We start from the raw sequence: 112,942 nt of genomic DNA, 5'->3' as shown, positions 1-112,942 counted from the left end.
CGCGGGGGTGCGGAAGCCGCCCAGCCGCAGCGCGCCCGCGTGGACCGGCAGATCCGCGAACTGCGGAGCGAGGCCCACGGCGCCGCCGGGGAGACCGCGGTGTACAAGGCCGCCGACAAGCTCCTCATCGCCCTGCCGCAGACCCGCGGCCAGGCGTTGCGCGGCCCCGGCACGGCCGAGCAGACCTTCGAGGCGTACACCCGGGCCGTCCAGGCGCTCGGCGCCATCAGCGACGACATCGCCCGTGGCCTGCCGGCCCGCGCCGACGCCGCGGACGCCGACACCCGCGCGCTGCCCGCCCTCGGCCGCGCCGTCGACCAGGCCGCGGGCACCCGCGGGCTGCTGCTGTCCGCACTCAACGCCGGTGGCCCGCAGCCCGGCCTGACCGCCGCTGCGCAGCTCGCGCACCTGCGTGGACAGGGCGCGCTGGAGGACTTCGCCCAGTCGGCGAGCGAGGGCGCCCGGGACCGCTACGACCGCACCGTCAACGGCACGGACGTCGCCACCGCCGAGCGCTATCTGGCCCGGCTGACCGACCAGCCCCGGCTGAGCGGCACCGATCTGCGCCTCAACCGGGAGCGGGTGCGCGCCACCCTCACCTCCCGGGTGGGGCTGATGCGCGGCGTCGAGTCCGCCATGGCCACCGCCGAGATCCAGCGGCTCGGCGCGCTGCGCGACGACGATGTGACGGCGCTGGAGATCCGCATCGGCCTGGAGGGCCTCTGCCTGCTGCTCGCCGTCGGCGCGGGCATTTCCGGTGCCCGCTCCATGACCCGGCCGCTGGCCGTCCTGCGGCTCGGTGCCCAGCGCGTGGCCGCCGATCCCGGCGCCGAGGAGCCCATCACCTTCACCGGCCGCGACGACGAGTTCGCCGCCGCCGTCCGCTCCGTCAACGCGCTGCACGCCCAGGTCGGCGAGCTCGCCCAACGGACGGCCGAGCTGGAGGGCGAGCGCAAGCGGCTGGTCAGCGGCCGGCAGCGGATGGTCGCCGAGCGCGAGGTGCTCCAGGACCAGGCGATCGAGTTCAAGCAGGAGGTCGCCGAACTCACCGAGCGGCTGGCCGCACTGCGCGCCGGTGTGCACGGCCGGTTCGTCAACCTCTCGCTGCGCACCCTGGGCCTGGTGGAACGCCAGCTCGGCGTCATCGAGGGGCTGGAGGAGAGCGAGCAGGACCCGGAGCGGCTGGAGACCCTGTTCAAGCTGGACCACTTCGCCGCGCGGATGCGTCGTAACAGCGAGAACCTCCTGGTGCTCGCCGGCTCCGAACACGGCACCGGCCACGCCGGCCCGGTGCCCCTGCTGGACGTGCTGCGCGCCTCGGTCAGCGAGATCGAGCGGTACGAGCGGGTGCGCATCCAGTCGCTGCCGCCGCACTCGCAGGTCGCCGGGTTCGCCGCGGACGACATCAGCCACCTCGTCGCCGAACTCCTGGAGAACGCCACCGCGTTCTCGCCGCCGGACGCGCATGTCGAGCTGTCCGGCTGGCTGCTGGAGAGCGGCGAGATCATGCTCTCCGTCCAGGACGAGGGCATAGGGATGACCGGGGACCGGCTGGCCGAGCTCAACGACCGGCTCTCGGACGCCGAGGCCGCCTCGTCCTCCGAGACCATCGACGAGGCGCTGGGCCTCGGGCTGTACGTCGTGGTGCGGCTGGCCGCCCGGCACGGCGTCCGGGTCCAGCTGCGCGACAGCAAGCAGGGCGGCGTGACCGCCGTCGTGGTGCTGCCCGGCTCGATACTGCCCACCCGTCCGGACCCGTCCGGCATCCCGTCGGTGGCCGCGCACGACGCCCCGTACTCGCAGAGCCTGCCCGGCTCGGTCGCCGAGGCGAACTCCAACACCCTCCAGACGCGGGCCCCGCGCAGCATGCCGCCCGCGGCCGAGCCGGCTCCGGCGCCCGACAGGGAAGCCGCCGCGCCGACCGGGCAGGCGACCGGGCAGACCGCCGAGCAGGCCGACCGGGCCGACGAGTCGATCTCCGCGGCGGCCGGCCCCGTCGCCGATGCCCCCGCCGGGCCGGCCCCCCTCTCCGACCCGTTCGTCGCCGCCGCGGAGCGCGCGATCGACGCGGCCGGATTCGGCGGCCCGGCCGAATCGGCGCCCCCCGCACAGCCGTCCGGCCCCACCACGGGCACCGGGCCCGACCCGAGCCCGTACGGCCCGCAGTCCTCCGGCCCGTACGCCACCGGCGGCGGCGAGCACGCACGGCCCGACGACGCGGCAGGCCCGGCCACCGACGCGGTGGCGCCGCCGGCGCCCGACGCGGTTGCCCCGCCGGTGCCCGGCTCGGGACGGCCCGTCGCGCCCGCCTCAGCGGTCGCGCCCGCCGATCCGTACGCCTTCGGCCAGGACGAGCACACCCGGCCCGCCGCCGACGTCGCGCCCACGGACGCCGCAGGGGCAGCCGTGCCGGACCCGTCGCAGGAGCACACGCAGGACCACACACAGGACGACGCGGCGGACGACGCACCCCTCGGGGCGCGCCGGACGACCGTCACCGGGCTGCCCAAGCGCACGCCCAAGATCGTGTCGCAGCAGGCGCCCGCCGGGCCGCGCAAGAGCGGCGGGGTCAACGCCGAGGCGCTGCGGCGCCGGCTCGGCGGCTTCCAGCAGGGCGCACGCGAGGGGCGGCGTGAGGTCGAGGCCGAGATCTCGGACGCCACGCCGGAGCGGACCATCCCACAGACGGACACCGACGGAGCGGGGGCCCCGGGAGAGAGCGACATTGTCGAGGAGGCACGCGATTGAACGCGCAAGCGCCCAGCGCGCAGGGACGCGGATTGAGCAGTCAGGCGAGGAACCTGCACTGGCTGCTGACCAACCTGGTCGACGAGGTGCCGGGCATCCGCTCGGTGGCGGTGGTCTCCTCCGACGGGCTGATGCTGCTCTCCTCCGATCCGGTCCGGGCGGACGAGACGGCGCAGCCCGGTGAGAGCGACGGGCCCAAGGGGTCCAGTGCCGATCTCGCCACCATCGTCTCCGGGCTCGGCAGTCTGACGCTCGGTGCCGCCAAGCTGATGGACGGCGGCGGCGTCAAGCAGACGATGGTCACGATGGACGAGGGCAGCCTCTTCGTCATGTCGATCAGTGACGGCTCGCTGCTCGGTGTGCACGCCACCCCGGACTGCGACATGAGCGTCATCGCCTACCACATGGCGCTCTTCGTCGGCCGGGCCGGCCATGTCCTCACCCCCGAACTCCGCACCGAACTGCGCAAGTCGATGGAGAACGTCCAGTGAGCGAACGTAGTGAGCGAACCATCGAGAAGTGCGCGCCGAGCGAGTGCGAGGCCGGGCGAAGCGAGGTTTCTGCATGAGTACCAACCCCAAACTCCCCATACGCGGCGGGGACCGGAAACCCTCGCGCGTGCGGCCGTACTCGATCACCGGCGGCCGGACGCGCTTCGGGCACGTGCTGCTCGTCGAGACGTTCGTGGCCGCGCTGGAGGCCCCCGAGGAGCGTCGCGAGCTGACGTCGGGCGGCTGGGGCGACCGGGTGATGCCGGAGATGCGCGCGATCGTCGAGCTGTGCCGCCGCATGCGCTCCGTCGCGGAGATCTCCGCGCTGCTCAAGATGCCGCTGGGCGTGGTCCGCGTCCTCCTCAGCGACCTCGCCGACCAGGGAAAGATTCGCGTCTACGGCACCGGACACGGCACCGGCCGGCCGAACCGCGCGCTGCTCGAAAGGGTGCTGAGTGGACTTCACAGGCTCTGACACGATAGCTGCCGGGCCGACGGCGTCCGCCGGTCGCGCGGGCGAGGACGGCGCGGTGGCCGTGGCCACCGACGAGGGTCTGCAGAGCTGGCAGACGGACGCGTCGCGGGCGCCGGTCGCCACCAAGATCGTGGTGGCGGGCGGTTTCGGCGTCGGCAAGACCACGTTCGTCGGATCGGTCTCGGAGATCACCCCCCTTAAGACCGAGGCGGTGATGACGCAGGCCAGTGCAGATACGGACGATCTGACGGCCACCCCGGAGAAGACCACGACCACGGTCGCGATGGACTTCGGGCGGATCACCCTCGACCAGGACCTGGTGCTCTACCTGTTCGGCACGCCCGGCCAGCAGCGCTTCTGGTTCATGTGGGACGACCTGGTGCGCGGCGCGATCGGCGCGATCGTGATGGCCGACACCCGGCGGCTGGAGGACTGCTTCCCCGCTCTGGACTACTTCGAGAGCTGCGGGCTGCCGTACGTCGTCGCGGTCAACCACTTCGAGGGGACCGCCGCGTACGCCGTGGACGACGTCCGCGACGCGCTGACCGTGCCCCCGCACGTGCCCGTCGTGATCATGGACGCCCGTCAGCGGGTCACCGTGATCGAGTCGTTGCTGGCACTGGTCGCCCACGCCTTGCAGACCGCACCCGAATAGCGGACCAGGCCACCCGTCCGCACAGGCCACCGCCTGCACGGACCTGCCGGGCTCCGCCGCCCCGTGGGCCCACCCCGCCCCACCCCCCGAACAGCCGCAGTAACAGAGAAGAGCCGCCATGCGGAAGATACTCATCGTCGGAGCCGGCCAGTCCGGTCTCCAACTCGCCCTCGGCCTCCAGTCACAGGGCTACGAGGTCACCCTCATGTCCAACCGCACCGCCGACGAGATCCGCTCCGGCCGGGTCATGTCGACGCAGTGCATGTTCGACACCGCCCTCCAGCACGAGCGCGACCTCCAGATCAACTTCTGGGAGAGCCAGGCCCCGCGCATCGAGGGCCTGGGCGTCTCGGTCGCCGCGCCCGGCAGCCATGCCGAGCCCGGGGGCTCCCAGCGCGCCATCGACTGGGTCGGCAAGCTCGACGGCTACGCCCAGTCCGTCGACCAGCGCGTGAAGATGGCCGGCTGGATGGAGACCTTCGCGCAGCGCGGCGGTCAGCTCGTCATCCACGGCGCCGCGGTCTCCGACCTGGACTTCTTCGCGAGCCGCTACGACCTGACGCTGGTCTCGGCCGGCAAGGGCGAGCTGGTGTCCATGTTCGGCCGGGACGCCGCCCGCTCCCCCTACGACGCCCCGCAGCGCGCCCTCGCTGTCGCCTACGTCCACGGCATGGGCCCGCGCCCTGAGCACCCCGAGTTCGACGCGGTGCGCTGCAACCTCGTCCCCGGGGTCGGCGAACTCTTCGTCATGCCGACGCTGACCACCTCCGGCCGTGCCGACATCCTCTTCTGGGAGGGCATCCCCGGCGGCCCGCTGGACGCCTTCCAGGACATCAAGGACCCCGGCGAGCACCTCGCCAAGACGCTTGAGCTGATGGAACAGTTCGTGCCCTGGGAGTACGCCCGCTCCACCAAGGTCGAGCTGACCGACGCCAACGGCACGCTGGCCGGCCGCTACGCCCCGACCGTGCGCAACCCCATCGGCCGGCTGCCCTCCGGCGGCCTGGTCCTCGGCGTCGCCGACGTCGTCGTCGCCAACGACCCGATCACCGGCCAGGGCTCCAACTCGGCCTCCAAGTGCGCCGCGGCCTACCTCTCCGCCATCGTCGAGCGAGGCGACCAGCCGTTCGACGAGGCGTGGATGCAGGGCGCCTTCGACCGGTACTGGAACACCGCCCAGCACGTCACGAAGTGGACCAACGCGATGCTGGGGCCGCCGCCGGAGCACGTGCTCAACGTCATCGGCGCGGCCGGTCAGCTGCAGCCGGTCGCCGACCGGTTCGCGAACGGCTTCAACGACCCGTCCGACTTCGAGAACTTCTTCTACGACCCGGACAAGGCGAACGCCTACCTCGCGTCGCTCACCTCCTGAGCGACGGCCCGTCACGCGGCGGCCGGCCGGCGGAGCCCTCACGGGGAACCGCCGGCCGGCCGCGTTGCAGGCGTCGCGGGCCCGCACAGATCGGGGAGACCGGGCCTAGAGCGGCGCCCCGAAGCCGGGGTCGTCGGGGGCGTCCGGCGGGACCGGGTCCGCGTCGAACGGCGGTTGCGGCTCCACATCGAAGAACAGCGGACGGTCCGGGGCCTCCCCGGGGTCCTGGGGCACCCGCGGTGGGCTCTGCCACGTCGGCGCCGCGCCATCGTCCGGTCGTACGGCGCCCAGCGGCGGGTGAGCGGCGAGCGAGGAGATCCTGACGTCCGCGCCCGGCCGGGGCAGTTCGAGGACCTTGCCGTGGCCGAGGTATCTCGCCGCACGCGTTCCGTCGGGGGAGTACAGCACCAGATCCCCGGGGCGCAGCCGGTCCAGTGGCACCTGCGGCAGCCGGTCCCACCGCTCCGGTCCTGCGTGCGGCGCGGGCTGTCCGGCGTATTGCGGCGCCTCGGGGGGAGGCCCCGGTGTGTCGGACGGTTGCGGACTGCTGGGCGCGCCGTGCACGGGCGGCTCGACGGCACGTTCGAGGCCGTGGGGGAGCGCGGGGCCGCCGACGGGCGACGGGGAGTCCGAGGCACCGCCCTTGCCGTCCGCCATCAGCGCGTTCGGTGTGCTGCCCGGGTTCTCGTCCTCCAGGCGGCTCAGTGCGGTCAGTTGGTCCTCGGTGAGCGAGGCGAGCAGCTCCTCGACCTCCGTGAGCTTCTCGCGGACGGCGGCGCGCTGCTTCAGACGTCGAGCGGTCAGCTTCTGCTGCTTCCTGAGCGCGCTGCGGGCCTTCGCGGCCAGGGCGTCGGCCTTCTTCTCGCCGGCGGTCAGCCGGGCGATGGTCGCGGCCTGCCCGCCGGCCATCTCCTTGAGGAAGTGGCTGCGCTCCATGGCCTGCTCCGGGTCCTTGGAGAGCAGGATGCGCAGGTACGACGAGAGTCCCGTCTCGGGCGAACCCTGGTATTGCAGCCGGGCCAGCCGCCCGGTGTCGGCCCGGCCGTCGGTCAGCTGCGTACGGGCCTTCGCGAGCCGGGCGTTGAGGACGGTGGCCTTCTTCCGGGCCTTCCTGAGGTCCACCTGCGTCGCGTGGTACGCCTCGGTGGCCTTCTCGGCCCCACGGTAGAGGGACCGCAGCTTGCGCAGGAGGGCGCCGGTGCCGAGACCGGCGGACGAGGAGGCGGTGTCCGTGCCGTCGGCGCCGGCGGGCCCGTCGGCTTCCGGGCCACCGGAGTCGGCGCCTTCGGTGAGCCGGCCGAGCCCGCCCTCGCCGGTGTCCGGCGAGCCGCCGGACGCCCCGCCGTCCGAGGAAGCGCCGGGCGAGGAAGCGCCGGGTGGGGCTTCGCCACCGGGGTCGGCGAGGACCTGGGGCGAGGGCAGGGTCAGGGCGGCGGCGCCGACGAGTGCCAGCGTGCAGGCCGATCGCAGAAGCCGTCCGGACATCGCTCCACCTCTCCCACCCGCGGCGGCCGGGGCCCGCGTCCGCCCGGCCGCTCCACTGACCGTCCGTAGGCTTCGGATGGTGGCACGCACGCTGGTGGTTTCCGGTGAATAAGGCTGATTTACGGCATTTCTGTCACTCGATCAGCTACCGAAATAGGCGTCGAAGTTCTTCTGGAACTCCCAGCCGTTGTAGCGGTCCCAGTTGACCGACCAGGTCATCAGGCCGCCCAGATCGGGGTGGGTGCCGTGCGGCCGGTAGCTGCCGCAGTCGGTGTTCTTCGTCAGGCAGTTGAGCGTCCTGGTGACCTCGCCCGTCGGGACGTGGCCGTTGCCGGCCTGGGGAGAGGCCGGCAGGCCGATGGCGACCTGGGACGGCTTGAGCGGCGGGAAGACGTTGTCCTGGTTGCCGGCGACCGGGAAGCCGGTCAGCAGCATGTCCGTCATCGCGACGGGGAAGTCCGCGCCGCCCATGGTGTGGTACTGCCCGTCGAGGCCCATGATCGGGCCCGAGTTGTAGTTCTGGACGTGCAGCAGGGTGAGGTCGTCACGCAGCGCGTGGAGGACGGGGAGGTAGGCGCCGGCCCGCGGGTCCTGGCCGCCGAAGGGTCCCGAGCCGTAGAACTGGTAGCCGAGCTGGACGAAGAACGTCTCCGGCGCCATGGTCAGGGTGAACGTCTCGCCGTAGCGGGCCTTCAGGCTGCGCACCGCGGAGATGAGGTGGACGACGGCCGGGGTGGTGGGGTTCTTGAAGTCGGTGTCGCCGTCGTCCAGGGCGAGGGAGTGGCCCTCGAAGTCGATGTCCAGGCCGTCGAGTCCGTAGCGGTCGATGATCGCGCTCACCGAGGTCACGAAGGTTTCCCGGGCCGCGGCGGTGTTGAGCTGCACCTGGCCGTTCTGGCCGCCGATGGAGATCAGCACCTTCTTGCCGGCCGCCTGCTTGGCCTTGATCGCGGCCTTGAACTCCTCCTCGCTCTCGACTCCCGGGCACTCGCTCTGCGGGCAGAGCGAGAAGCGGATGTCACCCGAGGTGATCGAGGTCGGTTCGCCGAAGGCCAGGTCGATGACGTCCCAGCTGTCGGGGACGTCGGCGAGCCGGGTGTAGCCGGAGCCGTTGGCGAAGCTCGCGTGGAGGTAGCCGACGAGTGCGTGCGGCGGGAGGCCCGCGGTGCGGCTCTCCGGGGCCGTGGGGGCGGTGGCGGCGTGGGCGGTGTTCGCCTGGGCGGCGCCGCCGAGGAGGAGCGCGGCGGTGACGGCGGCGAGCGCGGCCGGTAACAGCCGGGAGCGCCGGTGGAGGCCGAGCGGGGTGCGGGCTGCGGGCGTGGGGCGGGGGGAACGCAGACGCATGGGGGCTCTCCTTCGGTCGACGGCGCCATGGCGGGGCGCGTGGGTCGAGAGGAGGGGGCCGCCCTGCGGGGTGGGGCCGGCCAGGGAGGCGCGGGGCGGCTCCCCTGGACAGGCAGCAAACAGGACTAGACCACCACTGTCAATGGTCCGTACCAGACTCGCGGGGTGGCGCGGCACGCCGCACCGGTGCCCCTCAACCAGGCTTCTTCCAGGGCCAGTTGGGGCCGTTCGACGGATCACCTTCCGGGTCGTACTCATACGTCCAGCCGTTCGGCAGCCCCAGCCGGCCCACCCGCCCGGGGGCCCGCCGGTAGACGTGCACGACCGGGGGTTCCCCTTCGTCCTGCGGCACCGGGACGCGGTAGATCTTCGGTGGCCGGCCGGTCGCGCCGAGGAGGACCGGCAGGACCCGGCCGTCGAGGGGGCCGCCGACGAAGGGGGTGTTCTCGCTTCTCACTCCCTCAGTGTCACACCATGGGTCGCCGCGGGGCCTCGGGTACCGGCGTATGCCTGATGCCGAGCATGCCGCCGCAGGTCACACCAGGTGCGCGGCGTCGCTCACGACGGGGAGGATGCGGCGGGCCAGATCGCCGACCGGGCCCTCCGCGGTCTCCAGGGCCAGCGCCGTCCGGGTCAGTCGCGCGGTCTGCTCGTCGCGGGCCGCGGTCGCGGTGAGCAGCGCGATGAAGTGGTCGACCAGCCAGTCGCGCAGTTCGTCGAGGGCGGGCTGCTTGTCCTCGTCGAGCCAGATCAGCGAGGCGGCCTCGACGGCGGTGATCCACATGCGGACCGTCATCCGCAGCCGCAGTCCCGGGTTCGGCTCTCCCAGATGCCGCAGGATCTGATCGGCCGCGGCGCGTCGCACCTCGTCCACGATCGCGGACGTACGGGAGGTCTCCACGACACTGCCGCCCTGGAGCAGGGCGCTGAACCCCGCGTCGTGCTCGTCGACGAACGCGAGATAGCGGTCCAGGGCGCGGGAGAGCCGCTGGGTGAGCGGGCCGGTCTCCGCCTCTGCGAAGCAGCGTTCGAGGATGTCGGCGGCGCTGCGCAGGGCCGCTTCGTACAACTGCTGCTTGCCGCCGGGGAAGTAGCGGTAGACGAGCGGGCGGGAGACCTCGGCGGCGGTCGCGACATCGTCCAGCGAGACGTCCTCGGGTGCCCGCTGGGCGAACAGGCCCAGTGCGGCGGTGAGCAGTTGGCTGCGGCGCTGCTCGACGCTCAGCCTGCGGTAGGCGGGTCGTGGTACTGCTGGGGCGGTGCCGCTGCCGTTCATGCACAGCAGCGTAACTGCCCCCGATTCGGCGTCGCACAGGTGCTCGCACGGCGCGGCGCGCACCCGTGCCCGGACCGCCCGCTCCGGGCCCACGGCCGACGGGGGTGCGGCCGGCCGGGGTGCCGGGGCGGGACCGGTCAGGCCAGCAGGCCCGAGCTCTTCCACAACCTGCGTCCCACGCCCCGTAGTACGCCGATCTCGTCGAGGAAGTCGGTCAGCCGCAGGGCGCCGGTCTGCATGACCTCCCGGCGGTGCCCGCTGGCCTTGACCTGGGCAAGCGCCTCACGCTTGTCCAGTCCGACGTTGGTGTAGACGTCCGGATTGACGAAGGCGAGGGAGAAGACCCGGGCGGCCTCGCCGGAGCTGACGCGGGTCAACTCCTGCTCCCAGCGCGGCGCGGTGACCATCTGGCGGCGCAGCTCCTCGCGGGCGTAGCGGACGTGCCGGGCCTCCTCGACGACGTGGATGCGGGTCACGCCGCGCACGATGGTCTGTACCCGCTCGTCCGGAAAGGTCAGCCGCTGCATCCAGTCGAGGATCTCCTCGCCGAGCAGGGTGCAGGCGAACGAACCGGGGGTGGTCGAGACGGTCTTGAGGATCCGGGCCAGATTGTGGTTGAGGCGGGAGACCGGGTACGCCGGTGCGCCGCCCTTGTGGATCATGCGGGCGAACATCTTGGAGTGCCGGCACTCATCGGCGATCTCGGTGAGTGCGTAGCGGACGTGGGCGCTGGTGACCGGCTTGTCGTAGATGTGGCGCACCAGGAGCTGCATCAGGATGATCTCGAACCAGATGCCCAGCGAGGCGAGTGAGGCGGCCTCGTGCCGGGAGAGGTCGCGCTGCTGCTCCGGCGACATCTTCTTCCACAGCGGGGTGTCGTAGAGCGAGACCAGCTCCGGCGGCCAGAACCACTTGCCGTCTTCGAGGGGCGCGTCCCAGTCGAGCTCGGTGTCGGGGTCGAAGGAGTGCTTGGCGGAGGAGTCGAGCAGTCGCTCGGCCACCTGCTCCCGGTCCTTGAGCAGCCCGAGGGCGTCCCGCAGGACTTCGGTATCCGTCTCGGTCATTGCGGTGGGCGCACTCGTCATGGCTGTGGCTACCTCGCTAGTGGGGTTACCCGCGGTCATGTTTTATGAGACTGCGTGTCAGTAAGGACGTCAATCCCCCGTGCACGACTTATTGACCCGTCGGTAAGAAGCGTGTGAGCCTGCCAACGACCCCCCTACGTCAAGGGGTTCGGTGAACCGAGGAGGCACCCGTGTCGACCCGAGACCTCTATGTCCAGGACCCCGGCGACCCCCTGTGGAAGGTGCCCGCCACCGGTGCGGCGCGCTTCAGCTGGGAGTACGACGACGGACGGGACCGGCTGCTCGCCCTCTACCAAAAGGGCAAGGACAAGCAGTGGGACGCGACGTCGCGCATCGACTGGGACCTGGAGGTGGACCCCAAGGATCCGCTCGGCACCCCGGACGAGTCCATGTCCCTGTACGGCACCAAGTACTGGGACAAGATGACGGAGAAGGACCGCGGCGATCTCCGTCAGCACTACACCTCCTGGCAGTTCAGCCAGTTCCTGCACGGTGAGCAGGGGGCGATGGTGTGCGCGGCGCGGATCGTGGAGTCCGTCCCCGACCTCGACGCGAAGTTCTACTCCGCCACCCAGACCATGGACGAGGCGCGGCACGCCGAGATCTACAGCCGCTTCCTCCAGGACAAGATCGGGATGCTCTACCCGGTCAATGACAACTTGCAGGCGCTGCTGGGCGACACCCTCGGCGACTCGCGCTGGGACATGCCCTACCTCGGTATGCAGGTGCTGATCGAGGGCCTGGCGCTGGCCGCCTTCGGGATGATCCGCGATACGACCACCAAGCCGCTGCCCAAGCAGATCCTCACCTACATCATGCAGGACGAGGCGCGGCACGTCGCCTTCGGCCGGATGGCGCTGCGCGACTACTACCGGCAGCTCACCGAAGCCGAACTGCGCGAGCGCGAGGATTTCGTCATCGAGGGCTGCTACTTGATGCGCGACCGGTTGCGTGGCCTGGAAGTGCTGGAGAACTTCGGCGTTCCCCGGCAGGAGGCGGCCGAGATCACCGAGCGCTCCGAATTCCTCCACCTCTTCCGCAAGCTGCTGTTCAGCCGCATCGTGCCGTGCGTGAAGGACATCGGCCTCTGGGGCGAGCGGCTGCAGCGCGCGTATGTGGACATGGGTGTCTTCGAGATGGGTGACGCCAACCTGGACCTGCTGATGGCCCAGGACGAGGAGCTGGCCGAGCGGCTGGACGCGGAGCGCTTCGCCGCCGAGGAGGAGGCGCGTACGGCGGAGGTGGCGGCGGCGATCGCGCAAGGGAGCGCGGAGAGCTGAGCGGGCGGGCGTGGGGCGGTGCGCCCGCGCGACCCGGCCGACATCGGACCGAGGTCGGCCGGCGGGCCGGACGCCCCGCGAGAACCCCGCAACGGCTCGGCGGCTGAAAGCGGTGCCCGGCCCTGGTGCTCAGCGCCTGCCCGACCGGGCCAGCCAGCGGCCCTCGTGCCGGGACACCTCGATCGGGCGGCCGAAGCACGCCGTCATCCGCTCGCCGGTCAGCACCTCGTCCACCGGGCCGCTCGTCTGCACCCGGCCGTCGCGCAGCAGCAGGGCGTGGTCGATGGCGGGGGAGAGTTCCTCCAGGTGATGGGTGACCGTCACGGTCGCCAACTCGGGCCGGACCAGGGCGAGTCGGTGCAGTACGTCGATCAGGTCCTCGCGGGACGGCAGGTCGAGCGCGTTGAACGGCTCGTCGAGCAGCAACAGGGAGGGGTCGGCCATCAGGGCGCGGGCGATCATGATCCTGGCCCGCTGACCGCCGGAGCAGACGCCGAACGGCCGGTCCGCCAGCTCCTTGCAGTCGAGCTCGGCCAGCAGCTCGTGCGCGCGCTCGCGGGTGGCGTCGTCGTACTTTCGCCACAGCGGCTGCACGGTGCCGGTGGCGCCGGTCAGTACGACGGTGTGCCCGGTCGCGTCCTGCGGGACCTTCTGCGCGCCGGTGACCAGCCCGATGGCGGCGCGCAGTTCGCGGACGTCCACCGAGCCGAGCCGGTGGCCGAGCACCTCGACGGTGCCGACGGTGGGGAACATCAGCGCACCGACCAGGCGCAGGACGGTGGTCTTGCCCGCGCCGTTCGCGCCGAGCAGCGCCCAGTGCTCACCGGACCGCACCGTCCAGTCGACGGCGTCGAGGATGACCTGACCGGAGGTGTGGCGGCGGACGCCGACACCGTCCAGAGCGACGATCACGCGGGCCGCTCCCGCGTCCGGGGACGGCGCCGGCCGCGCGAGCTGTGACGGCAACTGCTGCGGCGACGGCGACGACTGCGAGGGCTGCGGAACGGTCATCGGCGCAGACTAGCTGCCCCATGCACGTTCTTGGCTGGGTGTCCGATGTGCGGAACGGGGCAGGGGCCACAGCTGGCGGCCGGGCCGCCCCGGCTCCCAGCTGTGGCCTCAGGCCAGGCCCAACAGCGACCGCACCCGTGCGTACTTCGCCGTGAGCCGTTCCCGCGTGGCCGGCTCCAGCACGGCCAGCCGCACCGGATCGGCGTTGTGCGCGAGATCCGCCTCCTTGATCAGCAGGGCGCCGGGCGTGGCCAGGATGCGGGCGGTGTACGCCTCGACCGGCTCGTCGGGACGCTTGGTGACGGCCAGGATCATGTCCTTGGTGGCGGGGGAGAGCGCCGCGCCGTCGAGCCAGGCGCGGGACAGCGCGTCATCCTCCACGGCATCGTGCAACCAGGCCGCGGCGATCTGCTCGTCGCTGCCGCCCCGGACACGTACGCCCTCCGCGACCGCGGCCAGATGCTCGGCGTACGGGCGTCCCGCCTTGTCGGCCTGCCCCGAGTGCGCCTGCCGGGCCACGGCCTCCACCTCGGTGAGAGTCATCAGCGGGGACGCAGCCGGACGCGGGGACGGTTCGGTGTCAGCCATACCGCCATTGTGGCGGTGACGGCGACATCCGCGGGGCTCCACCGGCTCTCACCGGCCTTCACCCGATCTCGCCGGCCCGCGCGCCGTCAGTACAGCGCGGCCTTCATCACCGCGCGGGCGATGGGCGCCGCGCTGCCGCCGCCGCTGATGTCCGCGCGGTCCGCGGCCGCGTCCTCAACGACGACGGCCACCGCCACCGCGGGCTCGTTGGCGGCCTTCGCCCTGGCCCAGGAGATGAACCAGGCGTAGGGCGTGCCCGCGTTGCGCACCCCGTGCTGTGCGGTGCCGGTCTTGCCGCCGACGAGGGCGCCCTTGATGGCGGCCTGCCGGCCGCTGCCGTGCTCGACGACGTCGATCATCATGTCCTGGAGCTGCTGCGCGGCGACCGGGCCGACCGCCTGCCACGCGGAACGGTGCGGTCCGGCCGAGACGGTGTTCCCTCTCGCGTCGGTCAGCCTGTCGACGAGATACGGCGGCGTCAGCACCCCACTGTTGGCCACCGCCGCCGAGACCATCGCCATCTGCAGCGGAGTGGCGGTGGTGTCGTACTGCCCGATGGCGGAGAGCGCGACCTGCGCCGCGTCCATCCGGGGGTCGAACCGGCTCGGCGCGACCGGTGACGGGATGCGCAGGTGGGCGTCGTTGAAGCCGAACCTGCGGGCGGTCTCCGCCATGCCGCGCAGTCCGACCTCGGCGCCCAGCCGGGCGAAGACGGTGTTGCAGGAGACCCGGAAGGCGTCCTTGAGGCCGGCGTCCTCGCAGCCGGTCGCCGCGTTGCCGAGAAGGGTTCCGCTCCCGGGGAGCAGGTAGGGGTCAGGGGAGTCCGTGGGCGCCTCGATGTCGGTCACCTTGCCGCTCTCCAGCGCGGCAGCCGCGGTGACGACCTTGAAGACGGAGCCGGGCGGATACGTCTGCCCGATGGCCCGGTTGAGCATCGGCCGGTCGGCCGCCGCGTTCAGCCGCTGCCACGCCGCACTGACCGATGTCCCGTTCCCCGACAGCTCGGCGGGGTCGTACGACGGCGTGCTGGCCAGCGCCAGGATGCGGCCGGTGCGCGGCTCGACGGCGGCCACCGCGCCCTTCCTGCGCCCCAGCCCGTCGAACGCGGCGCGTTGCACGGCGGGGTCGATGGTGGTGACGATGCTGCCGCCCGGCCGGCGGCCGCGGGTCAGGTCGTCCCACCACGGGAAGGTGGCGAGCCGGTGGTCGGTGCCGGAGAGGATGCCGTCCTCGGCGCCTTCGAGCTGGGAGGCGCCGTAGATCTGCGAGGAGTAGCCGGTGACCGGTGCGTAGAGCGGCCCGTCGGCGTAGGTCCGCTCGTAGCGCAGCCGGCCGCGGCTGTCCCGGGAGCCGGTGACGGGCTCGCCCGCGACGAGGATCGCACCCCGCGGCTGCCCGTAACGCGCCATCGGCGCACGGCGGTTGGCGTCGTTGCCGGCGTACACGTCGGCCTCGAAGAGCTGCACCCGGGCGGCGTTGCCCAGCAGGGCGAGGAGCAGGAGGAAGGAGAAGGCGGCGGTGTGCCGGATGCCGCGGATCACCGGCCGGGCTCCGGGGCGGCCGGGGGCTGCGTGACGGCGGGGCCGAGGGCGCCACCACCGGGACCACCGGGACCACCGGGGCCGAGTGTGACACCGGGGCCGCCGGGCGTGCCGGGGCGGCCGGGGAGGGGCGGGGACGGCGGCGCGCACGAGGTGGGCGGGCCCGGATCTGCCGGCCCCTTGGCCCGCCCGTCGCCCGCCGCCCCGCTCTGCTCCGGCCGGGGTGCGCGAGCCCGGTCACTGAGCCGCAGGAGCAGCGCGATGATGATCCAGTTGGTGACGACGGAGGAGCCGCCCTGCGCGAGGAAGGGCATCGCCATGCCGGTCAGCGGGATCAGCCCCATCACCCCGCCCGCGATGACGAAGACCTGGATGGCGGGCAGCACGGCGAGCCCGACGGCCAGCAGACTGCCGAAGGCGTCGCCCAGGCCGAGTGCGGCGCGAAAGCCGCCCGCCACCAGCAGGGCGTAGAGCACGAAGAGCGCGGAGAGCCCCGCCAGCCCCAGCTCCTCGCCGCAGGTCGCCAGGATGAAGTCGGACTTCATGGCGAAGCCGATCAGGTAGGAGTGGCCCTGGCCGAGGCCGGTGCCGAGCATCCCGCCCGCGGCGAAGGCGAACAGCGACTGGGCGAGCTGACCGGGTCCTTCGCCCGCCTCGATACCGGCGAACGGGTGCAGCCAGTCCTCGACCCGGCTGTGGACGTGCGGCTCCAGGGTGCCGACGGCGGCTGCCCCGATGCCCGCGAGCAGCAGACCGACCGCGATCCAGCCCAGGCGCCCGGTGGCCACGTACAGCAGGACGACGAAGATCCCGAAGAAGAGGAGCGAGGTGCCCAGATCACGTTCCAGGATCAGCACTCCGACGCTGATCAGCCAGACGGCCACGATCGGGCCGAGCACCCGGCCGGTGGGGAGCCGCAGTCTGCCCAGGACGCGGCCGGTGTGCGCGAGCGCGTTGCGGTTCGCGGCGAGACAGGCCGCGAAGAAGACGGTGATCAGCACCTTGGCGAACTCGCCGGGCTGAATGGAGAAGCCGGCGACGCGGATCCAGATCCGGGCGCCGTTGACCGCGGGGAAGAGAATCGGAACGATCATGAGCAGCAGGGCCAGCGCGGCGCAGAGGTAGGCGTAGCGCTGGAGCATGCGGTGGTCGCGCAGCAGCACCACCACCGTGGTGAACAGCAGCACGCCGACCGTGGACCAGATGAGTTGGATGGGCGCGGCCTGGTCCTCCGGGGTCTCCAGGTCGAGCCGGAAGATCATTACCAGGCCGAGGCCGTTCAGCAGTACGGCGATGGGCAGCAGCAGCGGATCGGCGTACGGGGCGCGGAAGCGGACCGCGAGATGGGCCAGCAGCGCGAGGCCGCCGAGCCCGGCGCCGTAACCGGCCGCGCCGCTGGGGACCGTATGGGTCCTGGCGACTCCCACGGCGACATACCCGCAGACGCTGAGGAGCACGGCGCCCACGAGCAGGGCCAGTTCGATGCCTCGTCGCTTCGGTGACGGCGGCTGGGGTGGGGGAGTGTCCGCCGGGCGCGCGGTGGCCGCCGTTGCCGTTGCCGTCATGCCTGGCAACGTAGCAAGCAGCGGGCCATATTTCCGTTATGCCGGATACGGTATTCGGGGTGGGAGGCGTGGCGTCACCCGGGCCGCGCGGGCCCCGGGCACGCGTCCCCGGTCCGCGCCCCTTCGGTGCCCGCCGCCGCGCATGCGCATACCCGTACGCCCCGGACCACGCGAGGTGGCCGGGGCGTACGGGTGTGGGGTCACCCTCCGCCGCTCAGGTCAGCACCAGCGGGGAGCCTTTCCGATGTTCACGATGTAGCGCGCGGAGGACCAGGTGTACTTGCCGTCGCTGAGCTTGTACCAGCGCGGGTTGCCGTTGACGTTCTCGCCGTTCACCTTGCACACGATGTGCACGATCTTGCCGTACGGGTTGGAGCCGACCACCCGGTGGTGAGTGCTCGGACCCGAGCGGACCAGCAGGCCCGTCTTGGCGATGACGCGGCCCTTATAGGGGGCGTGACCGCCACCACTGTCGGCCGCGAGGGCCGGGCCGGCCGCGACGGCAGTGGTCAAGGCGCCCGTCAGGACGCAGAGAGTGAGCTTGCCGGACTTCGACTTCGGGAACATGTGCTTCCTCCTGCGAAGGGAGAATCCCTGTGGAATGAGGTGGGGGCGCCGGGCGTAGTAGAAGGAAGGGCGGTGAGGGAGCCGCGTCGCGTGTGCGCGACGCCGGCGCCCCAGCCCGGCTGCGAGTACGGCTATATGACGCTTTGTTGCGCTTTTACCTGGCTCGCAGACCTCACGCTAAGGAGGCTGCGTAGGGTCTGCAACTCGTCACTTTCCGCGATGAGGGTCGGGGTGGGGCGCCTCTCGGGGCGCATGGGTGTCGCCCGACGGTGGGCCGGCCCGTGCTCCGCCGGTCCCTGTGGCGCCGCAGGTGGGATGCGGTGGGTCAACGTCGTCCCCGCCGCGTCCGGTTGTCCCGTTCGAAATTGCGCCCGCCCAGGGCGGAACTGCTACGGGGTCCGCAGGCGAGATATATGCAAGAGATATTCGCCACCCACGCCCCTGGAGGGACGGCGGCGCCTGTGGACCGGGCGTCGCGGCCGTCGGTCACGGGGTGGAGGTGGCCGGTGCGGTGTAACTGCACGTCCGCGGTAGTGCGGTGGGGCGCAGGGGGTCAAAGGAGCGCGGGAGGGGATACGGGGGGAGTGCCGGGCGGTCCGCCGCCCGGAGGCCGAGTCGTAGGGAGCCGTAGGGGCAACTTCAGGGTCTTCCCAGGGGCGGTCCAGGGTTGTTCTGCGAACGAGGTCAATGGCAGTTTGTAAACTCGGTCCGAACAAAAAGAAGAAGGCCGAGCTCGTCACGCAGAAGCGGACGACCGAACACCGGTCGATGGCATGGACCTGAGCCATGACCGCCGCGAGCGAGGGGCTATGGCGTATGTCACATCCGTGCACGCCGAGTGGAGGCCCGGTGCCGCTCTCGGCCCTCTGGGGCCGCCGAGCGCGGGGGACCGTCCCCCTCGACGAAAGGCAGTATTAGCGTCATGACGACTCTCCGTTCCCGGATCATCGCCTGGGCCGGCCGTATGTATCTGGCGAGAACACAGAAGAAAGGCTTCGACCTGTCTCGAATGTCTTTCTTGCCCGAGTCTGTCCTGATGCCGCTGCGGCGCGAGGGACTCGACCCTGTGGACGACCTGGGGGCCCTTCGGGAGAAGGAGCCCATCAGCCGGCTTCCCGTACCCATAGCCGCCAACGTCTGGCTGGTCACCGGCTACGACGAGGTCAAGGCAGTACTCGGGAAGGCGAACGCCTTCAGCTCCGACTTCACCAATCTCGTCGGCAAGGCGGGGGCCGGGGCGGAGCAGAATCCCGGCGGCCTCGGATTCGCCGACCCGCCCGTGCATACCCGGCTGCGCCGCCTGCTCACCCCGGAATTCACCATGCGCCGGCTCGGCCGGCTGACGCCGCGTATTCACGAGATCGTCGAGGAACGTCTCGACGCGATGGAGCAGGCCGGAAAGAATGGCGAGCCGGTGGACATTGTCCACTCATTCGCCCTCCCTATTCCTTCTTTGGTTATTTGTGAACTGCTCGGCGTGCCGTATGAGGACCGAGCGGATTTCGAGCGGCTCAGTGCCGCACGTTTCGACCTTTTCAGCGGCGCCAATGCATCTTTCGGCGCCATATCGGAATCCCTTTCCTATTTCCGGGACATCGTCAAGAAGCAGCGGGAAAACCCTGGTGACGGCCTGCTCGGCATGATCGTCAAGGAGCACGGCGACTCGGTCAGCGACGAGGAGCTGGCCGGCCTGGCCGACGGCGTGCTGACCGGCGGTTTCGAGACCACGGCCAGCATGCTGGCCCTCGGCACCCTGGTGCTCCTTCAGGACCCGAAGCACTTCGCGGCCATGAACGACGGGGACGAGGTCGTCGACCGCTATGTCGAGGAGCTGTTGCGCTACCTCACCGTCGTGCAGGTCGCGTTCCCGCGCTTCGCGCGCGAGGACCTGGAGATCGGGGGCGTGCACATCGCCACCGGGGATGTGGTGCTGTGCTCGTTGAGCGGCGCGGACCGGGACGGCAAACTGGGGCCGGACATGGAGCAGTTCGACCCCGAACGCAATGTCCCCTCGCACCTTGCGTTCGGTTACGGAATACATCGCTGCGTCGGCGCGGAGTTGGCGCGTATGGAACTGCGGGCCGCGTATCCGGCACTTGTGCGAAGGTTCCCCAATATGCGGTTGGTCGCCGAACCGGAGGAGCTGGAATTCCGAAAGCTTTCGATCGTCTACGGAATCGATTCACTGCCGGTCCGTCTCGACGGCTGACCGCCCTGAGCCACCTCGACCCCGGACCGGGCACCTGGCCACATGGCCGCGTGTCCGGTCTTTTGCTGTTGGGCGAGGGGCGGGTGGTGCGGCGACGAGTGTCAGGGGCTCAGGGCCGGCCCGACGGTCCCGCACGGCCCGCCAACTGCCCATCGTTCAACGCAATGTGACGAGCGATCAGCACACTGGGTCACGTCACACGCACCCACGCCGGACGGCGGAGGCCCGGAGTCCGGCAATCGGGAAGACTCGGGCATCCCTGATCGGGAATCCCTCGCCACCCTCTCCGCCGCAGCAACGCCCGATGCGTCACCGACTCGGCCTCATCTCCCCATCTCCCCTTCTCCGAAATCTGCGGCTCGAAGCCGAGTGGTCACCACTCGGAGGACGAGTAGTTGCCGGAAGCGCGCTCCCTCCCCGCGGGCCGCCCGGCCGCGGCCCGCCCTGAATTCGACTCGCTCGCCCCAGGCCCCTCGCCCCCTCGACTCCACCGTTTCCCACCCATTGACTTCACCCTCGCGCGATATCAATGTGGTCTAGCCACTTAGCCAATCTGTGGCGGGTCCGCAGTGAGCCGCGCTGTATCAGCCGCGCCGTATACCTGCTGTGCGCCAGGCTCGGCGGGAGCGGCCGGCAGGGGAGTCAAGGAGGCAAGATGTCACCTGAGTTGATGTCCATCGCGGTACTGGTGATCGCATTCGCGGTCGCCACGATGCTGTCGATCAACATGGGCGTGCTGGCCTTTGCCGCTGCCTTCCTGGTCGGGAGACTGGTGGGCGGGCTCTCCGAGGACGACATCTTCGCGGGGTTCCCCGGTGACCTGTTCGTGGTGCTCGTCGGGGTCACGTATCTCTTTGCCATCGCCCGGGCCAACGGCACGACGGACTGGCTGGTGCACCGGGCGGTGCGGCTGGTCGGGGGCCGGATCGCGCTCATCCCGTGGATGATGTTCGGCATCGGTGCGCTGCTCACGGCGATCGGCGCGGTCAGCCCGGCCGCGTGCGCGATCGTGGCGCCCATCGCCCTCGGCCTCGCGGCCCGTTACCGGATCAACCCGCTGCTGATGGGCACGATGGTGGTGCACGGCACCCAGGCCGGTTCCTTCTCGCCGATCAGCATCTACGGCACGATCGTCAACGGCGTCGTCGACAAGTACCACCTGCCCGGCAGCCCGCTGGTGCTCTTCCTCGGAAGCCTCGTGGTGAACACGCTGATCGCGGGCATCGTGTTCGTCCTCCTCGGCGGTCTGCGCCTGGTACGCGCCGAACAGGGCGCCGTGACCGAAGTCCGCGACCGCGAGATGTCGTCGGCAGGTGCCGTGACCCATGGCGCTCTCGGCGGAACTTCCAGGAGTTCAGGAGGCGGCAGCGCCGGCGTCGAGCCGTCGAAAGCGAAGGAAGCCGAGGAAGCCGCGGAACCCGGAGACGGCTCCGACGACGTCCGCGAGCCCGAAGCCGTGACTCTCGACCGGGACCGGATCATGACCCTGCTGGGCCTGGCGGTGCTGGCCGTGAGCACCCTCGCCTTCGACCTGAACGTCGGCCTGGTGGCGATCACCGTCGCCGTCGTCCTGAGCGTGATCTCGCCGAAGGCCGGCCGCAAGGCCCCGTCCGAAGTCGCCTGGACCACTGTGCTGCTCATCTGCGGCGTGCTGACGTACGTCGGTGTGCTCGAAGAGATGGGCACCATCGACTACGCGGGCAAGGCCGTCGCGGGCGTCGGCATCCCGCTGCTGGCCGCGTTGCTGCTGTGCTACATCGGCGCCATCGTGTCGGCCTTCGCCTCCTCGACGGCTCTGATGGGCGCCCTCATCCCGCTGTCCGTGCCGTTCCTGTTGCAGGGCAGTATCGGAGCGATCGGCATGGTCACCGCGCTGGCCGTATCGGCCACCGTGGTCGACGTCAGCCCGTTCTCCACCAACGGTGCGATCGTCATGGCCAACGCCAAGGGGGTTGACCGGGACGTGTTCTACCGGCAGTTGCTGGCCTACGGAGGAGTCATCGTGGCTGCGGTACCTCTGGCCATGTGGCTCGCCTTCGTGGTCCCGAACCTGGGCTGACGTCATGTCGGGGCCGTCGCGGCTCCCGTCCCACACGCGCCTGCCGACGGGGCGGGCCGGGGACGGTTCCCCGCCGCGACCATGACCGGCCCGGATTGCAGCCGTCCGCTCTCAACGGTCTGCGTTCAGCCCTTCGCCATCAACTGTCCGCGTCAGGCTTCCAGTTCAAGAGCCGCACCCTGCGCACCATCTCCAGGTGGTCGCGCATGGCGGCAACCGCCGCCTCGGGGTCCTGTGCGTGGATCGACTCGGCGATCCGCGTGTGCTGGGCGAGCGACTGTGCGGGGCGGTCGGGCTGCTGCAGCGATTCGTGGCGGCTCTCGGCGATCTGCTCGGCGATCTCGCGCATGAACTCGGCCAGCAGTTCGCTGTGCGCGGCGGCCGTGACGGCGGCATGGAACAGTCGGTCGCCCTCCTCGCCCAGAGAGCCGCCCTCGACCTCGGCGCGCATGGTCTCCAGGGCGGCGTCGATGGCGGCGAGGTCGTCCTCGGTCCGGCGCCGTGCGGCGAGTTCGGCCAGCTTCGTCTCCAGCGCCTCGCGGGCGTCGAGAACATCGGGCAGCCGGCGCCGCCGCTCGACCAGTACGGCGACCGGCTCGGCGCTGAGCCGGTCCTGGCGCAGGAAGGTTCCGCCGCCGTGGCGGATCTCCACCAGCTGCTGCACTTCGAGCACCACGATGGCCTGCTTGATCGACGCCCGGCTGACGCCCAGCCGCTCCGCGAGATCTCGCTCGGAGGGCAGTCGGTCCCCGCGCTTCAGTCCGGCCGCCTCGGCGTACTCCCGTAGCTGGGCGACCACCTGCTCGTACAGACGTGACCGGGTTACCGGACGCAACGAATCAGAAGTGGACACCCAACCCCCTTGACAGGCCGACCGCCAAGATATCAGGATCTGCCGCGAGCGGCCTAATGGCTAAGTGGCTCATCCACTTACACACTGAGCCACCCGTCGCCTCGTACCGACCACCCCATCCGCCCCTTCATCCACTTCTCATCCACTTCCAGCCCCTCCTGGAGGCAGAACCCATGGACGCATCAGCACAGCCCGCACAGTGGTTGGACCACGCCGGTGCCCTGTCCGGGCTCCGCGTGCTCGATCTGTCGAGGATCATGTCCGGCCCGTTCGCCACGATGACCTTGGCCGATCTCGGTGCGGACGTGATCAAGATCGAGGATCACCGGGGCGGGGACGACACCCGCGCATGGGCCCCTCCGTACCAAGGCGATCAGGCCGCGTACTTCCTCAGCGTCAACCGCAACAAGCGCAGCCTCGCGGTCGACCTGAAGGACCCCGAGTGCCGGGAGCTGGTGCGTGAGCTGGCCCGCACCGCCGATGTCATCGTGGAGAACTTCCGCCCGGGGACCGCGGCCCGCCTCGGCCTCGGTCACGAGGACGTATCCGCCGTCAATCCCGGCATCGTCTACGCCTCCATCAGCGGTTACGGGCAGACCGGCCCGTACAGGGAAGAGCCCGGGTACGACGCGATCGCCCAGGCCCTGTCCGGGATGATGAGCGTGACCGGCGAACCGGACGGGCCTCCCGTACGGTTCGGGGTCTCCGGCGCGGACCTGACCGCCGGGATGTGGGCCACGATCGGGATACTCGCGGCGTTGCACGAGCGGCAGCGGACGGGCCACGGCCAGTGGGTGGATGTCTCGCTGTTGGACGGCCAGATCGCCTGGCTCACCTACATCTCCTCCGGCTACTTCGCCACCGGCCGGGTACCGGGCCGCTACGGCTCGGCCCATCCGACGATCGTCCCCTACCAGGCGTTCCCGACCGCCGACGGCCACATCATGATCGCGGTGGGTAACGATGGCCTGTGGCGTCGATTCGCACCGGCGGTCGGGCTCGGCGACCTGGTGGACGACCCTCTGTTCGCCACCAATCCGGACCGTGTGCGCAACCGCGACGAACTGCTGCCCCGCATCGAGGAGGCCCTCGAAGCCCGTAGCGCCGAGGAGTGGACCGAGGTACTGGCGAAGGCGGGCGTGCCGGCCGGCCGGATCAACACGGTCGACCAGGCGTTGGCCCACCCGCAGGTCGTCGCCCGAGGGATGGTCGCCGAGACCGAGCACGCCACCGCGGGCACCGTGCGCACCGTCGCCTCGCCGGTGAAGCTGTCCGCCAGCCCCCCGCAGGTCCGCTCCGCCCCGCCCCGGCACGGCGAGCACACCGATGACATCCTGGCCGCGCTGGGTGTGGACGCCGCCGGGATCGCCGACCTGCGGACCCGGGGGGCGGCACGATGACTGCCGAACTCCAACACGCCACCCCGCGCGAACAGTCGGCCCCGCTCGTCGAAGCACGCGCCGATGGACCGGTCGCCGAAGTCACCATCGGCAGCGGGGCGAAGCGCAACGCCCTGACCGGCGAGGGCTGGACGCAGGTGGAGCGCTCCATCCGAGAACTCGGCGGCAACGACGCCGTACGGGCGGTCATCATCCGGGGGCGGGGGGACACCTTCTGCGCCGGGTCGGACATGACCGAGTGGACGGGCGCGGAGCCGGAGAGGATCGAGGACTCCTTCGCCCGCATGGAGGCGGCGTTCCGCGCCGTGGAGGAGTGCCCGGTCCCCGTGGTCGCGGAGATCCACGGCGTCGCCGCCGGCGCCGGTTGCCAACTCGCCCTGGCCTGCGACCTGCGCTTCATCGCCGACTCGGCCCGCCTCGGGATGCCGATCGCCCGCCTGGGCATCATGGCCAGCCCGTCCTTCGCGGCGCGCATGGTCGCCCTGGCCGGGCCATCGACGACCCGCCAACTCCTTTACACCGGGCGCCTCTTGGACGGTCCCGCCGCCGTGGCGGCCGGGCTGGCCGATTGGCACCTGCCCGGTCCCATGCTGACCACGTTCACCAAGCGCACCGTGGCCCGCACCGCAGAACAGCCGCCGGCCGCGGTGCGCGCCGTGAAAAGCGCTGTGGCCGCGACCCTCGCACCGATGCGGGAAGCGACCAGGTACAACGACCGGCCCGCGGTCTCCCTGGACGACTTCCGCCTCGGCATCGCGACGTTCCTGGGCTGAACCCGGGCCGGGCGTACGCACAAGCGGATGCGTGGCGCCCGGGGCGCCGGCGACCGCCACCCGGCCCCGCTGGAGCACGACGACCTGGTCGCAGTACATGGCCGCCAGATATGCAGGTCGTGCAGCGCGACGACGCTGGTGACGGGCAGCTCGACGACCAGGCTCAGCAGGGGCCGAGGCCACCGTCAACAACCCCTCCAGCAACCGCTGTTCAACACACATGGGACGCATGGGCCTCGTTCACGAGTGGCGCCGAGTGCTAGCCGCCTTCGGGTGGCTGGTGGAGCCCGAACGCGGACCCTTGGTCGTCGCGGCACAGCTTGAACCGGCCGAACCGGGCGATCGACTCCGCGTCCTCGTCCCCGCCCTCGCCCCCGCCCTCACCGAGGTATTCGATCGTGCCGCCCAGCTCGGTCACCCTGGCGACCGCGGCGTCCAGGTCGTCGACCCGGAAGAAGAGATAGGGCGAGGCGCCCGTGTCGCCACCGTGCATGCCGCCCGGCAAGCCGTCTGTGCTGATGGCGAACCCGCGGCCCGTCGGCCCAGGTTCGAAGGTCCAGCCGAACAGGGCGCCGTAAAAGACACGACCACGCTCCGGGTCGGCCACACCCAGTTCGAAGAAGGTCGGTTTGCTCCCCATGCTCGTGCCTCGTGTAGGTAGGGGTGGGCTCCCGGTGGGAACCGTGGGCGTGGCGTGGAGATGACGCCTTGCCACTGCTCCTATCGTCCTCCCGAGCGAGCGCTCCCGCAGCTGGGTGGTGGGACAAGGGCAACTCCCGACCACGGAGAGCGACCGGACGGCTCGAGTGGGGCGGATCAGCCGGGTCGGGCTCACGGGACTCGTCCAGCACTCTCGATGGTGCGTTGAGTTGTCGGCGCGCGAAGAGTCCACCCGACCTGGATGGTCGGCGATGCGTTGCATGACCCACAGCTCCTCGGATTACGCCATGGCCGTCGGGGGAGGTCAGAGCCGGAGCAGGTCGTCGGCGCCACGGCGCCATGCACCCAGTTCACCGCCGCGACGGAAGCGACCCGAGCGCTCCTCACCGGCCCGGGGCAGCCCCAGGCGCGGCCGTCTCACGTCCTGGGCGACAAGGGCTACGCGCGCGGTCCGTGGTGGGCACCGGAATCGAGGACCCGTTCCTCACGGCGTACCGCGAGGGCAGCTCCACTCCTACACATCGCCGCGGACCGCACCTGACCTCGGGGCCCCGCGGGACCAGCAGGAGGGGCATGTCCGGCGGAACCAACAGGACCGGCACCGGCAGAACGAAGGCCCACGGGGTGAGCACTCTTGCACTCCGCGGGCCTTCGCCAGGTGAGCGGCGGAAGAACCACCGACGAGCTACCGGAGGACGACCCGCCCCTTGATCCCGGCGCGGCGCGCCTTCTCGGCGCGTTCCTCCCCGGCGTTCGTTCGCTCCTCGGCCGTACGACCCCAGTCGCTGGGCTGCAGAAACAGCAACTCGCCGCTGCCCGCCACGATGGCGGCGCCTCCGAACGCGTCATCACCGGCGAACCAGATCCCGTGCGGGAAATCCGCCGGCCGGCCGCCGCGCCCCATCGGGGCGAGCGCCATCAACCGGGGACGGTCGCCACCGCCCTCCTCGCCAAAGCCGAGCAGGAACTTCCTGCTGTCGATCCGCACCTTGTCGACCGGGCCGCGGAATTCGAGGGGATAGCTGCGGAACACCCGCGCGCATCTCCGGATCCAGGACACATGCGACGAGAAGACGATCAGCGTGATCACGGCGCCCAGGAATCCTACGATCTGCAGCGGCAGCAGGTAGCCGAGCCGCAGTACGAAATTGAGGACGAACAGGGGCACGAAGATGACGAGGAACTTGGCGGCGCGCTTCAGTGCGAGGGAGTAGTGGTATTTCACTGCTCCCTGGAAGTCCGTCCCGTCGGTCGCGTAAAGCACCTTTGAAAGCTCTGGCACGGCGTTTCCTCCTCGTTCTCGTGGGTTCATCCGAATGCGTTCCTGATCGAGTCCTCGGCGGAGCCAGGGGAAGTACCGGGGGCGGCCGACCCGGACCCGACTTGCCCCTCGGCCGCCGCCGGGTCGGTGAAGGTCACCGTACGAGCAGTGCCGAGCAGCACCTCGCGGTAGTCATCGGCGAGTTCCAGCGACCCGGTGACCATCTGCACGGTGATGACCGACGACGAGGTGGTGTCCGGTATCGCCACCATTCCCCGCCAGATCGTTCCCTCCAGGGGCTCTTCCTGGCCTTCCGGGGGCACGCCCGGTGCCACCGTGCGGTGCTCCGACTCGATCAGAAAGCCGGTGCCGACGGGAAGTTCCACGGGACGTACGCCGCTGTCGACGCCGGTCGCGGTGCTGTCGTCCAGCAGTTTGGCGAGTACCACCTTGGGGCTCACCCCTGTCGTCGCCACACTGGAGACCGTGAGGACGGACAGCGCGGCGCCGCCGCTGTCGTCGGGGTGCATCCCGAGCGCGCAGCCCTGTACCTGCTGCTTCTGCAGCATCATCACGACCATGGCGTACAGCCGAAACACCTGGTCGGCGCGGTCGCGGGCCTCAGCGGGAAGTTCATTGATCTGCCGCGCCAGCTCCGTGAGGCCCTCAGCGGTCGGCTGGAGGTCCAACTGGCGGTAGCCGTGCGGGAGTCCGTACCAGAAGGCCGGCTTCAGCTCGGGCTCGGCGATATCGAGAAGGTCATTCACAGTCGGATGCTCCTTGCGAGTTCGCCCACGTCAGTCGCGATCTCGGTGAAGGCGCCCCCTGCCCCGGTTCCGGCCGCGACGGCCTTGGTTCCTTCGGCGGTGTCGTGCCCGATACCGCCGTCCGGAAGTACGCCGAGGCTTTCCAACGAAGATGCCGTATTCGCCGCGACGTTGACACCATTGACGGCGAAGTCGAACGTTTTGGCGCTGGTGGCGACGTCGAGCGCCTTGAACGAGAATGCGGGCACGACTTCGCTGGCGAAGGAACTCGCCTTCGCACCGAGCGACATGGCCTCGCCGCCTTCCCTGGCGACCGCCGCCGCGAGCCCCGCTTCACTGCCCGCCCTGGCGAGAGCACCGACTCCGGGCACCATTCCGAGGGCGTCACCGCCGACGGACGCCCATGAGGTCAGCCCTTCCTTCCAGCCGTGTTCGCCCATCAGTGAGTCCCGGAAGTCTTCGTTGGCGAGGTTCTTTCCCATGGACAACGCACTGGCGCCGACCGCGATACCGGCGAAAAGCGGTGCCAGCGGCGTGGGGAAAAGCGCCAGCAGACCCGCGATGGCGGCGATGGTCCCGGCGTGCTCCAGGATGAACTCGCCGATATTCTTGATGCCTTCACCGATGGCATCAAGGGTCTTGCTGAACCATCCCGGTTCCTTCGGGGCGAGTTTGTCGTCGGCCTCATCGAGCTTGCCGGCGACGATGTTGGCCCGGTCGTTGTGGTCACCTTCGAGCTCTCGCGCCTTGCCGATGACGTCTTTGTACGCCGTGTTGGCGCTGTTGAGGTGAGTTGCCGCCTCGTTCAGCGAACGCTCAGCCGCGCGCAGCCGTGACGTGGCGGAATCCGCCTCCTGCTGAGTGGGGTATTCCTTCCCACCGAGTTGGAGATCCGGGTTCTTCCCGGCCTCGTCATGACTCTGCTTGGCCTTCTCGGCCGCGGATTTTTTCTCGCCGGCTTCGTCGTCGTACTTCTTCGCAAGATCACGGTGGGAGGAGAGGTCGCCGTCCCAGGTTCCCAGCCAGGTGGCGGCCTTCTCCAGCGAATGCGCGGCATTCTTCATGTACAGCGGAAGATCACCGTCGAGAGCCTCGCGAAACGCGTCCGCCGCTTCGCCCTCCCAGTGGCTGCTCTCGCCGAGCAGCCGCTCGATCTGCTGGTGAGAGCTGTTCAGCGCGGTCGCCGCGGCCTTCACCTTCCGCTGCAGTGCGGAGACCTCACCGGGGACGCCGGGGACCGGATTCCAGCCGAGGTTCGGATATGGATTGGCAGCCATCTCTTACTTCCCCCCACCGTTGGAGGTCGCTGTTTCCTCCAACTTCTTGAGGGCCTTGGAAAGGTTCTCCTCAAGCGCTTCGTAGCTCAGCTTGTTGGCCTTTACGCCCTCGCTGATCGTGCCGATCATTTCGCTCAGTTGCTCGGACCCGTACTTCCACTTTTCCTGGAAGGTGTCACACGCCTCATCGAGCCGCTCCGTCCCGATCTGGTCGGCACGGACATGGGACAACGCTTTACGCGCTTCATCCAAGTCCTTGATAGACCGCTGCAACGACTTGACGAATCTGTCCAGCTGATCCGTATCGGTCTTGAAATGGTCCCCCATGAAACGACCCTTTCCGGTGGCGAGTGAAGCGAGAAAACGACCCATTGCGGGCAGAACGGACTTCCGTACGAGGCGCTGCCCGAGGCGGCAGCTTAATGTATGAGTAAAGTCTGGCGTGAGGTCCGGGGAGGACCCGTATGCGAGAAAGGGCCCGTGAAGAGCCAGGAAGCACAACTTCCGTTGGGCAAACGCGCTTTCGATCACCCGGGAACGCGGGTGGCCTGGATGAAGGCCCGGCGCAGGGTGCGCTTGAGCCTGACGCTGTGGACCGTTCTGTGGCTGTTGGTGTTCTTCACACTCAGCGCGCTCGGCGCGACCGGAGTCTTCGGCAAGGCCGAGCCCAAGGCCGTCGGCGGGCTCACGGGCGTGACGTTCTTCTGCTACCTCGGCATCCTCTACGTCCGCGTCGGCTCGCTGCGGTGCCTGAAGCGCATCCGGAACACCCTGCAGGCGCACCCGTGGCGACTGATCCCCCCGGCCCGCAGGCCCGCAAGCAAGGACGTCATGGGCGTGCCCGTCCATCTGTGATCCAGCGGCGATGACGGCAACGACTGGACCGACGGCCTCCTGTCGGCCCGGAACCCGGTCCACGAAGTGGGACGGCAGTTACCTGCTGTCGCCCGTTCTGGAACGCGAGCCTGAGGGCTCTGGCTTGGGACTGTGCCCCCCCTGCAGGAAAATACTTGGGCGCGCCAACTGGCGCTATGGGTAATGGGTTTGCAGCACAGCGGTTCAAAGGGGGAGCACGTGAGGAACGCGCCAAGGCGTCGCAGCGGAGCAGGGGCGAGGGGCTACCACGGACCGCGACGGACGCGCTCGCAGCCTCCATCGGCAACGGGCGATGGCCAGAGCGTATCGGCGCCCCATGACAGGGCTGAGCGAGTCTCTCGGTGGCTGACCTCTTGGGGGACATTCATATCTGCCGTCGCCGCTGCGGCCGGGCTGCTCGTGGGAGGCGTTGCCTCGTATGCCACGTGGCGAACTGCCCAGGACACGCGCGCCGCCCTTGAGCGTGACTCGAAGCAGCAGGAGGCCACCCAGGCTTGGCAGGTCACCTACTGGGAGGAGGAGCCGGAGCAGGCCCTCAAAGAGGGGGACATCCGCAAAGTGAAGTTGCACGTAATCAACAGGTCGCTCGACCCCGTGCCCAGATGGAGCCTGAGCTACGCGGGCCTCAAGCCTGGTTCCTCAGAGGACGCCTTCCAGCTCAGGGCTTTCTCGCCGCTACCACCCTGTACTGAGGTAGTCCTCAACTCACCGTCAGTCTTCTGGGAAGTGGACTGGGACCTCCCGAAGGAAGGTAAAACCCAAGCCACCTTCCAGGGCCTCACCTTCAGTGACACGCGCGGCAATTCGTGGACTCGCGACCACGAAGGAACCTTAACCTCGGTGTCAGAGTTCGGCACACAGAACTTCTATAACCTCAATCAGACGCTCAAGGACTCGAAGTCGACCATGCGGCCCGCTGATGACTGCGGGAGCCCGAATGGAGGCTGACGGCCCCGGCCCCCCAGGCCACGCGGCCTGACACCCGTGCGATTCCTGCTGCAGCACGGGCGAGATGGGACCCCCGGGCCCCGATTTCCATATCGTCTCGTCGCGCGGGCCGTTCGGCCGTCCGGCAGATCGTGTGGAAGGCGAACACGGCGCTATCGGGTGCAGGGGGGCGTCTCCTTGAACCGGCGTGATCTCTGAGGTGGCCGGGGAGGCGGCGAAGATCGTTCCGATCCCCACTCGCTCCTCACTCGTGATCAGTGACAGACGACGACAACGAGCCGGACCCAGTGGAACTGGGTCCGGCTCTCAAAGTCTGGCACTTCAGCAGGTCAGCGGGTGTTTCACGCTGTTCTTGCTGGAGTGCCCCCGGCAGGATTCGAACCTGCGCACACGGCTCCGGAGGCCGTTGCTCTATCCCCTGAGCTACGGGGGCGTTGCGCCGTGTTGTGCGGCGACGGGTAGAACCCTACCAGCTCTGACGGGGTGTCCATGAACAGGGTTTTGAGGGGGTGGGGGAGGCATCGGTGAGGGGCTTTAGCGCATGTGGGAGGCGTGTCGATGGTGGTCGGGGAAAGGTCCCTCGCATGGGGGCGGAAGTGGGCAAAACCGGGACGCAGCCGCAGGCGCGCCCCTAGTCTCATGGTGTGCCTGGCTTGTCCGGTCGGATCCTTGTTGTCGATGACAACAAGGTGATCCGGCAGTTGATCAGGGTCAACCTCGAGCTGGAGGGCTTCGAGGTCGTGACCGCGGCTGATGGTGCCGAATGTCTGGATGTCGTGCACCACGTGAGACCTGATGTCGTGACCCTTGATGTCGTGATGCCGCGGCTCAACGGTCTGCACACCGCGGCGCGGCTGCGCTCCGATCCGCGGACGTGGGATATCCCCATCGCCATCGTCAGTGCCTGCACCCCGGTCGAGGTGGACGGCGGTGAGTCCGTGGGGGTGGATGCCTTCCTCGCGAAGCCGTTTGAGCCGAGCGAGCTCGTGCGGACGGTGCGGACCCTTGCCTCCGAGGGGCGCCGGCGGGATCTTGAGCCCGAGAGGCGGGTCCCGGACGTGAACGTCGATACGGCGGATGGCGGAATGGTCGACGCCGGCGGGGATTCGGAGCCTGTGGTGCAGCCAGGGGGTTGAGGGGTTGGGGTGCTCCTCCGGGCGCACTCTTCGGTCCGCTTGGGGTGCCTGCTTGGCTTCGCCCGTGGTGTGACTTAGGCGGCACCGGGATTGCCGGGCTGTTTCCGCCGGGCCCCGTGGTGAGTCCCCGTGAGTAGTGGGTGACCGCGGCGCGGCCTTGTGCGCGCCGGGCGGTGGGTGCGTTCTCGGTGGTCCGGGCCGTGGGGGCGGTGGTGCGGCCGGATGTCCATAGGGCGAAACCGGGTCGCGTGGGTGCCCCCCTTCTCCCATACGCTTGTCTCGTGACCCCCGCTGAGCTCTCCCGTACCGTCCTGCGCTCCGTGCGTGGTGCGGTGGAGGAGCAGGAGCTCTCCGTGCCCGTGCCGGCACGGATCGTTGTACAGCCGCCGCCGCGGCCCGGGTGTGGGGACTACGCATCGAATGTCGCGTTGCAGCTCGCCAAGCCGGCGGGGAAGCCGGCGCGTGAGGTCGCCGAGATTCTGCGGAGGCGGCTGACCGGGAGCGCCGGGATCGCCCGCGTGGAGATCGCCGGGCCCGGCTTCTTGAACATCACCCTGGGCGGTGGGGCGCAGGCCGCGCTCGTCCGGGAGGTGCTCACGCAGGGCGCGTCGTACGGGGAGTACGGCGTGGGAGCGGTGCCGGGGGAGACCCGGAAGTCCCGCGAGCCCCGAGAGTCCGAGGAACCCGGAGTGTCCGAGGAGCCCCGTGAGTCGGTAGAGCCCGGCGGGCCGGTGCCTGGGGCGCGCTCGGGCGGATGGCCGGTTGGCGGAGGAGCTCGCGGGCTTGTCGTGGCGGAGGCGGTCGGGCGGATCGCGGCTGCTGTCGGGGTGCGTGCGCCCGCCGCGCATGAGGTGACGGCCCGCGGCGGACGGTGGACCGAGGCTGAGGCCGAGGACGAGCTTGCCGGGCCGGTCGCCCGGCTGGGGGCCGATGAGGTGCGCTGGGCCCTGTTGCGGCCTGCGGCGCACGACCCGGTGCGCCTGCCCGAGCGGCCGGTGCAGCGGGAGGAGAATCCGCGGTTCCGGGTGCAGTACGCGTACGCCAGGACGCGTGCGTTGCTGTGCAACGCCCGGGATCTGAGCTTCGGGAGCGAGCCCGGGGAGGTGCTGGAGCCGGGAGAGGCGCCGGCGGCCCCGGCCCCGCACCCGCCTGCGGCGGCGCCCTCCGCGGACCCCGCCACCACCACCCAAGCCCTGCACACCCTCCTCGCCACCTACCCCTCCGTCGTCGAGGCCGCTGCGCGGCATCGGGCGCCGGACCGGGTGGTGCGGCATCTGGAGGGGACGGCGGATGCGTTCTTCCGGTGGCATGACGCGTGTCCGCCGCTGCCGGTCGGGGAGCAGAAACCCCTGGCCGTTCACCGCGCCCGTCTGGCCCTTGCCGAGGCCACCGGGACGGTGCTTGCCAACGGCCTGCGCCTGCTCGGCATCTCCGCACCCGAACACCTCTGAACCCTTGAGGGGATCTTCACCGTCATGAGCCGTTCCGCCCACCCCGCAGGGCCCCGTCACGCCGATGTGCTGCCCGAGGGCCACTACGCCGGTCCGCCCTCCGACCTCAACACCCTCGACCCGCGCGTGTGGTCCCGTACCGTGCGGCGCAACGCCGACGGTGCGGTGACCGTCGGCGGGCTCGACGTCGCCGCGCTCGCCGAGGAGTTCGGCACGCCGGCCTACTTCCTGGACGAGGACGACTTCCGGGCGCGCTGCCGTGCCTGGAAGGACGCCTTCGGGCCGGGTGCCGACGTCTTCTACGCGGGCAAGGCGTTCCTGTCCCGCGCGGTCGTGCGCTGGCTGAGCGAGGAAGGGCTGAATCTCGACGTCTGCTCCGGTGGCGAGCTGGCCACGGCGCTCGCGGCGGGGATGCCGGCGGAGCGGATCGCGCTGCACGGCAACAACAAGAGCACCGAGGAGATCACCCGGGCCGTCGAGGCCGGGGTGGGCCGGATCGTGCTGGACTCGTTCCAGGAGATCGTGCGGGTGGCGCACATCGCCGAGCGGCTGGGCAAGCGGCAGCGGGTGCAGATCCGGGTCACGGTCGGTGTCGAGGCGCACACGCACGAGTTCATCGCGACCGCCCACGAGGACCAGAAGTTCGGCATCGCGCTCGCCGACGGGCAGGCCGCCGAGGCGGTGCGGCGGGTGCTGAAGCTGGACGGCCTGGAGCTCATCGGCATCCACTCGCACATCGGCTCGCAGATCTTCGACATGGCGGGCTTCGAGGTGTCCGCCCGCCGCGTCGTGCAGCTGCTGACCGAGGTGCGTGACGAGCACGGCGTCGAGCTGCCGGAGATCGACCTCGGCGGCGGCCTCGGCATCGCCTACACCTCCGACGACGACCCGCGTGAGCCGCACGAGATCGCGCAGGCGCTCGGCAACATCGTGCGCAAGGAGTGCGAGTCCGCCGGGCTGGCCGTCCCGCGCCTGTCGGTCGAGCCGGGGCGTGCGATCGTCGGGCCGACGGCCTTCACGCTGTACGAGGTGGGGACGGTCAAGGAGCTGGAGGGGCTGCGGACGTATGTGTCCGTGGACGGCGGAATGTCGGACAACATCCGCACGGCCTTGTACGACGCGGAATACAGCGTCACGCTGGCCTCCCGTACCTCCGACGCCGCGCCGATGCTCTCGCGGGTGGTCGGCAAGCACTGCGAGAGCGGCGACATCGTCGTCCGTGACGCCTTCCTGCCGGCCGATGTGGCGCCGGGCGACCTGCTCGCGGTGCCGGCCACGGGTGCCTACTGCCGGTCCATGGCGAACAACTACAACCACGCGCTGCGACCGCCGGTCGTGGCGGTCAAGGACGGTGCGGCCAGGGTGATCGTCCGCCGCGAGACGGAGGAAGATCTCCTGCGGCTGGATGTCGGCTAGGGCCGGATCCACGGGGCACGGCCCCGGATGAAATAAATGTCTCGGCATCTGGACGACGGACGGAAATGGCCTTCCGGTGCGTGAGACTGGTGCATTAGCAAGCATGAAAACCGCTGGATCGATGAAAAGCAGAGGTCGAATGATGCGTACGCGTCCGCTGAAGGTGGCGCTGCTGGGCTGTGGTGTTGTCGGCTCAGAGGTGGCGCGCATCATGACGACGCACTCCGACGACCTCGCCGCGCGCATCGGTGCGCCGGTGGAGCTGGCAGGTATCGCCGTCCGCCGCCCCGACAAGGTGCGCGACGGCGTCCCGGCCGAACTGGTCACCACCGACGCGACGGCCCTCGTCAAACGCGGCGACATCGACGTCGTGGTCGAGGTCATCGGCGGCATCGAGCCGGCGCGGGGGCTGATCACCACCGCCTTCGAGCACGGCGCCAGCGTGGTGTCCGCCAACAAGGCCCTGGTGGCCGCGGACGGTGCCGCGCTGCACGCCGCGGCCCAGCAGCACGACGCGGACCTCTACTACGAGGCCGCGGTCGCCGGTGCGATCCCGCTGGTGCGGCCGCTGCGCGAGTCGCTGGCCGGTGACAAGGTCAACCGCGTCCTCGGCATCGTCAACGGCACCACCAACTTCATTCTCGACAAGATGGACGGGAGCGGGGCCGGCTACAGCGAGGCGCTGGACGAGGCCACCGCGCTCGGCTACGCCGAGGCCGACCCGACCGCCGACGTCGAGGGTTTCGACGCCGCGGCCAAGGCCGCGATCCTGGCCGGCATCGCCTTCCACACCCGCGTGCGCCTCGATGACGTGCACCGTGAGGGCATCACCGAGGTCACCGCCGCCGACATCGCGTCCGCCAAGCGGATGGGATGCACGGTCAAGCTGCTCGCGATCTGTGAGCGGGCCGCGGACGGCGCGTCCGTCACCGCCCGTGTGCACCCCGCGATGATCCCGCTCAGCCACCCGCTGGCGTCGGTGCGCGAGGCCTACAACGCGGTCTTCATCGAGTCCGACGCCGCAGGCCAGCTGATGTTCTACGGGCCGGGCGCGGGTGGCTCACCGACCGCCTCCGCCGTCCTCGGTGACCTGGTCGCGGTCTGCCGCAACAAGCTCGCCGGCGCCACGGGGCCCGGAGAGTCCGCGTACACGCGGCTGCCGGTCAGCCCCATGGGCGAGGTCGTCACGCGGTATCACATCAGTCTCGACGTGGCCGACAAGCCCGGCGTTCTCGCGCAGGTGGCCACGGTCTTCGCCGAACACGGCGTATCGATCGATACGGTCCGTCAAACGGGCAAGGACGGCGAGGCATCCCTCGTCGTCGTCACCCACCGAGCGGCGGACGCGGCCCTGTCGTCGACCGTCGGGGCGCTGCGCGAGCTGGACACCGTCCGCGGTGTGGCCAGCATCATGCGGGTCGAAGGGGAGTAAAGGAACCCATGTCTGCCAATTCCACTGTGACCACGGCGAGCAGTCAGTGGCGCGGAATCATCGAGGAATACCGTGACCGGCTGCCGGTCAGCGACACGACCGAGGCGGTCACCCTCCGGGAGGGCGGCACGCCCCTCGTACCGGCCCAGGTGCTCTCCGAGCGCACCGGCTGCGAGGTGCACCTCAAGGTCGAGGGTGCCAACCCCACCGGGTCCTTCAAGGACCGCGGGATGACGATGGCCATCACCCGCGCGAAGGAGGAGGGTGCCAAGGCGGTGATCTGCGCCTCCACCGGCAACACCTCCGCCTCTGCCGCCGCCTACGCGGTGCGGGCCGGCATGGTCTGCGCCGTTCTCGTCCCGCAGGGCAAGATCGCGCTCGGCAAGATGGGCCAGGCGCTGGTCCACGGCGCGAAGATCCTGCAGATCGACGGCAATTTCGACGACTGCCTGACGCTCGCACGGGGCCTTTCCGAGAAGTACCCGGTCGCACTTGTGAACTCGGTTAACCCGGTGCGTATCGAAGGCCAGAAGACCGCCGCCTTCGAAATCGTCGACATGCTCCGCGACGCGCCCGACATCCATGTGCTGCCGGTCGGCAACGCCGGCAACATCACGGCGTACTGGAGGGGCTACAAGGAGTACGCCGCCGACGGCATCTCCTCGCGCACCCCGCGCATGTGGGGCTTCCAGGCGTCCGGCAGCGCGCCGATCGTGCGCGGCGAGGTCGTCAAGGACCCGCACACCATCGCCACCGCGATCCGCATCGGCAACCCCGCCTCGTGGTCGTTCGCCGAGCAGGCGCGGGACGAGTCCGGCGGCTTCATCGACGAGGTGACAGACCGTCAAATCCTTGCGGCGTACCGCCTGCTGGCCGCCCAGGAGGGTGTCTTCGTGGAGCCCGCGTCGGCCGCCTCTGTCGCCGGTCTGCTCAAGGCCGCCGAGGAGGGCAAGGTCGACCCGGGCCAGCGCATCGTCTGCACGGTCACCGGCAACGGCCTCAAGGACCCGGACTGGGCGGTGGCCGGAGCGCCGCAGCCGGTCACGGTCCCGATCGACGCGGACGCCGCCGCCGAGCGTCTCGGCCTCGCGTAACACGCGCGATCCGGCGAGCCCGGTGCGCTGCCACGGAATCGGGGTAAGGGACGGTCAGCGTCCCGTCACCCCCGTGCGGCACGGGGAGCAAAGAGAGCAAAGGCTGCAAAGGCGGTCCCGGGGCATGGGATGGCGCGCGACACGCATCGTGCGCCTCCTGTGCGCCCTATGTCGCCACAGAACCTTCCTTCGATAGGCTGGCAGCCAACTCCCCTCCCCACGGCATAACGCAGTGGTGCGCAGGGCAGGTCAGAACAGACCCCATGAGCCGGCCGGGCACCTCGGTGCCGCGGTGCTCCGGGGCAGTACCGCAGCATCAATCAAGGAGAGTCATCGAGCGATGGCCGGTCCCGCGTTCCGCGCCGCCGCCGTCCGGGTGCGCACCCCCGCTACCAGCGCCAACCTCGGTCCCGGCTTCGATGCCCTGGGTCTTTCCCTGGGCCTGTACGACGATGTCGTGGTGCGCGTCGCCGACTCCGGTCTGCACGTCGACATCGCAGGTGAGGGGGCCGAGACCCTCCCGCGCGACGAGAGCCACCTGCTCGTACGCTCCCTGCGCACCGCCTTCGAGCTGCTCGGCGGGCAGCCGCGCGGCCTGGAGATCGTCTGCGCCAACCGCATCCCCCACGGCCGCGGCCTGGGGTCCTCCTCCGCCGCCATCTGCGCCGGCATCGTCGCCGCCCGCGCCGTGACCATAGGCGGCGAGCAGAAGCTCGACGACGCCGCGCTGCTGGAGCTGGCCACCGAGATCGAGGGCCACCCCGACAACGTCGCCGCCTGCCTGCTGGGCGGATTCACCCTCGCCTGGATGGACACCGGCACCGCCCGCGCCATCCGGATGGATCCCGCCGATTCCATCGTTCCGGTGGTCTTCGTGCCCGGGAAGCCGGTGCTGACCGAGACCGCCCGTGGACTGCTGCCGCGCACCGTCCCGCATGTGGACGCCGCGGCCAACGCCGGTCGTGCCGCACTGCTCGTCGAGGCCCTGACCAGGCGCCCCGAGCTGCTGCTCGCCGCGACCGAGGACCGACTTCACCAGGAGTACCGCGCCCCCGCGATGCCGGAGAGCGTGAGCCTGGTGAACCGACTGCGCTCGGACGGCGTCCCCGCAGTTATCTCCGGTGCGGGCCCGACGGTGCTCGCGCTGGTCGAGGAATCCGCGGCGGACAAGGTCGCGGCACTGGCGGGAGAGGGGTGGGCGGCCAATCGGCTGACCCTCGATGCGGCAGGTACCTGCGTACTGCCGCTCGCCGGGTGATCGACGATTGCCGGTCTTCGAGAGGGGGAATGTTTGTTGGATCCGGTAGTGTTAACCTCAAGTCAGTACTCGACGCCTGAGTGGCGCGGTGCTTCGTGTCCCCCATCGGGACCACTTTCTTCCGGGAGCCTCCCAAACTGCTTGGAGCAATGGCCTGAGCAGAAGTGAGCACGCTCCGGAATCGGCGTGACGACATGAGTCACTCTGCATCTCTTCGCGCCGGACCATGCACTGATCTTTCCGCCGTATCCGGCGGGACCACCGCCCCGGCCCCGGTCCGTCAGACCAAGGACACAGCCGGACAGCACAACCGGTCGCCGAGCCAGACAGGCCGACGCCCGCTCCAGGGAAGGACCCTTCGTGAGCGACACCACCGATCTGATGGGCGTGCGCACCGATGGCAGTGCCACCGCGCCCGCCACGGACGCTCCCGCCGCGCCTGCCACCGGTGCTGCCACAGCCCCTGCCTCGCGGCGACGCCGTTCGGGCACCGGCCTTGACGGCATGGTCCTGGCAGAGCTCCAGCAGGTTGCCTCCGGCCTCGGCATCAAGGGCACCGCGCGGATGCGCAAGAGCCAGCTGATCGAGGTCATCAAGGAGAAGCAGGGCGGGGGCTCCGCGGCCAAGGCCGACGCGCCCGCAGACTCCGAGACCAAGCCGAAGCGCCGTACCACCTCCAAGGCCCGCACCGGCGACGACGCCGCCGAGCGGCCCGCTGCCAAGGCCGCCAAGGCCGACAAGGCCGCCGAGAAGTCCGGCGACCAGCAGCAGATCGACATCCCGGGCCAGCCGGTCAGCGACGAGCAGCCGGCCGGCGAGCGCCGTCGGCGCCGGGCCACCGCCGCCGCGGGCAGCCCCGACGCCGCCTCCGGTGACGTCACGACCGAGGCCAAGGCCGACGCCGGCGCCGTCAAGACGGAGGCCAAGACCGACACCGCGGCCCCCGGCCAGGACACCGCGGACGGCCGTCCGCACAAGGGCGGCGACCGCCAGGACCGCGGCGACCGCCAGGAGCGGGGCCAGAAGGGCGACCGCGGGGACCGCCAGGAGCGCGGTGACCGCGGCGACCGTCAGGAGCGCGGCCAGCGTGGCCAGCGCGACCGTGACCGTGGCGACCGCCGCAAGAACGACGCCGGTGACGGCGGCGGTGGCCAGGGCGGCAACCGCCAGCGCGACAACCGCCGCGCCGAGGAGGAAGACGACTTCGAGGGCGGCCGTCGTGGCCGCCGCGGCCGCTACCGCGACCGCCGTGGCCGCCGTGGCGGACGCGAGGACTTCGGCAACGAGCCGCAGGTCTCCGAGGACGACGTCCTGATCCCCGTCGCGGGCATCCTCGACATCCTCGACAACTACGCGTTCATCCGGACCTCCGGCTACCTGCCCGGCCCGAACGACGTGTACGTCTCGCTCGCCCAGGTCCGTAAGAACGGCCTGCGCAAGGGTGACCACGTCACCGGTGCGGTCCGCCAGCCCAAGGACGGCGAGCGGCGCGAGAAGTTCAACGCGCTGGTGCGTCTCGACACGGTCAACAGCGTTGCCCCCGAACAGGGCCGCAACCGGGCCGAGTTCGGCAAGCTGACGCCCCTTTACCCGCAGGAGCGACTGCGCCTGGAGGGTGAGTCGGGCGGCCTGACGACCCGCATTATCGACATGGTCGCGCCCATCGGCAAGGGCCAGCGCGGTCTGATCGTGGCCCCGCCGAAGACCGGTAAGACCATGATCATGCAGGCGGTCGCCAACGCGATCACCCGCAACAACCCCGAGTGCCACCTGATGGTCGTCCTCGTCGACGAGCGGCCCGAAGAGGTCACCGACATGCAGCGGTCGGTCAAGGGCGAGGTCATCTCCTCGACCTTCGACCGTCCCGCCGAGGACCACACCACCGTCGCCGAGCTGGCCATCGAGCGCGCCAAGCGTCTCGTCGAGCTGGGTCACGACGTGGTCGTCCTGCTGGACTCCATCACCCGTCTGGGCCGCGCGTACAACCTCGCGGCGCCCGCCTCCGGCCGCATCCTGTCCGGTGGTGTCGACTCGACCGCGCTGTACCCGCCGAAGCGCTTCTTCGGTGCCGCGCGCAACATCGAGGACGGCGGTTCGCTGACCATCCTGGCCACCGCGCTGGTCGACACCGGCTCGCGCATGGACGAGGTGATCTTCGAGGAGTTCAAGGGCACCGGCAACCTGGAGCTCAAGCTCGACCGCAAGCTCGCCGACAAGCGCATCTTCCCTGCGGTGGACGTCGACGCGTCCGGTACCCGTAAGGAAGAGATCCTGATGGGCAGCGACGAGCTGTCCGTCGTCTGGAAGCTGCGTCGGGTGCTGCACGCTCTGGACCAGCAGCAGGCCATCGAGCTGCTGCTGGACAAGATGAAGCAGACGAAGTCCAACGCGGAGTTCCTGCTCCAGATCCAGAAGACGACGCCGGGCATGGGCGGCAACGGCAACGACTGACGCCCTCCAGCGACGCACCCGAAGCCCTCCTCACCCTCGCGGTGAGGAGGGCTTCGGCTTGCGTGCACGACCGTGCACCGGGCTGTCCGTGCGGTGTGACCTGTGCCGCCCATACCGCATGCACGGCCCTTCGCGGCTGAGACCTTCGGCACAGATCGGGACGTCGCCCACCGGTTCGGGCGGCGCCGTGGAACCCGGCGAAATCCCTGGTGAGAAGGACGCGCGTGCCCTCCTCGGCCGGGGCGTCGACGACCCGGCGCCACAAAAACCCGCACAGGTCGCTGTGCAACGCTTCCCGTCTACCTCCCGTCTGGACAAGCAACTACCCGTGGGGCACGGAGCACGGTGATGGCGAGGGGCAGTCGAGAGAACGAGGACTGAGGAGCAGATGGCGGACAGCAACGGGACCGCGAAGACGGCCGAAAGCCAGGCCCGCGGCATACGTGCCACGGGCCGCCGGCGCAAGGGGCCGACCCGACGCCGCCGAGCGCTGACGATCACGCTGTGTGCGCTGGTCAGCGTCGCGCTGCTCGGCGGTGCCGGCTTCGGATACGTCTACTTCAAACTCAACGGAAACCTGAAGGGCGTCGACATCAACGCCGCCCTCGGCAAGGACCGGCCGGACAACGTCGACAACGGCTCGATGGACATCCTCGTCATGGGATCCGACTCCCGGGCGGGCGAGAACGCGAAGTACGGCAAGGACGGGGGCGGCGCGCGCTCCGACACGGCCATGATCATGCACGTGTACAAGGGCCACAAGAAGGCCAGCGTCGTCAGCGTCCCGCGGGACACCATGGTCAAGCGGCCCGACTGCGTCGAGGACGGCAAGGACGTCCCCGGCGCGCAGCGAGCCATGTTCAACACCGCCTACGAGGTCGGTGGCCCGGCGTGTGCCGTCAAGACCGTCGAGTCGATGAGCGGGATCCGCATGGACCACTTCGTCGAGGTCGACTTCAGCGGCTTCAAGAAGCTCATCAACGCGCTGGGCGGGGTGGACATCACCACCACCAAGGCGATCGACGACGACAACAGCCATCTGCACCTCCAGCCGGGCAAGCACACCCTCAACGGCGAGAACGCTCTGGGCCTGGTACGGACCCGGCACGGCGTCCCCGGGGGCGACGGCAGCGACCTCGGACGTATCCAGCTCCAGCAGGCATTCATCAAGGCGCTGATGAAGCAGGTCAAGGAAGTCGGGGTGCTCAGCAACCCCACCAAGCTGTACGACGTCGCCGACACGGCCACGAAGGCGGTCACCACCGACACCGACCTCAACTCGGTCAGCGAGCTGTCCGGCCTGGCCAAGGGCCTGTCCGGGATCGGCTCGCAGAACATCGACATGGTGACGCTGCCGGTCACGTACGACACCGCCGACCCCGACCGAGTGCTGCCGCTGACCAAGCAGAGCAAGCAGGTCTGGAACGCGCTGCGGCACGACAAGGACATCCCGAAGTCCGCGATCAAGGACTCGGCCGGTGACAAGGGCGGCACGGACACCTACGTGAAGTGACCGACCGCGCCCGTCCCGGGGCCCGCACGGGCCCCGGGACGGGGCGGGGGAATAGTTGCGTGTGTACCCCGGTTTTGGGAGATACGGCGAGTCCTGGCAGACTGGACCGTCGGCCCCGGTTCACGTGACGCAACCCGCGACACGACCCGGAGCACTCCCGAACCTAGGAGAATCCCTTGAAGCGCGACATCCACCCGGAGTACGTCGAGACCCAGGTCAGCTGCACCTGTGGCGCGTCGTTCACCACCCGTAGCACCGTTGGCGGCGGCAGCATCCGCGCCGACATCTGCTCCGAGTGCCACCCGTTCTACACGGGCAAGCAGAAGATCATGGACACGGGCGGCCGCGTGGCCCGCTTCGAGGCCCGCTTCGGCAAGGGCGCAGCCAAGAAGTAGCGACCCGCAAGGCGCCGGTCTCCGGTCGCCCCTGCTCAGGGGTGACCGGACCGGCGTTTTGTCGTCCAGGCCCCCTGCCCTCCGGGCGGGGGTCCGGGGGTTCGCGGCACCGCCGCACATCTGACCGCCCCCGGGAAGACCCAGTCAGCCAGCAGAGGGAACCCCACGATGTTCGAGGCGGTCGAGGAACTGATCGGCGAGCACGCCGATCTTGAGAAGCGGCTGGCCGACCCCGCGGTCCACGCCGACCAGCGCGAGGCCAAGCGGCTGAACAAGCGCTACTTCGAGCTGACCCCGATCATCGCGACCTACCGTTCCTGGAAGCAGACCGGCGACGACATGGAGACCGCGCGCGAACTCGCCGCGGACGACCCGGACTTCGCCGATGAGGTCAAGGAACTCGACGCCCGGCGCGAGACCCTCACCGAGAAGCTGCGACTGCTGCTGGTGCCCCGCGACCCCAGCGACGACAAGGACGTCATCCTCGAGGTCAAGGCCGGCGAGGGCGGCGAGGAGTCCGCGCTGTTCGCGGGCGACCTGCTGCGGATGTATCTGCGCTACGCCGAGCGGGCCGGCTGGAAGACCGAGATCCTCGAGGCCAACGAGTCCGACCTCGGCGGCTACAAGGACGTCCAGGTCGCCGTGAAGACCAAGGGCGGCAACGGTGCCACCGAGCCCGGCCAGGGCGTCTGGGCGCGACTGAAGTACGAGGGCGGGGTGCACCGCGTCCAGCGGGTGCCCGCCACCGAGTCGCAGGGCCGCATCCACACCTCGGCCGCCGGTGTGCTCGTCACGCCCGAGGCCGAGGAGGTCGAGGTCGAGATCGGCCCCAATGACCTGCGCATCGATGTCTACCGCTCCTCGGGCCCCGGCGGCCAGTCCGTCAACACCACCGACTCCGCGGTCCGCATCACGCACCTGCCCACCGGCATCGTCGTCTCCTGCCAGAACGAGAAGAGCCAGCTCCAGAACAAGGAGCAGGCCATGCGCATCCTGCGCTCGCGGCTGCTGGCCGCGGCCCAGGAAGAGGCCGAGAAGGAGGCGTCGGACGCCCGGCGCAGCCAGGTCCGAACGGTCGACCGCTCGGAGCGCATCCGTACGTACAACTTCCCCGAAAACCGCATCTCGGACCACCGGGTCGGCTTCAAGGCGTACAACTTGGACCAGGTGCTCGACGGGGAGCTCGACCCGGTCATCCAGGCTTGCGTGGACGCCGACTCGGCCGCCAAGCTCGCCGCCGCCCAGTAAGACGCTGTACGTACCGGCTGGAGGAAGCCCGTGAATCTGCTGCTCGCCGAGGTGGCGCAAGCCACCCAGCGGCTGGCCGACGCCGGCGTGCCCTCACCGCGTTTCGACGCCGAGGAGCTCGCCGCGCATGTGCACGGCGTCAAGCGGAGCCAGTTGCACGCCGTCCCCGACACGGACTTCGACGCCCGTTACTGGGAAGCGATCGCGCGCCGCGAGGCCCGCGAGCCACTCCAGCACATCACCGGCCGCGCCTTCTTCCGCTACCTCGAACTCCACGTCGGGCCAGGGGTGTTCGTGCCCCGGCCGGAGACCGAGTCGGTGGTCGGCTGGGCGATAGACGCGGTGCGGGCCATGGACGTCGTGGAGCCGTTGATCGTCGACCTGTGCACCGGCTCCGGGGCCATCGCCCTCGCGCTCGCTCAGGAGGTCCCGCGCTCGCGGGTGCACGCCGTGGAGCTGTCCGAGGAAGCTCTGCAGTACGCCCGCAAGAACGTCGAGGGGTCCCGCGTCGTTCTCCACCAGGGTGACGCGCTGACCGCGCTTCCCGAACTGGACGGCCAGGTCGACCTGGTCGTCTCCAACCCGCCGTACATCCCGCTGACGGAGTGGGAGTACGTCGCACCCGAGGCGCGCGACCACGACCCCGAGCTGGCGCTGTTCTCGGGCGAGGACGGCCTGGACACCATCCGGGGCATCGAGCGGACCGCCCACCGCCTGCTGCGGCCCGGCGGCATCGTCGTCATCGAGCATGCCGACACCCAGGGCGGCCAGGTGCCGTGGATCTTCACCGAGGAACGGGGCTGGGCCGACGCGGCAGACCACCCCGACCTCAACAACCGGCCCCGTTTTGCCACCGCGCGCCGGGCGACGCCATGACGCGTTCCGCCACGACGCCTGAAGTATCCGTTCCGCACGAGGAGGTCCGTTAAATGGCACGGCGATACGACTGCAGCGACGCGACCGACCGCGCGACCGGTCTGCGCGAGGCCGCGTCGGCCGTCCGCCGCGGCGAGCTGGTCGTGCTGCCGACCGACACCGTCTACGGCATCGGCGCGGACGCCTTCAGCGCCGAGGCCGTGGGCGACCTGCTGGAGGCCAAGGGCCGCGGCCGGGGAATGCCGTCCCCGGTCCTCGTCGGATCCCCGAACACCCTGCACGGGCTGGTCACCGACTTCTCCGAGCAGGCCTGGGAGCTGGTCGACGCCTTCTGGCCCGGCGCCCTGACCCTCGTCGCCAACCACCAGCCGTCGCTGACCTGGGACCTGGGCGAGACCCGCGGCACGGTCGCGGTGCGGATGCCGCTGCACCCCGTGGCGATCGAGCTGCTCACCGACTTCGGCCCGATGGCCGTCTCCAGCGCCAACCTCACCGGCCACCCCTCCCCGCAGGACTGCGACGCCGCCCAGGAGATGCTCGGCGACTCCGTCTCGGTCTACCTCGACGGCGGCCCGACGCCGGCCGCCGTACCGTCCTCGATCGTCGACGTCACCGGTGCGGTTCCGGTGCTGCTGCGCCAGGGCGCGATCAGCGCGGACGAGCTGCGCAAGGTCGTACCCGAGCTCGAGGTGGCCAATTGATGGCGCCCCTGGGGCGTGGCATAGCGGGACAGGGCGACGAGACCTTCCTTCCCCCTGCGGCCCCATTTCGGATCCTCCACGTCAGCACCGGCAACGTCTGCCGCTCGCCGATCACCGAGCGGCTGCACCGCCATGCCCTGGAGCTGCGGCTGGGCGGGCCCCAGGTCGGCGGGCTACTGGTGGAGAGCGCCGGCACCTGGGGCCATGAAGGCGCCCCCATGGAGGCGCACGCCGCCACGGTGCTCGCCGACTACGGCGCGGACCCCGCCGGCTTCATCGGCCGCGAGCTGCTCGATGAGCACGTCATCCGTGCCGACCTGGTCCTCACCGCGACCCGCGACCACCGCGCGCAGGTCATCTCGATGGGTCACTCCGCCGGGCTGCGCACCTTCACGCTCAAGGAATTCAACCGGCTGGTGCGCGCCATAGACCCCGCCACGCTGCCCGAGCCCGACCCGGCCCTGCCGGGCGGCGGGCTGGTCGAGCGTGCCCGTGCGCTGGTCGGCGCCGCCGCCGCGCTGCGCGGCTGGCTGCTGGCGCCCAATCCGGAGTCCGACGAGGTCTACGACCCCTACGGCGCCCCCATCACCTTCTTCCGCTCCATCGGCGACGAGATCAACCAGGCGCTGGACCCGGTCGTCACCGCCCTCACCGGGGTCCCCGCGCGCGCCTGAGACGGGGGCACCGCCCGACCGCTCCACACACCGCGCCCGATCGCCCCGCCGCGCCTACATTGGGACTACGTCCCCGTACGAGGCCCGGAGCACGCCATGCCCGCCACCACCGCGTCACCCCGCAGTCAGAACCAGGCCGCCCGTGTGCAGGCCGCCGAGCCTCCGGCCGGCACTGGTGCGCCCGAGACGATCGAGGACCGGGCACGGGCCGCGGCCCGCGAGGGCACCGCTCCGGCCGGCGCCCCGGACTTCGCCTCCCTGCTGCGCCAGGACCCGGAGATCGCGGGTGTCCTGCTCGGGGAGGGCGCCCGGCAGGGCGACGGGCTCCAGCTGATCGCCGCGGAGAACTTCACCTCACCCGCCGTGCTGGCCGCCCTCGGCTCACCGCTGGCCAACAAGTACGCCGAGGGGTACCCCGGCGCCCGGCACCACGGCGGCTGCGAACTCGTCGACCTCGCGGAGCGGATCGCCGTCGAACGCGCCAAGGCCCTGTTCGGCGCCGAACACGCCAACGTCCAGGCCCACTCCGGGTCTTCGGCCGTTCTGGCCGCCTACGCCGCCCTGCTGCGCCCAGGAGACACCGTCCTGGCCATGTCCCTCCCGCACGGCGGACACCTCACGCACGGTTCGCCGGCCAACTTCTCGGGCCGCTGGTTCGACTTCGTCGGCTACGGCGTCGACGAGGAGACCGGCCTCCTCGACTACGACGCGATCCGCGCCCTTGCCCAAGAACGCCGGCCGAAGGCCATCGTCTGCGGCTCGATCTCCTATCCCCGGCACATGGACTACGCCGCGTTCCGCGATATCGCCGACGAGACCGGCGCCTATCTGATCGCGGACGTGGCGCACCCGATCGGGCTGGTGGCCGGGGGAGCGGCGCCCAGCCCCGTCCCGTACGCGCATGTGGTGTGCGCCACCACCCACAAGGTGCTGCGCGGGCCCCGGGGCGGGATGATCCTCTGCGGCTCCCGGCTGGCGGAGCGCATCGACCGGGCGGTGTTCCCCTTCACCCAGGGGGGCGCCCAGATGAACGCGGTGGCAGCGAAGGCCGTCGCCTTCGGGGAGGCCGCCACGCCCGCGTTCTGTGAGTACACCCAGCAGGTCACCGCCAACGCCCGCGTCCTCGCCGAGGGGCTGGCCGAGCAGGGTCTGACGATCACCACCGGCGGCACCGACACCCACCTGATCACCGCGGACACCGCCCCGCTCGGGCTCGACGCGCGCACCGCCAGGGGCCGGCTGGCCGCCGCCGGGATCGTGCTGGACACCTGCGCGCTGCCGTGCCCCGATGCCCCGCTCGACCCCGCCGCGCGCAGGACCGGCATCCGGCTGGGGACGGCGGCGGTGACGACGCAGGGGATGGGCGCGGCCGAGATGCGGCGGGTCGCTGCGCTGATCGGCGCGGCGCTGCGGGACGAGGGGCCGGGCCGCTCGGAGGCCGTCGCATTGGTCCATGAATTCCCGCCTTATCCCGATCGGGACTGAGGCCGGAACCGCCCGCTGACGGCGTGCGTCTCTTCCTGTATTCACGGCCAGGGGGCTGACACGCATAGGGTGTGTGGCTGTGATGGCCAGCTATACCAATGGGGCAGCCCGTGCGTGAATACCTGCTGACGCTGTGCGTCACGGCCGCGGTGACCTACCTGCTGACCGGCCCGGTGCGGAAGTTCGCGATCGCGGCCGGGGCGATGCCGGAGATCCGGGCGCGTGACGTGCACCGCGAGCCGACTCCGCGGCTCGGCGGGATCGCGATGTTCGGCGGGTTGTGCGCGGGGCTGCTGGTCGCCTCGCATCTGACGAATCTCAAGAGTGTCTTCGAGAACTCCAACGAGCCACGGGCGCTGCTCTCCGGCGCCGCGCTGATCTGGATTCTCGGCGTGCTGGACGACAAGTGGGGCGTGGACGCGCTGGTCAAGCTCGGCGGCCAGATGATCGCCGCGGGTGTGATGGTCCTCCAGGGCCTGACCATCCTGTGGATCCCGATCCCCGGCGTCGGCACGGTCTCGCTGACTCCTATGCAGGGCACCCTGCTGACCGTCGCGCTCGTCGTGATCACCATCAACGCGGTCAACTTCGTCGACGGCCTGGACGGCCTCGCCTCCGGCATGGTGTGCATCGCCGCCGCGGCCTTCTTCATGTACGCGTACCGGATGTGGTTCGGCTACGGCATCGAGGCGGCCGCGCCCGCAACGCTGTTCTCGGTCGTTCTGATGGGCATGTGCCTGGGCTTCCTGCCGCACAACATGCACCCGGCGCGGATCTTCATGGGCGACTCGGGCTCGATGCTGATCGGCCTGGTGATGGCCGCGGGTGCCGTCTCGGTCACCGGTCAGGTGGACCCGGATCTGCTCAACCTGAAGGCGGGCGGTCTGCGTGAGGCGACTCACGCGATGGTGCCGGTCTACATTCCGCTGCTGCTGCCGCTGACCGTCATCGCGGTGCCGGTCGCCGACCTCATCCTGGCGATCGTGCGCCGGACGTGGAAGGGCCAGTCGCCGTTCGCCGCCGACCGCGGTCATCTCCACCACCGGCTGCTGGAGATCGGCCACTCGCACAGCCGTGCCGTGCTGATCATGTACTTCTGGTCGGCGCTGATCGCCTTCGGCGCGGTCGCCTATTCGGTCAACAACGCCAGCATGTGGATCGTCCTGGGCATCGTGCTGCTGAGCGCGGTCGGTCTGGTGCTGCTCCTGCTGCCGCGGTTCACGCCGCGGGCGCCGCGCTGGGCGGAGCGGATGGTTCCGCCCCGCTACCGCAGGGTCGTGGGCGGGCCGGCCGTGGACGAGTCCACGGCGACGGACGGGGGAGACGCCCAGGAGGCCGAGGAGGAGCGCGAACGGGTCCCGGCGGGCATCCACGGTGCCACCGCGATCGGCGACCGCTCACGCTTCGTGGACCGCCGCCGGGCGGACAGTCACCACTGATCCTCGGCTCCGCCGCCGTCAACGGGCGACGGAAACCGGGGTGGTTGGCCTCATACCAGACAAAAGGTCAGCCGTCAGTGCACCAACGCGCACGTTCACGCTCAGGTGTGACAGGGTCCACACGAACAGGTAAAGACCTCATCAAATAGTTTGTGATACCGTTCACGAAACCCGGCGATAGAGCCGAAGGGCCGTAGTGCGACGGTCATTCGGCCTCAGGCTCAGCCTCAGGCCGGGACTACGCTCGTCCCTGACGACAACACCCCCACCCCTTGCCGGAGCGCCGCCATGCAGTCGAATGACGCCCGACTACTCCTTCACGCCGTTGTGCCCACGCTCGCCATCGGTGCCATCGCCGTTGCCGTCAGCGCTGTGGTCGCAGGCACGACGGGAGCGATCGGCGCTGTCGTCGGCACCGTGCTGGTGGTGCTCGTGATGGGTGCGGGGCTCGTCGTCCTGCAGAGCACCGCGCGGAATCACCCGCAGCTGTTCCAGATGATGGGACTCATGCTGTACACGGTGCAGATTCTGGCCGTCCTTGTCTTCCTGCTGGCGTTCAAGGACACAACGCTCTTCGACACAAAGGCATTTGCCTTGACGTTGCTCGGCGCCACTCTCGTGTGGATCGCGGCACAGACCCGCGGTCACATGAAGGCGAAGATCCTGTACGTCGACCCCGACTCCGCGGAAGCGAAGAAGGCGGAGACGGCGGGGTCGCCGACGTGACACGTAGGGCCGGAATAAAAGCCCCCATGCGGGCCTGCTATCGTCCGGTGCCAACTGCGGCACAGTTGGCGCAGGCGGCTGAGCGCCCCGGTTCCACGGGATGGAACGGGCAGTCCTCATGGCCCATGCCTGTGATCCGACCCGGCCCAGCGCCGACCAGCCGCCCCAACATCCGCAAGACCAGTCCAGTGCCGCACCGTGGCTCAACGCCGCGCCGACACAACGAGGTTGCCGTACCCATGCGCCACGCTGAAGGAGCTCGCGGTGAGTGCTGAAACGATGCTCGCCTTCGAGACCGACTGCCACATCTTTTCCGGGTGCGGCTTCCCTGCTCCCGGGCTTCATTCGTTCGTCTTTGACCCCCTGTTCACGGTCGGCGGCTACGAGTTCAACAAGCCGATGCTGCTGGCCCTGCTCAGCACGGTCATCGTCGTGTGGTTTTTCTGGGCTGCGTTCGGCAAGGCCAAGGTGGTCCCCGGCAAGCTGCAGATGATTGCCGAAGCGGGATATGACTTCGTGCGCCGCGGCATCGTCTACGACGCCCTCGGCAAGAAGGAGGGCGAGAAATACGTCCCCTTCATCGTCTCGCTGTTCTTCTTCGTCTGGATCATGAACATCTGGTCGATCATTCCGATCGCCCAGTTCCCGGTGACGTCGATCATCGCGTTCCCCGCCGGACTCGCAGGCATCGTCTACCTCACGTGGATGTACCTGACGTTCAAGAAGCACGGATTCGTCGGCGGATTCAAGCACCTCTCGGGCTACGACAAGTCGCTCGGCGCGGTTCTTCCCATGATCGTCGTCATCGAATTCCTCTCGAATGTCTTCGTCCGGCCGTTCACGCACGCGGTCCGACTCTTCGCGAACATGTTCGCCGGTCACCTGCTGCTGCTGATGTTCACCATCGGTACCTGGTACCTGCTGAACGGCGTCGGCATCGTCTACGCCGGTGCCTCGTTCGTGATGACCGTCCTGCTGACGGCGTTCGAGCTCTTCATCCAGGCCGTGCAGGCGTACGTCTTCGTGCTCCTGACCGCGAACTACATCCAGGGCGCGCTCGCCGAGCAACACTGAGCCCCCGTCTCCTCAGCCCCAACAGACGCCCGGTGGCCAACCCCCACCGGTCCGTGAAAGAGAAGGAAGTAACGGCATGTCCGCTGCTCTCGAGAGTGTCAACCTCGCCGCCGGCGTCACCGGCAACCTCGGCTCGATCGGTTACGGCCTCGCCGCGATCGGCCCCGGCGTCGGCGTCGGCATCATCTTCGGTAACGGCACCCAGGCCCTGGCCCGCCAGCCCGAGGCCGCCGGCCTTATCCGTACCAACCAGATCATGGGCTTCGCGTTCTGCGAGGCGCTTGCGCTGATCGGCATCGTCATGGGCTTCCTCTTCAAGGCCTGACGGACCTTTCAACCACCCTTCACAGACGGAAGGCACTGATGTGAACGCCCTGGTGAACATGGCGGCGGAGGTTCCTGAGAACCCCCTGGTCCCGCCGATTCCAGAGCTGGTCATCGGCCTGATCGCTTTCTTCATCGTCTTCGGTTTCCTCGCCAAGAAGCTCCTCCCGAACATCAACAAGGTTCTGGACGAGCGTCGGGCGTCGATCGAAGGCCGCATGGACGATGCCGAGGCGAAGCAGGCCGAGGCGCAGCAGGTGCTCGAGGACTACCGGGCACAGCTCGCCGACGCCCGCCACGAGGCCGCGCGTCTGCGCCAGGAGGCGCAGGAGCAGGGCGCGACGCTCATCGCCGAGATGCGCGCCGAGGGCCAGCGGCAGCGTGAGGAAATCATCGCTGCCGGTCACGCCCAGATCGAGGCGGACCGGAAGCAGGCCGCGCAGTCGCTGCGTCAGGACGTGGGCTCGCTCGCCACCGAGCTGGCCGGCAAGCTCGTCGGCGAGTCCCTCGAGGACCACGCCCGGCAGAGCCGGACCATCGACCGCTTCCTCGACGAGCTCGAGGCCAATGCGGCGTCGGACACGACGAAGGCTGAGGCCGGCCGATGAATGGAGCGAGCCGCGAGGCACTCGCCTCCGCACGCGAGCGACTCGACGCGCTGACGGACGACACGTCCGTCGACGCGGCGAAGCTCGCCGAGGAGCTGGCTGCCGTCACCGCTCTGCTCGACCGCGAGGTGTCGCTGCGTCGGGTCCTGACCGACCCGGCGCAGACCGGCCAGGCGCGAGCCGAGCTGGCCGAGCGCCTGCTCGGCGGCCGGGTCGGCGGCCCGACCGCCGAACTGGTCAGCGGCATGGTCCGCTCCCGCTGGTCGCGCTCGCGTGACCTGGCGGACTCGGTCGAGGAGCTGGCCTACAGCGCCGACCTCATCGCGGCCCAGCGGACCGGCCAGCTCGACGACGTCGAGGACGAACTGTTCCGGTTCAGCCGGATCGTCACCTCGAACCCCGAGCTGCGCAGCGCGCTGACCGACCAGAACGCCTCGGTCGCGGCCAAGACGGAGCTGCTGCGCTCGCTGCTGGGCGGCCGGGCAAACCCGGTCACCGAGCGAGTCGTGATCCGTCTTGTCGGACAGCCGCGGGGTCGTAGCCTGGAAGCAGGGTTCGATGCCCTCTCCAAGCTGGCGGCGAGCCGCCGGGACCGCATGGTCGCGGTGGTCACCTCCGCGGTGCCCCTCAGCGAGGGGCAGCGTCAGCGCCTCGGCGCTGCGCTGGCCGCGACGTACGGACGGCAGATCCACCTGAACCTCGACGTGGACCCCGAGGTCCTCGGCGGCGTGCAGGTGCGCATCGGCGACGAGGTCATCACCGGGACCATCGCGGACCGCCTCGCCGAGGTGGCCCGACGGATGGCCGGCTGACCCACCCACCAACTCAAGAGCTGCACAGCCGGCGGATGGACGCCGGGCCAGACGGCCGGATCGAAAGATCCGGCTGCGGTCCGGAAGCCACCGTCGGGGACACAGCACAAGCACGACGGCGGCCCGAGTTGGGCCGTAAGCGGAAACCCCCTGGGGGACAGCCCCCCAGACACCCGCAAGTAACTTCGGGCCCAACAAGGAGAGCAGGGAACCCAGATGGCGGAGCTCACGATCCGGCCGGAGGAGATCCGGGACGCGCTGGAGAACTTCGTCCAGGCGTACAAGCCGGACGCGGCCTCGCGCGAGGAGGTCGGCACGGTCAGCGAGGCCGGAGACGGCATCGCGAAGGTCGAGGGTCTTCCCTCGGCGATGGCGAACGAGCTGCTGAAGTTCGAGGACGGCACGCTCGGTCTTGCGCTGAACCTCGAAGAGCGCGAGATCGGCGCGGTTGTCCTCGGCGAGTTCAGCGGCATCGAGGAGGGCCAGCCGGTGCAGCGCACCGGTGAGGTGCTCTCGGTCGCCGTGGGCGAGGGCTACCTCGGCCGCGTCGTCGACCCGCTGGGCAACCCGATCGACGGCCTCGGCGAGATCGAGTCCGAGGGCCGCCGCGCCCTGGAGCTGCAGGCTCCGGGCGTCATGGTCCGTAAGTCGGTCCACGAGCCGATGGAGACGGGCTACAAGGCCGTCGACGCGATGACCCCGATCGGCCGTGGCCAGCGTCAGCTGGTCATCGGTGACCGCCAGACCGGCAAGACCGCCCTGGCCGTCGACACGATCATCAACCAGCGTGACAACTGGCGCTCGGGCGACCCGAAGAAGCAGGTCCGCTGCATCTACGTCGCCGTTGGCCAGAAGGGCTCCACCATCGCGTCCGTGCGCGGCGCGCTGGAGGAGGCCGGTGCCCTGGAGTACACCACCATCGTCGCCGCCCCGGCGTCCGACCCGGCGGGCTTCAAGTACCTGGCGCCCTACACCGGTTCGGCCATCGGCCAGCACTGGATGTACCAGGGCAAGCACGTCCTGATCGTCTTCGACGACCTGTCGAAGCAGGCCGACGCCTACCGCGCCGTGTCGCTGCTGCTGCGCCGCCCGCCGGGCCGTGAGGCCTACCCGGGTGACGTCTTCTACCTGCACTCGCGTCTGCTCGAGCGCTGCGCCAAGCTCTCCGACGACCTGGGCGCCGGTTCGATGACGGGCCTCCCGATCGTCGAGACCAAGGCCAACGACGTCTCGGCGTTCATCCCGACCAACGTCATCTCGATCACCGACGGCCAGTGCTTCCTGGAGTCCGACCTGTTCAACGCGGGCCAGCGCCCGGCGCTGAACGTCGGTATCTCGGTCTCCCGTGTCGGTGGATCCGCCCAGCACAAGGCCATGAAGCAGGTCTCCGGCCGACTGCGCGTGGACCTCGCCCAGTACCGCGAGCTGGAGGCGTTCGCCGCCTTCGGTTCGGACCTGGACGCGGCCTCCAAGGCGTCGCTGGAGCGCGGTAAGCGCATGGTGGAGCTGCTCAAGCAGAGCCAGTACGCGCCCTTCTCGACCGAGCACGAGGTCGTCTCCATCTGGGCCGGCACCACCGGCAAGATGGACGACGTACCGGTCGAGGACATCCGCCGCTTCGAGCGGGAGCTCCTGGACTACCTGGGCCGGGAGAAGAAGGACCTGCTGACCAGCATTCGCGAGGGCGGCAAGATGTCCGACGACACCATCCAGGCGCTCACCGATTCCGTCGCCGCCTTCAAGCAGCAGTTCGAGACCTCGGACGGCAAGCTGCTCGGTGAGGACGCTCCGGTCAGCACCGCCAAGTGACGACGGAAGGGACCTGATCCATGGGAGCCAAGCTCCGGGTCTACAAGCGTCGCATCCGCTCCGTCACCGCGACCAAGAAGATCACCAAGGCGATGGAGATGATCGCCGCCTCGCGCATCGTCAAGGCGCAGCGCAAGGTGGCGGCGTCGACGCCGTACGCGAGTGAACTGACCCGCGCGGTGACAGCGGTTGCCACCGGTTCGAACACCCAGCACGCCCTGACCACCGAGGTGGACAACCCGGCTCGCGCCGCGGTGCTGCTCATCACGAGCGACCGCGGTCTGGCCGGCGGCTACTCCTCGAACGCCATCAAGGCCGCCGAGTCGCTCACCGAGCGCCTCAAGGCCGAGGGCAAGGACGTCGAGACGTACATCATCGGCCGCAAGGGTGTCTCGTACTACGGCTTCCGTGAGCGCCAGGTCGCGGATTCGTGGACCGGCTTCACCGACAGCCCGACGTACGCGGACGCCAAGGCCGTGGCCGGCCCGCTGATCGCGGCGGTGCAGAAGGACACGGCCGAGGGCGGCGTGGACGAGCTCCACATCGTCTTCACCGAGTTCGTGTCGATGATGACGCAGACGGCTGTCGACAAGCGTCTGCTGCCGCTCCACCTCGGCGAGGTGGAGGCGGAGGAGTCGTCCAAGGGCGAGATCCTTCCGCTGTTCGACTTCGAGCCGTCGGCCGAGGACGTCCTCGACGCCCTGTTGCCGCGGTACGTCGAGTCGCGGATCTACAACGCACTGCTGCAGGCCGCCGCCTCCAAGCACGCCGCCACGCGTCGTGCGATGAAGTCGGCGACCGACAACGCAGAAGACCTCATCAAGTCGCTCTCGCGGCTTGCCAACGCGGCCCGACAGGCCGAAATCACCCAGGAAATCAGCGAGATCGTCGGTGGTGCCAGTGCTCTGGCCGACGCGACCGCGGGGAGTGACTGACCACTATGACCACCACTGTTGAAACGGCCACGGCAACGGGCCGCGTCGCCCGGGTCATCGGCCCGGTCGTCGACGTGGAATTCCCCGTCGACGCGATGCCGGAGATCTACAACGCACTGCACGTCGAGGTCGCCGACCCCGCCGAGCAGGGCAAGCTCAAGACGCTGACCCTCGAGGTCGCCCAGCACCTGGGCGACGGCATGGTCCGCGCCATCTCGATGCAGCCCACCGACGGTCTGGTCCGCCAGGCCCCGGTGACCGACACCGGCGACGGCATCACCGTTCCGGTCGGCGACATCACCAAGGGCAAGGTGTTCAACACCCTTGGCGCCATCCTGAACGAGCCGGAGGCGGAGGCTCAGGTCACCGAGCGCTGGCCGATCCACCGCAAGGCCCCGGCCTTCGACCAGCTCGAGTCGAAGACCGAGATGTTCGAGACCGGCCTGAAGGTCGTCGACCTGCTGACCCCGTACGTCAAGGGCGGCAAGATCGGTCTGTTCGGTGGTGCGGGCGTCGGCAAGACCGTCCTCATCCAGGAAATGATCATGCGTGTGGCGAAGCTGCACGAGGGCGTTTCCGTGTTCGCCGGCGTCGGCGAGCGCACCCGTGAGGGCAACGACCTCATCGACGAGATGACGGACTCCGGCGTTCTGGAGAAGACCGCGCTGGTCTTCGGCCAGATGGACGAGCCCCCGGGCACCCGTCTCCGCGTCGCGCTGGCCGGTCTGACCATGGCGGAGTACTTCCGCGATGTGCAGAAGCAGGACGTGCTGTTCTTCATCGACAACATCTTCCGCTTCACCCAGGCCGGTTCCGAGGTCTCCACCCTGCTGGGCCGCATGCCCTCCGCGGTGGGTTACCAGCCGAACCTGGCGGACGAGATGGGCCTCCTGCAGGAGCGCATCACCTCGACCCGTGGTCACTCGATCACCTCGATGCAGGCGATCTACGTCCCCGCGGACGACCTGACCGACCCGGCCCCGGCGACGACCTTCGCGCACCTCGACGCGACGACCGTTCTGTCGCGTCCGATCTCGGAGAAGGGCATCTACCCGGCGGTCGACCCGCTGGACTCGACGTCCCGCATCCTGGACCCGCGCTACATCTCGCAGGACCACTACGACGCGGCCTCCCGCGTCAAGGGCATCCTGCAGAAGTACAAGGACCTGCAGGACATCATCGCCATTCTCGGTATCGACGAGCTGGGCGAGGAGGACAAGCTGGTTGTCCACCGTGCCCGTCGTATCGAGCGCTTCCTGTCGCAGAACACCCACGCGGCGAAGCAGTTCACCGGTCTCGACGGATCGGACGTTCCGCTGGACGAGTCGATCGCGGCCTTCAACGCGATCGCCGACGGCGAGTACGACCACTTCCCCGAGCAGGCGTTCTTCATGTGCGGTGGTATCGAGGACCTCAAGAACAACGCCAAGGAGCTGGGCGTCTCCTGACCCCGTGCTCGCGGTCCCGGGGGCGGTCCTGTCCGCCCCCGGCCCGTGCGACCACTAGTATTTGACCCAACATCTGCCGAGCCAGGCAGGTGGAGACCCGAGGAGCCATCGTGGCTGAGCTGCACGTCGAGTTGGTCGCCGCGGACCGTCAGGTCTGGTCCGGCGAGGCCAGCCTTGTCGTCGCGCGCACCCCGTCGGGCGACATCGGCGTCATGCCCGGACATCAGCCGCTTCTCGGCGTGCTGCAGTCGGGCCCGGTGACGATTCGTACGACCGGTGAGAGCGGTGACGGCACCGTCGTCGCCGCTGTGCACGGCGGCTTCATCTCTTTCGCCGACAACAAGCTGTCTCTGCTCGCGGAGATCGCGGAACTGTCGGACGAGATCGATGTCCAGCGCGCGGAGCGGGCCCTGGAGCGAGCGAAGTCGGAGGCCGACGCGGCCGCCGAGCGTCGCGCCGATGTCCGGCTGCGTGCGGTGACGGGCGTTCACTGAGCCCCGCCACCGACGAGATCGATCCTCAGCCGCGGGCTGCCCGGACTCCTCCGGAGCGGCCCGCGGCTGAGGCAATGCAGGTGCGTTTCCGTCCCCCGGGCTCCGTCCGGGGTACCTCATCGAGGCGAGGAGGTCGGTCGAGATGGTCCTCGCTCTGCTTGTGAGCGGCGCGGTCGTGCTGGTGGTGCTGCTGGGGCTGTTCGTCTTCGGACTGAGGCGGCGGCTGATCCAGCGGTCCGGCGGCACGTTCGACTGCAGCCTGCGCTGGGACGTTCCGGAGACCGAGACGGAGCCCAGCGGCAAGGGCTGGATCTATGGCGTGGCACGCTACAACGGAGACCGGATCGAGTGGTTCCGGGTGTTTTCCTACGCGCCCCGGCCCCGCCGTGTCCTGGAGCGCTCCGCCATCGAGGTCGTCGAGCGCCGCACCCCCCAGGGGGAGGAAGAGCTGGCGCTGCTCTCCGACTCCCTCGTGCTCGCCTGTCGCCACCGCGGTACGCGGCTGGAACTGGCGATGAGCGAGGACGCCCTCACCGGCTTCCTGGCCTGGCTGGAAGCGGCCCCGCCCGGCCAACGCGTCAACGTGGCGTGAGCGAGGCGTCCCGTGGGATGCGGCCCGTGCACACGTCCGGGCGCGAGGGTGAACGTCGCCTGAGCGTCGCCGGCCCCTTCGTCACGGCGCGTCGACCCCCAACTCCTGCGCCAGGACCGCGGCTTGCACCCGGCTGCGCAGGCCGAGCTTGGCCAGCAGCCGGCTGACGTGCGTTTTGACGGTGGCCTCCGCCATCGTCAGCCGCACCGAGATCTCGGCGTTCGACAGTCCCCGCCCCAGACAGCCGAGCACCTCGTGCTCGCGACGGGTGAGCGCTTCCATGACGGCCGGATCGGGGGCGTCGCCGGCCGGCGCCCGCCGCACCGCCGCACCCGGGGCGGCGAACTCCGCGATCAGCCGGCGGGTCACCGCCGGGGCGATCAGCCCGTCGCCGGACGCCACCGTCCGCACCGCGGCCAGCAGGGCGGCCGCGTCGCTGTCCTTCAGCAAAAACCCCGCCGCTCCCGCTCGTAGCGCCCCGAAGAGGTATTCGTCCAGGTCGAAGGTGGTCAGCACCAGGACGTCCGCCAGGGCCTCCGCGACGACCTGCCGGGTGGCGGACACCCCGTCGAGCCGGGGCATCTGGATGTCCATGAGCACCAGGTCGGGGCGCAGCTCACGGGCCAGGCGCACCGCCTCCTCACCGTCCGCTGCCTCCCCGACGACGTCGATGTCGGGGGCCGAGCGCAGGATGAGCACCAGCCCGGCGCGTACGGCGGACTGATCCTCGGCGACGAGGACCCGGATCGGCCCCTGGGCGGCGCCTTTCATCGTGGCTCTCCCTCCTCGGGTGCCGGCAGGACTGCCCGCACCCGCCAGAACCGACCGGCCGGATACGTCTGCGGGCCGGCCTCGAATGTCCCGCCGAGCAGGGCGACCCGCTCGCGCATTCCGACGAGCCCGGCGCCGGACCCGGGCGCGCGGGGGCGGGGGCGCTCGGCGAACGGGCTGCTGACGGTGACGGTGAGCGCCGCGCCCCGCTCATGGGTGATCCGGACCCGTACCTCGCCGGGGGCCGCGTGCTTGAGCGCGTTGGTCAGTGACTCCTGGACGATCCGGTACGCGGCGAGCTCGACCGGCGTGGCCACCGTGGACCCGCTGCCGTCGGTGGGCCGGGCGTCGTCCAGGGAGAAGGCCAGTCCGCTGCTCGCGCCGTTCGTGCCGGCCTGGGCGAGCAGCGCGTCGAGCCCGTCGAGGGTGGGGGTCGCGGCCGGCTCCGCGGTGCCGCCGGGCGTTTCGGGGGCCCGCAACAGGCCGATGAGACGACGCATTTCGGCCAGACCTTGCACGCTGTTCTCGCGGATCACGCCGAGCGCCTCACGGGTCGCCGCCGGGTCGTCGAGGGTCTGCGCGGCGGTGGTGTGGATCGCGATGGCGGACAGATGGTTGGCGACCATGTCGTGCAGTTCGCGTGCCATCCGGGCCCGTTCGCCTGCGACCGCTTGGGCCCGGTCGATCTCGGCGAGCAGCGCGGTCTGTTCGGCACGCAGCCGGGCGGCCTGCGCGGCGTCCCGGTGGTTGCGGATGATCAGGCCGGTCCAGGCCGGCGTGACGGTGCCCAGGGCGATGACGATGCTGAGCGTCACCACCTGCGGGTCGTGCCGGAACGCGGTGAGCGCGACGGCTGCCAGCACGGTCACCAGCACGGAGGACAGCGGGATCCGGCGGGCGGCGGCGGGGCTGCCGTAGAGGACGGCCGCGTAGATCAGGTCCGTGAACATCAGGACGGTGGCGATGAGGGTGCCGGAGCAGATGTCCAGCGCCAGCGCCACCAGCGCGATGCTCAGCGCGGTCATCGGGGCGGTACGGCGCCGCAGCTCGGCCGCCGACATGGTGGCCAGCGCGACGAGGGTGAGTGCGGCCGGCAGGCCGAGGAGCGGCGGGCCGCCGTGCAGATCCAGCGTCCAGAGCAGCAGCCCGCCGAGCAGCCCGCCGCCCGCGATGAGCACGTCGATGCGGTGCGGCCGGCCGGGGGCGGTGAAGGGTCTGGCGGTCACCCCACCATCAAACATGGCGCCGGGGCCCGCTGCCTCCATGTCAGGACCGGGATTGGCGCCGGTCGACTACATCGAAAGATGCAGTCCGGGATCGTCGCGCGCGACGACGTGCCGGGCGAGCGCCGCTGCGAGCCTTGAGGTGTTCGTCCCGAAAGGAGACCACCGTGGTCGTCACGTTGATCATCATCTGCGAGGTCGGCTTCTGGGTGCTGCTCGTCGCCGGCCTGGCGCTGCGCTACCTGGCCCGCATGCCACGCACCGGGGCGGCGGTGCTCCTGATGGAACCGCTGCTGGAACTGACCCTTCTGGTCGTCACCGCGATCGACCTGAGGAACGGTGCGACCGCGGACTGGAAGCACGGCCTGGCCGCCGTCTACATCGGCTACACGGTCGCCTACGGCCACTACACGATCGCCTGGGTGGACGGGCACTTCGCCCATCGCTTCGCCGGCGGACCACCCCCGGTCAAGCCCCCGCGGTACGGTCTCGCCCGCGCCGGGCACGAGGGGAAGCTGTGGCTGCGTACGGTGCTGATGGCGGCCGTCGCCACGGGCCTGCTGCAGGTGGCGATCTGGTTCGTCGGCGGGGGTGGCGACACCGCCTCGCTGCGCGGCTGGCAGGTGGCCACGGGCCGGATCGTCGCGATCCACGGCCTGATCGCCCTGACGTATCTCCTCTGGCAGAAGAAGGACCCGGGCGGCCCCGCGGCACCCGAGACGCAGGCCCGCCCGCAGGAGAAGTCCCTCCGCTGACGCCGGGAGCGCGCCGGGTGGCCGCGGGCCCGGGGCCGGGTCCGGCCTAGCGCTCGCCGCCCGGCACCCACAGCACGTCGCCGACCTCCTTGTTGGCGCTGCGCGCGAGGATGAACAGCAGGTCGGAGAGGCGGTTGAGGTAGGTGGCGGTCAGCGGGTTCATGCTCTCGCCGTGCTCCTCGAAGGCCGCCCAGGTCGAACGCTCGGCGCGGCGCACGACCGTGCACGCCTGGTGCAGCAGCGCCGCGCCGGCCGTGCCGCCGGGGAGGATGAAGCTGCGCAGCTTCTCCAACTGCTCCAGGAAGAGGTCGCAGTCGGCCTCCAGCTTGTCGATGTAGGTCTGCTCGACGCGCAGGGGAGGGAACTCGGGGTTCTCCACCACGGGGGTGGAGAGGTCGGCGCCGACGTCGAAGAGGTCGTTCTGCACCCGCAGCAGCACCGCGGAGACGTCGTCCGGCAGTGAACCGAGCGCCAGGGCCACGCCGATGGCCGCGTTGGCCTCGTTGGCGTCCGCGTAGGCCGAGATCCGGGAGTCGGTCTTGGCGGTGCGGCTCATGTCGCCGAGGGCGGTGGTGCCCTTGTCGCCGGTGCGGGTGTAGATGCGCGTCAGATTCACCATACGGACGACCCTACGCCGCGGACTTCTTGAAGGCCCGTGTGCAAAGCGTCACGGAGACCACGGTCAGCGCGAGCGCGACGAGGGCGCCGCGGAGCAGGGCGGCGGAGGCGTAGTCGCCGGTGAACGCCTCCCGGACCGCGTCGACGAGATGGCGGAAGGGCATCACGTGCGAGAGCACATCGAGCCAGCCCGGCCCCAGCGTCATCGGCAGCATCAGCCCGGACAGCAGCATCGACGGCATGGTGACGGCGTTGATGACGGGCGCGAACTCCTGCGGGGTGCGGACCTTCAGGGCCAGCGCGTGGGACAGCGAGGAGAGGGCGAGGGTGAGGACGGCGACGAACGCGAGGCCGATGAGGACGCCGGGCAGCGGGGCGCGCAAGCCCATCGCGACGGCCGCCAGTACCAGCAGCACCGACTGGAGGACGAGCACCGCGGCGTCCCGCAGCACCCGCCCGAGCAGCAGCGCCAACCGGCTGACGGGGGTCACGCGCATCCGCTCCACCACGCCGGACTGCTTCTCCATGAGGATGCCGAAACCGCAGAACCCACCCCCGAACAGGGCGAGTTGGAGGAGCAGGCCGGGCACAAGAACCTGCCAGGAGCTGGTCCCGGCGGGGCCGAGCGGCAGATCGGTGAGCAGGGGACCGAAGAACAACAGGTACAGCAGCGGCATCAGCAGCCCGAAGAGCATCTGAAGCCGGGACCGCAGGGTCTGCCGGGCGTACCGCCCGAAGATGAGGGCGGTGTCGGTGAGCAGGGTGGACATCGGAGGACTCCTGGAGGAGGGCGGGGAGGGGCGCGGCGGACGGGGTGGTCGCGGGGCTCAGACCGCGACGGGAGCGGTGTCCACGGCGGTGGTGGCCCGTCCGGTGACGGCGAGGAAGGCGTCCTGCAGTGACGCGTCGGTGGATCCGGCGTATGCGGTCTTGAGCGCGCTCGGTGTGCCCTCCGCGACCACCACGCCCTTGTCGACGATCACCAGGCGGTCGGCGAGCGCGTCGGCCTCGTCCAGGTAGTGGGTGGTCAGGAACACGGTGGTGCCGTGGTCGCCGCGGATGCGGCGGACCAGGTCCCACAGATCGGCCCGGCTGCCGGGGTCGAGGCCGGTCGTCGGCTCGTCGAGGAAGAGCACCTCGGGGCGGTGCACGAGGCCCATCGCCAGGTCCAGCCTTCGGCGCTGACCGCCGGAGAGTGCGGCGGTCCTGCGGTCCAGCAGATCGGTGAGGCCGAGGTCGTCCGCCAGCTCCGCGGCGCGCGCGACGGCCTGCGCCCTGCCCATGCGGTAGAGCCGCCCCTGGGTGACGAGTTCCTCGCGCACCGACACCTGGGGATCGACGCCGCCGGCCTGAGCGACGTATCCGCTTCTGCGCCGTACGCCGACGGGGTCCCGGGTGAGGTCGCAGCCGGCGACCGAGGCGCTGCCGCCGGTGGGGGTGAGCAGGGTGGTGAGCATGCGGAGGGTGGTGGTCTTGCCGGCGCCGTTCGGGCCGAGGAATCCGAGGATCTCGCCGGATTCGACGGTGAGGTCGATGCCGCGTACGGCCTCGACAGGTCCGCGCGCGGTGGTGAAGGTCCGGGCCAGCCCGGCCGTGGTGATGACTGCCATGGCGACAGAAAAACAGAGTCACCCCAAATTTGCAATGTCTCCAAGTTTGAGGAGAGGTCAGAGCTGCCTACGATGAGGGCATGGCAGAGGGGCTCAGGGAGCGGAAGAAGCGGCAGACCCGGCAGCACATCTCGGACGTGGCCACCGGCCTGTTCCTGGAGCGCGGCTTCGACGCGGTGACCATCGCCGAGGTCGCCGAGGCCGCCGACGTCTCGGTCAACACCGTCTACAACTACTTCCCGGCCAAGGAAGACCTCTTCCTCGACCGCAGCAAGAGCCTCGTGGACCGCTTGTCGCGATCCGTACGCGGCCGCGACAAGGGTGAGTCCGCGGCCGCCGCCGTGCTGCGCGACCTGCGCGAGGAGGCCGTCGCCGTCTCGCCGTCACTCGGCCTGATCGACGGCTACGACCGGTTCATGCGGGTGGTGCACGACGCGCCCACCCTCAAGGCCCGGCTCTGGTACCTCCAGCAGGAGAGCCTGGTCAATCTGGAGGACACCCTCCGGGAGGAGACCGGCGCCGGCCCCGAGGACCCGCTGCCACTGCTCGTCGCCGGCCAGATCTCCTGGGTGCACTCCACCGTCATCGGCGCCATCGCCCGCGAGATGCTCGCCGGCCGCACCGCCGCCGCGGTGTCCAGGGAGGCGCTCGCCCTGCTGGACGAGATGGCGGACCTGCTGAGCGAAAAGGTGCTCAACTACGCCGTACGGGCGGACGAATGACGACCGGGTGGCGGGTTTCCTGCCCCGGTCGGCACCCCGTCGGTGTGACGTCCGTCATTTGAGACGTGACGCGCATCTCTTCCCTACCAAACGATCGCTCACGACCGCTAACGTCGCCCTGAGAGCCGTTAAGTGCACAGGGTGTTAGGGGACAGCAGTGGCAAGGAAGCTCGCCGTCATCGGAGCCGGACTCATGGGTTCGGGTATCGCGCAGGTCTCCGCCCAGGCGGGCTGGGACGTCGTCCTCCGCGATGTGACGGACGGGGCGCTGGCTCGCGGCAAGGGTGGCATCGAGGCGTCGTACGAGAAGTTCGTCGCCAAGGGGAAGCTGGAGGCGTCCGCCGCCGAGCAGGCGCTGGCCCGGATCACCACCACGACCGAGCTGGAAGCCGTCGCCGACGCCGATATCGTCGTCGAGGCCGTCTTCGAGCGGGTCGAGGTCAAGCGGGAGATCTTCCAGGCGCTCGACAAGCTCGCCAAGGATGACGCGGTGCTGGCCTCCAATACCTCCGCCATCCCGATCACCAAGATCGCCGCGGCCACCTCGCGGCCCGAGCGGGTCGTCGGGACGCACTTCTTCTCGCCGGTACCGATGATGCAGCTGTGCGAACTCGTGCGCGGCTACAAGACCAGCGACGAAACCCTCGCCACCGCACGGGAGTTCGCCGAGTCCGTCGGTAAGACCTGCGTCGTCGTCAACCGCGACGTCGCCGGCTTCGTCACCACCCGCCTCATCACGGCGCTGGTCGTCGAGGCCGCGAAGCTGTACGAATCCGGCGTGGCGACCGCCGAGGACATCGACATCGCCTGCAAGTTGGGCTTCGGCCACGCGATGGGACCGCTGGCCACCGCCGACCTGACGGGCGTCGACATCCTGCTGCACGCCGCCGACAACATCTACACCGAGTCCCAGGACGAGAAGTTCGCGTCGCCGGAGATCATGCGGCGAATGGTCGATGCGGGCGATATCGGCCGCAAGAGTGGGCAGGGCTTCTACGAGCACTGAGACCGCGTCAGGTGCCCCGTCAGCAGGGGCACCCGATTGCTTCACCCCTCGGGGTGAATTCGGTATCGGTTCGCTTACAGGCGGCAACTTCGTCGCATGAGAGGCAGTCAGTTCTGTAGACGCCAACACACGATTACCCATCACTCCGGGGAGCGCATATGCACATCAGGGGCGACCACGTCGAGCTGGTCGTCGGGGGCCGCCTCGACGTCCGCAGCGCGGCGGACGCCCGTACGGCCCTGCACACCGCTGTCGACTCCGGTCGTGGCGATCTCGTGCTGGACCTGACCGAGCTGGATTCCTGGGACGCCACCGGCCTTGGCGTGATCATGGGTGTGCACCGCCGAGCCGGCCGGGTCAACCGCCGGCTCGTGCTGCGCGGCGTGCCACCCCAGATGCAACGCCTCCTGGTCGCCACCCGTCTGCACCGCATCCTCGCCATCGAGGGCGGCATCGAAGCGGAATCGCTTCCTCGCGTGTGACGCAAGGGCCGAGGCGGCCGGCCCGCCCCGAAGCGCCGACCCGCGCAGGGGCATCAAAAGCCGCAGACCAGCAGACTTCCACTACGGCGGGATGTTCCGGTCATGACCGGCCCCCGACGATGCGTCGGCCCGCACTCCAGGTCTAAGGTTCGCATCCCCGCCCCATGCCACGGCAGCGGCGGGCACCGGACCAGACGCGACGGCTGAGACGACCCGGCCGGAGCCGGGGGAGTGCGGACGGCCGGAGGAGCAGTCGGCACGCCACGTCTGGGGGCTTTGAGCATGGACCGGAACACCCACCGGGGGTCTGAGGAGTACGGCACGCAGGGTCGCCCTGCCGAGCCGCCGGCACCCCCTTTCGGCAGCGCGCCCAGCGGCTCCGACGGGCCGGTCCGCGTTGTCCGGCTCGTCTCGGGCAACTACCTCGTCACCGTCAACCCCGTCGACGGCAGCGAGATAGAGCCCTGCCCGCCCGGAGAGCGCCCCGCCACACCCGGCAAGCTCACCGCCAAGGAACGCGCCGCGGCCGCCCGCGCCGAGGCGCCCCCGCTGCCCGCCGCCCCCCGTGGATTCGCCGGCCACGAAGCCACCCTGGAAGAGCGCGCGGAGGAAACCGAACGCCTCGCTCGGCTGCTCTCCCGCGGCCGCTCCGTACGCGTCACCGGCCCCCGTGGCTCGGGCCGATCCCGGCTGCTGGACGCCGTCGCCACCGCCTGCGCCGACCTGGCACCCGACGGCGTCGTCCGCCTCTCCGGCTACCACCGCACCCCCACCGACGTCCTCCACGCGCTCGTCGCCGCGGTCCACCGCGTCCCGCAACACCGCCCGGACCGACCGGAGCTGTCGCAGCTGCTCGGCGGCATCGGCGCGATCGTCGTCCTCGACGACCTGGAGTTCGGCGGCACGGCGCTCGACGAACTCCTCGAAGCGACCCCCGAATGCGCCTTCCTGATCGGCGTCACCCCCGACATCGCGCCGCCCGGCCCCGGCTCCCACCTCGAAGAGGTCGTCCTTGACGGCATCGGCCGCAGCGCCTGCGTACGGCTGCTGGAGCGCGCCCTGAGCCGATCGCTCACCGAAGAGGAGGCGGCCTGGGCGGCCGACCTCTGGTTCGAGTCCGAGGGCCTGCCGCTGCGGTTCGTGCAGGCCGCGGCCCTGTTGCGGCAGCGTGACCAGCTGCGCGCCGGACCCGGTGCCCTCGATGACGGCTACGGCCTGTTCCCCGAGGAATCGCGGGACGCGGCCGCCGAACCCGCCGAACCCGCCGACCGCCCGGACGTCCCGCTGCCCTCCCGCGCCGAGGCCGCCTCCCCCGCTCCGCTGCTCGCCGCCCGGCTCGGCGCCGCAGCCCAGGAGACCCTGCGCTTCGCCGTCGCGCTCGGCGGCGAACTGCCGCACCAGGCGCACCTGCCGGCGCTCACCCAGGACACCCATGCCGACGCCGCGCTCGCCGGTCTGCTGGGCTGCGGCCTGATCACCCCGGCCGGCAGCCACTACCGGCTCGCCGCGACCGTCCAGGACCAACTGGAGGCCGCCGGCTACGCCGAGGGCGCCACCGGCCGGGCCCACACCGCGGCGCAGCACTACGCCTGGTGGACCGGCCACCCCTCGGTCACCCCCGAACGGGCCGCCGCCGAGGCCGACGCGGTGCTGGCCGCCATGGGTGTACTGACCGGCAGCCGGGAGAGCGGCCACGCCAGTGCGGCCGTGCTGCTCGCCCGTACCGCCGCGCCGGCGTTCGCCGCGGCGCTGCACTGGAGCGCCTGGGAGCGCAGCCTCCGGCACGGTCAGGAGGCCGCCAGACTGGCCGGCGAGGTGGCGGAGGAGGCCTACTTCCACCACGAGCTGGGCGTCCTGGCCCTGTGCACCGGCAACGTCGACCGGGCGCGGGCCGAACTGGAGGCGTCCATCGGGCTGCGCGGCGTGCTCTCCGACCGCGACGGCGCGGTGGCAGGACGGCGGGCCCTGGCACTGGTCACCGACCGGTCGCGAGCCGCCTCCACCGCCGCCACCCGGGCCCACTTCCCGCAGACCGCCCCGGGCACGAAGGCTCCCGGGGCCACGACTCCGGCGGCGAAGGCCCTCCGCACGCCACCTGCCCCGGCCGACAGCGGAGCCTCCGCCGCGGTGCGCATCGCCCGCACCAGGGAGACCGCCGCGACGGTCATCGCCCGGGGAGCCGCGTCCACCGCGTCCTCCGCGGCCGTGACCGGCAATGGCGGCGCGGCCGGCGTCGGCACGGGGCGGGCGGTGTCCCGCGGGGCCCGCCGCAACCTCGTCGCCGCGAGCGCCGGCGCTCTGCTCGTCGCCGTGCTCGGCACCGTCGTCACCCTCGGCGTCACCTCGGACGACGACAGCAGGGGCGACCGCAGCGGCACGGAACAGAGCACGGAGGACGGCGACAGCGCCGACCTGCCCGCCGACGGGCCCGACACGGGAGCGAGCCTGCCGCCCACCCGCACCGGCACGGCCCAGGAGGGCACCCCCAGCCGCCCCGACAGCCCGTCCGCGTCGGACAGCGGCTCTGCCACCAGCGCGGCCCCGACCGACACCGGCAGCGGCCCGACGGACGGCACGACCGGTCCGACCGAGCCGACGGGCAAGCCGACCCGTCCTACCGGCCAGCCGACCCGCCCCACCCACAGCCCGACGGAAGAGCCCACCGACCCGACACCCACCGACGAGCCGACCGGCGAGCCCACGGAGCCGACGCCGACCGGCGAGCCCACGGAGAAGCCGACGATGCAGAGCCCGTCGCAGACGACCGCAGGCGCCGACGCCGCGGGGCCCACCCAGGAGGCCGCGGCGCCCTCCGGCGGCGACTCCACGGCCTCCGCCGAGCCCGCACCCGCCGGCTGACGCCCGCGTACGGACAGCGCAACGGCCCGGTACGTGGCCGGCCCGCCATGTCGGCGGCCGGCCCCCTACCGGGCCGTTGCGCTGCCGGTCCCGCCCGCCGTTGCGGACAGGACCGACGAGGTCAGAACAGGCGGAGCTTGTCGTCCTCGATGCCGCGCAGCGCGTTGTAGTCGAGCACGACGCAGCCGATACCGCGGTCGGTCGCCAGCACCCGGGCCTGCGGCTTGATCTCCTGCGCCGCGAAGATGCCCTTGACCGGCGCCAAGTGCGGGTCGCGGTTGAGGAGTTCGAGGTAGCGGGTGAGCTGCTCAACGCCGTCGATCTCACCGCGGCGTTTGATCTCCACCGCGACGGTGCCGCCATCGGAGTCCCGGCACAAGATATCCACCGGGCCAATAGCGGTGGGGTATTCACGCCGAATCAGTGAATAGCCCTCGCCGAGGGTCTCGATCCGGTCCGCGAGCAGCTCCTGGAGGTGCGCCTCCACCCCGTCCTTGATGAGGCCGGGGTCGACACCGAGCTCGTGCGAGGAGTCGTGCAGGACCTCCTCCAGCGTGATGATGAGCTTCTCGCCGCCCTTGTTCTCCACCGTCCACACATCGCCGTCCCCCTCCTTGAGGGAGCAGGGCGGGGACATCCAGTTGAGCGGTTTGTAGGCCCGGTCGTCCGCGTGAATGGAGACGGAGCCGTCCGCCTTCACCAGGATGAGACGGGGGGCCGAGGGGAGATGGGCAGTGAGCCGGCCCGCGTAGTCCACGGAGCAGCGGGCGATGACGAGACGCATGGGGCGCCACGCTACTCGACCGGAGCCCACTGACGCGATTCGCCCCTGGATCCACCTGTTCGGCATTGGCCGGTTGTATGTGCAATCTCCTGGTGCGGGCCTCTTGCGCGGCATACCGTTGAAGCAGGGGGTCGTGATACGAACACGCTGCGTCGCGGCGCCCCTTGTCCCATTCCTGAGGCCCCGTCCCGGCGGGGTCGCGAGAGGAGAACCTCATGTCGCTCGACGTCTCACCGGCCCTCCTCGAACAGGCCGAGCGAGGCGAGGTCGACGAAGCCGCATTTGTCGACTGCGTCCGGACCTCCCTGCCCTACGCATGGGGGATGATCAGCTCCCTGGTGGCCCAGCTGAAGGTGGACGGTGGAGAGTTCGCCGACAACCAGACGCCGCCGCCGGACGAACAGGCGCGAGGCCAGTTGCTGCGCGCCCTGGCGAGTGACGCGATACGCGGTTCGTTGGAGCGCCACTTCGGTGTGCGTCTCGCCTTCCAGAACTGCCATCGGGTCGCGGTGTTCCCGCTCGACCCGGTGGTGGACGACCGTCTGGCCCGCTTCACCTCCATCCGGGGTCAGCTGCTCAACCAGTCGCCGGGACTCCGCGACTGCTGAGCGGAGTTGCTGCCGCTGCGTACCGCGTTCCGGCACGCTCGGTGCCCGTGCGCCAGCGGCAGCACCACCGTCGACAGCCCGACCCCGCCCCTTCGAGAGCACGGCGCCTCGCATGACCGCACCACGGGCACAGCCAGAGACATCCGCACGCCAACACGGCGGCAGCACAGCGCAGGCCGCCCCGTCGGGCCCGGCGGGGTCACCCCAACTGCGGCAGAACCTCCGCGCCCAGCCGGCGGACGTTCTCCTCGGTGGCGGCGAGATCGCCGGACCCCTCGACGAGCAGCGCGAACCTCCGCACGCCCGTACGCTCCGCCGTGGCCGCGAGCCGGTCGGCGCACAGCGCGGGCGGGCCGACGGGATGCAGCCCGCACAACAGCTCGGTGTACGCCAGCGGATCGCGCATCGAGCGATAGCGGCCGTCGACGGTCACATGTGCGCCCAGCCCCTGCCGGAGCCAGCCGGGCATCGCCTTCGCCAGCGTCTCCGCCGCGTCCCCTGGGCCGTCGGCGATCTGCACCACGCCCGCCGAGACATGCTCGGCCGCCGCCACTTCGTCGCCGTCCCGCCCGGCCTCCCGGGCTGCCGACCGCCACAGCGCGATCATGTCCGCCTTTTCCTCGTCGCCGCAGTGCATGCCGAGCAGCATCGGCAGTCCGCGCTCCGCGGCCAGGCGGACCGAGGAGGGCGAGGTGCAGGCGACCACCACCGGCGGCCCCGGGGGGCCGGTCGCCGGACCGTCCGGGCCGCCCAGCGCCTCGCTCGGGCGCGGTACGACCGCGACCTCACGGAACGAGAAGCGCTCGCCGTCCGCCCCGACCCGGGGCTCGCGCAGCCAGCGCAGCAGCAGATCGAGCGATTCGGGGAAGCCGTGGTCGTACGCGGCCAGACCCGAGCCGAAGACCTCCAGATCCACCCAGGGGCCACCGCGGCCGACGCCGAGCGTGAATCGCCCGTCGGACGTCAGGTGCAGCAGCGCCGCCTGCTCACCCAGAGCCACCGGATGCTGGGTCGGCAGCACGCTGACGGCCGTCCCGACGCCGATCCTGCGGGTCCGGCCCAGCAGCAGCGCCGCCAGTGTCACGGCGTTGGGGCAGACGCCGTACGGCACGAAATGGTGTTCCGCCAGCCAGACGTCGTCGAGTCCGGCCTCCTCCGCGATCTCCGCGGAGCGCACCGCGCGGTGCAGCGCTTCCCCTTGTCCCTGACCGGGAAATTGAGCGGCCAGGATGAAAGCTCCGACACGCATCGCTCTCTGCCTCCTCGCAGCCGACGCGACTTCCCCCTTACAGGCAACAACGTCTGACACGTGCCAAGGGCACGGCCTGCCGCGAAATTTCCCGATGATCGCAGAAACGTGACGGGCCGTGCCTGTCCCCGCCCGTTCCGCGTACGCTGGTGACAGCCCGTGACTCCGTGAATCTTCCGAGGTGCCCCAGTGTCTCCGCGTCGAAACCGCCAGCCCGGCGGTGCGAAGCCCACCGACCGCCCGGGCGGTGACCGCTTCGGTCTGGAGCGCACCGAGGAGTGGCGGGGCGAGGAGTGGGTCGTGCGCCACGTCGGAGGCGGCGGCGCGGCCAAGCACTACCGCTGCCCCGGCTGCGACCAGGAGATCCCGCCCGGTGTGCCGCACGTCGTCGCCTGGCCGCAGCACGGCGACGTCGACGACCGCCGGCACTGGCACAAAGCCTGCTGGAACGCACGGGACCGCCGGAGCGCGCGGCTCCAGCGGTCCCGTAACGCGCCGCGCTACTGAGCGCGGCGAAGGTGAGGCGTGTGACCTACACGTCGCGCTGCTGCTGGGCGGCGAAGGCTCCGCCCAGCACGACGGCGGTCACCCCGGTGAGGACCCACAGCGGGGTCCAGCCCTCCGGGCCCGATTCGAAGAACGGGTTGTCGTAGAGCGTCGCCAGCGCGTTGGGCACCGAGTAGTTGATCAGCGCCTCGCTGACCTTGCGCAGGCTCTCCGAGCCCGCCATGAAGACGGCCAGCAGCATCGGCAGCAGCACCACACCGAGCATGGCGCTGATCGCGCCCGCCGAATGCCGCAGCAGCGAGCCCACGGCCATTGCCAGCAGGCCGAGCATCGACACGTAGAGGCCGGCACCCACCGTGCCCCGCAGCCACTGTTCCGTCGTCGGGTCCGGGCCGTACAGCATCCCGGAGGTGAGGAGCGCGACGAGCGTGGTGGTGACGGTCGTGATGACGAAGGCCAGGCCGAAGAACACGATCGCCTTGGCGGTGAGCACCCGCGCCCGGCTGGGGCAGGCGGTCATGGTCGTGCGGATCATCCCCGTGCCGTATTCGGAGGAGATCACCAGCACCCCGAGCGGGATGATGCACAAGGTGCCCAACAGGACGCCGAGGAAGGCGAATCCCAGCTTCGGATCGACCATGCGGTTGGGGTCGCTCAGCGCGAGGGTGACCAGCAGATCGACGCCGATGACCAGCAGGACGAACACGCCCAGCGTCCACAGCGTCGAGCGCACCGAGCGGATCTTCGTCCACTCCGAGGCCAGCGCGTGGCCGAGGTGGGTACGGCGTACCGGGATCGGTGAGACATAACCGGCATGGCCGCCCTGCCAGTTGGCGCCGGGCTGCTGCTGGGGGTGGCCCTGCTGCGGCTGACCCTGCTGGGGTGCCTGAGGTGCCTGGTGCGGGGCGCCGCCGCCCGCGTAGGCGTTCTGCGGCGGGGGTGCCTGCTGCGCCTGGAGCATCATCGTGCCCGCGTCCTTGCCCGGACCGTGCGCCGCGAGCGGCTGCACCTGCGGGGCGTCGGCGGCCGGCTGCGGCTGGGCCTGGGGCATCGGCTGGGCCTGGAGCATCATGGTGCCCTGCTCCTGGCCGGGCTGCTGCTCCGGCGCCTGCTGGGCCTGAAGCATCATCGTCCCGGCCTCCCGGGCGGGCGCCGGCTGATCCGGCTGCCCCTGGCCGCCCGCCTGGGGCGGCGCGCCCCGGTGCTGCGGCGGCGCGGTGGGCGGCATCGGCGGTGCGGGCGGCATCTGCTGGGCCTGCGCGGCGTCGTCGGGTCCGCGCTCAGGCTGCGGCTGCTGGGGCTGCGGCTGCTGAGGGCTGGTCATCGGGCGTCCTCGTGGTGCGGCGTGGTGGCGTCGGCGGGCTGGGCGGTGGGCGGCATCGGCGCGGCGGGCTGCTGCCCGTAGGACTGAGGCGCGGCGTACGGCGCGGGCGCCCCGTACGGGTGACCCTGGGCCGGCGGCGGATAGCCCCGCCCGGGAACGGCGCCCGGCGCCTGCTGGGCGTACGGGTCCTGTTGCGCGTAAGGGTTGGGCTGACCCTGGCCGGGTTGGCCGGGCTGACCCGGCGGGTATCCCGGGCCCGCGTACCCCTGCGGTGCGCCGCCGTGCGGAACGCCGCCCTGGGGCGCGTACCCCGCCGGGGCCTCCTGCAGACCGGCCCGCTGGTCGGCCGTCGAGCGGTAGTCCACGGCGCCCTGCGTCAGCTGCATGTACGCCTCCTCCAGGGATGCCTGGTGCGGCGACAGCTCCCACAGCCGGACGTCGGCGCCGTGCGCGAGATCGCTGATGCGGGGGAGCGGCAGCCCGGTCACCCGCAGCGCACCGTCCTGCTCCGCCGCGACCTGTCCGCCGGCCTCGCCGAGCGCCGCGGTCAGCTTCTCGCGCTGCTCGGGGTCGGTGTCAGGGACGCGCACCCGGGCGAAATCAGCGGAGTTGGCCGAGATGAATTCCTTGACCGACATGTCCGCGAGCAGCTGGCCGCGGCCGATCACGATCAAGTGCTCGGCGGTGAGGGCCATCTCGCTCATGAGGTGCGAGGAGACGAAGACCGTGCGGCCCTCGGAGGCCAGCTGCTTCATCAGATTGCGCACCCAGAGGATGCCTTCGGGGTCGAGGCCGTTGACCGGCTCGTCGAAGAGCAGCACCTGTGGGTCGCCGAGCAGCGCCGCCGCGATGCCGAGCCGCTGGCCCATGCCGAGCGAGAAGCCGCTGGAGCGCCGCCTCGCGACGCCCTGCAGGCCCACCACACCGAGCACCTCGTCGACCCGCCGGGCCGGGATGCCGGACAGCTGGGCGAGCGAGAGCAGGTGCTGGCGCGCGCTGCGGCCGCCGTGCACCGCCTTGGCGTCGAGCAGCGCACCCACCTGGCGGGGGGCGTTGGGGAGTTTGCGGAAGGGGTGGCCGCCGACGGTGGCGTGGCCCGAGGTCGGGGTGTCCAGGCCCAGAATCATGCGCATCGTCGTCGACTTGCCGGAGCCGTTGGGCCCCAGGAAGCCGGTGACCGTGCCCGGCCGTACCTGGAACGACAGGTTGTGCACGGCCGTCTTGGCGCCATAGCGCTTCGTCAGGCCGACTGCCTCGATCATTCTCCGCCCCTCGCGAGATGGTGGCGGGGCAGAGGCGCCCTCGTGCCCCCGTGAGGGTTAGGAGGCTATCGGTCCCTTGACGGTTCCCGTCAAAACGCGGAAGAGGGATGCGTCACCCGATACGGGCCGGCACGACCGGCCCGCTGACAGCGGTGGCCTTCCCACGGACGCGCCTGCGCGGACCACCGGCCGGGACGGTCAGGCGTCGCGCTTCTTGAACAGCACGAAGCCACAGGCCAGCGCGGCCGCCGTCCACGCGACCATGATGCCGATCCCGCCCCACGGGCCGTACGGCACCTTCTCGTCGAGGGGCGTGACCACCTGCATGACCTTCTGGCCCGCCTGGTCGGGGAGATAGCGGCCGATCTTCCGGGTCGCAGAGACGTTCCCGAGGATGTTGGAGATCAGGAAGAAGAACGGCATCAGGATGCCCAGCGACAGCATCGGGCTGCGCAGCATCGCGGCCACCCCCATCGAGAACAGCGCGATCAGCATCATGTAGAGCCCGCCGCCGAAGACCGCGCGCAGCACTCCCGGGTCGCCGAGGTACGCCCGGTGCTCGCCCAGGACCGCCTGGCCGGCGAAGAAGGTCGCGAAGCTGGTCGCCAGCCCGACGAGGAAGACCAGCGCGGTGGCGACGAGCAGTTTGCTGAAGAGAAACATCGTCCGCTGGGGTACGGCGGCGAGCGAGGTACGGATCATGCCGGTGCTGTACTCGTTGGAGACCACCAGCACGCCGAAGACGATCATCGCGAGCTGGCCCAGGCCCATCCCGGCGAAGCTGATGTTGGTGGGGTCGAAGGTGAGCCGGTCCCGGACCGACATCGAGTCGAACTCGTTCCTGGCCAGGACGCAGATCAGGATGCCGAGGCCGATGGTGACGACGACTGCGACGCCGAGCGTCCACACCGTCGACTGCACCGATCTGATCTTGGTCCATTCCGAGCGCAGCACCTGCGTGACCGCCGCCATCGTCAGCTCCTCTTCTTCTGCCAGTCGGCGCCCCAGCCGCCCTGCTGCCCACCCGGCCGGCCGACCGGCTGCGGATCTCCCGGCGGCACGGCACCCGGCGCCGGCCCGCCCGGCACCGTGACCGGCTCCCCGTCGTGGGCGTGGTACTCCACCGACTCGGCCGTCAGCTGCATGAACGCCTCTTCCAAGGAAGCCTGCTGGGGGCTCAGCTCGTGCAGGGTGAGCCGGTGCCGGGCGGCAAGCTCACCGAGCCGGTTGGCGGGCACCCCGTCGATCTCCAGCGAGCCGTTGCCGACCGCCGACGCCTCGATGCCCTCGGCCCGGAGCACATCCAGCAGCCGTTCCTGCTCCGGTGACCGCATCCGTACGTAGGACCGCGAGTTCTCCCGGATGAAGTCCGCCATCGAGGTGTCCGCCATCAGCTTGCCCTGCCCGATCACGATCAGGTGATCTGCGGTGAGGGCCATCTCGCTCATCAGATGGGAGGAGACGAAGACCGTACGGCCCTGGCTCGCCAGGTTCTTCATCAGATTGCGGATCCAGTGGATGCCCTCCGGGTCGAGCCCGTTGACCGGCTCGTCGAACATCAGGATCTCCGGGTCACCCAGCAGCGCCGCGGCGATGCCCAGCCGCTGGCCCATCCCCAGGGAGAACCCCTTCGAGCGCTTGCTGGCGACCGAACTCAGCCCGACCGTGTCCAGTACCTCGCCGACCCGGCTGCGCGGGATGCCGTTGCTCTGCGCCAGACACAGCAGATGGTTGTACGCGCTCCGCCCGCCGTGCATCGCCTTCGCGTCCAGCAGCGCACCGATGTACGTCAGCGGATCCTTCAGCTGCCGGTAGTGCCTGCCGTCGATCAGGACCGTGCCGGCGGTCGGGTGGTCCAGGTCGAGCATCATCCGCATGGTGGTGGACTTGCCCGCACCGTTGGGGCCGAGGAAGCCGGTGATGATCCCGGGCCGGACCGTGCAGGTGAGGTGGTCCACGGCGATCTTGTCGCCGTAACGCTTGGTCAGCCCCTCGAGCTCGATCATGTACTGCACGCTAGGGGCGCCCGGAGGGCCCCGCCACCGGGGCACAGCCGCCCGGCGGACCCCCGCACGACCGCGCCCCCGCACCGCCGGAGGGGCGGTACGGGGGCGCGTGAAGGTGCGGTGCGAACGCCTGCTCGGGGCACCTCCCAGCGTCAGCCGGGGAGGGTCAGCGGGACTGCTGAGCGGGCACGCCGCGGGTGGCGGACTCCTCGTCGCCGGGGGCGCCGGCGGCGGCGACGGCCGCACCGGTCAGCGTCGCCAGCATCTCGCGGACGTTCGTCAGCTGCGCGTTGATGGAGTCGCGGCGGTTGGTCAGCGCCGCCAGCTCGCGCTCCGATTCGCTGCGGATCCGGTCGGCCTTGGCGTTGGCGTCGGCCACGATGTCTTCCGCCTGGCGCTGCGCGGTCTCCACCGTCTGGCGGGCCCGGCGCTCGGCGTCCGTACGCAGCTTCTCCGCCTCCAGGCGGAGCTGCTCGGCACGGTGCTCGATCTCCGCCAGGCGCTTCTCGGCCTTGGCCTGACGCGAGGCCAGGTCACGCTCGGACTGCTCGCGGCGCTTGGCGAGGTTGGTCTCGAAGTCGGCGGCGGCCTGCGCGGCCTTGGCACGGGTCTCCTCGAAGAGGGAGTCGGCCTCCTCGCGCTTGGACTGCGCGTCCTTCTGCGCTTCGGCGCGCAGCGTGGACGCCTCGCCCTTGGCCTTCTCGACGATCCGGGCGCCCTCGTCCTCTGCCTTCGACTTGCGCTCGGCGGCGAACTGCTCGGCGTCGTTACGGACCTGCTGGGCGGCCGACTCGGCCAGCTCGCGGTGCTGCTCCGCGGCGCGGCGGGCCTCCTCGCGCAGGTCCTTGGCCTCCTCCTCGGCGAGACGGAGGATCTTCTCCACGCGCGCACCGAGGCCCGCGTAGGACGGTTCGGCGTCATTGACCTGCGCCTGGGCGTTCTGCGTTTCGAGGTGGAGTTCCTCGATGCGCTTCTCCAGCGAGGTGATGCGGCCCAGCGCGCTGTCACGGTCGGCGACGAGCTTCGTAATGCGGTCGTCCACCTGACCGCGGTCGTACCCACGCCGCACGAGCTCGAAGCCGAAGGGGGAGGAAGTGTCGCTCATGGGGTTCCTGTCGAAAGAGACCGGTGAGGTGATAAGGGAATCCTAGGGGCCACAACGGCGTGTCATCGAGTCAATGCCCGTTTGATCTGGAGAATGACCCCTCATTTGAGTGGCTACCCCTCAGACTGCTTGCCACTCGAACGAGTTGTACCGGCGCCCGCGGCGGCCTTGACGCCACCGCTCTTGCCCTCCGCGCCCCCCGTTGGCGCCTCGAACGACTCCAGTGCCTCCAGCACGTCCTGGACACGGGAGATTTCGGAGTTGATGTCCTCGCGCCGGCGGACCAGGACCTCCAGTTCGCGCTTGCCCTCTTCCACGATGCGGGTGGCCTCGGCCTCGGCCTCGGTGCGCATCCGCTCCGCGTCGCGCTCGGCCTCGGCCTTCTTGTTCGTGGCCTCCTTGATCAGGCCCTCGGCCTTCTTCACCGCCGAGATCCGGACCTTGCTCGCCTCGCTGCTCGCCTCCGAGACCATCTGCTCGGCCTTCTCCTCGGCCTCCACCTGCTGGGCCGTGGCCTGCGCGATGAGCTTGTCGACCCGCTCGCCGGCGTTCTTCATCGTCTCCGCCGACTCCCGGCGCGCCCGATCGTGCAGCTCCTCGACCTCTGCCTCGATCCGCACCCGCAGCTCCTCGGCCCGCTCCCTGATGGCCGTGGCGTCGCCGCGGGCCTCGCCCAGCAGCGTATTCGCGTCCGTACGGGCCTTCTCCACCCGCGCGTTGCCGTCAGATGTCGCCTCGGTGACGATCCGGTCGGCCTCCTTGCGGGCCGCCCCGACCATCGTGTCGGCCTGCTCCTCGGCGGACGCGGCGGTGCGCAGCGCCTCCTCCTGGGCCTTGGCGATGAGCTGGTCCGCCTGCTCCGCGGCGTCGCCGCGACGCTGGGCGGCGTCCTTGCGGGCCTCGTCGAGCAGCCGGTCCGCCTCCGCTTGAGCCTCCGTCCGCAGCCGCTCCGCCTCCGCCTCGGCGTCCTCCTTGACCTTCGCGGACTCGCCGCGGGTGCGGTTGGCGTGCTCCTGTGCGGCGGTGACCGTCTCGGCGGCCTCCGACCGCAGCCGGTCGGCCTCCGCGGTGGCCGTCGCGAGCATCCGGTCCGCCTGCTCACGGGCGTCGGCCCGCGTACGGTCCGCGTCCCGCTCGGCGTCCGCGGTGGCTTCCGCCGCCTCGGCACGCAGCCGGTCGGCCTCGCTCGCGGCTTCCGACATCAGCTCGTCGGCCTGCTCCGCGGCGTCCGAACGCGTCTTGTTGGCCGCCTCGCGCGCCTGGTCGCCGGTGCGCTCCGCGTCCGTCCGCGCGCTCTCCAGCACCTCGGCCGCCTCGGTGCGCAGCCGCTCCGCCGCCTCGCCCGCCTCGGCGACCATCGTCTGCGCCTGCTGCTCGGTGTCCCCGCGCAGCCGGTCGGCGGCCTGCTGGGCCTCACGGACCGTACGGTCCGCGTCCTCCTGCGCCGACGACGTCAGCTCGGTCGCCTCGGTGACGATCCGTTCGGCCTCCGCGCGCGCCTCGGTGATCAGGCGGTCGGCCTGCTCCGCGGCGTCCGAGCGCATGCGGTTCGCGTCGTCCCGCGCCTCGGCACGGGCCCGCGAGGCGTCCTGCTCGCCGGACGCCAGCGCTTCCGAGGCCTCCGTACGCAGCTGCTGCGCCTTCGACGAGGCGTCCGCGACCAGCTTCTCGGCCTGCTCGGTCGCCTCCGCCAGCAGCCGGTCGGCCTGCTCCGCCGCGTCCGTCCGCGCGGCGTTGGCGTCCCGGCGCGCCTCGTCGAGCACACCGGCGGCCTCGGTGCGCAGCCGCTCGGCCTCCTCGATGGCCTCCGAAACCGCACGCTCGGCAAGCGACTTCGCGGCCTCCGACGATTCCTGCGCCTCGTGCCGCACCCGCGCCGCGTCCGCCGAGGCGCGCTCACGCTCGTCGTATGCGTCGGAGCGGACCCGGTCGGCCTCCTCCTGCGCCTCCGACTTGGTGCGCTCCGCGGCGTGCTCGGCCGCCGAACGCAGCCCGGCGATCTCCTCGTCGGCCTGCTCGTGCAGCCCCGCGACCGCGTCCCGTACCTGCTGCGCGGTCTGTTCTGCCGCCGCCACCAGCTCGCCGGCACGCCGGTCGGCGTCCTCGACCAGCCCCTCCGCCTCGGCCTGCGCCTCGCTCACGCGCGTACGGGCCGACGCCAGCAGCTCCTCGCTCTGCTCGCGCGCCGCGGTGCGCTCCTGGTGGGCCTCCTCGCGGGCCTCGCCCAGCTGCTGCTCGGCCTCCCGGCGCCGCCGGGCGGCCTCCTCCTGGGCCGCGGCCAGCGCCTGCGCCGCCTCGGAACCGGTGCGCTCGGCGGCGGTCGCCGCCTCCGCGCGCACCCGGTCCGCGGTCTCCTGCGCCTCCGCCTTGAGCCGCTCCGCCTCGGCGGCCGCCTCGCTGCGCAGGCGCGTGGCCACCGACTCGCCCTCGGCGCGCGCCGAGGACGCGTCAGCCGCGGCCTCCGCGCGCAGTCGCTCGGTCTCCTCCTCGGCCTGCTGCTGCAACGTCCGCAGTCGCTCGGCCGACTCCGCCTTGAGCCGGGCCGCCTCCTCCTGCGTCTCCCGGCGCAGCCGCTCCGCCTCCGCGCGGGCCTCGCGCAGCGCGTCCTCGGCCGCCGTGACCTTGTCCGCCGCCTCGGTGTGCAACCGCGTCAGCTCGGCCTGGGCCTCCTCGCGCCGCTCCTCGGCGGCCCGTTCGGCCTCGGCGCGCAGCCGCGCGGCGGACTCCTCCGCCTCGGTGGTCACCAGCTCCGCGGCCTGGGCGCCCTCGGTGAGCAGCTCCTCGGCTTCCGAACGGGACCGCTCCAGGGCCTCCTCGGCCTGTTTGCGCAGCGCCGTGGCCCGCTCGATGGCCTCCGTACGGACCCGCTCGCTCTCCGCGACGGCACCCGAACGGGTCTCCTCGGCATCGGCCTTGGCCTTGGCCAGCAGCTCCTCGGCGGAACCGGCCGCCTCCTCGATCTGCTGGACCGCCTCCCGGCGGGCCTCGCTGCGGATCCGCTCGCCCTCGGCGACCGCGTCCGCCCGCAGCTGCTCCGCCTCGCCGCGCAGCCGCCGCGCCTCCTCCTGGAGTTCGACGGTCTTGGCGCGGTAGTCCTTGGTGTCGTCCTTCGCCGCGCCCTTGAGCTGCGCGGCGGTGTCATGGGCCTGCTCCCGCAGCCGGTCCGCCTCGGCCTCGGCCTCGCTGCGCAGCCGTTCGGCCTCCTCGGTGGCGGCCTTGGTGGTGGCCTTGGCGTCCTCGGACGCCTTGGTCAGCACCTCCTCGGCGGTCCGCGCGGCCTTCGCCAGCTGCGCCGCGGAGTCCTCCGCGGCCTTGGACCGCGCGGCCTCCCGCGCCTCGCCGACCAGGCGTTCGGCTTCTTCCTTGGCGTCCGCCCGCAGCTGCTCGGCGTCGGCCTTGAGCGCCTCGGCGGACTTGGTGGCCTCGCCGACCAGGCGGGCGATTTCCTGCTTGGCCGTACGGGTGCGCTGCTCGTTGTCCGACTCGGTGGCCGACAGCCGCTTGGCGGCGCTCTGTTGCGCCTCCTCGACCAGCTTCTCCGCCTCGGCGCGCGCCTCGCGCAGCGCCGTGTCCGCCTCCTGGATGCGGGCCTCCGCGGTGCGCGTCAGCTCCGCGGACTGCCGACGCGCCTCCTCCGACTCGGTGCCGACGCTGGTGCGCAGCTGCTCGGCCTGATCGGTGGCCTCCTGGGCCTGGTTGGAGGCGGCGTTCAGCAGGCGCTCGGCGTCCGTGCGGGCCCGGCGGAGGATGCTCTCCGCCTCGGCGCGGGCGTCCGTGGCCTCGGTGTTCAGCCGCTCACGGGCCCGTTCCGCCAGGCGCTGCGCCTCGGCGCGCGCGGCGGCCAGGGCCTGCTCGGCCTCCGCCCGGGACTCCTCCATCAGGCGGCGCGCCTGGGACTCCGTACGGGCCCTCAGCTGCTCGGCCCAGGCGACGTTCTCGTTGACGTGCGACTCGACGGTCTGCCGGCGCTCGTTGAGCTCCTCGTCCAGCCGCTGCCTGCGGGTGACCGCCTCGGAGTGCAGCTCCGCCTCCAGGCGGGACTGCCGCTCGGCCTGGTCCTGCAGCAGCCGCTGGGTCTGCGCACGGGCCTCGCGAAGCTCGCGTTCGGCGTCCGAACGCAGCTGGTCGGCCTGGATCTGCGCGTTGCGCAGCAGCTGTTCGGCCTGGTGACTGAGGTTGTCGTAGGCAGGGCGGGTCGCGAGGTTGCGGCGCGCCTCGTGAAGCTTGGCGCGCAGCACCTCGACCTGGTAGCCGAGGTCGTCGGCGTGCTGGACGGCCTTGTCCCGCTCGGTCTTCAGCCGCTCCATCTCGGCTTCGAACTGCGAGAGGTGGTCGTCAGCCTCGTAGCGGTCGTTGCCCCGCACTGCGCGGTCCCATCCGTCCCCTGGTCATGGTGGCGGCCTGCTCCGTCCTGCTCGTAGTCGTCCCGTACACGTCATGTCGTACCGGATTCGTACGTCTGGAGCTGACCCTTCCGAAGAAATGGTGTCAGATCATCGGCAGAGTATGGACCGAGCCCCACTCCCTTACCCCGGCCGAGGGTGCACTCTACCGGCCGGGGAACGCGAAGGTCAGTGGTCAGTCGAGGCGGGGGGCGCCGCGGTGACGAGTTCGGTGAGAACTCCGTGGCAGTCCTTGGGGTGAAGGAAGGTGATCCGGGAGCCCATCGAGCCGGTCCGCGGCTCGTCGTAGAGGACCCGAACGCCCTTGTCGCGAATGGCCGCCGCGTCGCCGTCCACGTCCGCGGTGCCGAAGGCGATGTGGTGGACGCCCTCACCGTTCTTGGCGAGCCACTTGCCGACCGCGGAGTCCTCGCGGGTGGGCTCGAGCAGCTGGAGGTAGGAGGCGCCGCCGTCGGACGTCTCATTGATCTTGAGCATCGCTTCCCGGACACCCTGCTCTTCGTTGACCTCGGAGTGGAACACCTCGAAGCCGTAGGTGGCACGGTAGAACTCGACGGTCCTGTCGAGGTCGAAACAGGCGATTCCGATGTGGTCGATTCGCGTCAGCATGGCTCCAGTGCACCGCTCGCATGCCTGGTTACGCAACGTGCGCGCGATCACACCCGCTTGCCGGTGACCCGGCGCCTACCCCTCAGTACATTGACGGGAACCCTCGTTAACTTCCCTGCAAAGGAAGGCCGCACCGCATGTCTGCAACGAACGGCTCGAACAGCAGCACCTCAGTGATCGTGGCAGGAGCGCGGACCCCCATGGGCCGGCTCCTGGGATCGCTGCGGACCTTCTCCGGCGCCGACCTGGGCGGTGCGGCCATCAAGGCGGCGCTGGACCGGGCGGGCATCGGCGGCGACCAGGTCCAGTACGTGATCATGGGGCAGGTCCTCCAGGCCGGCGCCGGCCAGATCCCGGCCCGCCAGGCCGCGGTCAAGGGCGGCATCCCCATGAACGTCCCCGCGCTGACCGTCAACAAGGTCTGTCTCTCGGGCCTCGACGCCATCGCGCTGGCCGACCAGCTGATCCGCGCCGGCGAGTTCGACGTGATCGTCGCGGGCGGTCAGGAGTCGATGAGCAACGCGCCCCACCTGCTGCCCAAGTCCCGTGAGGGCTACAAGTACGGCGCCGTGGAAATGCTCGACGCGATGGCGCACGACGGCCTGACGGACGCTTTCGAAGGCGTCGCGATGGGCGAGTCCACCGAGAAGCACAACAGCCGTCTCGGTATCGCCCGTCCGGAGCAGGACGAGGTCGCCGCACGGTCCCACCAGCGGGCCGCGGCCGCCCAGAAGAACGGGCTCTTCGAGGCCGAGATCACCCCTGTGGAGATCCCGCAGCGCAAGGGCGAGCCGGTGGTTTTCAGCCAGGACGAGGGCATCCGCGGTGAGACCACCACGGACTCGCTCGGCAAGCTGCGGCCGGCCTTCGCCAAGGACGGCACCATCACCGCGGGCACCTCCTCGCAGATCTCCGACGGCGCCGCCGCCGTGGTCGTGATGAGCAAGGCCAAGGCCGAGGAACTGGGCCTGGAGTGGATCGCCGAGATCGGCGCGCACGGCAATGTCGCGGGCCCGGACAACTCGCTCCAGTCGCAGCCGTCCAACGCCATCAACCACGCCCTGGGCAAGGACGGTCTGACCGTCGAGGATCTTGACCTGATCGAGATCAACGAGGCGTTCGCGGCCGTCGCGGTCCAGTCAATGAAGGACCTCGGAGTGTCCCCGGAAAAGGTGAATGTCAACGGCGGTGCGATTGCCCTCGGACACCCGATCGGCATGTCCGGCGCCCGGATCGTGCTGCATCTCGCCCTCGAACTGCGCCGCCGGGGTGGTGGCGTGGGCGCCGCCGCGCTCTGCGGTGGCGGCGGCCAGGGCGATGCGCTGATCATCCGGGTCCCGGGTAAGTAACCGCGTACGACCGTCCGGGTAAGTCAGCGCGCGAGCCGAACCGAAGGAGCCGAGCAGCGATGGTGGACGTTCCGCAGCTTGTGGAGCAGGCACGGCAGGGCCGGCCGAGGGCGGTGGCCCGGCTGATCTCCCTCGTGGAGGGGGCGTCACCGCAGCTGCGCGAGGTGATGGCGGCGCTGGCGCCGCTCACCGGCAACGCCTACGTGGTCGGGCTGACCGGCTCGCCGGGCGTCGGGAAGTCCACCACCACCTCGGCGCTGGTCACGGCGTACCGCAAGACGGGCAAACGGGTCGGCGTCCTCGCCGTCGACCCGTCCTCGCCGTTCTCCGGGGGCGCGCTCCTCGGCGACCGGGTGCGCATGAGCGACCACGCCTCCGACCCGGGCGTCTACATCCGGTCGATGGCCACCCGTGGCCACCTGGGCGGGCTGGCGTGGGCGGCTCCGCAGGCGATCCGGGTGCTGGACGCCGCCGGGTGCGACGTGGTGCTCGTCGAGACGGTCGGCGTCGGCCAGTCCGAGGTGGAGATCGCCTCGCAGGCCGACACGAGCGTCGTTCTGCTGGCCCCCGGAATGGGTGACGGCATCCAGGCGGCGAAGGCCGGAATCCTGGAGATCGGGGACGTCTACGTCGTCAACAAGGCGGACCGGGACGGCGCGGACGCCACCGCCCGGGAGCTGAACCACATGCTGGGCCTGGGCGAATCGCGTACCCCGGGGGACTGGCGGCCGCCGATCGTCAAGACGGTGGCGGCGCGGGCCGAGGGCGTCGACGAGGTGGTCGAGGCGCTGGAGAAGCACCGGGCCTGGATGGAGGAACGGGACGTCCTGGCGCAGCGCCGGCGGTCCCGGGCGGCGCGCGAGGTCGAGACGATCGCGGTCACGGCGCTGCGGGAGCGGATCGGCGACCTGAGCGGCGACCGGCGGCTGGACGCGCTGGCCGAACGCATCGTGGCGGGCGACACCGATCCGTACAGCGCGGCCGACGAACTGGTCGAGGGCCTGACGAACGGGGGCTGAGGCCCCGCACGCCCGGTTCCGGGCACGACTGCGGCCCACCCCGCCGGAGGGGGATGGGCCGGAAGCAGTGGTCGCTCGTGACGGGCGCGGGACTCAGTCGTCCTGGCCGTCGTTGTCGTCGTCGGAGTCGTTGTCGCCGTCCTGGTCGTGGGCCGGGGCGGCCGTCAGCTTGCCGGACTGCGGGTCGACGAGGAACTTGTGCTCCTTGCCGTCCTTGGTGATCGTCTCGACCTCCCAGGCGGCCTTGGCCTTGTGGCCGTCGTCCAGCTCGACGGAGGTCACCGTGCCGTGCCCGTTCGCGGCGCGGGCGGCGGCCGCGGCGTCGGCCTTGGCGCCCTTGAGCCCGTCACGGACGACGGCCGTGTCGTCGCTGTCGTCCCCGTCCTCCTCGTCGACGTGCTGGTTCAGCACCCGCGCGTTGCCGGCGTCGAGGGTGATCTCGTGCCACTTGCCGTCCTTGCCGAGGACATCCGCGTCCCAGACCAGGCCGGGACGGTCCGCGTCCAGGTCGAGGCCGGTCACGGTGCCGGGGACGGCCTTCAGCGCGGCCGCCGCGGCCTGCGGGGCGGTCACCTTGGCGGCCTTGGCCTCGCGGACGTCCTCCTGGTCGTGGTCGTCCTCGTCCTGCACGTGGATGCTGGAGCGGGCCGAGTCGTCCGCCGTGGTGTGCTGCGCGCCGGCCGCCGCTGCGGACGGGGCGCTGTCGCCGCTGACCGCCATGGCGCTGACCGTGCCGCCCGCGATGAGGGCGGCCGCGGCGGTGGTGGCGATGATGAGGTGGCGCTTCATGTGTGTTCTCCCCTTGCGATCGGCTGTGTCATCACAGTGACGGAACCGACCTGAACAGGAGCTGAAGGAGCCTGAAGAGGTCTTCAGGAAGGGAGTGGCAAGGTGGTGCGCATGCTGCCGCCCGTCACCCACCACCGCCCTGCCGGCGGCGCCACGCGCCGCCCCCTTCGCCTGTTGATCGTGGAGGACGAGAAGCGCCTCGCGCTGTCGCTGGCCAAGGGCCTGATGGCCGAGGGCTACGCGGTCGACGTCGTGCACGACGGTCTGGACGGACTGCACCAGGCGAGTGACGGCGACTACGACCTGATCGTCCTGGACATCATGCTGCCGGGGATGAACGGCTACCGGGTGTGCGGCGCGCTGCGGGCAGCGGGCCACGAGGTGCCGATCCTGATGCTCACCGCCAAGGACGGTGAGTACGACGAGGCCGAGGGGCTGGACACCGGCGCGGACGACTACCTGACCAAGCCGTTCTCGTACGTCGTGCTGGTGGCGCGGGTCAAGGCGCTGCTGCGGCGGCGCGGGCGGACGGCGCAACCGGTGTTGCGGGTGGGGCCGCTCGTCATCGACCAGGGGTCGCGCAAGGTGGAGCGGGACGGCGAGGAAGTGGTGCTGACCGCGAAGGAGTTCGCGGTGCTGGAGCAGCTCGCGCTGCGCGCGGGGGATGTGGTCTCCAAGTCGGAGATCCTGGAGCACGTGTGGGACTTCGCCTACGAGGGTGATCTCAACATCATCGAGGTATACGTGAGCACGCTGCGGCGCAAGATCGGCGCCGGCAGCATCCTGACGGTGCGCGGCGCGGGATACCGGCTGGTGGCCGGTGAGTAGCGGACTGGGTTCGGTACGGGCCAGGGCGGCCGTCGGGGCGACGGTCGTGGTGGCGTTGGCGCTGGTGGCCGCCGGGCTGGCGGTGCTGCTCGTGCTGCGCGACAACCTGCAGGACCAGACCGGGTTGCAGGCGGAGGTCTCGGCCCGCGAGGTCGCCTCGCAGATCGCCACCGGCACCGCGTACGACCAACTGGATCTGCCGGACGGCGACGAGCATCCGGTGGTGGTCACCGGCGAGAACGGGCGGGTGCTCGCGGTCGGCGAGGAGGTTCGCGCCATCGACGGCAAGACGGTCGGCCCGCCGGGCAAGCCCGGGCCTGGCGCGTCGAGTGAGGACGGGGACGACGACAGCGACAGCGGGCCGGAGCCCGGTGAGGTCGACGACGACGTGCGCTACGCGGACGGCACCGCGGAGGTCGACGGCAAGGTGGCCGACTACCGGTTCGCCCGGGTGGAGGCGAAGGACACCGGCGGCGAGAAGGCCACGGTGCGGGCCGGGGCGGCGCTGGCCGCGGAGCAGAACGCCGTCGGGACCGTGCGCACCGCCATGCTGATCGGGCTGCCGCTGCTGCTCGTGGTGGTGGCCGGGGTGACGTGGCTGGTCACCCGGCGGGCACTGCGGCCGGTGGAGGGGATCCGCCAGGAGATGGCCGCGATCACCGCCAGTACGGATCTGAGCCGGCGGGTGCCGGTGCCGTCGTCCAAGGACGAGATCGGCCGGCTGGCGCGTACCACCAACGAGACGCTGGCGGCCCTGGAGACGTCCGTGGAGCGGCAGCGGCGGTTCGTCGCGGACGCCTCGCACGAGCTGCGCAGTCCGATCGCGAGTCTGCGCACCCAGCTGGAAGTGGGCGTGGCCCATCCGGAGTTGCTGGACACGCCGGGCGCGGTGGCGGACACCGTGCGGTTGCAGCGGCTGGCCGCCGACCTGTTGCTGCTGGCGCGGCTGGACGCGGGGGAGCGGCCCTCGGACGTCCGGATCGACCTGGCGGCGATGGTGCGTGAGGAGAGCTCGCAGCGGGTCGGGGACCGGATCCCGGTCCGGTCCGGGGAACTGGCGAGTGTGGAAGTGACGGGGTCGCGGAGTCAGTTGGGCCGGGTGCTGGGCAACCTCCTGGACAACGCGCAGCGGCATGCCGAGTCGTCCGTGCGGGTGACCGTGGCGCGTGAGGGGGCGTGGGCGGTGCTGCGGGTGGAGGACGACGGGCCCGGCGTCCCGGAGGGCGAGCGGGAACGGATCTTCGAGCGGTTCGTGCGGCTCGACGACGCGCGGGCACGGGACGACGGCGGGGCGGGGCTCGGGCTCGCCATCGCGCGGGATGTCGCGGTGCGGCACGGCGGCTCGCTGGCCGTGCGGGAGGGCTCGGCGTTCGAGCTGCGGCTGCCGGTGGCCGGCTGAGGGACGCCGCGGGTCGGCAGGTGCGCCCCGAGGCGGCGCCGCGGGACGGCACCAGCGCCCGCCGGCGGCGCCGCGGCCCGGCACAGGGGCCGCGGCGGCTCCGTCAGAGGCTGCCGCGATGTTCCCGGAGGTGGTCGGCCACGGGGGCGAGCGAGGCGCGGAGCGCGTCGAGGGTGTCGGGGGAGAACAGGTCGATGAAGTGCTTGCGGACGGACGCGACGTGGTGCGGGGCGACGCGGCGCATGGTGTCCCAGCCCTCCTCCGTCAGGACGGCGTAGAGGCCGCGGCGGTCCGACTCGCAGCTCTCGCGGCGGACCAGACCGGCGTTCTCCATACGGGTGATCTGGTGCGAGAGACGGCTCTTGGACTGCAGGGTGCCGGCGGCCAGGTCACTCATCCGCAGCCGTCGGTCCTCGGCTTCGGAGAGGTTGACCAGGATCTCGTAGTCGTTGATCGTCAGCCCGAACGGCTGCAGATCGCGCTCGAGCTGGTACATCAGCAGTCGGCTGACGTCCAGATGAGTGCGCCAGGCACGCTGCTCCTGGTCGGTGAGCCAGGGGGTGTCACTGTCGGTCGTCATGGAGGAATTCTACCCGTGAAAGTTGAATAATGAATTAATTAGGTCATTGTCGTGGTGACGTCGCCCGACGGGGCCGGGGCTGGTCAGACGTTCGACGTCACGGTCCGCAGACTACCGTTCACAGCCCGAAACGGCGCTGGAGGCCACCGAGGTTGCCCGGCAGCTGCGGCAGTTGTGAGCCACTTTGCGGGACGGAACCACCGCCCGGCACGCCCGCCTCATTCGGCACCGCGCCGGTCGCCAGCTCCGGCATGAGCTGCTCGGTCGACTGCAGCAGCACCGTGCCGGCCCCGATGAACTCGAACTGGTGCTCCTCCCCGGAGACCCCGCCGATCCCGGTGTGCGCCCGCAGTCCGCCCAGGAATCCCCGCAGGTACTGGTGGTCGTAGTGGTGGCAAGGGGACGGGCAGTCGGCCCAGCCGACGAGCGCCTGCGGGTCCACCCGGATCGGCGGCTCGACGAAGACCACCGGGCCGTTGGACGCCGCCACGAACTTCCCCGTGCCGATGAGGGTGAGGAAGCCCGGGATGATCGACTGCTTCAGTGACAGAGATGGCTGAAAGGCGAGCAGATTGCCGGAGCGAATAGTGAGGTTGCCCTCATCCAGGTCGTAGGAATTCACGTCGAAGGCGCGGTCGGCGAGCAGCATCTTGCCCTGGCCCTCGGCCACCACCCAGTCGGCGGCGTGCAGTGGCGAATGGAAACTTCCGGCGATCAGCCGGTCGAGGCGGCCGTGTCCGATGCCGTGGAAGTCGATCCGCCCGTAGTAGGCGATCATCTTCCCCTTCTGCAGGAACCACTGGCCGTTCAGGTCCACGCCGAAGGTGTACGGGTTGACGTTGTCGTCGGCCGGGAGGGTGGTGGCGTCATGGATGACGGGACCGGTCACAGCTTTTCCTCCGAGGCCTGTACGTAGACGGTGCCCTGGCCCGAAAGCTCCAGCTGGAAGCCCTCGCCCGAGCCGCGGCCGACCATGTCGCGCCAGCCGAGCGCCGTGGAGAGTTTGTTGCGGACGTCGCCGCGGTGCGCGACATACGCCTGCGGGTCGACATGGACCGGGCGCTGCGGCGATATCGGCAGTTCCACGACGCCGCCGTGAGCCATCACCGCGGCCGAGCCGTGGCCCTTGAGCGTGGTGGTGAACAGGCCCTGCCCGGTGACCTGGCCGCGCACCATGCCCATCACCCCGCCCTGCGAGCCCATGAACATCGTGCCCTGCTCAAGGGTCCCGTCGAAGGCGAGCAGGCGGTCGGCCTCGACGTACAGCGTCTCGCCGGTCAGGTCGACGACGTGGACGTGATGGCCGCCGTGTCCGAACATCACCGTGCCGCCGGAGGCACCGCCAGGGCCGGCAGGGCCCGGGGGGACCTCAACGGTCATCAGCGGCGTGGCCTCGCCGGCGACCCGGCGGCCGATCATCGAGCCGATACCGCCCTGGCCGCCCTGGATGTTCGGGGTGAAGGTGACGTCGCCGCGGTAGGCGAGCATCGCGCCGCGCTGACTGAACATCCGCATGCCGGGCGTGAGGCGCGCCTCGACCATGCGGGAGTTGAGCACCGTGAACGGCATGTCAGATCTCGCCTCCCACGGTGTTGCGCTCGCTGGGCTGGACGTACACCAGGCCCTCGCCCTCGAAACGGATCTGGAACGCCTCGCCGGAGCCCTCACCGATGACCGTGCGGAAGTTCACCCCGGACTGGAGGTGCTGTTTGAGGTCGCCGGTGTGCGCGACGTACGCGCCCGGGTCGACCTGGAGCGGGTACTGCTTGGTGACCCGCAGCACCACCGCCGGTCCGTGGGAGGTGATCGCGGCCTGGCCGCGTCCCTCGACGGTGGTGGTGAACAGGCCGTTGCCCTGCGAGGCGCCGCGCAGTCCGGTGAACGTCGTACCGGTACGCAGCGCGGCGTCCGTGCACAACAGATTGCCGGCCTCGACGTACAGCTTCTCGCCCTGCAGCTGCACGAGGTTGATCTCGCTCGCGCGGTCCGCGAAGTAGCAGGTGCCCTGGCCCTTCACCTCCATCACGGCCATCTGTTCGCCGGTGAGGCGCCGGGTGACCATGCCGCGCAGGCCCTCGCCCCCGCCGGTCATCTTCTTGAACGACATCTGGCCGTCGTACGCGACCATCGCACCGTTTTTCGCCTTGACGGCGTCGCCCGTCATGTCGACGGCGAGCACCTTGCTCCCCTGGAGCCGAAACTGAGCCACGGCTCAGACGGTAGTCGGCCGCGGCCGTTGAGGGCAGGGTCTTTCGCGGGCCGCCCCCGGCGCAGTGATCGCCGGAGCGGCTGTAACAATGGTGGCGAAGCTTGTGAACTCTTGCACAAGCAGTCCTGCCGCCCCCTGCCACCCGAACGAGGTTCCCGTGGACATCAAGACCGCCTCCGCCCTGCGTCGCCTCCGCCTGGTCTCCGCCCCCGAAGCGGTGTCCTTCCTGCTGCTGCTGTGCTGCTCGGTCCTCAAGCGCACGACCAGCTTCGACGGCGTGATGGTGATGGGCATGGTGCACGGCGTGCTCTTCATCCTCTACGTCCTCTTCTGGCTGGACGCCTGGAACCGCACCAAGTGGAACCTGAAGACCGCCGCGCTCTACTTCATCCTCTCCGTGCTGCCCACCGGCGGTTTCTTCGCCGAGCGCAAGCTCAAGACCGAGGCCGAGGCCAGCGTGATCGCCGCCCGCGCCCGCCAGGAAGGCGTCGTGAGCGCATGATCGTCGCCTTCTCCGTGAGCCCGCTGGGCGTCGGTGAGGACGTCGGCAAGTACGTCGCCGACGCGGTCCGGGTGGTCCGCGAGTCCGGGCTGCCCAACCGTACGGACGCCATGTTCACCTCCATCGAGGGCGAGTGGGACGAGGTCATGGACGTCGTCAAGCGCGCGGTCGCCGCCGTCGAGGCGCGCAGCGGCCGGGTCTCGCTGGTGCTGAAGGCGGACATCCGGCCCGGCGTCACCGACGGTCTGACCTCCAAGGTCGACACCGTCGAGCGGCATCTCGCCGAGGGCGCCGGCTAGGGCCCCACGGCCCGGGGGCTTCCGCAGGCTGTCCAGAGCGACCGGCTCCCGGCGGGCCCGGACCTCAGCCTCCGGCCGCCAGCGCCATGCCCAGGGGCGTGCGCTCGTACAGCACTTGATGTCCGTGCCGGCGCGACGCCAGCAGACCGGCGTCGCGCAGCACGGACAGATGCGCCGAGACCGACGAGGCGGCCAGGCCCAGCCGGTGCGCCAGTGCCGATGTCGACGAGGGCGTGTCCAGCGCGGCCAGCACCGCCGCGCGGTTGGCCCCCAGCAGACGTACCAGGGCCGGCCCGGTCTCCGGCTCGTTCCACAGCCCGCCGATGCCGCGGGCCGGGTAGATGACGGTGGGCTGCCACGGCGGATCGAAGCCGCTCACCACGTCGGGCCAGACGAAGACGCTCGGCAGCAGCAGCACCCCACGGCCCTCCAGATCCTGGAGCTGCACGAAGTCGGTGCGGGTACGGACCGTGAGCGTGTCACCGGACCAGGACAGCCGTGGATGCAGGTCGGCGAAGAGCCGTTGCAGTCCGCCGCCCGCCAACTGCCGTGACCGGTAGGTGATCTCGGCCTCCAGCAGGGCGCGCAGCCGGGGCCAGTCCGGGGCGAGCAGGGCGTGCCAGGCCCGTTCGGTGACGTCGGCCAGCTCCCTGATCGCCCGTGCGGGGTCGTCCAGGGCCGCCCGGCCGCGGGGCGACTGCGCGGCGCCCGGTGTGCAGGCCAGCGACTTGGCCATCTCGGCGCGGGCCACCGCCGGGTCGGTGGCCCGCAGCCGTGCCAGCTCCTCCTCGAAGCCGGCCAGCGGGACGTCCGGCGGGCGGCCCAGGAAATCCGGGGTGTAGCCGGGTGGCGGCGACGGCATGAACAGCCACAGCGGCAAGAGATCGAGCCCGGCGAGGGCCTCGCGCATCCGCCGCAGCCATGGCAGGTGATAGCCGTGCCGGTCGGTGCGGCGCAGGGTCCTGACGGCCTCGTGGGTCTCGCACAGCGGGGAGATGGCGAAGCGGATGCGCAGCAGATCGTCGGCCCCGAAATGCAGATCCAGCGGCACGGGCGGTCCCTCGCTCCCCGGGATTCGGCTGTAGCCGAAAGACTACGGTCCACCCCGCGGCCCCGGCAGGCTGCGGCCATGGCTGCACCCTCAGGGTCCGCGGAGCCGGGCCGTATCCCCGCGCGCCCCGGCGCGTTACCCGAATCCGCCGGCACGGTTACGGACGCGGGCGCCGGCTCCCCGGCCGGCGCGCGGCCCGGGGAGCCGGGTGGCCGGGCCCGGTATCGCGCGGTGTTCGCCGTCCCCGAGTTCCGGTGCGTCTTCGCCGCGCATCTGCTGTCCTCCCTGGGTGTGGTGGTCTGCGAGATCGCGCTGTCCCTGCTGGTGTTCCAGCTGACGTCCTCTCCGCTGCTGAGTGCTTTGACCTTCGCGCTGGGGCTGCTGCCGTACGTCGTCGGCGGCACGCTGCTGTCGGCCGTCGCCGACCGCTACCCGGCCCGCGGGGTGCTGGTGGGCTGCGACTTGCTGTGTGCGGTGGCCGCGGCCGCGATGGTGCTGTCGGGCACCCCGGTCGCGGTCCTCCTGGCCCTGCGCTGCGTGATCGCCGCCATCGCGCCGGTCTTCGCCGGGACGCGTGCGGCGACGCTCGGCGCGATCCTCGGGGAGGGGGACCTGTTCGTGCTGGGCCGTTCGGTGATCCGGATCGTCAACCAGAGCGCTCAGCTGGTCGGGTTCGCGGCCGGCGGTCTGCTGCTGGCCGCCGTGTCACCGGCGGCGGTGCTCGCCGTCACCGCGGGCACCTTCCTGGGCTCCGCGCTCCTGCTGGGCGTGGGGACCCGCGCCCGTCCGGCGCGGGGCGGCTCCCGTGGCGCGCTGCTCGGAGCGTCGCTGGCGGGCGTCCGCCGGTTGCTGGGCGATCGCCGGGTGCGGGCCCTTCTGCTGCTGTCCTGGCTGCCGCCGACGTTCGTGGTCGTCCCCGAGGCCCTGCTGATCCCGTACTCCGACCGGCTCGGCGTCGGCGCGGCCGGCCTGGGACTGCTGATGTGCAGCATGCCGGTCGGCGCGGTGCTCGCGGAAACCCTGGTCGGCTCCTTCCTCGGGCCCCGTGCCCGCACCCGGCTCACCTTCCCGATGGGCCTCTTCGCCGTCCTTCCCTCCCTCGGCTTCGCCGCCGGGCCCTCGCTCGGCTGGGCGGTGCTGCTGCTCGCGCTGACGGGGACCGGTATCTCGTACAACTTCGGGGTGGACCGGTGGTTCGTGGCGGCGGTGCCCGATGTACTGCTGGGGCAGGCGATGACGGTGATGCAGGCGGGCCGGATGACGATCATGGGCCTGGGGATGGGCGTGGCCGGGGCGGCTGCCGAGTACGCCCCCCTTCGGGTGGTGATGCCGGCGGCGGGAGTGGTCGGCGCGGTGTGTGTTCTCGCGGTGATCGTGGAGGTGCGGCGGACCGCGGCCTGCGAAGGAGAGGGGGCGCCGGGGGCCGGCGCGGGAGCGGTAGGGCCCGCTGCGGCGCCCGAAAGCTGAGACAAGGCTGACCACGATATGACCGCCGGGTAGGGTCGGTGGCGTGCCGAAGCCGCTCAGCCTTGCTTTCGATCCCATCGCGCGCGCCGACGAATTGTGGCAGCAGCGATGGGGCGCCGTGCCGTCGATGGCCGCGATCACCTCGATCATGCGGGCCCACCAGATCCTGCTGGCCGAGGTGGATGCCGTCGTCAAGCCGTACGGTCTGACGTTCGCCCGCTACGAGGCGCTGGTGCTGCTGACCTTCTCCAAGGCCGGCGAACTGCCGATGTCCAAGATCGGCGAGCGTTTGATGGTGCACCCGACCTCGGTGACCAACACCGTGGACCGGCTGGTGAAGTCCGGTCTCGTGGACAAGCGGCCGAACCCCAACGACGGGCGCGGCACACTCGCCTCCATCACGGACAAGGGGCGCGAGGTGTGCGACGCGGCCACCCGCGAACTGATGGAGATGGACTTCGGGCTCGGTGCCTACGACGCCGAGGAGTGCGGGGAGATCTTCGCGATGCTGCGGCCGCTGCGGGTGGCGGCGGCGGACTTCACCGAGGAGTAGCGACCGGGGGGTGGCGAAGATCGTCACGGAACGGGCGGTTACGCTCAGGGGCATGAAGCGAAGCGTCCTGACCCGTTACCGGGTGATGGCCTACATCACCGCCGTGATGCTGCTGGTGCTGTGCGCCTGCATGGTGTTCAAGTACGGCTTCGACACGGGCAAGGACCTCACCCTCGTCGTGTCCCAGATCCACGGCGTGCTCTACATCATCTACCTGGTCTTCGCCTTCGACCTGGGCTCCAAGGCGAAGTGGAAGTTCGGCAAGCTGCTGTGGGTGCTGATCTCCGGCACCATCCCGACGGCCGCCTTCTTCGTCGAGCGCAAGGTCGTCCGCGAGGTCGAGCCGCTGGTCGCGGACGCGGAGCCGCAGCCGGTCAGGGCCTGACCGACCACGTACACCGTTCGCCGCTGACGCGTCCCTCCGCCGGAGGGGCGCGTTCGTGCTTTCCGGGCGGGCCAGGGGCGGTGGCGCCGGGGTCGAGCATGCCCCGAACGGCCCCTCTTTGCCTCTCCTCGCATCCCCTTTTCGCAGGTCGGCGCAGTTCACCCGGTCCCCCCATCGACAATTACTAGGACGTCCTAGTAAATTCGAAGGTATGGACGCTGACGCGATCGAAGAAGGCCGCCTTCGCTGGCAGGCCCGGTACGACTCCGCCCGGAAGCGCGACGCGGACTTCACCACGCTCTCGGGCGACCCCGTCGACCCTATGTACGGGCCCCGGCCCGGCGACACCGTCGACGGATTCGAGCGGATCGGGTGGCCGGGCGAGTACCCCTTCACGCGCGGCCTCCACCCCACCGGCTACCGCGGCCGGACCTGGACCATCCGCCAGTTCGCCGGCTTCGGCAACGCCGAGCAGACGAACGAGCGCTACAAGATGATCCTCAAGGCCGGCGGTGGCGGGCTCTCCGTCGCCTTCGACATGCCGACGCTCATGGGGCGGGACTCCGACGACCCGCGCTCGCTCGGCGAGGTCGGCCACTGCGGCGTCGCCATCGACTCCGCCGCCGACATGGAGGTCCTCTTCAAGGACATCCCGCTCGGTGACGTCACGACGTCGATGACGATCAGCGGCCCGGCCGTCCCGGTGTTCTGTATGTACCTGGTGGCGGCCGAGCGGCAGGGCGTCGACCCGGGCGTGCTCAACGGCACCCTGCAGACGGACATCTTCAAGGAGTACATCGCCCAGAAGGAGTGGCTCTTCCAGCCGGAGCCCCATCTGCGGCTGATCGGTGACCTCATGGAGCACTGTGCGCAGGGCATTCCCGCGTACAAGCCGCTCTCGGTCTCCGGCTACCACATCCGCGAGGCGGGTGCGACGGCCGCGCAGGAGCTGGCATACACCCTCGCCGACGGCTTCGGCTACGTCGAGCTGGGCCTCTCCCGCGGCCTGGACGTCAACACCTTCGCGCCGGGCCTGTCGTTCTTCTTCGACGCCCACCTCGACTTCTTCGAGGAGATCGCCAAGTTCCGGGCGGCGCGCAGGATCTGGGCCCGCTGGATGCGCGACGTGTACGGCGCGAGCAGCGAGAAGGCGCAGTGGCTGCGGTTCCACACCCAGACCGCGGGTGTCTCGCTGACCGCGCAGCAGCCGTACAACAACGTCGTCCGCACGGCCGTCGAGGCACTGTCCGCGGTGCTCGGCGGGACGAACTCGCTGCACACCAACGCCCTGGACGAGACGCTGGCGCTGCCCAGCGAGCAGGCCGCCGAGATCGCACTGCGGACGCAGCAGGTGCTGATGGAGGAGACCGGCGTGGCCAATGTCGCCGACCCGCTGGGCGGTTCGTGGTTCGTCGAGGCGCTGACCGACCGGATCGAGGCGGACGCCGAGAAGATCTTCGACCAGATCAAGGAGCGGGGCGCGCGGGCCGTACCGAACGGGCAGCACCCGATCGGCCCGATGACGTCCGGGATCCTGCGCGGTATCGAGGACGGCTGGTTCACGGGCGAGATCGCCGAATCCGCCTTCCAGTACCAGCAGTCCCTGGAGAAGGGTGACAAGCGGGTGGTGGGCGTCAACTGCCACCACGGCTCGGTCACCGGGGACCTGGAGATCCTGCGGGTCAGCCACGAGGTCGAGCGCGACCAGGTACGCACCCTCGCGGAGCGCAAGGCGGCCCGTGACGAAGCCCGGGTCCAGACCTCGCTCAAGATGATGCTGGCCGCGGCGCGGGACGGCGCCAACATGATCGAGCCGATGCTGGAGGCCGTCCGGGCCGAGGCGACGCTGGGCGAGATCTGCGGGGTGCTGCGGGACGAGTGGGGCGTCTACACGGAGCCGGCGGGGTTCTGAGGACCGCTCTTCCGCCTACCGCCCGAGGGGGCGGAGCCGTCAGCGTGACGGCTCCGCCCCCTCAGCAGTGCCGGGGGCCGCTCAACTGGCGGTGGTGGACGTCGCGCCGGACAGGGCGCTGAGAACCTTGCTGTCGTCGTGTCCCTGGGTCGCGAGTTTGGCGCCCGGGTCGTACTCGGTGTCGAGGCTGCCCAAGGACGCCTCGTTGTCCACGGCCTTCCCGTCGTCCGAGCGGAAGGTGCCGGCACAGTCGTCATCGTGCTGGGCCGTGGAGCGGTGACTTGTGCTTTCACGGGAGCATTCCTTGACCGTGAATGTTCCGTGCGTGCCCGTGAGGCCCGCCGCGGTCAGCCCTTTGATGAAGAGGACGGTGAAGATCACCAGGGCGACGGCAAGGAAGAAAATGTGCCCGTACAGCGTCTTCGAAGGTGTCTTGCCGGACATCCGCGGAGAGTGATGTCGCCGCGGGACCGGCAGGCGGTGCGGGCGGACGTCGAGGAGAAGCCTGCGGAGGCGGAGGCTCGCGGCGACGGTCGTTGATCGGCGCTACGGCACCGGCACCCGCAGCCGGAACAGCGCCCCGCCGCCCGGTGCGGCTTCCGCGGTGAGGTCGGCGTGGTGGGCGCGGGCGATTTGGCGGGCCATGGCGAGGCCGAGGCCGGAGCCGGGCAGGGCGCGGGCCGCCTGGGCGCGGTAGAAGCGGTCGAAGACGTGGGGGAGGTCGGCGGGCGCGATACCGGGGCCGTGGTCGCGGATGGTCAGCTCCAACGCGCCGGGAACGCAGGAGAGTTCCGTTTCGACCGGACCTTCCGGGGGTGAGAACTTCGCGGCGTTGTCGAGGAGGTTGGACAGCAGCCGGGCGAGGCGGGGCGGGACTCCGGGGACCGTGGTGCCGGCCGCCGCCGGGTCGGTGCGGAGGGTGAAGGCGATCTGCGGCCAGTGCTCGCGGGCCGCGGTGACCGCGTGCTCCAGGAGGGCGGCCGGCCGGACCTGTTCCACCAGGGGCTGCGGCTCCTCGTCCCGGGCCAGTTCGATCAGGTCGTTGACGAGGGTGGTGACCTCGCGCAGCTGACGGCCCAGGGCAGCCGCGGCACGGTCGCGCTGGGCGTCGGTCAACCGGTCGGCGCGGGCGAGGAGTTCGGCGTTGGTGCGGAGCGCGGTGAGCGGGGTGCGCAGCTCGTGCGAGGCGTCCGCGACCAGCCGGCGCTGCGCGGTGACGGACTGTTCCAGCTCGCCGAGCATGATGTTGAAGCTGGTGGCGAGCCGGGTGATTTCGTCCTCGCGGGCCGGTGGGCCGGTGGGCAGTTCGATGCGGTGCCGGGCGTCGCGGGTGGCGGAGATCCGTTCGGCGGTGGCGGTGAGCCGGGCGACCGGTGCCAGGCCGGTGCGGGAGACCCAGTAGCCGAGTGCGGCGGCCAGCAGTACGCCCGCGGCGCCGACCGCGGACAGCGCCCAGGCGGCCTGCCGGACGCCCCGGTCGACGGTGTCCGAGCGCAGCGCGACCTGGAGGGCCTCGGACCTGCCGGGGAGTTTGGTGGTGAACATCCGGACGGGCTCTCCGGCGACCGTCAGTTCGCTGTAGTACGCCGTGTGCCGTCCGCCGGCGACCTGGCGGGTGGCGTCGACGACCGGCAGGGCGTACGTCTTGCGGGGGTCGCGGGCCGGGTCGGACGGGACGATCTGCATGCAGGGCACGGCCTGGTAGCGGCAGGAGGTGTCGCCGACGGTCGGGCCCCAGCCCCGGGCCCGCTGGGTGAGCTGGGTGGCGGTCTGGGTGAGATGCAGTTCGAGTTGACGGGTCATCTGGTAGCGGATGATGACGAAGGCCGCGGCGCAGACGCCGACGGCGACCAGGGCCACCGCCGCGGAGGCGGCCAGCGCCAGGCGGGTGCGCAGCGGCCGGCGCCGCCGCCAGCGGGCGCCCAGGGACCGACGGCCGCTCATGCCCGGTCCGCCCGGTCCAGGCGGTAGCCGACGCCGTGCACGGTCTGGACGAGGCGTGACTCGCCGCCTGCTTCCAGCTTGCGGCGCAGATAACCGATGTAGACCGCGAGGGAGTTGGAGTCCGGGCCGAAGTCGCGGCCCCAGACGCGCTCCAGGATCACCTCGCGAGGCATCACCTGTCCCGGGTGCAACAGCAGTAGCTCCAGCAGCGCCCATTCGGTGCGGCTGAACTCCAGAGGCCGGCCCGCCCGGTGGCCCGTGCGGGTCAGCGGGTCGACGACCAGATCGTCGAAGGTGAGCCGGGAGTCGTCCGCGGCGGTGGCCGATGCGCGGCGCAGCAGCGCCCGCACCCGAGCGACCAGCTCGTCCAGCGCGAACGGCTTGACGAGGTAGTCGTCCGCGCCGGCGTCGAGGCCGTCCACGCGCTCGCTGACCGAGTCCAGCGCGGTGAGGACGAGGATCGGGGTGCGGTCGTCCAGCGCGCGCAGGCGCCGGCAGACGGCCAGGCCGTCCAGGACGGGCATCATCACGTCCAGCACGATGGCGTCCGGCTGCCAGGTGGCGACCTCGGTGAGGGCGGCGAGGCCGTCGGCGGCGCCGCGTACCTCGTAGCCCTCCACGGTGAGGCCGTCCGAGACGGCGGCCCGCACCTCCGGTTCGTCGTCGACGACGAGGAGTTTGGGGGCGGGGGCGCTCCCGGCCGCGGACGACGGCGCGGACAAGGGGGAGTGCGACGGCGGACGGGCGGGGCCCCGGGGCGTGGACGGCATGGAGACAGGCTCCCAAACACCTCTCTTAGAAGCTTCTTAGGGCGCCTGGCGAGCGTGGCGGCCATGCGCACACCACTTTCCGTCGTGATCGGTGCAGGCGGCACCGGCGGCCACATCTATCCGGGGCTCGCGCTCGCCGACGCGCTCCGCCGGGCCGAGCCCGATGCGGTGATCTCCTTCGTCGGCACCGAGCGGGGGCTGGAGACCCGGCTGATTCCCGAGGCCGGCTACCGGCTGCACACCGTCGACATGATCCCCTTCGACCCGTCGCTGGGCGCCAGACGCTACCTGCTGCCGGCCGCGCTGCTCAGATCCGGTGCCCAGTGCCGTGCCCTGCTCAAGGAGCAGGGGGCCCAGGTCGCGGTCGGGATGGGCGGCTACCCGAGCGCGCCGGTCATCGTGGGGGCACGGATGGCCGGGGTGCCGAGCCTGGTGCACGAGTCCAACGCGGTGCCCGGCCGGGCCAACAAGTTCGCGGCCCTGCTCACCCCGCACCTGGCGCTCGCGTTCGACCGCAGCCGTCCCCATCTGGCGGGCGGCGAGCGGGCGGTGACCGTGGGCATGCCGCTGGTCGGGCCGCTGGCCGGGCTGGACCGCGCGGCGCTGCGGGCGGGGGCGCGGCGGGAGCTGGGCGTGCCGGACGGGGCGCGGCTGCTGCTCGTCAACGGTGGGAGCCTGGGCGCCGCCCGGCTCACCGAAGCCGCGGTGGGGCTCGCGGCCCGCTACCGCTCCCGTCCGGATCTGCGGCTGCTGATCAAGACCGGCCCGGCGGCCCTGGAGGAGACCCGGGCGCTGCTGGTGGCCAACGGCGGGGCGGCGGTCGCCGAGGCGGTGCCCTACCTGGACCGGATGGACCTGGCCTACGCCGCCGCCGATCTCGTGGTGTGCCGGGCGGGGTCGGCCACCGTCGCCGAGCTGGCCACCATCGGCATGCCGGCCGTCCTCGTGCCGTATCCGCATGCGCCGGGCGACCACCAGACGCACAACGCGCGGGTGCTCAGCGACGCCGGGGCCGCGCTGCTGCTGTCCGACGCGGAGACCTCGGCGCAGCGGCTGGATTCCGTGGTCACCCCGCTGCTGGACGATCCGGCGCGGTTGGTGGCGATGGGCGCGGCCGCCGACCCGGGCACCCACGCGCGGGCCGCCGACCTGCTGGCCGCCGAGGCCCTCGCCCTCGCGGGCCGCCCTCATCCGCCCCTTGCCCACCGACCCCAGCACCTCTCTCACCTTCCCCACACCAACCCCACCACCAAGGAGTCAGCATGAGCAGCGACAGCACACGCACATGGGAGGGCCGCAAGGTCCTGGTGACCGGCGCCGAGGGGTTCATCGGCTCGGCCCTGGTCGACCTGCTGGTCGAGGGCGGCGCCGAGGTGCGCGCCTTCGTGCACTACAAGCCGTATGCGGAGAAGGGCAATCTGGCGCGCTATCTGATGCCCGGCAGCCCCGTGGAGATGATCGCGGGCGATGTGCGGGACGCCGGCCGGGTGATGGACGCCGTCGCCGGCTGCGACACGGTCTTCCATCTCGCGGCGCTGATCGGCATCCCGTACAGCTATGACTCGCCGGGCAGTTACGTCCAGACGAATGTCGTCGGCACGGAGAACGTCGCGGAGGCCTGCCGCCGGCACGCGGTGCGCCGGCTGGTGCACACCTCGACCAGCGAGGTCTACGGGACCGCGCTGACCGTGCCGATCGACGAGGACCACCCGCTCCAGCCGCAGTCGCCGTACTCCGCGTCGAAGATCGGCGCCGACATGATGGCGCTGTCGCACCGGCACGCCTTCGGGCTTCCGGTGACGGTCGTACGGCCCTTCAACACCTACGGTCCGCGGCAGTCCGCGCGGGCGGTGATCCCCACCATCCTGGCGCAACTCCACTCCGGCGCGCGGCAGATCAAACTGGGCTCGCTCACGCCGACCCGTGACTTCACCTTTGTCACCGACACGGCGGCCGGGTTCCTGGCGATGGCCGACTGCGACCGGGCGCTCGGTGAGGTCGTCAACCTGGGTACCGGGCGGGAGATCTCGATCGGGGCGCTCGCCGAGGCCCTGATAGCGGCTTCGGGGCGGACGGCCGAGGTGGTGGTGGACACCGGGCGGCTGCGGCCCTCGGGCAGCGAGGTCGAGCGGCTCGTGTCGGACAACTCGCGGGCGCGCCGGTGGGCTTCGTGGGAGCCGCGGGTGTCCTTGCGGGAAGGGCTGGAGCGGACGTCGGCGTGGGTGGCGGAGCATCCGGAGCTGTTCCGCGCGGAGCGCTACCAGGTCTAGTCGCAGTGTCCCCGGTTCACGGGGAGGTCAAGCGATTCCGAGCACTGCTCAAGTCTGCTCGCAGTGCGGCGTCAAGGACGGCCCCAAACCCCTGCACGCCCGTGCGTGGGAGTGGGGGGCACTGGTGAAGCAGGAACCCGCCGAGACGGTTGGACGACCGTGGTAGGAATCCCGGTGCTCAGCGCGGGGATCGGAAGTCGACAGGTGTGCGGTGACGCGGCCGCCGGCTGCGGGCGCCCGCCCGTCAGCTCAGGCCGCCCAGGCCCTGGAGCAGGACCGTCGACAGCTGCCGGGCCCAGGCGCCGTCCACCGGCTCGGCGCTGACCAGGGTGCGGTGCACGATCGCACCGGCGATGAGATCGAAGATCAGGCCGACGGTCTGCGCCGCGGCCAGCGCGCCGTCCGTGCCGGGTGTGTCCGGCGGGAGTTCGCCGCGGAGCTGGGCCCGTTCACGCCCGAGGACGACCAGCCGCTTCTGGCGGTCGACGATGGCCGAGCGGATCCGTTCGCGCAGCGCGTCGTCGGTGGTGGACTCGGCGACCACGGCCATCAGGGCCGTCTTGGTCTCGGGCCGCGCCAGCAGCGCCCCGAACTGCAGCGCCACGCCCTCTATGTCCGCCTGCAGACTGCCCCGGTCGGGGAGTTCGAGCTCGTCGAAGAGGACCGCCACGGCGTCCACGACGAGCTCGTTCTTGTTGGCCCAGCGGCGGTAGAGCGTCGTCTTGGCGACGCCCGCCCGGACCGCGACCTCGCCCATCGTGAGCTTTCCCCAGCCCACGTCGACCAGTGCGGCACGGGTCGCGTCGAGGATCGCGCGGTCGGTCTCGACGCTGCGCGGGCGGCCCGTGCGGCTCTTCCGGGGCCTGTCGGAGCAGTGCATGCCGGCGACCATACCCGCCAGTAGTTGCTGGCGTCGTGCGGCTCGTGAGGGAGATCACGAAGCAGGGTGGCGGAAGCGGTTGCGGTGCGGGGGGTCCGAGCAGTTACGCTACGGGTCGTAGCGTAAGAGCGATAACCACTGGCCCTGGGTGGGGACCCACGGCCTGTACAACCGGTCCTCCTCGGGACCATACGGGCGGCGCGTGCCCGGACGTACGCCGGCATTCCGGCGGGGCGTACGGACGGGAGCGGCGCCCCGCGGCAGGTCCGGCGGCGCCGTCGGAACCCAATTTCCGCATCGCTTTTCGGAACGGACCGCCCAGGGGGGAGGATGGGTTCATGCAGCCACGCAACATGTCCATGAGTGGAGTCGTCGACCTCGCAGCGGTGAAGGCGGCCGGGGAAGCGAAGACGAAGGCGGAGCAGGCCCGCACCGAGGCCGCCCGCACGGGCGGGGAGCCCGTGAGCAGCGGCCCCTTGGTGTTCGACGTCGACGAGGCAGGGTTCCAGCAGAGCGTCCTGCAGCGCTCCACCGAGGTTCCGGTCGTCATCGACTTCTGGGCCGAGTGGTGCGAGCCGTGCAAGCAGCTCGGTCCGCTGCTGGAGCGCCTCGCGGGTGAGTACGCCGGTAAATTCGTGCTGGCCAAGATCGACGTCGACGCCAACCAGATGCTCTTCCAGCAGTTCGGGGTGCAGGGCATCCCGGCTGTCTTCGCGGTCGTCGCCGGTCAGCCGATTCCGCTGTTCCAGGGCGCGGCCCCCGAATCCCAGATCCGGCAGGTGCTCGACCAGCTGGTGGAGGCCGCCGAGCAGCAGTTCGGCATCGTGGGCGCGCCGATCGACGCCGAGGCGGCGGGTGCGCCGGAGCCGCAGGAAGCCGCACCCGAGCCGGTCGGCCCGTACGACGCGCTGCTGGAGTCGGCGAACCAGGCGCTGGACGCCGGTGACCTGGGCGGCGCCATCCAGGCGTACAAGAACGTGCTCTCCGACGACCCGGCGAACCCGGAGGCGAAGCTCGGCCTCGCGCAGGCCGAGCTGCTCCAGCGGGTGCGGGATCTCGATCCGCAGGCGGTGCGCAAGGAGGCCGCGGAGAACCCGGCCGATGTGCAGGCGCAGATCCGTGCCGCGGACCTGGAGCTGGTCGGCGGTCACGTGGAGGACGCCTTCGGCCGGTTGGTCGACGCGGTGAAGCGGACGTTCGGTGACGACCGGGAGGCCGCGCGGCTGCGTCTGCTGGAGCTGTTCGAGGTCATCGGTGCCGACGATCCGCGGGTCTCCGTGGCGCGCACCGCCCTTGCACGCGTCCTGTTCTGATCCACCCCGTTTCACACCCTGTTCACCTCCCGCGCGCCTTTTAGGCAAACGGAACGGCGGCCACGTTTTACCAAACTTTGGTAAACGTGGCCGCTGTTACTTGGAGTAAATCAAAGCCGCCCTCTTGCGGTGGTGTGTCCGCAATTGCCGCATGTTCGGTCGCGGTGAGCGACGACCCTGTGTGCCCAGTCGATATCAGCCGGTCGCGACGCGGTTATCGGCCCGTTACCCGCAAGTAACGAGCCCCTTGTGCGGCGGCCGTGAATGCACCACGATCGGCCACGCTCGGTCCATTCCCGCAGCCCGACATCCGGTCGGCGTCGCGGGGCACTTGGGTCCCCACCGAGTGGTCGGCGGCAGTGGCGCCGGCCATGGACAGGGGGGTCTTCGCCACATCCGGTGGAGCCTGTCCAGAGAGGTTGCGCGAGAGCGTGGCCAGTGGTTGTCGCTCGGGGGTGATCGCCGGTAATCGGAACGCACATCGCCTCCGAGGACGGGCGCTCTCCTTCCCGAGGACGTAGCACTTCTCCCATCCCAGGTGCGGCCGCTCCGCTCGGAGACGGCTGACGCCGGAGATGTACGTCCGAGAAGGAGGAAAGTCATGGAGTCCCTGGCTCGTGGCGGGACCAGATGGAAGCGGTTCGCCGTCGTCATGGTGCCCAGCGTCGCGGCGACCGCCGCGATCGGCGTGGCCCTCTCGCAGGGTGCGCTCGCGGCATCGTTCAGCGTGTCCGGCCAGCAGTTCAAGGTCACTACCGACCGGCTGGACGGCACCGGATTCGTTCAGTACGGAGCCATTGACGCCCAGAAGGGCGGCAAGCAGGTCCCGGTGGCGGTCTCGGGGTTCTCGAACGCCAAGATCAAGAACCTGTGCCAGTCGGTTGTCGTGCCGGTCCCGGTCTTCGGCGATGTGTCGATGAAGCTGTCGGCCGGTGGAGGTGCCACGCCTGTCGAGGCGAAGAACCTCTACATCGACCTCGACCAGCTGGACGCGGACGCGACCTTCAACAACATCGACATCGGTGTTGCTGCAGGCTCGACGACCAAGGGTCCGGGCATGCACAAGGGCGACAAGGCCGACCCGGGCTCGTTCGCCCAGCAGGCCGACTCCGCCGTGCTGACCGGTGTCAAGCAGCGTGCCTGGGCCACGACGGCCGGCACGTTCAAGCTCAGCGGCCTGAAGATGAGCGTCAGCAAGGGCAAGAACGAGTGCTACTGACGCACTGAGCGTGCGGGCGCGGGCGAGAGCTGTACGGCGAGTGCTGCCGTTCCCCGTGCCCGTACGTCCAGCGCGCAGGAGCGCACCCAGCTCAGAACCACCGATTTGCCAGTCCCGAGGAGCTGTACGACATGAGCGCCGACACGCGACCACGGCTGATCGAGACCATCGGCCGGAAGCGGATTACGTTCCGGGAGTGGCGCGGACACCGCCCGTACTGGGGCGGATTGCTGACTCTGCTGGCCGGCTTCCCGATCATGTACATCCCTTACGCGAATCTCACGATCGGTTCCCTGACCGTTCGCATGGCGACCACCGCCGGCGCCGGCTCGCTGATCATCGGCGTACTGCTGGTCGTGCTCGGTCTGACCATGTGGTTCCAGCCCGCCTCCCGCGTGTTCGCGGGTGTCGCAGCGATTCTGCTCTCCCTGGTCTCCCTGGTCGTCTCGAACTTCGGGGCCTTCCTGATCGGCTTCCTTCTGGGGCTGATCGGTGGGGCGCTGGGGGTCTCGTGGGCACCGGCCAAGGCGGGCGACGCCGGTGAGCCGGCCCGTTCCGAGACGGGCGGCCCGGTCGGCGACGCGGAACCCGCCGCTTCCGGAGCGGGCTACGGGTCGGGCATGGCACTGGACGACCTGTCAGGAACGAGCCCGACCAACGGAACGAACGGGAGGCACCGTGCCGGGTGACGAGCTGCACGACAACGCAGCTGCCGGGGCGAGATCCGGGCCGAGGCACGCGGCGCCGAAAAAGCCGCTGCTGACTCGGCTCCACGTGCCCGCGGGCAAGGCGATAGCCATCGCCGCGATGCCGTCCGCCGTGCTCATGGGTATGGGGCTGACGCCCCAGATGGCGATCGCCAAGCCGGCGCCCAAGAGCCCCTTCAAGGACGGTCCCTGTGTGACCGCTCCGGACAAGGTGGAGAAGGACAGCAAGGACGGCGCGAAGGACGAGAAGGACGACACCAAGCCGTCCGCCACGCCCTCCGCGAAGCCGTCTCCCTCGGCCGGCAAGGAATCGGGCAGCGAGACGCCCGCGCCCGAGCCGTCCGGCTCCAAGAAGACCGACGAGCCGTCGGGCTCCGCGACTCCGTCGCCGTCGGCCTCCGAGGAGGAGAAGGACAGCGGCGGCCTGCTGGACGGCGTCGGTGACGCGCTTGGCGGGCTGCTGGGCACCAAGGACTCCGAGGAGTCCGAGGAGCCGTCCACCTCGCCGAGTCCGACCCCCTCCGCGTCGAAGTCGGCGACCGAGGACGCCGCGTCCGCGACCGACAAGGCCACCGAGCCGGTCAAGGACACCGTCGACGGCCTCAAGGCCGGCGCCGACAAGGCCGGCGAGCCGACCAAGGACGCGAAGGACACGGTGGACGACACCGTTCACGGCGCCGTGGGCACGGTGGACAACGCCCTGCCCGGCGGCGGACTGGACGGCAAGGACGCCAGCGGCAAGAAGTCCTACCCCTGCGTCGTCGAGAACAAGGTCAAGGGCGCCAACGAGGAGGCCCCGACCACCGTCCCGAACGAGCCGTGGGAGCTGGAGTCTAGCGCCCTCACCCTGCGCGATCTGGACTACAAGGGCGTCGTGAACCTCAAGACGCCCAGCGGCAAGACCAAGCAGGCTCTGAAGTTCACCTCGGAGAGCATCGACATCGGCGATCTGCACCAGATCGTCCAGGGCCCGTCCGGCGAGAAGTACCACGTCCAGGCCGCGAAGGGCTCCACCTCCACGATCCGCGGAGGCACGGTCACGATGTACACCGAGCGGCTCGAAGGCAACCTGTTCGGCCTGATCCCGATCGTCTTCGACCCCGAGCACCCGCCGCCCATCAACGTCCCCTTCGCGTACTTCACCAAGGTGAAGATCTTGCAGGCGGGTCAGTTCGGCGGCAACCTCACCGTCCCGGGCATGCACCAGAGCATCGAGGACTGAGCGCCGGAATCCACGGACCCGTCCGGGAGCCGCAGAAACGGCTGTGGGCCGCCCCCTGAGGAAGGGGGCGGCCCACAGCCGCGTTCACGGGGGCCCGGGGGCGCGTCAGGCGCTCTGGCCGCCGAGGTGGTGCACCCGGACCATGTTGGTGGTGCCGGGGACGCCGGGGGGCGAACCCGCGGTGATGATCATCGTGTCGCCCTTGCTGTGCCGCTGGAGCTTGAGCAGCTCAGCGTCCACCAGGTCGACCATCGCGTCGGTGTTGTCGACGTGCGGCACGACGTAGGTCTCCACGCCCCAGCTGAGGGCCAGCTGCGCGCGGGTGGAGGCCTCGGTGGTGAAGGCCAGGATCGGCTGAGCGGCGCGGTAGCGCGACAGCCGGCGGGCGGTGTCACCGGACTTGGTGAAGGCGATCAGGGCCTTGCCGTCCAGGAAGTCGGCCATCTCGCAGGCCGCGCGGGCCACCGCGCCACCCTGCGTACGCGGCTTCTTGCCGGGCACCAGCGGCTGCAGGCCCTTGGACAGCAGCTCCTCCTCGGCCGCCTCGACGATCTTCGACATCGTCTTGACGGTCTCGATCGGATACTGGCCGACGGAGGACTCAGCGGAGAGCATGACCGCGTCGGCGCCGTCGAGAATGGCGTTGGCGACGTCGGACGCCTCGGCGCGGGTCGGCCGCGAGTTGGTGATCATCGACTCCATCATCTGGGTCGCGACGATCACCGGCTTGGCGTTCCTGCGGCACATCTCCACCAGGCGCTTCTGCACCATCGGGACCTTCTCCAGCGGGTACTCCACCGCCAGGTCACCACGGGCGACCATGATGGCGTCGAACGCCATCACGACCTCTTCCATGTTGTTGACCGCCTGCGGCTTCTCCACCTTGGCGATGACCGGGACCCGGCGGCCCACCTCGTCCATGACGCGGTGCACGTCCTGGACGTCCTTGGCGTCCCGGACGAAGGACAGCGCGACCATGTCGCAGCCCATGGCCAGGGCGAACTTGAGGTCATCGATGTCCTTCTCGGACAGCGCCGGGACGTTCACCGCGGCACCGGGCAGGTTGATGCCCTTGTGGTCGGAGATGACCCCGCCCTCGATGACGATGGTGCGCACCCGGGGACCGTCGACCTCGACGACCTGGAGCGCGACGTTGCCGTCGTTGATCAGGACCGGGTCGCCCTTGGAGACGTCACCGGGCAGGCCCTTGTAGGTCGTGCCGCAAATGGTCTTGTCGCCGGGGACGTCCTCGGTGGTGATGACGAACTCGTCGCCGCGCACCAGCTCCACGGGGCCGTCGGCGAAGGTTTCCAGGCGGATCTTGGGGCCCTGGAGGTCGGCCAGCACGCCGATGGCGCGGCCGGTCTCCTCGGCGGCCTTGCGGAGGCGGTGATACCGCTCCTCGTGCTCCGGGTGGGTCCCGTGGCTCATATTGAAACGGGCCACGTTCATACCGGCCTCGATCAGCGTCTTCAGCTGGTCGTAGGAGTCGACGGCGGGGCCCAGGGTGCAAACGATTTTGGAACGGCGCATGGGCTGAATCCTATCGGTTTGTTTCGGAGCGGAATATTCCACGTGGTGGAAACACCAACCACTAGGCGCTGACCAGCGCATATGTCTGCTGAGCGATCTCCAGCTCTTCGTCCGTGGGGACCACGGCGACAGCTACCCGCGCGTATTCGGGCGAGATCAGCCGCGCTTCGTCGCCCCGGACGGCGTTGAGATCGGCGTCCACGGCCATGCCCATCTCCTCCAGACCGGCGATGGCGGCGGCGCGCACCGGGGCGGCGTTCTCGCCGACGCCCGCGGTGAACGCCACCGCGTCGACCCGGCCGAGCACCGCCGTGTAGGCGCCGATGTACTTCTTCAGCCGGTGGATGTAGATGTCGAAGGCGAGCGCGGCACTCTCGTCCCCCTCGTCGATCCGGCGCCGGATCTCGCGCATGTCGTTGTCGCCGCAGAGGCCCACCAGGCCGCTCTTCTTGTTGAGCAGCTCGTCGATGGCGTCGGTGTCCATGCCCGCCACCCTTTCCAGGTGGAAGACCACCGCGGGGTCGATGTCACCGGAGCGGGTACCCATGACCAGACCTTCCAAGGGGGTCAGTCCCATGGAGGTGTCGACACAGCGGCCGCCGGCCACCGCCGAGGCGGACGCGCCGTTGCCCAGGTGCAGGACGATGACATTGACCTCGGAGGGGTCCTTGCCGAGCAGCGCGGCGGTCCTGCGCGAGACGTAGGCGTGCGAGGTGCCGTGGAAGCCGTAGCGGCGGATGCGGTGCGCGTCGGCGGTCGCCACGTCGATGGCGTAGCGGGCCGCGTGCTCGGGCATCGTGGTGTGGAACGCGGTGTCGAAGACCGCGACCTGCGGCAGGTCCGGGCGCAGCGCCCGAGCGGTCCTGATGCCGGTGATGTTCGCGGGGTTGTGCAGGGGCGCGACCGGCACCAGCCGCTCGATCTCCTTCAGCACCGCGTCGTCGATCACGGTCGGCGCGGTGAACTTGAGGCCGCCGTGGACCACGCGGTGGCCGATCGCGGCCAGCTGCGGGGAGTCAAGTCCGAGGCCGTCGGCCTCCAGTTCGGCGGCGACCGCCTTCAGGGCGGCCTCGTGATCGGCTATCGGCCCCTCCTGCTCGCGCGTGGTGCCGTCCTCGGACAGCGGGGTGTGGGCCAGGCGCGAGGTCGCCTCACCGATCCGCTCGACGAGGCCGGCGGCCAGGCGGCTGCCGTCGGCCATGTCGAGCAGCTGGTACTTCACCGACGAGGAGCCGGAGTTGAGGACGAGGACGCGGGAGGCGTTGGCAGTCATGAAGGGGCTTTCCGGTGGGGAGGGGGAGGGGCGTGGGGGGACCGGCGCGGTCAGCCGGTGTGCCCGGCGCCGGGCTGGGCACCCTGGGCCTGGATGGCGGTGATGGCCACGGTGTTGACGATGTCCTGGACCAGCGCGCCGCGCGAGAGGTCGTTGACCGGCTTGCGCAGGCCCTGCAGGACCGGTCCGACGGCGACCGCACCGGCCGAGCGCTGCACGGCCTTGTAGGTGTTGTTGCCGGTGTTGAGGTCCGGGAAGATCAGCACGGTGGCCTTGCCGGCGACGTCCGACTCCGGGAGCTTGGTCTGCGCGACCGCCGCGTCCACCGCCGCGTCGTACTGGATCGGGCCCTCGACCAGCAGGTCCGGGCGCAGCTCGCGGACCAGCGCGGTGGCCTTGCGGACCTTGTCGACGTCCGCGCCGGAGCCGGAGGTGCCGGTGGAGTACGACAGCATCGCGATCCGCGGCTCGACGCCGAACTGGGCGGCGGTGGCCGCCGACTGGATGGCGATGTCGGCGAGCTGCTCGGCGTTCGGGTCGGGGTTGACGGCGCAGTCGCCGTAGACCAGGACGCGGTCGGCCAGGCACATGAAGAAGACGGAGGAGACGATCTGGGCGCCCGGCCGGGTCTTGATGATCTCGAAGGCGGGGCGGATGGTCGCCGCGGTGGAGTGCACCGCGCCGGAGACCATGCCGTCGGCCAGGCCCTCCTGGACCATCAGGGTGCCGAAGTAGGAGACGTCCGCGACGATGTCGTAGGCCAGCTCCTGGCTGACGCCCCGGTGGGCGCGCAGCTGCGCGTACCGCTCCGCGAACCGCTCGCGCATCTCGGAGGTCTGCGGGTCGATGATCTGGGCGTCCGCCAGGTCGATGGCCAGGTCGGCGGCGCGCTTGCGGATCGTCTCCTCGTCGCCGAGCAGCGTCAGCGCGCAGACGTCGCGGCGCAGCAGCACATCGGCGGCGCGCAGCACGCGTTCCTCGGTGCCCTCGGGCAGGACGACGCGGCGGGGGGCGGAGCGGGAGCGCTCGATCAGCTCGTGCTCGAACATCATCGGGGTGACGCGGCCGGAGCGGGCGACGGAGATACGGTTCGTCAGCTCCACGGTGTCCACATGCCGCTCGAACAGGCCGAGGGCGGTCTCCGCCTTGCGCGGGGAGGCGGCGTTGAGCTTGCCCTCGATGGCGAACAGCTCGGCGGCGGTCGGAAAGGAGCCGCCGGGCACGGAGACGACCGGGGTGCCGGGGGCGAGCCGGCCGGCCAGCGCCATGATGTCGGGGCCGGGCTGCTCGTCGAGGGTCAGCACCACGCCGGCGATCGGCGGGGCGCCGGCGCTGTGCGCGGCGAGCGAGCCGATGACGAGGTCGGCGCGGTCTCCGGGGGTGACGACGAGGCAGCCGGGGGTCAGCGCCTTGAGGAAGGTCGGCAGCATGGCGCCGCCGAAGACGAAGTCGCGCGCGTCCCGGGCGAGGCCGGAGTTGTCGCCGAGCAGCACCTCGGCGCCGAGGGTGTGGACGATCTGGCCGACGGTCGGCGCGGACAGCGAGCCGTCCTCGGGGAGGGCGTAGCAGGGCACCGGCAGGCGGGAGGCGAGCCGCTCCTCGATGGCCTTGCGCTGCTCGGGGTCGACGCGGTTGACGACGAGGGCGACGACGTCGCAGCCCAGCGAGTGGTAGGCGCGGTAGGCGTTGCGGGCCTCGTCGCGTACGGACTCCGCCTCCTGGCCCTGGCCGCCGACGACGGCGATCACGGAGGCGCCGAACTCGTTGGCGAGCCGGGCGTTGAGGTTGAGTTCCGCGGGGAGGTTCGTCGCGGCGAAGTCCGATCCCAGCACGAGGACGTATTCGTAGTCGGCGGCGACGCGGTGGAAGCGCTCGACGAGCCGGGAGACCAGTTCGTCGGTGCCGCGCTCGGCCTGGATCGTGCCGGCCTCTTCGTAGCTCAGACCGAAGACGGTGTCGGGGTTCTGGGCGAGCCGGTAGCGGGCCCGCAGCAGGTCGAACAGCCGGTCGGGCCCGTCGTGGACCAGCGGCCGGAAGACCCCCACCCGGTCGACATGGCGGGTCAGGAGCTCCATGACTCCCAGCTCGATGACCTGACGGCCGTCGCCGCGGTCGATCCCGGTCACGTACACGCTGCGCGTCACGCGTGCTCTCCGATCCTGTTCCGTCGGTGGCAAGATCAAATTACCCTTTATGGTGACCTTGCCCCTCTTGACAATACCTGCGTGTGTCGGTAGGTCGCTCTCCCAGTTTCCCCTGAGGAGAGCAGTAGGGAGACAGTAAGGGGGGCCGGTGGGTGAGGGCAGGGCCCGCCCGCTCGTGAAACAATCGGACCGGCTCTCACGAACCGACAGCGAGCACAGGAGACACAGCACGATGCGTATCGGAGTCCTCACCGCAGGCGGCGACTGCCCCGGCCTGAACGCTGTGATCCGCTCTGTCGTCCACCGTGCCCTCACCGGTCACGGTGACGAGGTCATAGGTTTCGAGGACGGATTCGCCGGCCTGCTCGACGGCCGCTTCCGCAAGCTCGACCTCGAAGCGGTCAGCGGCATCCTCGCCCGCGGTGGCACCATCCTCGGCTCGTCCCGGCTGGAGCGCGCCCGGCTGCGCGAGGCCTGCGAGGACGCCAAGGACCACTCCAAGGACTACGGCATCGACGTCCTGATCCCGATCGGCGGCGAGGGCACCCTCACCGCGGCGCGGATGCTGTCGGACGCCGGCCTGCCGGTCGTCGGCGTCCCCAAGACCATCGACAACGACATCTCCTCCACCGACCGCACCTTCGGCTTCGACACCGCCGTCGGCGTCGCCACGGAGGCCATCGACCGCCTCAAGACCACCGCGGAGTCGCATCAGCGGGTCATGGTCGTCGAGGTGATGGGCCGGCACGCGGGCTGGATCGCGCTGGAGTCCGGGATGGCCGGCGGCGCCCACGGCATCTGCCTGCCCGAGCGCCCCTTCGACGTCAACGACCTGGTGACGATGGTCGAGGAGCGGTTCGCCCGGGGCAAGAAGTTCGCGGTCGTCTGCGTCGCCGAGGGCGCGCACCCCGCCGCGGAGACCATGGAGTACGCCAAGGGCGCGATCGACCAGTTCGGTCACGAGCGCTTCACCGGCATCGGCAACCACCTCGCCGTCGAACTGGAAAAGCGCCTCGGCAAGGAGGCCCGCCCGGTCATCCTCGGCCACGTCCAGCGCGGTGGCACCCCGACCGCCTACGACCGGGTGCTCGCCACCCGCTTCGGCTGGCACGCCGTCGAGGCCGCGCACCGCGGGGAGTTCGGCAAGATGACCGCTCTGCGCGGCACGGACATCGAGATGGTGCCGCTGGCCGAGGCGGTCACCGAGCTCAAGACGGTGCCGGCGGCGCGCATGGACGAGGCCGAGTCGGTCTTCTGAGCCGTCCTGGCACCACCGGGACTCCGAAGCTCTCCCGCGGCGCTGTTTCCGCGCGGACCCGCAGCACCACGGCGGCGGGGCCGCCCCCCCCCCGGGGGGGGGGCCCCCGGGGGGGGGGGGGCCCCCCCCCGCCCCCGCCCCCCCCCCCCCGGGTGGCGCGGCCCGCCGCCGGCCGGGGCCCCGGGGGGCCGGGCCCCCCCCCCCCCC

The 112,942-nt window shown here is 70.7% G+C and carries 103 protein-coding genes, 1 tRNA gene and 1 pseudogene (1 of these 105 cut by a window edge); 61 read left to right on the top strand and 44 right to left on the bottom strand.

Translation table 11 applies throughout. From position 1 onward, the window contains the following. The 5 genes from ACH4FH_RS24090 to ACH4FH_RS24070 all read left to right on the top strand — a co-directional run. Positions 1-2,748 carry the 3' portion of a nitrate- and nitrite sensing domain-containing protein gene (locus ACH4FH_RS24090; RefSeq protein WP_398558053.1) on the top strand. It extends 330 nt beyond the left edge of the window, so only the last 2,748 of its 3,078 coding nucleotides appear in the window; the start codon falls outside the window, past its left edge; its stop codon occupies positions 2,746-2,748. Continuing rightward, the gene (locus tag ACH4FH_RS24085; protein ID WP_398557949.1) at positions 2,745-3,239 is read left to right on the top strand and encodes a roadblock/LC7 domain-containing protein; all 495 of its coding nucleotides are present in this window, start codon (positions 2,745-2,747) and stop codon (positions 3,237-3,239) included. Before ACH4FH_RS24090 ends, ACH4FH_RS24085 begins: the two co-directional genes overlap by 4 nt. Before the next feature lie 73 nt (positions 3,240-3,312). Continuing rightward, positions 3,313-3,714 carry a DUF742 domain-containing protein gene (locus ACH4FH_RS24080; RefSeq protein ID WP_398557948.1) on the top strand — a complete coding sequence of 134 codons (402 nt, stop codon included), beginning with the start codon at positions 3,313-3,315 and terminating at the stop codon, positions 3,712-3,714. A gap of 55 nt (positions 3,715-3,769) precedes the next feature. Further along, a complete protein-coding gene (locus tag ACH4FH_RS24075) occupies positions 3,770-4,369 on the top strand; it encodes a GTP-binding protein (protein WP_398557947.1) in 600 nt (199 codons plus the stop codon). A gap of 118 nt (positions 4,370-4,487) precedes the next feature. Further along, positions 4,488-5,741 (top strand): styrene monooxygenase/indole monooxygenase family protein, encoded by a 1,254-nt coding sequence (locus ACH4FH_RS24070; RefSeq protein ID WP_398557946.1) that lies wholly within the window; start codon positions 4,488-4,490, stop codon positions 5,739-5,741. A gap of 105 nt (positions 5,742-5,846) precedes the next feature. Here ACH4FH_RS24070 and ACH4FH_RS24065 read toward each other — a convergent pair whose 3' ends face one another. The 5 genes and pseudogenes from ACH4FH_RS24065 to ACH4FH_RS24045 form a co-directional block, all read right to left on the bottom strand. Then, positions 5,847-7,226: a glycoside hydrolase gene (locus ACH4FH_RS24065; protein ID WP_398557945.1), complete on the bottom strand. Its 1,380-nt coding sequence runs from the start codon at positions 7,224-7,226 to the stop codon at positions 5,847-5,849. Positions 7,227-7,367: 141 nt separating this feature from the next. Further along, positions 7,368-8,390: pseudogene (locus ACH4FH_RS24060) on the bottom strand (chitinase); the annotation flags it as partial. 373 nt (positions 8,391-8,763) lie between these two features. Continuing rightward, a complete protein-coding gene (locus ACH4FH_RS24055) occupies positions 8,764-9,027 on the bottom strand; it encodes a hypothetical protein (RefSeq protein ID WP_398557944.1) in 264 nt (87 codons plus the stop codon). Between the two features lie 78 nt (positions 9,028-9,105). Continuing rightward, on the bottom strand, positions 9,106-9,846 hold the full coding sequence (locus tag ACH4FH_RS24050) for a TetR/AcrR family transcriptional regulator (RefSeq protein ID WP_398557943.1): 741 nt from the start codon (positions 9,844-9,846) through the stop codon (positions 9,106-9,108). Positions 9,847-9,983: 137 nt separating this feature from the next. Then, positions 9,984-10,931 carry a diiron oxygenase gene (locus ACH4FH_RS24045; protein WP_398557942.1) on the bottom strand — a complete coding sequence of 316 codons (948 nt, stop codon included), beginning with the start codon at positions 10,929-10,931 and terminating at the stop codon, positions 9,984-9,986. A gap of 170 nt (positions 10,932-11,101) precedes the next feature. Here ACH4FH_RS24045 and ACH4FH_RS24040 point away from each other — a divergent pair, with 170 nt between their 5' ends. Continuing rightward, positions 11,102-12,211, top strand: a complete 1,110-nt coding sequence (locus ACH4FH_RS24040) for a ferritin-like domain-containing protein (protein ID WP_398557941.1) — start codon at positions 11,102-11,104, stop codon at positions 12,209-12,211. Positions 12,212-12,340: 129 nt separating this feature from the next. Here ACH4FH_RS24040 and ACH4FH_RS24035 read toward each other — a convergent pair whose 3' ends face one another. From ACH4FH_RS24035 to ACH4FH_RS24015, 5 genes are all read right to left on the bottom strand, one after another. Continuing rightward, positions 12,341-13,222, bottom strand: coding sequence for an ABC transporter ATP-binding protein (locus ACH4FH_RS24035; protein WP_398557940.1), 882 nt, complete (start codon positions 13,220-13,222; stop codon positions 12,341-12,343). A gap of 108 nt (positions 13,223-13,330) precedes the next feature. Beyond that, complete coding sequence (locus ACH4FH_RS24030; RefSeq protein ID WP_398557939.1) at positions 13,331-13,810, bottom strand: HD domain-containing protein; 480 nt, start codon at positions 13,808-13,810, stop codon at positions 13,331-13,333. 86 nt (positions 13,811-13,896) lie between these two features. Further along, on the bottom strand, positions 13,897-15,351 hold the full coding sequence (locus ACH4FH_RS24025; RefSeq protein ID WP_398557938.1) for a penicillin-binding transpeptidase domain-containing protein: 1,455 nt from the start codon (positions 15,349-15,351) through the stop codon (positions 13,897-13,899). Beyond that, positions 15,348-16,916, bottom strand: coding sequence for an FtsW/RodA/SpoVE family cell cycle protein (locus ACH4FH_RS24020; RefSeq protein ID WP_398557937.1), 1,569 nt, complete (start codon positions 16,914-16,916; stop codon positions 15,348-15,350). Before ACH4FH_RS24020 ends, ACH4FH_RS24025 begins: the two co-directional genes overlap by 4 nt. A gap of 219 nt (positions 16,917-17,135) precedes the next feature. Then, the gene (locus tag ACH4FH_RS24015) at positions 17,136-17,483 is read right to left on the bottom strand and encodes an SH3 domain-containing protein (RefSeq protein ID WP_398557936.1); all 348 of its coding nucleotides are present in this window, start codon (positions 17,481-17,483) and stop codon (positions 17,136-17,138) included. 922 nt (positions 17,484-18,405) lie between these two features. Between ACH4FH_RS24015 and ACH4FH_RS24010 the strand changes: the two genes are divergently transcribed. Further along, positions 18,406-19,692 (top strand): cytochrome P450, encoded by a 1,287-nt coding sequence (locus tag ACH4FH_RS24010; protein ID WP_398557935.1) that lies wholly within the window; start codon positions 18,406-18,408, stop codon positions 19,690-19,692. A gap of 655 nt (positions 19,693-20,347) precedes the next feature. Further along, entirely contained in the window at positions 20,348-21,751 is a 1,404-nt protein-coding gene (locus tag ACH4FH_RS24005) for an SLC13 family permease (RefSeq protein ID WP_398557934.1), read from the top strand. Between the two features lie 139 nt (positions 21,752-21,890). On the opposite strand, the gene ACH4FH_RS24000 is transcribed toward ACH4FH_RS24005, so the two are convergent. Then, a complete protein-coding gene (locus ACH4FH_RS24000) occupies positions 21,891-22,604 on the bottom strand; it encodes a FadR/GntR family transcriptional regulator (protein ID WP_398557933.1) in 714 nt (237 codons plus the stop codon). Between the two features lie 173 nt (positions 22,605-22,777). Here ACH4FH_RS24000 and ACH4FH_RS23995 point away from each other — a divergent pair, with 173 nt between their 5' ends. Together ACH4FH_RS23995 and ACH4FH_RS23990 are read left to right on the top strand one after the other, a co-directional pair. Beyond that, entirely contained in the window at positions 22,778-24,004 is a 1,227-nt protein-coding gene (locus tag ACH4FH_RS23995) for a CaiB/BaiF CoA transferase family protein (RefSeq protein ID WP_398557932.1), read from the top strand. Beyond that, positions 24,001-24,777, top strand: a complete 777-nt coding sequence (locus ACH4FH_RS23990) for an enoyl-CoA hydratase/isomerase family protein (RefSeq protein ID WP_398557931.1) — start codon at positions 24,001-24,003, stop codon at positions 24,775-24,777. Before ACH4FH_RS23995 ends, ACH4FH_RS23990 begins: the two co-directional genes overlap by 4 nt. 259 nt (positions 24,778-25,036) lie before the next feature. Here ACH4FH_RS23990 and ACH4FH_RS23985 read toward each other — a convergent pair whose 3' ends face one another. The 5 genes from ACH4FH_RS23985 to ACH4FH_RS23965 all read right to left on the bottom strand — a co-directional run bounded on the left by ACH4FH_RS23985 (position 25,037) and on the right by ACH4FH_RS23965 (position 29,069). Further along, entirely contained in the window at positions 25,037-25,417 is a 381-nt protein-coding gene (locus tag ACH4FH_RS23985) for a VOC family protein (protein WP_398557930.1), read from the bottom strand. Positions 25,418-26,122: 705 nt separating this feature from the next. After that, positions 26,123-26,719 (bottom strand): hypothetical protein, encoded by a 597-nt coding sequence (locus tag ACH4FH_RS23980; RefSeq protein ID WP_398557929.1) that lies wholly within the window; start codon positions 26,717-26,719, stop codon positions 26,123-26,125. 26 nt (positions 26,720-26,745) lie between these two features. Next, a complete protein-coding gene (locus ACH4FH_RS23975) occupies positions 26,746-27,465 on the bottom strand; it encodes a hypothetical protein (RefSeq protein ID WP_398557928.1) in 720 nt (239 codons plus the stop codon). Continuing rightward, on the bottom strand, positions 27,462-28,742 hold the full coding sequence (locus tag ACH4FH_RS23970; protein ID WP_398557927.1) for a putative T7SS-secreted protein: 1,281 nt from the start codon (positions 28,740-28,742) through the stop codon (positions 27,462-27,464). The genes ACH4FH_RS23975 and ACH4FH_RS23970 overlap by 4 nt, the downstream gene beginning before the upstream one ends. 3 nt (positions 28,743-28,745) lie before the next feature. Next, positions 28,746-29,069, bottom strand: coding sequence for a hypothetical protein (locus ACH4FH_RS23965; RefSeq protein WP_398557926.1), 324 nt, complete (start codon positions 29,067-29,069; stop codon positions 28,746-28,748). Positions 29,070-29,285: 216 nt separating this feature from the next. On the opposite strand from ACH4FH_RS23965, the gene ACH4FH_RS23960 reads away from it, so the two are divergent. Both ACH4FH_RS23960 and ACH4FH_RS23955 read left to right on the top strand, forming a co-directional pair. Beyond that, the gene (locus ACH4FH_RS23960) at positions 29,286-29,597 is read left to right on the top strand and encodes a hypothetical protein (protein WP_398557925.1); all 312 of its coding nucleotides are present in this window, start codon (positions 29,286-29,288) and stop codon (positions 29,595-29,597) included. 420 nt (positions 29,598-30,017) lie between these two features. Beyond that, on the top strand, positions 30,018-30,566 hold the full coding sequence (locus ACH4FH_RS23955) for a hypothetical protein (RefSeq protein WP_398557924.1): 549 nt from the start codon (positions 30,018-30,020) through the stop codon (positions 30,564-30,566). A gap of 361 nt (positions 30,567-30,927) precedes the next feature. On the opposite strand, the gene ACH4FH_RS23950 is transcribed toward ACH4FH_RS23955, so the two are convergent. Then, positions 30,928-30,999: transfer RNA gene (locus ACH4FH_RS23950), tRNA-Arg, on the bottom strand. A 211-nt stretch (positions 31,000-31,210) separates the two neighbouring features. Between ACH4FH_RS23950 and ACH4FH_RS23945 the strand changes: the two genes are divergently transcribed. The 25 genes from ACH4FH_RS23945 to ACH4FH_RS23825 all read left to right on the top strand — a co-directional run bounded on the left by ACH4FH_RS23945 (position 31,211) and on the right by ACH4FH_RS23825 (position 57,957). Further along, on the top strand, positions 31,211-31,702 hold the full coding sequence (locus ACH4FH_RS23945; protein WP_398557923.1) for a response regulator: 492 nt from the start codon (positions 31,211-31,213) through the stop codon (positions 31,700-31,702). 281 nt (positions 31,703-31,983) lie between these two features. Then, a complete protein-coding gene (nrtL, locus tag ACH4FH_RS23940; RefSeq protein ID WP_398557922.1) occupies positions 31,984-33,153 on the top strand; it encodes an ArgS-related anticodon-binding protein NrtL in 1,170 nt (389 codons plus the stop codon). A gap of 24 nt (positions 33,154-33,177) precedes the next feature. Then, a complete protein-coding gene (gene lysA, locus ACH4FH_RS23935; protein WP_398557921.1) occupies positions 33,178-34,569 on the top strand; it encodes a diaminopimelate decarboxylase in 1,392 nt (463 codons plus the stop codon). A gap of 139 nt (positions 34,570-34,708) precedes the next feature. Continuing rightward, positions 34,709-36,001: a homoserine dehydrogenase gene (locus ACH4FH_RS23930; protein ID WP_398557920.1), complete on the top strand. Its 1,293-nt coding sequence runs from the start codon at positions 34,709-34,711 to the stop codon at positions 35,999-36,001. Positions 36,002-36,009: 8 nt separating this feature from the next. Next, positions 36,010-37,095, top strand: coding sequence for a threonine synthase (thrC, locus tag ACH4FH_RS23925; protein WP_398557919.1), 1,086 nt, complete (start codon positions 36,010-36,012; stop codon positions 37,093-37,095). A 340-nt stretch (positions 37,096-37,435) separates the two neighbouring features. Further along, complete coding sequence (gene thrB, locus ACH4FH_RS23920) at positions 37,436-38,353, top strand: homoserine kinase (protein WP_398557918.1); 918 nt, start codon at positions 37,436-37,438, stop codon at positions 38,351-38,353. Positions 38,354-38,713: 360 nt separating this feature from the next. Then, complete coding sequence (gene rho, locus ACH4FH_RS23915; protein ID WP_398557917.1) at positions 38,714-40,804, top strand: transcription termination factor Rho; 2,091 nt, start codon at positions 38,714-38,716, stop codon at positions 40,802-40,804. A gap of 388 nt (positions 40,805-41,192) precedes the next feature. Further along, the gene (locus tag ACH4FH_RS23910; RefSeq protein WP_398557916.1) at positions 41,193-42,317 is read left to right on the top strand and encodes an LCP family protein; all 1,125 of its coding nucleotides are present in this window, start codon (positions 41,193-41,195) and stop codon (positions 42,315-42,317) included. Between the two features lie 176 nt (positions 42,318-42,493). Beyond that, positions 42,494-42,712, top strand: a complete 219-nt coding sequence (gene rpmE, locus ACH4FH_RS23905; RefSeq protein WP_398557915.1) for a 50S ribosomal protein L31 — start codon at positions 42,494-42,496, stop codon at positions 42,710-42,712. Between the two features lie 168 nt (positions 42,713-42,880). Then, the gene (gene prfA / locus ACH4FH_RS23900) at positions 42,881-43,960 is read left to right on the top strand and encodes a peptide chain release factor 1 (RefSeq protein ID WP_398557914.1); all 1,080 of its coding nucleotides are present in this window, start codon (positions 42,881-42,883) and stop codon (positions 43,958-43,960) included. Between the two features lie 30 nt (positions 43,961-43,990). Then, positions 43,991-44,836: a peptide chain release factor N(5)-glutamine methyltransferase gene (gene prmC / locus ACH4FH_RS23895; protein ID WP_393896972.1), complete on the top strand. Its 846-nt coding sequence runs from the start codon at positions 43,991-43,993 to the stop codon at positions 44,834-44,836. Between the two features lie 53 nt (positions 44,837-44,889). Beyond that, the gene (locus tag ACH4FH_RS23890; protein ID WP_398557913.1) at positions 44,890-45,537 is read left to right on the top strand and encodes an L-threonylcarbamoyladenylate synthase; all 648 of its coding nucleotides are present in this window, start codon (positions 44,890-44,892) and stop codon (positions 45,535-45,537) included. Further along, a complete protein-coding gene (locus tag ACH4FH_RS23885) occupies positions 45,534-46,211 on the top strand; it encodes a protein-tyrosine-phosphatase (protein WP_398557912.1) in 678 nt (225 codons plus the stop codon). Before ACH4FH_RS23890 ends, ACH4FH_RS23885 begins: the two co-directional genes overlap by 4 nt. Positions 46,212-46,307: 96 nt before the next feature. Beyond that, a complete protein-coding gene (glyA, locus tag ACH4FH_RS23880; protein WP_398557911.1) occupies positions 46,308-47,696 on the top strand; it encodes a serine hydroxymethyltransferase in 1,389 nt (462 codons plus the stop codon). A 98-nt stretch (positions 47,697-47,794) separates the two neighbouring features. Further along, positions 47,795-49,135: an MraY family glycosyltransferase gene (locus ACH4FH_RS23875; protein WP_398557910.1), complete on the top strand. Its 1,341-nt coding sequence runs from the start codon at positions 47,795-47,797 to the stop codon at positions 49,133-49,135. 288 nt (positions 49,136-49,423) lie between these two features. Beyond that, complete coding sequence (locus tag ACH4FH_RS23870) at positions 49,424-49,861, top strand: hypothetical protein (protein ID WP_398557909.1); 438 nt, start codon at positions 49,424-49,426, stop codon at positions 49,859-49,861. 279 nt (positions 49,862-50,140) lie between these two features. Continuing rightward, the gene (atpB, locus tag ACH4FH_RS23865) at positions 50,141-50,935 is read left to right on the top strand and encodes a F0F1 ATP synthase subunit A (protein ID WP_398558052.1); all 795 of its coding nucleotides are present in this window, start codon (positions 50,141-50,143) and stop codon (positions 50,933-50,935) included. A 76-nt stretch (positions 50,936-51,011) separates the two neighbouring features. After that, positions 51,012-51,260 (top strand): ATP synthase F0 subunit C, encoded by a 249-nt coding sequence (atpE, locus tag ACH4FH_RS23860; RefSeq protein ID WP_042148752.1) that lies wholly within the window; start codon positions 51,012-51,014, stop codon positions 51,258-51,260. A gap of 40 nt (positions 51,261-51,300) precedes the next feature. Continuing rightward, positions 51,301-51,867: a F0F1 ATP synthase subunit B gene (locus tag ACH4FH_RS23855; RefSeq protein ID WP_398557908.1), complete on the top strand. Its 567-nt coding sequence runs from the start codon at positions 51,301-51,303 to the stop codon at positions 51,865-51,867. Then, the gene (locus tag ACH4FH_RS23850) at positions 51,864-52,679 is read left to right on the top strand and encodes a F0F1 ATP synthase subunit delta (protein WP_398557907.1); all 816 of its coding nucleotides are present in this window, start codon (positions 51,864-51,866) and stop codon (positions 52,677-52,679) included. Before ACH4FH_RS23855 ends, ACH4FH_RS23850 begins: the two co-directional genes overlap by 4 nt. A 216-nt stretch (positions 52,680-52,895) precedes the next feature. After that, complete coding sequence (atpA, locus tag ACH4FH_RS23845) at positions 52,896-54,488, top strand: F0F1 ATP synthase subunit alpha (protein WP_393896963.1); 1,593 nt, start codon at positions 52,896-52,898, stop codon at positions 54,486-54,488. Positions 54,489-54,508: 20 nt separating this feature from the next. Continuing rightward, a complete protein-coding gene (locus ACH4FH_RS23840; RefSeq protein WP_398557906.1) occupies positions 54,509-55,423 on the top strand; it encodes a F0F1 ATP synthase subunit gamma in 915 nt (304 codons plus the stop codon). Between the two features lie 5 nt (positions 55,424-55,428). Next, positions 55,429-56,871 (top strand): F0F1 ATP synthase subunit beta, encoded by a 1,443-nt coding sequence (gene atpD, locus ACH4FH_RS23835; RefSeq protein ID WP_398557905.1) that lies wholly within the window; start codon positions 55,429-55,431, stop codon positions 56,869-56,871. 110 nt (positions 56,872-56,981) lie between these two features. After that, the gene (locus tag ACH4FH_RS23830) at positions 56,982-57,365 is read left to right on the top strand and encodes a F0F1 ATP synthase subunit epsilon (protein WP_393896960.1); all 384 of its coding nucleotides are present in this window, start codon (positions 56,982-56,984) and stop codon (positions 57,363-57,365) included. 142 nt (positions 57,366-57,507) lie between these two features. After that, positions 57,508-57,957 (top strand): DUF2550 domain-containing protein, encoded by a 450-nt coding sequence (locus tag ACH4FH_RS23825; protein WP_393896959.1) that lies wholly within the window; start codon positions 57,508-57,510, stop codon positions 57,955-57,957. 81 nt (positions 57,958-58,038) lie between these two features. Here ACH4FH_RS23825 and ACH4FH_RS23820 read toward each other — a convergent pair whose 3' ends face one another. Both ACH4FH_RS23820 and ACH4FH_RS23815 read right to left on the bottom strand, forming a co-directional pair. Further along, positions 58,039-58,728, bottom strand: coding sequence for a response regulator (locus ACH4FH_RS23820; RefSeq protein WP_398557904.1), 690 nt, complete (start codon positions 58,726-58,728; stop codon positions 58,039-58,041). After that, on the bottom strand, positions 58,725-59,969 hold the full coding sequence (locus tag ACH4FH_RS23815) for a sensor histidine kinase (protein WP_398558051.1): 1,245 nt from the start codon (positions 59,967-59,969) through the stop codon (positions 58,725-58,727). The genes ACH4FH_RS23820 and ACH4FH_RS23815 overlap by 4 nt, the downstream gene beginning before the upstream one ends. Positions 59,970-60,118: 149 nt before the next feature. Here ACH4FH_RS23815 and ACH4FH_RS23810 point away from each other — a divergent pair, with 149 nt between their 5' ends. Next, positions 60,119-60,706 (top strand): hypothetical protein, encoded by a 588-nt coding sequence (locus ACH4FH_RS23810; RefSeq protein ID WP_398557903.1) that lies wholly within the window; start codon positions 60,119-60,121, stop codon positions 60,704-60,706. 46 nt (positions 60,707-60,752) lie between these two features. Here ACH4FH_RS23810 and ACH4FH_RS23805 read toward each other — a convergent pair whose 3' ends face one another. From ACH4FH_RS23805 to ACH4FH_RS23795, 3 genes are read right to left on the bottom strand one after another with little or no spacing between them, the layout of a single operon-like run. Next, a complete protein-coding gene (locus ACH4FH_RS23805) occupies positions 60,753-61,325 on the bottom strand; it encodes a cob(I)yrinic acid a,c-diamide adenosyltransferase (protein WP_398557902.1) in 573 nt (190 codons plus the stop codon). A 10-nt stretch (positions 61,326-61,335) separates the two neighbouring features. Beyond that, a complete protein-coding gene (locus ACH4FH_RS23800; protein ID WP_398557901.1) occupies positions 61,336-62,094 on the bottom strand; it encodes an ABC transporter permease in 759 nt (252 codons plus the stop codon). Between the two features lie 57 nt (positions 62,095-62,151). Further along, positions 62,152-62,934: an ABC transporter ATP-binding protein gene (locus ACH4FH_RS23795; RefSeq protein WP_398557900.1), complete on the bottom strand. Its 783-nt coding sequence runs from the start codon at positions 62,932-62,934 to the stop codon at positions 62,152-62,154. An 80-nt stretch (positions 62,935-63,014) separates the two neighbouring features. On the opposite strand from ACH4FH_RS23795, the gene ACH4FH_RS23790 reads away from it, so the two are divergent. The 4 genes from ACH4FH_RS23790 (at position 63,015) to ACH4FH_RS23775 (ending at position 68,003) form a co-directional block, all read left to right on the top strand. Then, the gene (locus tag ACH4FH_RS23790) at positions 63,015-63,656 is read left to right on the top strand and encodes a TetR/AcrR family transcriptional regulator (RefSeq protein WP_398557899.1); all 642 of its coding nucleotides are present in this window, start codon (positions 63,015-63,017) and stop codon (positions 63,654-63,656) included. Positions 63,657-63,813: 157 nt separating this feature from the next. Further along, positions 63,814-64,662: a 3-hydroxyacyl-CoA dehydrogenase family protein gene (locus ACH4FH_RS23785; protein ID WP_398557898.1), complete on the top strand. Its 849-nt coding sequence runs from the start codon at positions 63,814-63,816 to the stop codon at positions 64,660-64,662. Positions 64,663-64,820: 158 nt separating this feature from the next. Then, on the top strand, positions 64,821-65,144 hold the full coding sequence (locus tag ACH4FH_RS23780) for an STAS domain-containing protein (protein ID WP_393896950.1): 324 nt from the start codon (positions 64,821-64,823) through the stop codon (positions 65,142-65,144). A gap of 282 nt (positions 65,145-65,426) precedes the next feature. After that, positions 65,427-68,003, top strand: coding sequence for an ATP-binding protein (locus ACH4FH_RS23775; RefSeq protein ID WP_398557897.1), 2,577 nt, complete (start codon positions 65,427-65,429; stop codon positions 68,001-68,003). 121 nt (positions 68,004-68,124) lie between these two features. Here the strand turns inward: ACH4FH_RS23775 and nucS are convergent, their stop codons facing one another. After that, positions 68,125-68,787, bottom strand: coding sequence for an endonuclease NucS (gene nucS, locus ACH4FH_RS23770; protein WP_393896948.1), 663 nt, complete (start codon positions 68,785-68,787; stop codon positions 68,125-68,127). Positions 68,788-69,002: 215 nt separating this feature from the next. Between nucS and ACH4FH_RS23765 the strand changes: the two genes are divergently transcribed. Beyond that, positions 69,003-69,395 carry an SCO5389 family protein gene (locus ACH4FH_RS23765; RefSeq protein ID WP_398557896.1) on the top strand — a complete coding sequence of 131 codons (393 nt, stop codon included), beginning with the start codon at positions 69,003-69,005 and terminating at the stop codon, positions 69,393-69,395. Between the two features lie 199 nt (positions 69,396-69,594). On the opposite strand, the gene ACH4FH_RS23760 is transcribed toward ACH4FH_RS23765, so the two are convergent. Continuing rightward, positions 69,595-70,644 (bottom strand): LLM class flavin-dependent oxidoreductase, encoded by a 1,050-nt coding sequence (locus tag ACH4FH_RS23760; protein ID WP_398557895.1) that lies wholly within the window; start codon positions 70,642-70,644, stop codon positions 69,595-69,597. Between the two features lie 189 nt (positions 70,645-70,833). On the opposite strand from ACH4FH_RS23760, the gene ACH4FH_RS23755 reads away from it, so the two are divergent. Continuing rightward, complete coding sequence (locus ACH4FH_RS23755) at positions 70,834-71,151, top strand: ATP/GTP-binding protein (protein WP_398557894.1); 318 nt, start codon at positions 70,834-70,836, stop codon at positions 71,149-71,151. Positions 71,152-71,176: 25 nt separating this feature from the next. Here ACH4FH_RS23755 and ACH4FH_RS23750 read toward each other — a convergent pair whose 3' ends face one another. From ACH4FH_RS23750 to mce, 7 genes are all read right to left on the bottom strand, one after another. Then, positions 71,177-72,475 (bottom strand): ABC transporter permease, encoded by a 1,299-nt coding sequence (locus ACH4FH_RS23750; RefSeq protein WP_398557893.1) that lies wholly within the window; start codon positions 72,473-72,475, stop codon positions 71,177-71,179. Beyond that, the gene (locus tag ACH4FH_RS23745) at positions 72,472-73,737 is read right to left on the bottom strand and encodes an ATP-binding cassette domain-containing protein (RefSeq protein ID WP_398557892.1); all 1,266 of its coding nucleotides are present in this window, start codon (positions 73,735-73,737) and stop codon (positions 72,472-72,474) included. The genes ACH4FH_RS23750 and ACH4FH_RS23745 overlap by 4 nt, the downstream gene beginning before the upstream one ends. A 198-nt stretch (positions 73,738-73,935) precedes the next feature. After that, positions 73,936-74,709: an ABC transporter permease gene (locus ACH4FH_RS23740; RefSeq protein WP_398557891.1), complete on the bottom strand. Its 774-nt coding sequence runs from the start codon at positions 74,707-74,709 to the stop codon at positions 73,936-73,938. Positions 74,710-74,711: 2 nt separating this feature from the next. Then, complete coding sequence (locus ACH4FH_RS23735; RefSeq protein ID WP_398557890.1) at positions 74,712-75,743, bottom strand: ATP-binding cassette domain-containing protein; 1,032 nt, start codon at positions 75,741-75,743, stop codon at positions 74,712-74,714. Positions 75,744-75,909: 166 nt separating this feature from the next. Next, the gene (locus ACH4FH_RS23730; RefSeq protein WP_398557889.1) at positions 75,910-76,848 is read right to left on the bottom strand and encodes a cellulose-binding protein; all 939 of its coding nucleotides are present in this window, start codon (positions 76,846-76,848) and stop codon (positions 75,910-75,912) included. 113 nt (positions 76,849-76,961) lie between these two features. Then, positions 76,962-81,212: a polarized growth protein Scy gene (gene scy, locus ACH4FH_RS23725; RefSeq protein ID WP_398557888.1), complete on the bottom strand. Its 4,251-nt coding sequence runs from the start codon at positions 81,210-81,212 to the stop codon at positions 76,962-76,964. A gap of 207 nt (positions 81,213-81,419) precedes the next feature. Next, positions 81,420-81,860, bottom strand: coding sequence for a methylmalonyl-CoA epimerase (mce, locus tag ACH4FH_RS23720; protein WP_398557887.1), 441 nt, complete (start codon positions 81,858-81,860; stop codon positions 81,420-81,422). Between the two features lie 173 nt (positions 81,861-82,033). On the opposite strand from mce, the gene ACH4FH_RS23715 reads away from it, so the two are divergent. Beyond that, positions 82,034-83,209: an acetyl-CoA C-acetyltransferase gene (locus ACH4FH_RS23715; protein WP_398558050.1), complete on the top strand. Its 1,176-nt coding sequence runs from the start codon at positions 82,034-82,036 to the stop codon at positions 83,207-83,209. Between the two features lie 59 nt (positions 83,210-83,268). Then, the gene (gene meaB, locus ACH4FH_RS23710; RefSeq protein ID WP_398557886.1) at positions 83,269-84,228 is read left to right on the top strand and encodes a methylmalonyl Co-A mutase-associated GTPase MeaB; all 960 of its coding nucleotides are present in this window, start codon (positions 83,269-83,271) and stop codon (positions 84,226-84,228) included. 93 nt (positions 84,229-84,321) lie between these two features. Here meaB and ACH4FH_RS23705 read toward each other — a convergent pair whose 3' ends face one another. Beyond that, positions 84,322-85,017: a PepSY domain-containing protein gene (locus ACH4FH_RS23705; protein WP_398557885.1), complete on the bottom strand. Its 696-nt coding sequence runs from the start codon at positions 85,015-85,017 to the stop codon at positions 84,322-84,324. A gap of 111 nt (positions 85,018-85,128) precedes the next feature. Between ACH4FH_RS23705 and ACH4FH_RS23700 the strand changes: the two genes are divergently transcribed. After that, positions 85,129-85,845, top strand: coding sequence for a response regulator transcription factor (locus ACH4FH_RS23700; RefSeq protein WP_398557884.1), 717 nt, complete (start codon positions 85,129-85,131; stop codon positions 85,843-85,845). 4 nt (positions 85,846-85,849) lie between these two features. Continuing rightward, a complete protein-coding gene (locus ACH4FH_RS23695) occupies positions 85,850-87,244 on the top strand; it encodes a sensor histidine kinase (protein WP_398558049.1) in 1,395 nt (464 codons plus the stop codon). A gap of 103 nt (positions 87,245-87,347) precedes the next feature. Here ACH4FH_RS23695 and ACH4FH_RS23690 read toward each other — a convergent pair whose 3' ends face one another. The 4 genes from ACH4FH_RS23690 to ACH4FH_RS23675 all read right to left on the bottom strand — a co-directional run bounded on the left by ACH4FH_RS23690 (position 87,348) and on the right by ACH4FH_RS23675 (position 90,033). Continuing rightward, positions 87,348-87,824, bottom strand: a complete 477-nt coding sequence (locus ACH4FH_RS23690) for a MarR family winged helix-turn-helix transcriptional regulator (RefSeq protein WP_398557883.1) — start codon at positions 87,822-87,824, stop codon at positions 87,348-87,350. 118 nt (positions 87,825-87,942) lie between these two features. Then, on the bottom strand, positions 87,943-88,713 hold the full coding sequence (locus ACH4FH_RS23685; protein ID WP_398557882.1) for an AIM24 family protein: 771 nt from the start codon (positions 88,711-88,713) through the stop codon (positions 87,943-87,945). Then, positions 88,710-89,393, bottom strand: coding sequence for an AIM24 family protein (locus ACH4FH_RS23680; RefSeq protein WP_398557881.1), 684 nt, complete (start codon positions 89,391-89,393; stop codon positions 88,710-88,712). Before ACH4FH_RS23680 ends, ACH4FH_RS23685 begins: the two co-directional genes overlap by 4 nt. A gap of 1 nt (position 89,394) precedes the next feature. Then, entirely contained in the window at positions 89,395-90,033 is a 639-nt protein-coding gene (locus tag ACH4FH_RS23675) for an AIM24 family protein (RefSeq protein WP_393896933.1), read from the bottom strand. Positions 90,034-90,190: 157 nt separating this feature from the next. Here ACH4FH_RS23675 and ACH4FH_RS23670 point away from each other — a divergent pair, with 157 nt between their 5' ends. Then, on the top strand, positions 90,191-90,535 hold the full coding sequence (locus ACH4FH_RS23670; protein WP_398557880.1) for a DUF3817 domain-containing protein: 345 nt from the start codon (positions 90,191-90,193) through the stop codon (positions 90,533-90,535). Continuing rightward, positions 90,532-90,834 (top strand): MTH1187 family thiamine-binding protein, encoded by a 303-nt coding sequence (locus ACH4FH_RS23665; protein WP_398557879.1) that lies wholly within the window; start codon positions 90,532-90,534, stop codon positions 90,832-90,834. Before ACH4FH_RS23670 ends, ACH4FH_RS23665 begins: the two co-directional genes overlap by 4 nt. Positions 90,835-90,898: 64 nt before the next feature. Here ACH4FH_RS23665 and ACH4FH_RS23660 read toward each other — a convergent pair whose 3' ends face one another. Continuing rightward, positions 90,899-91,885: a DUF5937 family protein gene (locus ACH4FH_RS23660; protein WP_398557878.1), complete on the bottom strand. Its 987-nt coding sequence runs from the start codon at positions 91,883-91,885 to the stop codon at positions 90,899-90,901. 78 nt (positions 91,886-91,963) lie between these two features. Here ACH4FH_RS23660 and ACH4FH_RS23655 point away from each other — a divergent pair, with 78 nt between their 5' ends. The 4 genes from ACH4FH_RS23655 (at position 91,964) to ACH4FH_RS23640 (ending at position 96,202) form a co-directional block, all read left to right on the top strand. Next, positions 91,964-93,352 (top strand): MFS transporter, encoded by a 1,389-nt coding sequence (locus ACH4FH_RS23655; RefSeq protein WP_398557877.1) that lies wholly within the window; start codon positions 91,964-91,966, stop codon positions 93,350-93,352. Between the two features lie 43 nt (positions 93,353-93,395). After that, a complete protein-coding gene (locus tag ACH4FH_RS23650) occupies positions 93,396-93,905 on the top strand; it encodes a MarR family winged helix-turn-helix transcriptional regulator (RefSeq protein WP_398557876.1) in 510 nt (169 codons plus the stop codon). Between the two features lie 52 nt (positions 93,906-93,957). Continuing rightward, a complete protein-coding gene (locus tag ACH4FH_RS23645; protein ID WP_398557875.1) occupies positions 93,958-94,290 on the top strand; it encodes a DUF3817 domain-containing protein in 333 nt (110 codons plus the stop codon). A gap of 211 nt (positions 94,291-94,501) precedes the next feature. Beyond that, a complete protein-coding gene (locus tag ACH4FH_RS23640) occupies positions 94,502-96,202 on the top strand; it encodes a methylmalonyl-CoA mutase (protein ID WP_398557874.1) in 1,701 nt (566 codons plus the stop codon). A gap of 81 nt (positions 96,203-96,283) precedes the next feature. Here the strand turns inward: ACH4FH_RS23640 and ACH4FH_RS23635 are convergent, their stop codons facing one another. The 3 genes from ACH4FH_RS23635 to ACH4FH_RS23625 form a co-directional block, all read right to left on the bottom strand. Further along, the gene (locus ACH4FH_RS23635) at positions 96,284-96,646 is read right to left on the bottom strand and encodes a hypothetical protein (RefSeq protein WP_398557873.1); all 363 of its coding nucleotides are present in this window, start codon (positions 96,644-96,646) and stop codon (positions 96,284-96,286) included. A 102-nt stretch (positions 96,647-96,748) separates the two neighbouring features. Further along, positions 96,749-98,146, bottom strand: coding sequence for an ATP-binding protein (locus ACH4FH_RS23630; protein WP_398557872.1), 1,398 nt, complete (start codon positions 98,144-98,146; stop codon positions 96,749-96,751). Next, positions 98,143-98,916 carry a response regulator transcription factor gene (locus ACH4FH_RS23625; RefSeq protein WP_398557871.1) on the bottom strand — a complete coding sequence of 258 codons (774 nt, stop codon included), beginning with the start codon at positions 98,914-98,916 and terminating at the stop codon, positions 98,143-98,145. Before ACH4FH_RS23625 ends, ACH4FH_RS23630 begins: the two co-directional genes overlap by 4 nt. 63 nt (positions 98,917-98,979) lie before the next feature. Here ACH4FH_RS23625 and ACH4FH_RS23620 point away from each other — a divergent pair, with 63 nt between their 5' ends. Then, positions 98,980-100,182 (top strand): UDP-N-acetylglucosamine--N-acetylmuramyl-(pentapeptide) pyrophosphoryl-undecaprenol N-acetylglucosamine transferase, encoded by a 1,203-nt coding sequence (locus ACH4FH_RS23620; protein ID WP_398557870.1) that lies wholly within the window; start codon positions 98,980-98,982, stop codon positions 100,180-100,182. Next, positions 100,179-101,186 carry a GDP-mannose 4,6-dehydratase gene (locus tag ACH4FH_RS23615; RefSeq protein WP_398557869.1) on the top strand — a complete coding sequence of 336 codons (1,008 nt, stop codon included), beginning with the start codon at positions 100,179-100,181 and terminating at the stop codon, positions 101,184-101,186. The genes ACH4FH_RS23620 and ACH4FH_RS23615 overlap by 4 nt, the downstream gene beginning before the upstream one ends. Before the next feature lie 244 nt (positions 101,187-101,430). On the opposite strand, the gene ACH4FH_RS23610 is transcribed toward ACH4FH_RS23615, so the two are convergent. After that, positions 101,431-102,066: a TetR/AcrR family transcriptional regulator gene (locus tag ACH4FH_RS23610; protein WP_398557868.1), complete on the bottom strand. Its 636-nt coding sequence runs from the start codon at positions 102,064-102,066 to the stop codon at positions 101,431-101,433. A gap of 338 nt (positions 102,067-102,404) precedes the next feature. On the opposite strand from ACH4FH_RS23610, the gene ACH4FH_RS23605 reads away from it, so the two are divergent. From ACH4FH_RS23605 to ACH4FH_RS23590, 4 genes are all read left to right on the top strand, one after another. Beyond that, complete coding sequence (locus tag ACH4FH_RS23605) at positions 102,405-103,379, top strand: tetratricopeptide repeat protein (RefSeq protein WP_398557867.1); 975 nt, start codon at positions 102,405-102,407, stop codon at positions 103,377-103,379. Between the two features lie 601 nt (positions 103,380-103,980). Continuing rightward, positions 103,981-104,598 (top strand): DUF6230 family protein, encoded by a 618-nt coding sequence (locus tag ACH4FH_RS23600; RefSeq protein ID WP_398557866.1) that lies wholly within the window; start codon positions 103,981-103,983, stop codon positions 104,596-104,598. A gap of 131 nt (positions 104,599-104,729) precedes the next feature. After that, a complete protein-coding gene (locus tag ACH4FH_RS23595) occupies positions 104,730-105,287 on the top strand; it encodes a DUF6114 domain-containing protein (RefSeq protein WP_398557865.1) in 558 nt (185 codons plus the stop codon). Beyond that, a complete protein-coding gene (locus ACH4FH_RS23590) occupies positions 105,277-106,527 on the top strand; it encodes a hypothetical protein (protein WP_398557864.1) in 1,251 nt (416 codons plus the stop codon). Before ACH4FH_RS23595 ends, ACH4FH_RS23590 begins: the two co-directional genes overlap by 11 nt. 105 nt (positions 106,528-106,632) lie before the next feature. Here the strand turns inward: ACH4FH_RS23590 and pyk are convergent, their stop codons facing one another. From pyk to pta, 3 genes are all read right to left on the bottom strand, one after another. Next, positions 106,633-108,060 (bottom strand): pyruvate kinase, encoded by a 1,428-nt coding sequence (gene pyk, locus ACH4FH_RS23585; RefSeq protein WP_398557863.1) that lies wholly within the window; start codon positions 108,058-108,060, stop codon positions 106,633-106,635. Between the two features lie 61 nt (positions 108,061-108,121). Then, a complete protein-coding gene (locus ACH4FH_RS23580) occupies positions 108,122-109,333 on the bottom strand; it encodes an acetate kinase (protein ID WP_398557862.1) in 1,212 nt (403 codons plus the stop codon). Positions 109,334-109,383: 50 nt separating this feature from the next. After that, positions 109,384-111,477: a phosphate acetyltransferase gene (gene pta / locus ACH4FH_RS23575; RefSeq protein ID WP_398557861.1), complete on the bottom strand. Its 2,094-nt coding sequence runs from the start codon at positions 111,475-111,477 to the stop codon at positions 109,384-109,386. A gap of 232 nt (positions 111,478-111,709) precedes the next feature. Here pta and ACH4FH_RS23570 point away from each other — a divergent pair, with 232 nt between their 5' ends. Next, the gene (locus tag ACH4FH_RS23570; RefSeq protein ID WP_398557860.1) at positions 111,710-112,735 is read left to right on the top strand and encodes an ATP-dependent 6-phosphofructokinase; all 1,026 of its coding nucleotides are present in this window, start codon (positions 111,710-111,712) and stop codon (positions 112,733-112,735) included. The last annotated feature ends 207 nt before the right edge of the window (positions 112,736-112,942 follow it).

It is taken from the genome of Streptomyces sp. NPDC017993, from assembly GCF_044328065.1.
Lineage (GTDB): Bacteria > Actinomycetota > Actinomycetes > Streptomycetales > Streptomycetaceae > Streptomyces.
Note: the sequence above shows the minus strand (reverse complement) of the source record. Positions and strands in the feature narration are given on the sequence as shown.

What these genes read in the sequence shown, in the direction of transcription:
- ACH4FH_RS23775 (WP_398557897.1), top strand. Translation starts at nt 65,427, where the DNA reads ATGGACCGGAACACCCACCGGGGGTCTGAGGAGTACGGCACGCAGGGT.
- ACH4FH_RS23995 (WP_398557932.1), top strand. Translation starts at nt 22,778, where the DNA reads ATGGACGCATCAGCACAGCCCGCACAGTGGTTGGACCACGCCGGTGCC.
- ACH4FH_RS24010 (WP_398557935.1), top strand. Translation starts at nt 18,406, where the DNA reads ATGACGACTCTCCGTTCCCGGATCATCGCCTGGGCCGGCCGTATGTAT.
- atpA (WP_393896963.1), top strand. Translation starts at nt 52,896, where the DNA reads ATGGCGGAGCTCACGATCCGGCCGGAGGAGATCCGGGACGCGCTGGAG.
- ACH4FH_RS23655 (WP_398557877.1), top strand. Translation starts at nt 91,964, where the DNA reads ATGGCTGCACCCTCAGGGTCCGCGGAGCCGGGCCGTATCCCCGCGCGC.
- ACH4FH_RS23790 (WP_398557899.1), top strand. Translation starts at nt 63,015, where the DNA reads ATGGCAGAGGGGCTCAGGGAGCGGAAGAAGCGGCAGACCCGGCAGCAC.
- ACH4FH_RS24005 (WP_398557934.1), top strand. Translation starts at nt 20,348, where the DNA reads ATGTCACCTGAGTTGATGTCCATCGCGGTACTGGTGATCGCATTCGCG.
- ACH4FH_RS23910 (WP_398557916.1), top strand. Translation starts at nt 41,193, where the DNA reads ATGGCGGACAGCAACGGGACCGCGAAGACGGCCGAAAGCCAGGCCCGC.
- ACH4FH_RS24045 (WP_398557942.1), bottom strand. Translation starts at nt 10,931, where the DNA reads ATGACGAGTGCGCCCACCGCAATGACCGAGACGGATACCGAAGTCCTG.
- ACH4FH_RS23645 (WP_398557875.1), top strand. Translation starts at nt 93,958, where the DNA reads ATGAAGCGAAGCGTCCTGACCCGTTACCGGGTGATGGCCTACATCACC.
- lysA (WP_398557921.1), top strand. Translation starts at nt 33,178, where the DNA reads ATGAGCCGTTCCGCCCACCCCGCAGGGCCCCGTCACGCCGATGTGCTG.
- ACH4FH_RS23875 (WP_398557910.1), top strand. Translation starts at nt 47,795, where the DNA reads ATGGGGCAGCCCGTGCGTGAATACCTGCTGACGCTGTGCGTCACGGCC.
- ACH4FH_RS23735 (WP_398557890.1), bottom strand. Translation starts at nt 75,743, where the DNA reads ATGATCGAGCTCGAGGGGCTGACCAAGCGTTACGGCGACAAGATCGCC.
- ACH4FH_RS23745 (WP_398557892.1), bottom strand. Translation starts at nt 73,737, where the DNA reads ATGATCGAGGCAGTCGGCCTGACGAAGCGCTATGGCGCCAAGACGGCC.
- ACH4FH_RS23780 (WP_393896950.1), top strand. Translation starts at nt 64,821, where the DNA reads ATGCACATCAGGGGCGACCACGTCGAGCTGGTCGTCGGGGGCCGCCTC.
- ACH4FH_RS23570 (WP_398557860.1), top strand. Translation starts at nt 111,710, where the DNA reads ATGCGTATCGGAGTCCTCACCGCAGGCGGCGACTGCCCCGGCCTGAAC.
- ACH4FH_RS24020 (WP_398557937.1), bottom strand. Translation starts at nt 16,916, where the DNA reads ATGACGGCAACGGCAACGGCGGCCACCGCGCGCCCGGCGGACACTCCC.
- ACH4FH_RS23870 (WP_398557909.1), top strand. Translation starts at nt 49,424, where the DNA reads ATGCAGTCGAATGACGCCCGACTACTCCTTCACGCCGTTGTGCCCACG.
- ACH4FH_RS23795 (WP_398557900.1), bottom strand. Translation starts at nt 62,934, where the DNA reads ATGGCAGTCATCACCACGGCCGGGCTGGCCCGGACCTTCACCACCGCG.
- ACH4FH_RS23890 (WP_398557913.1), top strand. Translation starts at nt 44,890, where the DNA reads ATGGCACGGCGATACGACTGCAGCGACGCGACCGACCGCGCGACCGGT.
- glyA (WP_398557911.1), top strand. Translation starts at nt 46,308, where the DNA reads ATGCCCGCCACCACCGCGTCACCCCGCAGTCAGAACCAGGCCGCCCGT.
- ACH4FH_RS23740 (WP_398557891.1), bottom strand. Translation starts at nt 74,709, where the DNA reads ATGGCGGCGGTCACGCAGGTGCTGCGCTCGGAATGGACCAAGATCAGA.
- ACH4FH_RS23730 (WP_398557889.1), bottom strand. Translation starts at nt 76,848, where the DNA reads ATGAGCGACACTTCCTCCCCCTTCGGCTTCGAGCTCGTGCGGCGTGGG.
- atpE (WP_042148752.1), top strand. Translation starts at nt 51,012, where the DNA reads ATGTCCGCTGCTCTCGAGAGTGTCAACCTCGCCGCCGGCGTCACCGGC.
- ACH4FH_RS23620 (WP_398557870.1), top strand. Translation starts at nt 98,980, where the DNA reads ATGCGCACACCACTTTCCGTCGTGATCGGTGCAGGCGGCACCGGCGGC.
- ACH4FH_RS24015 (WP_398557936.1), bottom strand. Translation starts at nt 17,483, where the DNA reads ATGTTCCCGAAGTCGAAGTCCGGCAAGCTCACTCTCTGCGTCCTGACG.
- ACH4FH_RS23970 (WP_398557927.1), bottom strand. Translation starts at nt 28,742, where the DNA reads ATGGCTGCCAATCCATATCCGAACCTCGGCTGGAATCCGGTCCCCGGC.
- ACH4FH_RS24080 (WP_398557948.1), top strand. Translation starts at nt 3,313, where the DNA reads ATGAGTACCAACCCCAAACTCCCCATACGCGGCGGGGACCGGAAACCC.
- atpB (WP_398558052.1), top strand. Translation starts at nt 50,141, where the DNA reads ATGCTCGCCTTCGAGACCGACTGCCACATCTTTTCCGGGTGCGGCTTC.
- ACH4FH_RS23615 (WP_398557869.1), top strand. Translation starts at nt 100,179, where the DNA reads ATGAGCAGCGACAGCACACGCACATGGGAGGGCCGCAAGGTCCTGGTG.
- ACH4FH_RS23840 (WP_398557906.1), top strand. Translation starts at nt 54,509, where the DNA reads ATGGGAGCCAAGCTCCGGGTCTACAAGCGTCGCATCCGCTCCGTCACC.
- ACH4FH_RS24065 (WP_398557945.1), bottom strand. Translation starts at nt 7,226, where the DNA reads ATGTCCGGACGGCTTCTGCGATCGGCCTGCACGCTGGCACTCGTCGGC.
- ACH4FH_RS23930 (WP_398557920.1), top strand. Translation starts at nt 34,709, where the DNA reads ATGATGCGTACGCGTCCGCTGAAGGTGGCGCTGCTGGGCTGTGGTGTT.
- ACH4FH_RS24035 (WP_398557940.1), bottom strand. Translation starts at nt 13,222, where the DNA reads ATGACCGTTCCGCAGCCCTCGCAGTCGTCGCCGTCGCCGCAGCAGTTG.
- ACH4FH_RS23635 (WP_398557873.1), bottom strand. Translation starts at nt 96,646, where the DNA reads ATGTCCGGCAAGACACCTTCGAAGACGCTGTACGGGCACATTTTCTTC.
- meaB (WP_398557886.1), top strand. Translation starts at nt 83,269, where the DNA reads ATGGTGGACGTTCCGCAGCTTGTGGAGCAGGCACGGCAGGGCCGGCCG.
- ACH4FH_RS23665 (WP_398557879.1), top strand. Translation starts at nt 90,532, where the DNA reads ATGATCGTCGCCTTCTCCGTGAGCCCGCTGGGCGTCGGTGAGGACGTC.
- ACH4FH_RS24050 (WP_398557943.1), bottom strand. Translation starts at nt 9,846, where the DNA reads ATGAACGGCAGCGGCACCGCCCCAGCAGTACCACGACCCGCCTACCGC.
- ACH4FH_RS23625 (WP_398557871.1), bottom strand. Translation starts at nt 98,916, where the DNA reads ATGCCGTCCACGCCCCGGGGCCCCGCCCGTCCGCCGTCGCACTCCCCC.
- ACH4FH_RS23640 (WP_398557874.1), top strand. Translation starts at nt 94,502, where the DNA reads ATGGACGCTGACGCGATCGAAGAAGGCCGCCTTCGCTGGCAGGCCCGG.
- ACH4FH_RS24030 (WP_398557939.1), bottom strand. Translation starts at nt 13,810, where the DNA reads ATGGCTGACACCGAACCGTCCCCGCGTCCGGCTGCGTCCCCGCTGATG.
- mce (WP_398557887.1), bottom strand. Translation starts at nt 81,860, where the DNA reads ATGCTGACGCGAATCGACCACATCGGAATCGCCTGTTTCGACCTCGAC.
- ACH4FH_RS23815 (WP_398558051.1), bottom strand. Translation starts at nt 59,969, where the DNA reads ATGTTTGATGGTGGGGTGACCGCCAGACCCTTCACCGCCCCCGGCCGG.
- prfA (WP_398557914.1), top strand. Translation starts at nt 42,881, where the DNA reads ATGTTCGAGGCGGTCGAGGAACTGATCGGCGAGCACGCCGATCTTGAG.
- thrB (WP_398557918.1), top strand. Translation starts at nt 37,436, where the DNA reads ATGGCCGGTCCCGCGTTCCGCGCCGCCGCCGTCCGGGTGCGCACCCCC.
- ACH4FH_RS23705 (WP_398557885.1), bottom strand. Translation starts at nt 85,017, where the DNA reads ATGAAGCGCCACCTCATCATCGCCACCACCGCCGCGGCCGCCCTCATC.
- ACH4FH_RS24070 (WP_398557946.1), top strand. Translation starts at nt 4,488, where the DNA reads ATGCGGAAGATACTCATCGTCGGAGCCGGCCAGTCCGGTCTCCAACTC.
- ACH4FH_RS23820 (WP_398557904.1), bottom strand. Translation starts at nt 58,728, where the DNA reads ATGAAAGGCGCCGCCCAGGGGCCGATCCGGGTCCTCGTCGCCGAGGAT.
- ACH4FH_RS23850 (WP_398557907.1), top strand. Translation starts at nt 51,864, where the DNA reads ATGAATGGAGCGAGCCGCGAGGCACTCGCCTCCGCACGCGAGCGACTC.
- ACH4FH_RS23800 (WP_398557901.1), bottom strand. Translation starts at nt 62,094, where the DNA reads ATGTCCACCCTGCTCACCGACACCGCCCTCATCTTCGGGCGGTACGCC.
- ACH4FH_RS23765 (WP_398557896.1), top strand. Translation starts at nt 69,003, where the DNA reads ATGTCGCTCGACGTCTCACCGGCCCTCCTCGAACAGGCCGAGCGAGGC.
- ACH4FH_RS23580 (WP_398557862.1), bottom strand. Translation starts at nt 109,333, where the DNA reads ATGACTGCCAACGCCTCCCGCGTCCTCGTCCTCAACTCCGGCTCCTCG.
- atpD (WP_398557905.1), top strand. Translation starts at nt 55,429, where the DNA reads ATGACCACCACTGTTGAAACGGCCACGGCAACGGGCCGCGTCGCCCGG.
- ACH4FH_RS23750 (WP_398557893.1), bottom strand. Translation starts at nt 72,475, where the DNA reads ATGACCAGCCCTCAGCAGCCGCAGCCCCAGCAGCCGCAGCCTGAGCGC.
- ACH4FH_RS23610 (WP_398557868.1), bottom strand. Translation starts at nt 102,066, where the DNA reads ATGCACTGCTCCGACAGGCCCCGGAAGAGCCGCACGGGCCGCCCGCGC.
- ACH4FH_RS23605 (WP_398557867.1), top strand. Translation starts at nt 102,405, where the DNA reads ATGCAGCCACGCAACATGTCCATGAGTGGAGTCGTCGACCTCGCAGCG.
- ACH4FH_RS23805 (WP_398557902.1), bottom strand. Translation starts at nt 61,325, where the DNA reads ATGGTGAATCTGACGCGCATCTACACCCGCACCGGCGACAAGGGCACC.
- thrC (WP_398557919.1), top strand. Translation starts at nt 36,010, where the DNA reads ATGTCTGCCAATTCCACTGTGACCACGGCGAGCAGTCAGTGGCGCGGA.
- ACH4FH_RS23600 (WP_398557866.1), top strand. Translation starts at nt 103,981, where the DNA reads ATGGAGTCCCTGGCTCGTGGCGGGACCAGATGGAAGCGGTTCGCCGTC.
- ACH4FH_RS23760 (WP_398557895.1), bottom strand. Translation starts at nt 70,644, where the DNA reads ATGCGTGTCGGAGCTTTCATCCTGGCCGCTCAATTTCCCGGTCAGGGA.
- nucS (WP_393896948.1), bottom strand. Translation starts at nt 68,787, where the DNA reads ATGCGTCTCGTCATCGCCCGCTGCTCCGTGGACTACGCGGGCCGGCTC.
- ACH4FH_RS23700 (WP_398557884.1), top strand. Translation starts at nt 85,129, where the DNA reads ATGCTGCCGCCCGTCACCCACCACCGCCCTGCCGGCGGCGCCACGCGC.
- ACH4FH_RS23965 (WP_398557926.1), bottom strand. Translation starts at nt 29,069, where the DNA reads ATGGGGGACCATTTCAAGACCGATACGGATCAGCTGGACAGATTCGTC.
- ACH4FH_RS23690 (WP_398557883.1), bottom strand. Translation starts at nt 87,824, where the DNA reads ATGACGACCGACAGTGACACCCCCTGGCTCACCGACCAGGAGCAGCGT.
- pyk (WP_398557863.1), bottom strand. Translation starts at nt 108,060, where the DNA reads ATGCGCCGTTCCAAAATCGTTTGCACCCTGGGCCCCGCCGTCGACTCC.
- ACH4FH_RS23985 (WP_398557930.1), bottom strand. Translation starts at nt 25,417, where the DNA reads ATGGGGAGCAAACCGACCTTCTTCGAACTGGGTGTGGCCGACCCGGAG.
- ACH4FH_RS23825 (WP_393896959.1), top strand. Translation starts at nt 57,508, where the DNA reads ATGGTCCTCGCTCTGCTTGTGAGCGGCGCGGTCGTGCTGGTGGTGCTG.
- ACH4FH_RS23990 (WP_398557931.1), top strand. Translation starts at nt 24,001, where the DNA reads ATGACTGCCGAACTCCAACACGCCACCCCGCGCGAACAGTCGGCCCCG.
- ACH4FH_RS23630 (WP_398557872.1), bottom strand. Translation starts at nt 98,146, where the DNA reads ATGAGCGGCCGTCGGTCCCTGGGCGCCCGCTGGCGGCGGCGCCGGCCG.
- ACH4FH_RS23595 (WP_398557865.1), top strand. Translation starts at nt 104,730, where the DNA reads ATGAGCGCCGACACGCGACCACGGCTGATCGAGACCATCGGCCGGAAG.
- ACH4FH_RS23680 (WP_398557881.1), bottom strand. Translation starts at nt 89,393, where the DNA reads ATGCCGTTCACGGTGCTCAACTCCCGCATGGTCGAGGCGCGCCTCACG.